The organism is Meiothermus hypogaeus, assembly GCF_003574035.1.
Lineage (GTDB): Bacteria > Deinococcota > Deinococci > Deinococcales > Thermaceae > Meiothermus > Meiothermus hypogaeus.
In genome coordinates this window covers 1-114,091 of record NZ_QWKY01000002.1, presented here as the reverse complement: position 1 = coordinate 114,091, position 114,091 = coordinate 1, and the positions used below count along the sequence as shown (strand labels likewise).

Below are 114,091 nucleotides of genomic sequence, written 5' to 3'. Positions count from 1 at the left end.
CGCTCTACAACCTGAACATTGCGCCACACCTGGCCTTTGTGCGCTTCCGCGAGGGTAAGCCGGTGGTAGTGAGCGCACGCGGCGCTCTAGAGCGCTACCGGGGGCGGCACCTGCCCCAGCAAAAGTTGAGCACCCATGCTTCTCTGACCGACACCTTTGTGGTGGGCAACTACCTCGAGGGCATCCCCGAAAGTGCGGGCTGGTCTACCGCAGCAGTTCCGGTCTCGGCGCGGCAGAAGCGCCCCCTGGGGGTGGTAATTCTGGCTCGGGAGGGCAACAAGCCTTTCCAGTCCGACGAAAAGGCCATGGCCAACTCGCTGGCCCGGGTGATGGGGGCGCAACTGGGGCAGATGGAAGCCCTCAAGCACCTCGAGGATGCCTACGATGGTACGTTGCGGGCCTTGGGTCTGGCCCTGGAATTTCGCGACCACGAGACCCAGGGGCATACCAAGCGGGTTGTGGCCTGGGCTGACCAGCTGGCTCAAGACCTGAATCTGGATGCATCCATGCGTAAATTTCTTCGTTGGGGTGCCTATTTGCACGATATCGGAAAGCTTTCTATTTCCGACCACATCCTACGAAAGCCCGACAAACTCGATGATGAAGAATGGGAAATTATGAAAAGCCATGTGGTCAAGGGGTGGGAGATGCTTTCACGAGTGCCATTTTTACCCCAAGAAACCTTGGAAGTGGTACGCCATCACCACGAAAACTGGGATGGCAGCGGCTACCCCGACGGCCTGAAAGAGCAAGACATCCCCATTCTGGCTCGCATCTTTGCGGTAGTGGACACCTTCGATGCGCTCTACAGCCCCCGCCCCTACAAGCGGGCCTGGAAACCTGCGGAAATTATCGAGGAACTTAATCGCCTGAGGGGCAAGAAGCTCGACCCCAAGCTGGTGGATATCTTTATCAAACGCATTACCTCACCCTCCGGCAAGGAAGCCATGGAGGCTGCCAACCCCAGCAAGGCCAATGTCAGGGCCTAAAGGGTGATAGCCCATAGTTGATAGCCACGCCATGCGCAACCCTAAAGCTTTGTCAGGTTGCGTGCGTTTTAATGCGTGGTTTCTGGTAGATTTTTCGAGCACGAACATCTTGATAGGCAACAAACTGAACCGATCACAAGCTCCCGTCGAAGCATCACGATAAAATAGCCGACCATGCAGTTATTTCCTCCGCTCTACGACACCCCCCTGGCCGAACTCTTTCACGCTCGAGTCCCTGCCGGAGAACCCTGGGCCTGGGTGATGTGCCAGCGCATTCTGGCAGACGAAGCCCTGGCCACACGCCTGCTGTCTGAGCCTCTAAGCCCTGGAATGGCCGACTGGATCAGCCAGGAGCTGGGGCACCTGCGGCGGGAGGTGGAGCGTCTCAAAAAGCAGTACCCCTTTTCGGACTTTGGCAACCGAGACCCCAGCGCAGCCGAAAGCGCCGCCTTGAAGGTACTGTTGGAAGGTTCGCCCGCCGCACTGCAAAACCTGTATCAAACCTTCGGTTACGGTATCTATGTCCACCATACGGCCTTCTTATTTAGCCAGCGCATGCAGGCCATCGAGAAGCCCGACCCTGCCAGCTTTGATGACCTGGTGGGCTATACTCGACAAATCCAGACCCTGCGCGCCAACGTGGAGCGCTTTTTGGCTGGGAAGCCCGCCGTTCCCATGCTCCTCTACGGGGCCAGAGGCTCCGGCAAGTCCACCTCGGTCAAGGCTTTGCGCACCCAGTACGCCGACCGGGGTCTGAGACTAGTAGAAGTACTGGCGGATGGCTTAGAGCAACTGCCCGAACTGCTGGCGTTGCTGGCTCCGCTGCCTTATAAGTTTGTGCTCTACCTGGACGACCTGACCTTTGCCAGCGAGGATGCGCGCTTCCACAAACTGAAGGCTTTGCTCGAGGGAGCCGTATACGAGCGACCGTCCAATGTGCTGGTTGTGGCTACCTCCAACCGCCGCAACCTGGTTGCCCAGGATTGGTCGGATCGGCCCGACCCCGATGCTAGCAACCCCGCTTCCTGGGACACCTTGCAAGACAAGCTGGCCCTGGCCGACCGCTTCGGACTGGTACTCACCTTTCCACCTTTCGATCAGCAGCATTACCTGGAAGCCGTGGCTCACATTCTGGGACGAGAACTCGACGAGGGAACCCGCAAAGCTGCCCTCCAATTTGCCCTGGAGGGCAGGGGCTTTTCAGGGCGCACCGCACGGCATTTTGCAAATCAACAGTGACCGGTAGAAGATGGGCTGTTGGCGCAAGATGGACAGACCCGACGTCTACATCAGGGTAAGCGCTGGATGGACTGGAACAAACCCTGGCGCTTGCGCTCCAAGGCCGCCCCAATAAACCCACTAAAAGGCGGCGAGACCCGCATGGGGCGACTAGAAAGCTCGGGATGAGCTTGCAGGCCAATGAAGAAGGGGTGATGGGGCAACTCGATGGCTTCTACCAGCCCCTCTCCCCTACCCTGGACCCCCGGCGTAACCGCCGAGACCGCAAGGCCGCCTTCGATCAGGCGCTGGACATAGGCGGGGTTTACTTCGTAGCGGTGGCGGTGCCGCTCGTAGACCAGTTCTTTACCGTAGAGCTTATAGAGCAAGGTTTCGGGGTGGATGCGCATGGGCCAGTTGCCCAGCCGCATGGTGCCACCCATACCTTCAACTTCCAGCTGCTCGGGCATCAGGTCTATGACCGGGTGGGGGGTGTAGGGGTCGAACTCGGTGCTGTTGGCCCCCTCGAGGCCCAGCACATTGCGCGCATATTCAATCACGGCAATTTGCAACCCCAGGCAGATGCCAAAGTAGGGCACGCGGCTTTCGCGGGCGTAGCGGGCCGCCAGGATCTTTCCCTCGATACCACGAATACCAAACCCAGGCCCCACCAACACCCCATCTACGTCGCCCAACAGTTCGGCGGCCTTACCCAGGTCGGTGATGTCCTCTGCGTTGACCCATTTCACGCTCACCCGCGCATCGTGGGCAATGCCTGCATGGCGAAAGCCCTCCAGAATGCTCAGGTAGGCGTCGGGCATCTTGACGTACTTGCCCACGAAGGCCACCGAGACCTCGTCGGCGGGTTGCTTGAGTTTGCGCACAGCGTTCTGCCAGAAGCTCAGGTTGGGCTGAATGGGCTCCAGGCCCAGCTTCTTCTCCACCACCCGCCCCAGGCCCTGCTCCTCCAGCACCAAGGGCATTTCGTACAGGTACTGCACGGTGGGGCTGCTGAAGACCTCGCCCGCGTGCACGTTGGTAAAAAGGGCCACCTTCTTGCGCACGTCCTCGGGTACCATCTTCTCCGAGCGCAGAACCAGCACATCGGGCTGGATGCCCACCCCCCGCAGTGTAGAGACCGAGTGCTGGGTGGGTTTGGTTTTGAACTCCTCAGACGTAGCCAGATAGGGCACCAAAGTCAAATGCAGGTACATCAAATCCTGGTCGTCTTCGTCGAACTGAAACTGCCGGATGGCCTCCAGGAAGGGCAGGCTCTCGATATCGCCCACCGTGCCCCCCACCTCCACCACCACAATCTCGGCGTTTTGCTCCCGAGCCGTGCGGCGAATGCGGTCTTTGATTTCGTCGGTGATATGCGGGATTACTTGCACGGTCTGGGACAGGTACTCGCCGCGCCGCTCTTTTTGAATCACCGACAGGTACACCTGACCAGTGGTGATGTTGTTGGCGCGGGACAGGTCTATATCGAGAAAGCGCTCGTAGTGGCCGATGTCTAGGTCGGTTTCAGCCCCATCGGCTGTGACGAAGACCTCGCCGTGTTCGTAGGGCCGCATGGTGCCTGCGTCCAGGTTGACATAAGGGTCAATCTTGATCGCGGTCACGCGGTAGCCCCGACCCCGCAGGATGGCCCCTAAGCTGGAGGTGAGAATACCCTTACCCAAACTGCTGACCACACCGCCCGTGACAAAAATGTATTTCATAACAAACCCCCATCATGCGCCGGACGCTGTCCAGCGCCCCAAAAGCTCCTTTTCAAACGCTCAACCGGTACGGTGGAGCCGCTTCACTATCACGGGATTTGATCGTACCATGACCTAACCCCCCTGTGTCCAGCCGTGCGAACACCATTGGCCGGGTATCTTTGCAAAAAAGTTTGACTTGGTACAATCTTGCTATGGCTGGGGCCACTCAACTCTCCCACCAGGTCGCGGCGGGCATTTTCGCCATTCCGGTGCCCATCCCCTACCCCTTCAAGTATGTGAACTGCTACCTGCTACTCCCTGGCCCCGGTTCTTCCGACGGCCCGGTGCTTGTGGACTGCGCCCTGGACACCGCCGAAGCGCGGGCCGGTCTGGAAGCAGCCCTGCACGAGCATGGGCTGGGGTTGGGCGACCTCGAGCGCCTGGTGGTCACCCATCACCACCCCGACCACTACGGCCTGGCCGGGCTGATTGAGGCCCAGGGACCCACGGTGTGGATGCTGGACGTGGAGCTAGAGCGCGGCCACATCTTCTGGACAGAGCCCGAGCGCATGAACCAGATGGGACAAGCACTCTTCCATCGGCACGGCGTTACCGATGAATACCTGGCCGACCTGGCCGGAGAAATGGACAAAACCCGCAGCCGGGTGCATCCTGCGCAAAAACCCCATACCTTCCGCGATGGCGAGACCCTCCGACTGGCAGGTATGCGCTACCGGACGGTCTGGACGCCCGGCCACGCCGACGGCCATGCCATGTTGCTGCGCGAATCGGATGGGGTGCTACTAGCCGGGGATCAAATCCTGGAGCGCATCTCCCCCAACATCGGCCTCTGGGCCTACTCCTACCCCAATCCCCTGAAGCACTACCTCGAGTCGCTGGAAAAAACTGCTGCACTGGGGGCCTCGGTGGCCTTGCCAGGGCACTACCGGCCCATCCAGGACATAGCGGGCCGAGTGGCCGAGCTCAGGGCCCATCATGTGGAGCGGCTACAGTTCCTGCTCCAGCTTGTGTACGACCAGCCCCAGACCTGCTGGCAGCTCTCGCTGGCGCTCTTTCCCGGCAACCTGAACCTGGCCCAAAGGCGGTTTGCCTGGTCGGAGACGCTGGCGCACCTGGAGTACCTGGTGGCTGAAGGGGCGGTGAAGAGGCTCGAGCAAGACGGGATTGCTCACTACAGCCGCTAATCCCTGCTTTACCCAGAGCAACAACTCCGCGTCCCCAGTAAAGCCCCCTCATCCTAGGCGAGTCGCTTGCGCGATTCTGGTGCAAGCACTTGCAAAGCCGTAACCTAGACGACACCCCAGACGCAGCAATTGACGTCAGTGACACTATTTCTACATGCTACTGGCAGTGGGTCGCCACCTTCTCCCGCAAGGGGAGAAGGAAAGGGGTTCTGGTGGATTTGGCATTAGACCCACAAAGGCCATTTATCCCCGCTTTGGGGCGCTACCCTTGGAACACAGGAGGTCAGCCATGAGCAAGGTCTACAAGAAAGTGGAACTGGTCGGCAGCAGTGCGGAGAGCCTCGAGGACGCCATTAAGGTTGCCCTGGCGCGGGCCCGCAAAACCCTGCGCAACATGGACTGGTTCGAGGTCAAGGAGATTCGCGGCAGCCTGACCGATGGCTACGTGAACACCTACCAGGTGACGCTTTTGGTGGGCTTCCGGCTCGAGGAGGAGTAGTTCACCAGGCCAGGGCTAGGCCGTCGGCGCGCGGCTCGGTAGCCGCCAGGAAGGCGTCTTTTGGCTTCAGAATGATCTGACCCCGGCCAAAAGAGGCCCACTCACTTTGCAAGACCACCTCGTGGCCGCGCTCCTTGAGGCCGTATACCAGGTGAGCGGGTAGGCTGGGCTCGAGCTCCACCTGCTGATTGCGCGTCCACTGCCAGCGAGGCGCATCCAGGGCTGCCTGGGGGTTCATGCCGTAGTCTTCCAGGTTCACCACCACCTGCAGGTGGCCCTGGGGTTGCATATGCCCTCCCATCACCCCAAAAGGCCCCAGGGGCTTGCCACCGCGGGTCAGAAAACCAGGAATGATGGTGTGGAAGGGCTTCTTGGCCGGGGCGTACTGGTTAGGGTGCCCGTCCTCGAGCACAAAACAGGCTCCCCGGTTTTGCAGTGAGATGCCGGTGCCGTCCACCACGATACCCGCCCCAAAGCCCATGTAGTTGGACTGAATCAGAGAAACCTGTAGCTCGCCATCGGCAGCGGCCAAATACACGGTACCCCCTTTGGGCGCACCGGCCTGCACCGGCAGCGCTCGCTCGCCAATTAGCCTGCGGCGCTGGGCTAGGTAGTCTGCGGAAAGCAACTCGGCAGGCGAAACAGGCATAAAGCGCGGGTCGGCCACGTACTTCTGCACGTCGGCAAAAGCCAGCTTCATGGCCTCAATCTGGAGATGAAAGCCCTCCACCGAGTCGCGCGGATACCGCCCCAGCTCAAAGCCCTCCAGTATTTTCAGGGCCATCAGGGTGGCAATCCCTTGTCCGGCAGGGGGTATTTCATGAACTTCCAGACCCCGGTAGCGCACCGAGAGGGGCTCTACCCACTCCGAACGGTAGGCGGCCAGGTCGGCCCGGGTCAGGTATCCCCCGGTAGCGGCGGCGAAATCGGCGATCTGAGCGGCCAGCTTGCCCCGGTAAAAACTCTCCGCACCGGTACGGGCAATCTCCCGCAGGGTTTCGGCGTGGCGTGGGCTTTGCCAGATGTCGCCGGGTCGGGGGGCTTTGCCACCGGGCATGAACACAGCCTTGAAAGGCTGGAAACAGGGGTCTTGCAGCGGCCCATACACCGCTTCGATGCGCGACCAGGCGCGCCCGGTTTCGGGGCTTACAGCGAAGCTTTCCTCGGCGTAGCGGATGGCCGGTTCAAAAAGCTGCTCAAAGGGCAGCTTGCCGAACTTTTGGTGCAGTTCCCGCCAGGCCGAAGGGGCGCCCGGCACCGTGACCGGAAGCCAGCCCCGGGTGGGCACCTGTCCACTATTTGCAAAGGTGGCAAAGTCCAGGCTGGCCGGGCTCATGCCGTTGGCGTTAAGGCCATGCAGCTTCTGGCCATCATGCACCAGGGCAAAAGCATCGGAGCCAATGCCGTTGGAGGTGGGCTCGAGTACCGTCAGGGCAATGGCCATAGCCACGGCGGCATCCACCGCGCTGCCCCCGGCCAGGAGCATCTCCATGCCGGCCAGGGCGGCCTGGGGCTGGCTGGTGGCTACCGCGCCACGCTTGCCGGTTACCACATTGCGACGGGAGGGATAGGGATATTGGTTGAGGTTCATTACAAAAGACCTTTCTACATCACACTAAGGCCAGTCGGTCAAAGGGCCAAATAAAACTGGGAACAGGCCTCGAGCGGAAGAGCGCCATTAGAACGACCTGGCTAAGCCGCCTCACAAATGCACCCACCCTGTGGGCAGTCCTATTTCTTCATGCGCGGGTCGAAAGCATCGCGCAGGCCGTCGCCGATAAGATTGAAGGCCAGCACTGCCAGAAAAATAGCCAGACCAGGGAACAGGGCCATGTGGGGTGCCTGGCTGAGGTAGCCTCGAGCATCGTTGAGCATCGAGCCCCACGAAGGGGTGGGTGGCTGCACCCCCAGCCCCAGGAAAGACAGCGTAGCCTCGGCCAGAACCGCCGTGGCTGTGCTCAAACTCACCTGTACAATCAAGGGCCCCAGGATGTTGGGGAGCAGGTGCCACATGATAATGCGGCCATCCCCCCCGCCCAGGGCCACCGCCGCCTGCACATATTCGCGGGGGCGCTCGGCCAGCACCTGCCCCCGAATCAAACGGGCAAACACCGGCGTCGTGACCACCCCAATGGCCAGCATGGTGTTTTGCAGGCTAGGCCCCAGGACGGCGGCCAGGGCAATGGCCAGCACCAGAAAGGGAAAGGCCAGCATGGCGTCGGTCAGCCGCATCAGCACATCGTCTATCCATCCGCCGTAAAAGCCTGCCACCAGGCCGATCAGGCCCCCCAGCACCAGCGCAATCAACACCGAGATCAGGCCGGCTGCCAAAGAGACTCGAGCCCCATAAAAAACCCTCGAGAGGATGTCCCGCCCCAGTTGGTCGGTGCCAAACCAGTGCTTGGCCGAAGGCGCCTGTTGCAGGGCGCTGAAATCGGTGGCGGTGGGGCTATAGGGCACCAGGATGGGCGCAAAGGTGGCCCCCAGCACCAGCAGCAGCAAGATGACCATCCCGGCGATGGCCAGGCGGTTGGCAAGGAGGGCTCGGAGGGTGCGGTTGCTCATCATCAGTGATAGCGGATGCGCGGGTCAATGGCCGCATAGAGCAGGTCGGTCAGCACGTTAATCAGAAACACCGCCAGGGCCGAAATCAGCACCACCGCCTGCAAGACGGGAAAGTCGCGGTTGAAAACCGAGTCCACCAGCAACCGCCCAAAGCCGGGAATGGAGAAGACCTGTTCGGTGACCACCGCCCCGCCCAGCAGGCCGCCCAGTTGCAACCCGATGACGGTCACGACGGGAATAGCGGCATTACGCAGGGCGTGCTTGTAGACCACCACCCGGCCTTCCAGACCCTTGGCTCTTGCGGTGCGAACATAATCCTGCGAGAGCACCTCCAACATGCTATTGCGGGTAAAGCGGGCTATCGCACCGGCCAACGCCGTACCCAGGGTGATGGCGGGCATTAGCATCAGCAGCAGGTTTTTTTGCAGGTCTACCCAGGGTTCTACATAGCCCGAAGGGGGAATCCAGGCCAGCCGGATACTGAACAAGTAGATCAGCAGGATGCCCAGGAAAAAGTTGGGAATCGAGATACCCGAAAGGGCCAGCACGGTCACGCTGGCATCGGCAGCCGTGTTTCTTCGCAAGGCAGCCAGCACCCCTGCCGGAAGGCCTATCAGGATAGCAACCAGCAGGGAGAAAAAGCTGAGCTCGAGGGTGGTGGGCAGTTTTTGCCAGATGATGGGGGCTACCTGTTCGTTGCCCCGAATCGAACGCCCCAGGTCACCTTGCACCAGGCCCCACAGCCAGTCGGCGTACTGCACCAGGATGGGCCGGTTGAGCCCCAGCTCTTCTCGGATCTGGGCGACGAGCTCCGGCGTGGCCTCCTCGCCCAGCAGCAGCCTTGCGGGGTCACCCGGCAGGATCCGGGTCAGGGCGAACACCATTACCGTGACCAGCAGCAGGGTGGGCAACCCGCCAATCAGGCGCCGCAGGACGAAGAGGAACACCGTGCTTGACTCCTACTGGCCGCCCAGGCTCGCTCCCCTGAAGCGCAGAATGCCGTCGGGTATGACCGGAATTCCGCTCAAGCGACGGCTCAGGCCGATGGTGGTCTGGGGGTGGTAGACGTAGATGTAGGGCAGGTCTTCCTGGATGATTTTGGTGATCTGGCTGTAGAGGTCGCGGCGGGCTTCCGGCAAGCGCACGGTGCGGGCCCGGTTCAGCAGACTGTCAACCCGGGGATTGCAATAGCCTGAGTAGTTGTTGGCGGCTTTACAGCGCACAAAGTCGTAGATATTGCCGTCGGGGTCGGGGCGACCGCTCCAGCCCACTGCCACGGCCTCGAGCTCCAGCTTGGCCGCCCGGTCGAGCAGGGTGCCAAACTCCACCTGTTCGATGCGAACCTGAATGCCAGCTTCGGCGGCCATGGCCTGATAGACCTGGGCCAGTTGGGCCAGCACTGGGCCAGGGGCGATGGTCAGGGTGAAGCTGAACCCTTGCGGACGACCCCCTTCGGCCAGCTTCTGCCGGGCCAAGGCCAGGTCGCGCTTGGGAACGGCAATGCTTTTATCGTGGGCCAGGGTACCGGGCGGGAAGGGCCCGTTGGAGGGGAGGGCCGTACCCAGGAATACCACCCGGTCTACCACATCGCGGTCAATGGTCGCGGCAAACGCCTGCCGCAGGGCCTTGTTGGTAAAGGGGCCTTTGGTGTGGTTGAGCCAGATGCCCTGGTAGCCGATACCGGGGAAGTTGTTGACCACCAGGTTGGCGTTGTTGCGGATAGCCGCAAGGTCTTTGGCCGCCACCGGGGTGATGATGTTCACCGCGCCCGAAAGCAGGTTGGCCACCCGCACATCATCGTCGGGGAAGGGGCGATAGACCAGTTGTTCGATGCGGGGTAAGCCGCGCTGCCAGTAGTTTTCGTTGCGGGCCAGCACAATACGGTCTTGCCGACGACGCTCCACAAACTTGAAGGGGCCGGTGCCCACCGGGTTGTTGCTAAACTCGGCCCCCAGTCTCTGGACTGCGGTGGGGCTAACCATCATGCCCGAACGGTCGGAAAGGATAGCCAGGAAGGGAGCAAAGGGCTCCTTCAGGGCGACGCGCACGGTGGTGGGGTTGACCACCTGCACATTATTGATGAGCGAAAGCTCGCCCGCACGACGCGAACCCGGTGTGCTGCGGTAGCGGTCGAGGTTGAACTTGACCGCCTCGGCGTTGAAGTCGGTGCCGTCGTGGAATTTGACCCCCTGGCGCAGAGTAAAGACATACACTGTTCCGTTTTCCTCGACCCGCCAGCTTGTGGCCAGCATGGGGACGATACGCAGGTTTTCGTCCAGGTCTACCAGTTTGTCGTAAATCTGGTTTTGCACCTGGCGATCTACCAGTGCGGACGAAAGCATGGGGTCGAGGTTGGGCGGATCGGCGTCCAATCCCACCGTGACGGTCTGGGCCAGCCCCAGGCCCCCCAGGCTCCATAAAACAACTGCTACCAACCACTGTCTCATCTGCCTACCTCCTTGGTTTTTGCCGCGCGTTCAACGGTGCTCAGGTGTGCCAGCATAGCTTTGCGGGCCATTTCAGGATCGGAAGATCGAATGGCCTCGAGGATGTCGCTGTGTTCAGCAAGGGTGGTCTCCGGGCGGAAGCGTTTTGCCGTGGCAGACAGACGGGTCTGACGCAGTTCAGCCGCAAGCAACACCACAATTTCACTCAAAACTGTGTTTTGGCTCATCTCAGCCAGGGTTTTGTGAAAATCCATGTCTAGCTCAACAAATTGGTAAAGGTCTCCTTTAGCTGCTTTTTGCTGCGCAAGCAACGCTTCGAGTCGCTCGATGGCCTGTTTATCGCCACGCTCCGCAGCCAAAGCTGCTACTGCTGGCTCCAGGATGCGCCGCACCTCAAACAGCTCGGCGATAAAGTCTTCTTCGTGCAGCCTCGAGCGCAGGCGACGGCCAAAACTCTCCGAGGGATGGGCCACCCGTGTACCGTCCCCTTGTCGGATTTCCACCCAGCCGTGAAGCTCGAGTATCCGCAAGGCCTCGCGCACCGAGGAACGGCTCACACCAAAGCGGCTGGCCAGGTCGCGCTCCCCCGGCAGCAGGTCACCAGGCCGCCATACGCCGTCTTGGAGCAGTTGCTCGAGGTCTTTGGCCAGCTTTTCGGGAATTCGGGCCGGGCGCATCATTAAGGAGTCAACTCCCTTATTGGTCTGACCACTGAACCAGCAAATGCATGAAGATACAATAAACAGAAACGTAGGGCTTTATGTAGCACACGCCACATTCCGCCCGACAAGCCCCTGGCTCTTCTGGTTATCCGGGCCAAAAAACCGTTTCTACCAGATTCGGCTGATTCGTTACCGTTCGGTAACGAATCAACAGGGCCGAAGTTATCCGCGTAGCGGAGGGCGATACCGCCCCTTGGAAGTTATCCGCGTAGCGGAGGGCGATACCGCCCCTTGGAAGCGAGACGCGTTCTTCGCCGACCGTTCGGGAGGGGTGTGCTCGAGGATTCAAAAAGACAACCCATGGAGTTTTGGTTTTATAAACTGTCCTTTTGAATCCGGTATTACAGGGCTATCGGAGATGTCCTTCCAGGGGCCTATGCAGTCCGGTTGTCTCCGTCAACCCCGGGTGGTGTTGCTTCTGTCCACCGCGTGTAGCCAACCCTAAATCGTCCGGTGAGCCAGCATGCGCAGCCAGGCCGCACCCCGTCTTTGATGAAACCTCTTACTCCGGTTCATCCCACCGCATGGGCCGGATTTGAACGCACCTACCCCCCTCCAGTACCAGCTCGGTGGCACAGAACATGGCCCTCCCCGAGGCTGCTTTGAAGGGCGTGGGCCGCTGGGTGATAAAGCGCCCCAAAAAGCTCTCGATTTCACCGCCAATGATGGAGTGGATGGGGCCGGTCATACCCACATCACATTGAACGGCGGTTCCATTGGCCAGAAAGCCCGCATCGGCGGTCTGGACGTGGGTGTGGGTGCCCAGCAGAGCCGATACCTTGCCGCCCAGGTAATGCCCTAGGGCGTATTTCTCGCTGGTGGCCTCGGCGTGCACCTCGAGCAGGGCGTAATCGTGCGGTACTTCGGCCAGCAAGGCCTCGGTTGTGCGAAAAGGGTCGTAGAGGTTCAGGCCCATGTCTACCTGCCCCATCACCTGCATCACCAGCAGGCGCTCCCCCTGGGCCTCGAGTACCCAGTACCCCTTTCCGGGCGTTCCGGGGGGGTAATTAAGGGCTCGAATAATGGGCTCGGTCTGGATGAGGTCGTAAATATCCTTGTGATCCCAGGCGTGGTTGCCCAGGGTAATCAAGTCGGCCCCGGCCTCGCGGAGTTTTTTGTAGGCGGGCCTGGACAGACCCTTGCCGTGGTGGGCGTTTTCTCCATTAACAATAACCAGGTCGTAGTGGGGACGTAGATCGGGGAGGTGCATCGCTACCGCCCGCAAGCCAGGGTCGCCAAAGACATCGCCAACAAACAACACACGCATAGGCCCAGCTTATCGTGCTAATAGCGCTAAGGCAGTGTAAAAAACCATAACTCGCCCCGTGCGAATCGGCATGGATAGCCTGTGGTGCAAGTTCATTCATCATGGGGCTGTTAATGCCCCTGCACCCACTTGCTCTCGAAGGGCCTTTATGGTTTGACTTGGGCGCTGATACCGGGATAGATGGCCTCGAGCTCCGCCAAGAGCCGCTCCAGGCTATCCACAGGCAGCCGACAAGCCCCCTGCTGGCATAAATAGGCCAGCCCAGGCTGGCGGTTTTGTAAGACCGGCAGCAAATCGGGCGACCCATGGGCCAGGGTGGTAAGGGGCAAGAACCATCGGCGAATCGGCTCAATGAGCTCCGACGGAGCCACCACCGCCAGCTCGGTGCCCTGGGTGCCCACCAGGTGGGCCTGTAGCAAGGCCGGAAAGCCAAAGGCATTGCGCACCAGGCTTTGCGCGTAAAACTCCACCGCAGAAAGGGCGGCTTGTTGCCAGTCGGGGCGCTCGTAGAGGGCGGCCAGGCGAAACAAGAGCTCAGCGGCGGAAGCGCTGCCCGATGGATATGGCCCATCGTAGGCGTCCCGAGCCTTGACCGGCAGGGTAGGGTCGAGCGAGTCGCGGAAGCCCCCCTCCGGCTCTTTGAAGTAGGTCAGGATGGCTTCGGCAAGCTGCTGTGCGGCCTCAAGCCACGCCATCTCTCCTGTGGGTTCATACAAGGCCAGAAGACCCAACCCGTAGTGGGCCTGGTCACTCAGATACGCTTGGGGCTTGAGCAAACCTTTGCGCCAGGAGTGCCTTAATAGCCCATCCTTATACATCGCTTGCCACACAAAACCGGCGTTTTTGCGTGCCGCTTCGATATAGGTGGGTTCTCCCAGCAAGCGCCCCACTTCGGCCAGGGCCCTCAGCATCAGCCCATTCCAGTCGGCCAACACCTTATCGTCGGTGAGGGGCGGAATTCGCTGCTGTCGGGCCGCATAAAGCCGCTTGCGCACGCTCTCAACCCAGTTTTCAAAGGCCTCGAGCCCCATGCCCAGGTGCTGCATCAGGGCTTCGTCGGGGATGCGACGCTCTAATACGTTGGTATGCTCCCAGTTTCCGGCCTCCGAAACCCCAAAGAGCAGCATTGCCGCATCTGCTTCAGCGCCGAGAACTGTACGAAACTCGCTCGCTTGCCAGACGTAAAACTTGCCCTCCACCCCTTCCGAGTCAGCATCCTGGGCCGACCAGAAGCCTCCCTGTGGGTCGGTCATCTCCCGTAAGACATAGTCCAACGTTTCCCTGGCAATTCGGCGGTAGCGCCGGGCTTGTTCGGCAGTGGTTGGTTGCATCTGGCTGGCCGCCGCATAGAGCCAGGCCAACTGTGCATTGTCGTAAAGCATTTTTTCAAAATGCGGCACCCGCCAGATATGGTCCACCGCGTAGCGGTGAAAACCACCCCCTACCTGGTCGTAGAGGCCTCCTTCGGCCATCCGGTCGAGGGTTAGCTGAAGGTGCTTCCAGGCGGCTTCTTCGCCCAGCCAGGCTAGCGAGAGCAGGTAGGCCAGGGCAGGCGACTGCGGAAACTTGGGCGCCGAACCAAACCCCCCATAGGCCGGGTCGAAAGCCCTGGAAAGTCCGGCCAGCGCAACCTTGTGCAGGTCCTCTGGCAAAGGGCCCGTACGTGGCTTGAGCTGACCTTGCAGGTGGACGGTCAGCTGCTCGGCGTTTTCCAGTACATCTTTATGCTGATGTTGCCAGGCGTTGTGTACGCCCATCAGCACGCGCCGAAAGCTGGGAAAGCCCTGGCGGTCTTCTGGGGGCCAGTAGGTTCCACCAAAAAAGGGGCGCAGATCGGGCAGCAAAAACATGTTCATGGGCCAGCCACCCGAGCCGGTCATGGCCTGCAGGGCCGACATATAGACGTGGTCCACGTCGGGCAGCTCCTCGCGGTCTACCTTGATGGGCACAAAATGCGTGTTGAGGATGGCCGCGATTTCCGGATCTTCGAAGCTTTCACGCTCCATCTCATGACACCAGTGGCAGGTGGCATACCCCACAGATAAAAAGATGGGCTTATTCTCGGCTCTAGCTTTAGCAAAAGCCTCTTCGTTCCAGGGATACCAGTCCACTGGGTTATGGGCATGTTGCAACAGGTAGGGGCTGCTTTCTTGGGCTAAACGGTTTGGCACTCCCCTAGCCTAGCTATTTGGCGCTAAAGTAAAAGTGGCGTGACTCGAATCCGACCCTCATCCGAATTACTCCGCTACCTGAGCCATCGGCTGCTGGCCGGCCTCATCGACCTGGGGGCGATGGCCGGGTTGCAGTTCGGCGTTGTGGCTTCAGCAAATGCCCTGTTTCCCCCCACCCATCTGGGCCACCACTTTTCTACCGAAGGCTTGCTTCTTTTCGCGATTTTTTCGCCTCTGGCTTGGTTCATATATGCAGTATTGCCTCTGGCGCGTTCGGGCTCAACCCTGGGCAAGGAAATTATGGGGATTCGTGTGGTCAACCAGTACGGTCAGAACCCCTCGATGCTACAAGCTTTTATGCGGGAAAGCGCCGGGCGCTGGTTGAATGCGATGGTGCTGTATTTGGGTCTGTTGTTTATATTTTGGGACAAAGACCAGCAAACCCTACACGATATGGTTGCGGATACCTTCGTGGTATGGAAAAACCAGGAGCATTTTCCTCGAGCCAACCGGCTTTGAGTCGAAATTAGCCTCCGTTAAGCAGATGTGATACCAGATTCGGTTGATTCGTTACCGAGCAGAAACGAATCAACAGGGCCGAAGTTATCCGTGTAGCGGAGGGCGATACCGCCCCTTGGAAGTTATCCGCGTAGCGGAGGGCGATACCGCCCCTTGGAAGCGAGACGCTTTCTTCGTCGACCGTTCGGGAGGGGTGTGCTCGAGGATTCAAAAAGACAACCTATGGAGTTTTGGTTTTGTAAACTGCCTTTTTGAATCCGGTATGAATGGGCCGTACGGCTCACCAGCTGACCGTACAGCCCACTGAACGTGGAGGACTACTCGGCAGGCTCTGGACAGCAACGGTGTTCCTGGTCTTTGTCCATCAGCTCGATCTGGCGTTTAAGGTGTTCGTTTTGCAGGCGTTTGCGCTCCTGCTCGAGCTTGATCTCCTCCTGCAAGCTCTCCTCGCAGATGCTGCACTCATCCAGGCAGCCCCGCACGAAGAAGCCCGGCGTGGGGAAAGAAGTCTTGCGCTCAAAGGAGAACTCGAGCCTGGCCTGCTCGGAAAGCTGGCCGCCCACTTTATCCAGTAACCCAACCCGCACCAGATCCTGGTCTACCTGGCGCAAAGCCCGCTCCCGAACCACCTCCGGCAAGGGTTCGGCTACCGCAGGGGTTACGAAGGCTGCCGCCCGTATTCCAGAAATAGCACCCAGGTTGGCCTCGAGGCCCCGACCCCCCACCAGCACACTCTGGCGGGCCCGCTCCTCAATTTCCAGGCGCTTGGGGTCGCTGGCCAGGATGGCGGCGGGAATGGCGGTAACGCCCCCTTTGGAGACCTGGGGCAGGTTGGCTACCCGGGTATCGGCGGCAGGGTCTACCACCCGGCGGCGGATGGCCACAATTTTGAAGCGGACGGTCTGGGTCTTGTTGAGGCGGTAAAAGTAAAAGGTGATGGCGTGGCAGCGGTTAGGGTTTCTGAACTCCCTCGAGGACGACTCGAAATGGTCTTCGCTCTGGCCTTCGGCATGGCTGCGGGTATTAACCTCGCCAATCGAGACCGTGCTGGCCGCACGGGTAGCCATCTCGGCGCGGCTGTGGGCTGCCTCGGCGTGCTGGCGTAGCTCGCGCAAAAACTCGCTGCTCGAGGAACCATTGTAGCTGCCCGAGACCCCCACCGAGGGCCCGGAGAAGATGGTCTCGAAGAGACCGCTGGTCTCGGTATGGGCCTCTGCGCTATGCTGAGAGCGACTAGCCGACCGGCTGCTATCGCGCACCGTGAGGTCGGACATGAAGCGCTCCATGCTGGCCATGTAGAAGTGTTCCTCGGTGGTCTGCTCGTTGCGGTAGGAAAGGTTGGAGCTGCTATCAAAGCTGAAGCGGCTCCGCCGGTCGGTGCTGAAAAGCCGCACCCGCTCACCGGGAAATAGGGTAGTGGAATAGGCCAGGTCGCCCAGCTCCAGGGCTCCCGCGCAACGCTCGAGGCGGGCATGGATCACCACCTCGACCTGCACACCCTGACGGCGGTCATTGACCACCACCGTGGTGGGAAAGAGCTGGCGGTAATGGAAGTCCAAAAAATCGCAGGTCGGCTGGGCAGTCACCTCGGGGCAACAAGGAACCCCTTTGGACATCTCTTCACTTTTGGGCATATAAACCCCCTTTATATCAGGCAAAATTCAGAGCAGCGCGGGTTGAATACACCTGTTCATACAACGAGCTTTGAGTCGTAGGGCCGCTGTTTTAACTCACCCCCCGAGCCTCGAGGAGTTTTCATGCTCCACCCCCACATTCCAGAATAGAACTACAAACGTTACTTTGGCGTTACGTTTGATTGGGTCATTTTTCCCAAAAAGCCTCAACGACCCGAAGCGACCATTTGCTACACTTATGAGTTGTGAGCGACAGCACCACCAGGACCCGTACTCAGATTAAACCGGCCACCCGTACGCCGAATTTGTACAAGGTCTTGTTGCTTAACGACGACTACACCCCTATGGATTTTGTGGTGGAGGTGTTGATGCGGTTTTTCAGGAAAAGCGAGGCCGAGGCCATCCGCATCATGTTGCAAGTGCACCACGCCGGGGTGGGCGTGGCAGGCGTTTACCCCTTCGAAATTGCCGAAACCAAGGTCAATCAGGTGATGGGTGCTGCCAGCGCTGAGGGGCATCCACTACAGTGCATCATGGAACCAGAGTGACAGCGCCGGCGGTTACCTTCCTCTGCCCGATGCGCAGCGGAAAACGGTCTATAACCGATGGTCAAAGTATGCCCTCTTGACTGGCCTCCGTTCCAATGGGCTAGGCATGTGGTTGCACTCTGGCCTTTGGGGTCAGACAGAGAGTTGACCTGCGGCCCGATGCATCTATCAACTTTCAGAACAGGATACTTGATGCTGGCTTTTCAGTATCTAAGGTGCCATCGGCACAAATCGTCTCGCCCTGCCAGGTTAGCGTTGTGAGCATGTATCTGGCCCCCCATGCGAACCGCTGGTATAGATTGGCTTTCTGGCTGGCCGTTCTAACCATTGCCTACAACCTGCTCGAGGGCCTGGTCTCGGTCTGGTTTGGCCTGGCCGACGAGTCGCTTACGCTGTTTGGTTTTGGCCTGGACAGCTTTATCGAAATGATCTCGGGAATAGGCATTCTGGCCATGGTGCTGCGCATCTGGCGATATCCTGGAGCCCCCAAGGGCCGCTTCGAAAAAACCGCCCTGCAAATCACCGGAACCGGCTTCTACGGCCTGGTGGGGATTCTCTCGACCATGGCCCTGTACAACCTGGCCACCCAGCACAAGCCCGAGACCACCCTAGCAGGTGTGATTATTGCGGCCATCTCCATATCGCTGATGTGGGCCCTGATTCACTACAAAACCCAGGCCGGGGTGGCCCTGGGCTCCGAAGCCATTCTGGCCGATGCCAAGTGTGCGCGGGTATGCATGTATATGTCCGGGCTGTTGCTGGCTTCCAGCCTAATCTATGCCGTGAGCGGCATCTGGTTTGCGGATAGCCTGGGGGCCTTGGGGCTGGCCTACTTGTCCTTTACCGAGGGCCGCGAAGCCTTTGCCAAGGCCAACGGCGCCGAATGTGGTTGCCACGGGGAGTAAAGCGTCTTCGTCGCACGTTTACACAATCTGCCCTGATCACCCTGCTACACTGAAGGTTAGCTGGTATGGAAACCCCTCTGACCGCTACCCTGGAGCAGTCTATTCGTCGTGCGCTGGAGATGGCCCTCGAGCGAGGGCACGAGTACGCCGGCCTCGAGCACTTGCTGCTGGCTCTGCTCGACGACCCCGACGCCAGCCGGGTGCTGCAGCATAGCAAGGTAGACCTGACCCACCTGCGGGCCCTGCTGGAGGAGTCTTTGCGCCAGTTTGAGCGCATCCCGGGCGCAGAACCCGAGCCCACCACGGCGTTTCAGCGGGTTATCCAGCGGGCCGTTCTGCAAATGCGCTCTGCTGGACGCGACCAGGCCAACGGTGCCAACGTGCTGGTGGCCATCATGGATGAGCGGCAGTCGGCAGCTTATGCCTTGCTGGAGCAGCTTGGGGTGACCCGGCTCGACCTGACGGCGGCCATCTCGAGGGGAGCCTTGCCCCGGGGTGCCTCGCAAAATATCGAACCCGTGCAGGTAGGCGAAGAAGGAGCGGGCGTGGCGCAAAACCCCCTGGAAGCCTACTGCACCAACCTGACCGAACGGGCCCGCAAAGGGGAGCTCGACCCGCTGGTTGGGCGGGAGAAGGAGCTCGAGCGCATCCTGACCATCCTCTCCCGTCGTCAAAAGAACAACCCCCTGCTGGTCGGCGACCCCGGCGTGGGGAAAACCGCGTTGGTGGAGGGGCTGGCGCAGCTCATTGTGGCACCCTCGAGCCAGGGGAACGCCCCCCTGCTGCCCGAGCGCCTCAAAGGGGCCGAGGTGTTTGCCCTGGACATGGGCAGCCTCCTGGCCGGCACCCGCTACCGGGGCGACTTCGAGGAGCGGGTCAAGGCCGTAATGAAGGCCCTCGAGGCTCACCCCAACGCTATTTTGTTCATAGACGAAATCCACACCATCGTGGGTGCGGGCTCCACCACCGGCTCCACCGTGGACGCCAGCAACCTGCTCAAGCCCGCCTTAACCGGCAAGCTCAGGTGCATTGGTGCCACCACCTTTGCCGAGTACAAGCACTTCGAGAAAGACCGGGCCATTGCCCGGCGGTTCCAAAAAGTCGACATTACCGAACCTTCCCACGCCGACGCCGTGAAGATTCTGGAGGGGCTCAAGCCACGCCTGGAGGCCCACCACCAGCTCAGCTATACCAAACAAGCCCTCGAGCGGGCGGTCGAACTCTCGGCCCGCCATCTTTCCGAACGGCGGCTACCCGACTCGGCCCTGGATGTGCTGGACGAAGCCGGGGCCGCCCAAGCCCTGCTCCCCCCTGGCAAGCGCAAGAGCCGGATCGGGGTGGCCGAGGTCGAGGCCACCGTGGCCCGCATCGCCCGCATTCCGGCTAAGAGCCTGAGCCGCGACGACGAGGCGGTGCTTGCCAACCTCGAGCAGGAACTCAAGGGGGCGGTGTTTGGGCAGGACCGGGCCGTGGAGGAGGTTGCCAGCGCCATCAAGCTCTCGAGGGCCGGGCTGCGCGACCCGCAAAAGCCCATGGGTTCGTATCTGTTTGCCGGCCCAACCGGGGTGGGCAAGACCGAGCTGGCCCGCCAACTGGCGGCCTCGCTGGGGGTGCCGTTGCTGCGTTTCGATATGTCGGAGTACATGGAAAAGCACTCGGTCTCGAGGCTCATCGGGGCCCCACCGGGCTACGTGGGCTTCGACCAGGGCGGCCTGCTGACCGATGCGGTCTTGCAAAACCCCCACTGCGTGCTGCTTTTGGATGAGATTGAGAAAGCCCACCCGGACCTCTACGCCATCCTCTTGCAGGTCATGGACTATGGCAAACTGACCGACCACAACGGCAAAACCGTGGACTTTCGTAGCACCATCCTGATCATGACCACCAACGCCGGGGCCGCCGAGGCCAGCGAGCGGCGGGTGGGCTTTTTGGGCGGTACGAAAGCCGAAGCCAGCGACGAAGCCCTCAAGCGCATGTTCACCCCCGAGTTTCGCAACCGGCTGGACGCCATCGTACACTTTGACCCGCTCTCCCCGGCCATCATGCAGCAGATTGTGGACAAGTTCCTGCGGCAGCTAGCATCCCAGCTCAAAGAGCGCAAGGTGGCCCTCGAGACAAGCCCCGAAGCCGTGGCCTGGCTGGCCGAAAAGGGCTACGACCCGCTGATGGGCGCCCGCCCCCTGGCCCGGCTGATTCAGGAAAAAATCAAGAAACCCCTGGCCGACCTGCTGCTCTTTGGCCCCCTCAAGAATGGGGGACAACTGAACATCTTGCGCCAGGGCGAGGAGATTACCCTCGAGACCAAAGGTACAAACGCTCCGTAAGGTTTGGCGCAGCTCATCGCGTTTCCCACATTTACGCTACATGCGGTGCAGCGTAAATTACCCCACACGCCATAGCTTCCAAAGGATGCTGTGTGGGGTATTCGTGGGAGGCCGCTCTCACGGTAGGGCACTGGCGTCTCGCCTTACGCTCGAGGCCCACCCCGCCTGATGGCCTCGACCGAATACACGGTGCGGCCCTGTAGCAACCCAGTTCACCTGGGTAGCCCATAGCTTGAAGCGTCCTCCGAGATGGTTTCGTCGGCCTATCGGCCTCCTCGCGATGAAGGGTTTGACAAGAGCACTGGTTTGCGCCGACCTCGCATCATCTGTAAAACAACCGTCCATGGGTGCGTGATCGGCAACCACACAGCAACTTCGCATCTACCCCAGGTGGTCGAGCGGGCCGGCTGTTTGGGTTATGCTCAGCCCATGAACATCCTGCTTCTGGGGGGCACCCGCTTTGTGGGTCGTCATATTGCCGAAGCCGCCTTGCAGCGCGGCCATACCGTTAGCACCTTCACCCGTGGCACCAACCCCCTCCCCGGCACCGAGTCGCTGGTAGGGGACCGCCAAAAAGGCGACCTGAAGGCCCTCGAGGGCCGCACCTGGGACGCTGTGGTGGACGTAAATGGCTACTTGCCCCGCGAAGTCCGCGAAGCCATCGCTGTACTCAAAGGACGCGTGGGGCGCTATGCTTTCATCTCCACGGTCTCGGTCTACCGGGAGTCCAGCGAGCCTCTGGACGAAACCTCGCCCCTGCAAACCCTGGCCGACCCCACGGTAGAAAAGGTAACCGGCGAGACCTACGGCGGGCTCAAGGTGTTGTGCGAGCTCGAGGTCGAGCGGGCCTTCGGTAGCCAGAGCTTTGTGGTGCGCCCCCATCTGGTGGTGGGGCCGCACGACCCCACCGACCGCTTCACCTACTGGCCGCGCCGCTTTGCCGGGGGAGGCCGGGTGCTGGTGCCGGGCCAACCCAAGCACACTTTGCAGTACGTTGACGCACGCGACCTGGGGGCCTTTGTGGTGCTGGGCCTGGAAGAGGAACTGAGCGGGGCCTACAACGGAGCCGCTACGCCGGTGTCCTGGGGCAGCCTGGTCGAAGCCTGTCGGCAAGCCGCCCCCACCCCTGCCGAGGCCGTCTGGGCCGATGAACAGTGGTTGCTGGACAACCAGGTGACCCCCTGGGCCGACCTGCCGGCCTGGATTCCTTCCTTTGCGCCGGGTCGCGGAATTGCGCAAACCCAGAATGTCAGGGCCGTCGCTGCCGGTTTCACCATGCGCCCGCTTTTGCAAACCGTCCAGGACATTCTGGCCTGGGACAAAGCCCGTACAGAACCCCTCAAGGCCGGTATGAGCCGGGAGCGGGAACTCGATCTCATCCAGCACTGGCTGTCCCGGAGCGCTCTTCACAAAGATTGATTTCCCGGGAGTTGGGAATATTTTGCCCCAAATAGGACGGCTACCACCCGGATGGGCGGCAGCGCTCATGAAGCGTGCGATAGGCCAATTCAAAAGGGACCTTTCGGCCCCCCGAAACTTTGTAGCTGTGTATCAGGCCTTGCCTTAGGCCCGGGCTTTGCTCACCAGTTCGGCGAAGGCCTCGGGCTGGCGCACGGCGATATCGGCCAGAATCTTGCGATCCAGCTCGATGCCGGCTTTTTTGAGGCCGTGCATGAACACGCTGTAGCTCAGGCCATGCTGGCGCGCGGCGGCATTGATACGCACAATCCACAGGCGGCGCATATCGCCCTTGCGCTTGCGGCGGTCGTTGAAGGAGCGCATGGCCCCGCTGAACAGGGTTTCGCGGGCCTTACGGACGCTCTTGGAGCGCAGGGCATAGAAGCCCTTGGCACGCTTGAGGATGGCTTTGTGCTTACGGCGACGGACTACACCGGTTTTTGCGCGTGGCATACTTTTTCACCTCTCCTTATACATCGTAGGGCATGAGCTGGTGGACACGGCGCTCTTCGCCTTTGGAAAAGGTAAAGTCGCGCCCTTTCTGACGGCGGCTGCTGCCCGACTTGTGCCAGTTGAGGTGGCGTTTCCCCGGCTTTTTGCCAACTACCTTGCCAGTAGCCGTGATCTTGACACGCTTTTTGGCGCCCTTGTGGGTCTTCATCTTGGCCATTGTGTGCTCCTGTATCTGCGGCCTGAGTGCCTCTGGAAGAGGACTTGGGAACTCGGCAGCCTTGCAAGTATAGCATTCCTTCGCTTTGTTTGCCAACGAAGGGTATGGGAAAACCGCTACAGTATGAATAAAACCCGACCTCACCAGGGCCGGGTCAACTTTTTGGCAGTCTGGGCAAATAAACCCTAGGCGGGGTTGCCAGACGAAGCGGCAGGGGCCACCGGGGCCGAGGGCTTGGCGCCAGGCGCCATCACCATATTCATGTCGCGGCCCAGCATTTCCGGGCGCATTTCGACAAACCCTATTCCTTCTAGATCCTTCGCGATGCGTTCCAAAAGCTTGTAACCTAGCTCCTGGTGCGCCATCTCACGCCCGCGGAACATGATCGTGACTTTGACCTTGTGCCCTTCCTCGAGAAAGCGCCGAATATGTCCGACCTTGGTGTTGTAGTCGTGGGCCTCGATTTTGGGGCGCAACTTCATGCTCTTGAGTTCGGTGCGCTTGGCCTTCTTGCGGGCTTCTTTTTCGGCCTGCTGTTGCTCGTAGCGCCATTTCCCATAGTCGAGCAGTCTGGCCACAGGTGGAACCGCATTGGGCGAGACCAGCACCAGGTCGTATTCACGCTCCTTGGCCATGCGCAGGGCTTCGCGGGTGTCCACCACCCCTACTTGGGTTCCATTCTCGTCAATCAGGCGTACCTGACGCACCCGAATTCGTTCATTAACTGGAACATCTCTGGTTATAACTTCACCTCCGCAAGCAACAAACCCGGCTGAGTTTGGTTACCCACAGCCTCGAGTGTACACAATGAGCAGGCCAGGCGGCAACGTTGGGTTATACCGGATTCAAAAAGACAGTTTACAAAACTAAAAACCCCATAGGCTGTCTTTTTGAATCCTAGAGCACACCCCTCCCTTGAGTACCGGCGCTAGCCGGGGGCCGATGGCCCTTCACTGTCGGTCGGCGAAGAAAGCGTCTCCCTTTGGTCGGGTTGATTCGTTACCGAACGGTAACGAATCAACCGAATCTGGTATTACATACGGTACGAAAGGGACTTTACAACCCTTCCTCCGGTTCTTGCTTTTATCGTTTGGGTTTTCCTCGTAGCAAGAAAAGGTGGCCGTAGCAGCATCTGAAAAAATGGCCTGCTTGGGGTTTGCGCCATCTTTCCGTTCAGGCTGCCTTACGACTAGCATGGAGGTATGACCGTTACCGCATCCGACCACAATGGCATCCGGCTGCTCACCCTGAACGACCCTGAAAGGCGCAACCCGCTCTCTCCCGGACTGGTACAAGACTTACTGGAGCAGCTAAATGCCGCCGAACAAGACCCCAGCACCAGGGCGGTGGTGCTGACCGGAGCCGGCCAGGCTTTTAGTGCCGGGGCCGACCTGGATTTTCTCAAAGGCGTTACCACCGCCGGCGCCGAGGCCAATTACGCCCACTCCCGTAGTCTGATGCGCCTTTTTCACCGAGTTTACACCTTCCCCAAACCCACCATCGCCGCCATCAATGGCCCGGCGGTAGCCGGTGGGGCCGGGCTGGCCACGGCCTGCGACCTGGCCCTGATGAGCGAGGCCGCCCAAATCGGCTACACCGAGGTAAAGATTGGCTTCGTGGCCGCGCTGGTAGGGGTGATTCTAGTGCGCAACGTGGGGGAAAAGCACGCGCGAGAGCTGCTCCTTACCGGCCGGCTGGTCTCGGCGTCGGAAGCCTACCGAATGGGGCTCGTGAACCAAATCGTACCCCCAGAGCAACTGCTGGACGAGACCCTGGCCCTGGCCCAGGAGGTGAGCGCCAACGCCCCCACCTCGCTGGCACTAACCAAAGAGTTGCTGAATGCCCTGCCGGGAATGGGCCTCGAGGACGGCCTCCGGCTGGCGTCCATCGCCAACGCCTGGGTGCGCGAGACCGGCGACCTGGCCGAGGGCATCGCGGCTTTTTTCGAGAAACGTCCACCGCGTTTTTAGGGTTTTTTCAAGGCCCTCAGCCGTTCGGCAGCCTCAGCAGCGCTGATCTGGCCTTTTTCCAGGGCCGCCAAAATTGCTTCTTTTTCTTCTGGGTTGGGGCCTTCGGGCATCTCCTGGTACTCGTACCCCAGCACCCGGAGCAACGCTTCGAAGCGGGCTCGGATGGTAGGGTACGACAGGCCCAGAATCCGTTCGACTTCCTTCAGGTTGCCCCGCACCTTGACGTACAGGCGCAGGAACTCTAAGTGCTCGGGGGGCAGGAGGGCAAACTCGTTGGGCCGGAACTCACCCCGAATCTCGGTGCGGCAGTCCGGGCAGACCAGTTCGGTCACGTGCAGTCGCCCGTTGCAGCCCTCCACCGGGCATTGTGTGGGCATGGGGAACACTCGCATATAACCTCCGGGCAGGCCTTTACCAAAGCCCAATCTTGACATGCGCTTGCTTTGGGGGCCTTTCCCCGTTTTTGGACCTGAACTCTATCTCTACCAGGGCAAAAGGCGGCATTTTGCGCAACGCCCAGGTCTGGTTGCGCAGCGCTTCCAGGGCGTGCAGGGCAAAAGCGGTCTGGGAGTCGTGGTTTTGCCGCAGAATCCAGAGCGCCATCCACAGGAAAAGCTCCAGCGCTACTAAAGGCGCGAACAAGAATATGGGCACCGGGATTTCCTGCACCCGCACCCACAAATACACAAACCGAGGGCGCACCAGGTTCAGTTGGGTGAACCAGCCAGTTTTAGAGGTTGCTTTCGCCACTGCCACCATCCTAATCTCCATCCAGGGCCAGGAAGCCAAAGCCCTCAGACCACTTCAATCAAGACACGCATGGGGCCCGACATTTTGCTCTGGCCTTCGCTCACCTTACCCACGTCGCTGATCTCCACATCCACCAGGCGGCCCTCGGGCAACTCGCCTTTGAGCATGTCCAGAATGCTCGCCAGGTCAATGCCCTGGGCGCTCAACTGCTGTTTGGCCTCGGGGGGGATGAAGTTGGAGGCGAACTTGGCCAGGGCTGCGGGTACGTTGACCCTGACCTTGACCTCCTCACCATCCAGCACGATACGAATCATCTTGGCGATGCCTTTGGGCGGGGGTGGGGTGGTGGCCACTGCGTAGGCGTAACCTGCACCGGGGGTCGCCGTCTGGCGCCCAGTGTCCATCGCTTCCAGTAAGCGAATGGCCTCCTCGGCGGTAATTTTGCCTTCCTTGACCATCTCCATAATGCGCTTTTTATCGTCCATAAAGGAGCTCCTCAGAGAACTGCAAAGAATAAAACCGTGGGCAGGGGGCCAGGCACAGACCCTTTGTACTTGGCTTTAGTTCGTTTTGTAGCGCGAACGGAAGCAGGTTTTGTCGGTTTTTTACGTGATGGAGCCATGGCCTACCTCGCCTTCACTTCCAGGTTGCCCATGCGCACCGAGACCTCGAGGCTGGCCCTTCCCTCCCCTAGCTGCCTGGTGGCCCCGTTTGCGGTGCCGCTAAATCCCCTGATCTCCTGGTTGCCCAGGCTCACGCTGGGGCTCAGCCGCACGCTGCTTCCAGGTAACACATCCAGCTCGACATTGCCCATCGAGGCCCGCAGGCGGTGCTGACCTTCCCGGAGCAAAAGGGAGCCGTCAATGTTGCCCGCCGTGACCTCGAGGTCGAGCCCCTCCACCGCCTTCAGCTCGACATTGCCTGCCGCCACCCGGCCCTTCAGAAACGCAATGCCCTCGGCTTCTACCTGAGCGGCCTTGCTGTCTACCTCCAGGCCCCAGCCCGGCGGCAGGCGCAGTTCCAGCGAACCCATCCGGCCCAGCAAACCGCCTAAAAAGCTGCCACCCGACATTTCAGGCAGTACTTCGAGGTCGGCCCCCACCGGGCGGACTTCCGCCGGGCCCTCGACCACAGGCATCTGGAGGCTCTTATCGAGCCGGGCCTCGAGACTGCCTGCAGTGAGCCTGACCCGCAGCCAGCGCAACCCCTCCGGCTGCCAGCTGGCAGATGGGGTGTACTGCTCGCCCAGCGTTGCCTGGGCCTGCTGGGCCGCCGTGTCGCCCTCCTCGAGGGCCGAAAGCAGCAGGTCGGCTTCCTGCTGGGTGATCTTGCCTGCTTGCAGCAGGGCCTGGATGCGCTCTTGTTCGGTCATGGAAACCTCCAGGTTAAAACGCCTCTTTTGGGGGCATGGCTGGTCAGGGGGCTATTGCTGGTCAGGCGCCGTGCAACTGCCGGTTCTTAAGGCCTGGGGTGGGCTCTAAAGCCTCGGCCCAAGCCCTGAGCAGATGAGCAAGGCGGCGGCGGAGGGCCTGCCGGGGCAACTGCCGCTCCAGTTCGGCCTCCGCTTGATAGGCGCTCACTTTGTCGGCGATTACCACTTCGAGTTCTGCTGAATTGAAGTTCCCGAACATACCTGGCCTCCTTGGTCATCAATATAAACCAAGGTTTTATATTTTGTCAATATTACTTTTATATTTATCTAACTTCGGTTTTCTATGTATGCTCCAGCAGCCCCTCGAAGTACGTGATTCGCTCCTTGAGCACCTCCATGCCCCCCTGCCAAAAGTCCACCGACTCAAGGTCGAAGCCAAAACGGGCTGCCAGTTGTTCGGCAGGGTACTTGCCCACCGAGGCCAGCAGTTCATCGTAGCGCGCCACAAAGCCGGGGCCCTCCTGCTGGTACTGCCGGTAGAGCGACAGGCCAAACAAAAGCCCAAAGGCGTAGGGGAAGTTGTAAAAGTTGGAGCCGTAGTAGTGGCCTTTGACGGCCCACATGTAGGGGTGATAGGTGGCCAGGGCCTCGCCGTAGGTCGCCTCCTGGGCCTCCTGCATAAGCTGGCAGAGTTCAACCGGCAAAAGCTCCCGCTCCCGCCTCCTGGCAAACAGCGCCTGCTCGAACCAAAAGCGCGAGTGGATGTCCACAATCACCTGGGCCGCGCTTTGCAGGCCGCCCTCGAGAACCCCCAGTTGCTCGGCGGGGGGCAGCACCCGCAGGGCCGCCTCCCCTACCACCGTTTCGTTCATGATGGAAGCCGTCTCGGCCAGGGTCATGGGCTCCTGGCGCAGCAGGTAGGGCACCTCCCGCAAGCAGTGGTTGTGGTAGGCGTGGCCCAGTTCGTGGGCCAGGGTCGAGATGGACTCAAAGCTCTCCTCGTGGTTGAGCAGAATGCGCGAGCGCCCCTGTCCCACCGGGGTGCAGTAGGCCCCGCCCACCTTGCCCTTGCGGGGCGGCGCATCCAGCCAGCGCTCGGCATAGGCCCGCTGGGCCAGCTCGGCAGCGGCCTGCGAGAAACCCGACAGGTGTTCCACAATAAAGCGCTGCCCTTCCTGCCAGCTCCATTTTTTGGGCCTTTGCCCAGGCCGCCTCACCGGCGCGAACAGATCCCACCAGTCCAGCCTATCCTTGCCCAAAGCCCGGGCCTTGGCGGCAAAGTATCGCCGCCAGTGGGGAAAACTATCCACCATTACCTGCTGCATGGCCCGGAGGGTCTTGCGGCTGATGCGGTTCTCGAACAGGGCCGGGGCCAGGTCGTCTTCCCAGCCGCGCTTGCGGTTCAGGGTCGAGACCTCGCCTTTGTAGCCGTTGAGGGCCGCCGAAAGGGCAGTTTCGTGGGCTCTCCAGGCCTCGAGTTCGGCTTCATAGGCCGCTTTACGCACCCTTTCGTCGGGGTGCATGGCCAGGTTGCGCACGGCGGTTATGGGCAGTTCTTCCCCCTGCACCACCGCCGTAATCTGGCTGGTCAGGTTGCCGTGCAGCTTGACCCAGGCGCGCCCGCCCGAAAGGGAGAGTTCGGCAGCTAGCACCTCTTCGGGCTCGGACATCAGGTGCTGGGCCTGGACTCTGGCCTCCTCGAGCAAAATTTGGTAGTCGCCTGCCTGGACCGCCTCAGCGTCCAGCAGGGCCAGCCAGCGCTGGAATCGAGGACGCAGCTTCTGGTACTGAAGGAGCAAAAGCTCGAGTTCCGATAGCCTGACCTGGGCCTCGGCATCGGCGCTATCGGCATCTACCCGCATCAGCACGTAGGCGTAAAGCGGCCCCAGGGTGTCGCCAAAGGTGTTGAGCTTCTCCACCAGGGCCTCGAAGGTATATTTATCGGTCGAAGCCCCCTCCTGACCGATGCGGTGGGCCTGCATGAAGTCTTGCAAATCCCGCAGTTGACCCTCCACCTGGCCCCAAGTAGCCTTGAACTTCTGTGATTCAAAACCCGGAAACAGGCTATCTAAATCCCAGGTCGGAAGCTCGGCGGTGAACTGGCTCATAGGCCCAAGTATAGGGACTGGGGTTTGTTCACGATAGAATCCGGGGGATGAAGTTTCCGGTGCGCGTTCCTATCGAAGTGCGTTTCAGTGACCTGGACACCCTCAAACACGTCAACAATGCGGTTTATCTGACCTACGACGAGGTGGCGCGGGGCCACTATCTGCGCCGGGTGGGGGCTGCCATAGATGGCGGCAACTTTGTTATGGCCCGGGCCGAGGTGGATTACATCCGGCCCATCCTGTTTGCCGAGCCGGTGGAAATTGCCATTCGGGTCGAGAAGGTAGGTAACTCGAGCTTCCGTACCCTAAGCGAGACCTGGGCCAGCGGGGAGCTGGCCGCACGTATCAAGGTGGTGGTGGTCTGGCTGGAAGACGGCAAGCCTGCTCGCATCCCCGACTGGCTGCGCGAGGCCATCCGGGCTTTGGAAACCGAGCCGGTGGAGGGCTTGTAATCACAGCTGCCTCAAAACCCACCCGCTGCGCCCCCAGACGCAAGCAGCCAACCCGGGCGTCTGGTGTTGCACCTCTTCTCCCCTAAAGGACAGGGGCGAAGGCCCTTCAGCAACACCATGCGAGATTACTGTTGCTCTATCTCTGTATTGACCCCCATCAAGAGCTCAACGGCTTTTTCCAGCATCAGGTCGCGGCCTTCGGCTAGGGCCTGAAAGTCGTCGGAAAAGCTCACGCTGGGGGTTACCCGGTCGGGGTAAAAGCTGCCGTCCTTGCGCTGGGCCCTCGAGGTGGTCACCTGCAGGCCCGAGCCATCGCTCAGACGCAGGAAAATGGTGGCGGTGTTGCCCACCCCCGCGGTAGGCTGGCCAATTACCGGGGCCTGGCGGCCTTCTTGCAGGTCGAAGGTGAAGTATTCCGCGCACGAGGCAGTACGCTCGTTCACCAGCACCACCACCGGAGCCGTCCAGCGAACGGCCTGCACCTCGTACTGCGGGCGGTCGCGGCCTCCCGAGCGGAAGTAATAGTAGCCATCCTTGTAACCCTGCTCGCTGGCGCGCAGGTTGTCCTGCAGGCGCCGGTAGGTTTCCTCGACAAAGGCCCCCGCCCCCACCAGGCATTCGCTCAGCACACCGCCGCCGTTGTTGCGCAGGTCGATAACCATGCCTCTGGCCCCAGCCGCCTGGGCCTGGCGCACGAGTTCATGGATGCGCGGCCCTACCTGCTGGTAGCCGCTAAACGAGGGGATACGTAAAACCGCCACCCCGTCCGAACGCAGGCTGAGCGAGGGGAGTTGACGCAGGGAGATAATCCGGGGTCGCACCTCCACCTCAAAGCGCTGCTGGGCCCGTTGGATGGTCAGGCTAACCGGCCCTCCTGTGCTCAGGCGCTCGCGCAGGAAGTTGTTGCGCTCCGCTTCGGCCTGGGGCAAAGGCTCGCCATTCACCGCCAGGATGCGATCCCCCCGGCGCAGTCCGGCTTCCTCGGCGGGGGTTTCGGTCATCACCTCCACCACCAGTAAGCCTTCCAGCCCCGGCACCACCTGAAGCTGCACCCCCAGTTGGGGGCGATTGCTGCTGCTTCCGGCCAGGCGCCGCTGGATTTCGGCGTAGTCTTCGGGGGTGAAGTAGCGGGTGTGACGATCCCCAATTTCGGCTACCAGCGACCCGATCACCGTATAGGCTTTGTTAACCGGGCAGGCCACCTCCTGGGCGCAGATTTTCTCGAGCTCACCCTGGTATTTCTGTCGCAGTTCCTGCAACCTGACTTGAGAGAAGCCGCCGTAGTAGTCCGCCAACAACCGGCTTACTTCGCCCAGCAAGTCCTGGGCAGGGCTGGCCAGCCCAAGCCCAGCCCATACAACCAGCACGACCCCCCAAAACCGCCTGTTTGCCATACATCATTATTTAGCGCCCAAAGATGAAATGTGGGTTGCCTATATCACAACTGCGCAGGCAATACGGATTCGCTTACCTGGTGTCTTAAGGCTTGTTCTACTCAAAAAGTTCGCAGGACTCAGGTCTCGAGCCACAGGTTACAAAGCTTTCGGCCCACTACGGCATCCGGAAGGTCTCGGGCCCGAACACCGGGTTGACCCGGGCTTCTTGCACCTTGACCTCGGCAAACAGGGTGCTATCGGCGTACAGGCGGGCCTGGAAAGGAATCAGGATGCCCGAGACCCGCCGCAGGTCGGCGTAGAGCACCGTCATTTGTCCCTGGCTGTTCTGGTAGCGCTCGGCGATGAGCTGGTGCTGGGCATTCACCAGATAGGTAGTCTTGCTACCCTGGGTGGTGACCTCTATGGCGGTTCCTGTCCGGTCACCAAAGGTGCGGCGTCCCAACAGCCGGGCCTGCTCCCTTCCGCTGCCCCCCAGGCGCAGGCCGTACCAGGTCTGGAACAGTCCGCCACGAAGCTCCTGGGCCAGCTCGGGCTCGAGGGCCTTGCTCCCCGAAACCACGCTCCAGCTTTGGCCGCCGGCCTGGGTTACCTGAAGCACCTGAATTAGCTTGGAGCCGTCGCGGTACTCTACTCTGAGACTTTTAGAGGAAAAATCCACATACGAAACCACCGTTAGTTGGTTCTCCGGCTCTGGCCCAGAAAAGGTGGTCAGGGTTGCGGTTTCCTGGTAGGTGCGCAGATTGGCCAGGGCCGGCCCGCCGTGGGCCAGGCGCATTTTTTCCAGCAGCTGGGTGGCCTCCGGAGTCACCTGGGCCAGTCCCAGGGCACATAGCACCATTGCAAGCCCCAGCATGTACTTCCATCTCGGCATCATCCTGCCCAGGGTATCGCAGAATTCTGTATGTCAGATAAGGTCTGCCTGAGCGGTGCTGGCCTGGGCTTTGAGTTACCCTGCATGGGCATATAGTATGGCTCCATGCCGGAAGAAACCAAAACCACCGAGGCCAAACCCACGCCGCAAGACCAGCTCACCACCACCCAGCACAGCATCCGCATTGCAGGCAAGGAACTGCGCTACAGCGTAACCTGCGGAACCGTAGTACTGCGCGAAGAATCGGAAAAGGACGGCACCGCCGAGGGGCACAAACCCAAGGCTACGGTTTTCTTCGTGGCTTATACCAAAGAGGGCGTAAGCGACCGCAGCCAGCGACCCATCACCTTTTCCTTCAACGGAGGGCCGGGCTCGTCCTCGGTCTGGCTGCACCTGGGCCTTTTGGGCCCCAAACGGGTGGAGATGGGCGATGCCGGGGCCCTCACACCCCCGCCCTACCGGCTGGTAGACAACGAGCACACCCTGCTCGAGGCCAGCGACCTGGTCTTCATAGACCCCGTCGGCACGGGCTACAGCCGCATGGTGGAGGGCGAGAAAACCAGGGAGTACCACGGCTTCAAGCGCGACCTCGAGAGCGTGGGGGAGTTTATCCGCCTCTACACCCACCGCTACGGGCGCTGGATTAGCCCTAAGTACCTGATCGGCGAAAGTTACGGCACCACAAGAGCGGCTGGCCTCTCGGGCTATCTGCAAGAGCGGCACGGCATGTACCTGAACGGCCTCATGCTGGTCAGTAGCATTCTGGAGTTCTCCACCGCCCGCTTTGGCCCCGGCAACGACCTGCCGCACATCCTGTTCCTGCCCACCTTTAGCGCCACCGCCTGGTATCACGGCAAGCTACCCAAAGACCTTCAACAAAAACCCCTCGAGGCCCTCCTGAAGGAGGTCGAGGCCTTTGCCGCAGGCGAGTACACCCTGGCCCTGATGCAGGACAGCAGACTCACCCCCACCGAGCAAAAGCGCATTGCCCAGAAGCTCGCCCGCTACACTGGCCTCTCGGAAGCCTACGTGCAGGCCTGCAACCTCAGGCTGGAGATTTTCCGCTTTACCAAGGAGCTCCTGCGCGCCGAGCGCAAAACCGTGGGCCGGCTGGATAGCCGCTTTACCGGCACCGACCGCGACGCCGCCGGGTCTGCCTTCGAGTACGACCCCAGCTATGCGGCCATCCAGGGCCCCTACACTGCCACCCTGAACCATTATGTGCGGCAGGATCTGGGCTTCCAGAGCGACCTCCCCTACGAAATTTTGTCCAACTTGTACGAGAGCTGGAGCTACAAAGAGTTCGAGAATCAGTACCTGAACGTGGCCGAAACCCTGCGCAAAGCCATGAGCATGAACCCTTTTCTGCGGGTGTATGTGGGCAGCGGCTATTACGACCTGGCCACCCCCTACTTCGCCACCGACTACACCCTGAGTCACCTGAGCCTGGAGCCCCACCTGCAAAAAAACATCCAGGTGCACTACTACCCCGCCGGCCACATGATGTACGTGCACCTGCCCTCGCTGGCCCGGCAAGCCGCCGACCTGAAGGCGTTCGTGCAAGGCCAGAGTCGGCCAGCGCCCAGGCAATCCAGGGCCAGGGTTAAACGGTAAAGCTTGAAGATTATTCGCGCTGATTTCTATCTACAGGGCGCTCAACTCGATTATGGATACCCCGCCCGTTGCCGTAGTCAATGTGGGCTATCGCTCCACCAACTACTGGGTAGTCGGTGCGGGCACTTCTCGGCTGCTGGTAGACATCGGCTGGCCCGGAACCCTGGGAAACCTGAAGGCCAATCTGGCAAGGATGGGAATTCCCCTCCACGAGATTCGCTACACGCTGGCCACCCACTACCACATAGACCACGCCGGGCTGGCCGAGGAGCTCAAAAGGGAGGGGGTGCCTTTGCTGGTGCTCGAGGTTCAGGTAAGCGCCATTCCCCACATGAAAACCTGGACAAAGCCACAGGATAACTACGTCGAAATTACCGAAGAGGGCAACATCGTGCTCTCCTTTGAGCAAAGCCGCCACTTTCTGGGCCAGCTGGGCCTAGCCGGCGAAATCTTGCACACACCCGGCCACACCGACCACTGTGTTTCGCTCCTGCTAGATAACGGCGCTGCCTTCACCGGTGACCTTCCGGCTGAAGCCCTGGCGTTCGATAATCCCACCGCGCTGGCAAGCTGGAAACGCCTTCGAGAGAAGGGCGCCACACGCGTCTACCCCGCCCATGGGCCCATAAGGGCCATCGGCGCATGGCCAAACGAGCTTTGATTTGCCAGAGCGCTCGTTCGGTAACAGCGCTAAAACTTTGCCCAGGATTGGTAGCATAGGGCCATGCGGATGGGCGTTTTGCTGACACCGGGTTTCCTCGAGGCCGAGGCAGCCTTGGTGCTGGAGGTGGCAAGGCTTTTGGGTTGGGAGCGCTTCACGCTGGCCCGGGGCCGCACCGCCCTGGAGGGCAGCGCAGGCGCGGTCTGGACGCCCCGGTACACCTTTGCCGCAAGGCCCGAACTGAACGTGCTGGTCATTCCTGGCGGTTCCCAGATGAGCAAACTGGGGCGCGATGCAGAACACCAGGACTGGTTGAGCGAAGTGTGGGATGGCCTGCGGGCCGTGTTTGCGGGCGCCAATGGGGTACTGTTTTTGTGGGAGGCCGGACAGGTTTCGGGCCAGGTCGCCGCCCACCCCATTGCCGAAGAAGCCCTGGCCCGAACCGCTTTGGAACGCTCTAGAGAACCCTACCGCTGGCAGGGCAAGGTGTGCACCACCAGGGGCTACCTGGCCCTGGCCGGAGCCCTGCTGGACTGGGCCGGGTTCGCCGAAGAAGCCAGGGCCCATCTGGGCTTGGGGAGTTGAACACCCTCCGGAGGTCCTTCTCGCTCCCTGAAGCCCCCACGGTAAGCGCTCAGCCAACCTGTTGGCGACAATTCGTCCAGGGGCCCTTTGGACATGAGAAACAAGGCATGTCTCCAGCCTCAATTTGCAGGGCAGCATACCTTCTACCCTGGGCTTTCAGCGGCCAGAGGCCAGGGTCCAGACGTTGGAGATGTCAGCCGAAAGCCCTACCTACCAAGCTCACTGGGGTGCGACATACAGCAGCACCGCCGTCGCCAGCCCAGCAATCACCACCATCGCCAGCAAGGCCACCAGCACGTAGCTTTCATCGGTCAGGACATCGGCGGGCTTTTGGGGTAGGTTCTGGGTATCCAGGCCAAACTGCACCATCAGCAATACCGCCGCTGCCGCCAGCATTAAGAGCAGCACCGTTGTCACAAACACCTCCTTAAGCCTGCCTGAAGCCTACCAAAGAGGGTTTGGGGCTTTTGCCTCTGCTCGGTTAGAATGGGGGCTTGTGTGCAGGCAAAGGCCTGCGTAAAGGAACCCCATGGCATCCCTAGGAGTCGGTATCGTCGGTCTTCCCAACGTGGGTAAATCCACGCTCTTCAACGCCATTACCAAAGCAGGCGCGCTGGCCGCCAACTACCCCTTTGCCACCATTGACAAAAACGTGGGGGTGGTCACCCTACCCGACTCACGCCTCAATGCCCTGCAAAAGCTCTTCGTGAAGGGCGAGCGGGTGCCGCCCATCGTGCCCACCTACGTGGAGTTTGTGGACATTGCCGGGCTGGTGAAGGGGGCGCACAAGGGCGAGGGACTGGGCAACCAGTTTCTGGCCAATATCCGCGAGGTTGCGGCCATTGCTCACGTGGTGCGCTGCTTCGAAGACCCCAACGTGGTGCACGTGGCGGGTAAGGTAGACCCCCTGGACGACCTCGAGACCATCAACACCGAGCTGGCCCTGGCCGACCTCCAGACCATCGAGAAGCGTCTGGACAAGCTGCGCAAGTCGGCCAAGAGCGATAAGGACGATAAAGCCCTGCTGGACGTGCTCGAGCCCCTCATGCAGCACCTTTCACAGGGCCGGCCCATCCGCACCTATGCGGGGGCCGAGCCAGAACTTTTGAGCAAGGCGGCCCGCGAGCTGGGCCTGCTCACCTACAAGCCCGTGATTTACGTTTGCAACGTGGCCGAGGAAGACCTGCCCGAGGGCGCCCAGAACCCCCACGTGCAAAAGGTGCGCGAGGCCGCCGCACGAGAAGGCGCCGATGTGGTGGTGGTCTCGGCCAAAATCGAGGCCGAGCTGGCCGAGCTGTCTGAGGAAGAAGCCCAGGAATACCTGCAAACCCTGGGTTTAGCGGAGTCGGGGCTCAACCGGCTGGTGCGCACCGCCTACCACACCCTGGGCCTGCAGACCTTCTTTACCGCCGGCGAAAAAGAGGTGCGGGCCTGGACTATCCGCCAGGGCACCAAGGCCCCCCAGGCCGCCGGCGAGATTCATTCCGACCTCGAGCGGGGCTTTATCCGGGCCGAGGTGATCGAGTGGCACAAGCTGGTCGAAGCCGGGGGCTGGGCCCAGGCCAAGGAAAAGGGCTGGGTGCGCACCGAAGGCAAGGATTATGTGGTGCAAGACGGCGACGTGGTGCTAATTTTGTTCAACGTATAGCCGGCAAAACACGGAGGTATTGCCAGTTGACTGGCCCATTGGCTACAGCACGTTTGAGCTATGCGCTATAGGCCATGAGCAGCAGCTTCAGTCCGCCGAGGCCGCAAGCTGAAAGGCCTGGCTCAGGCGGGCTTCGTCGGTCAGGTCCAGGCGCAGGGGGGTGAGGGCTATGAAGTTGTGGCCCACCGCCCAGCGGTCGGTGCCTTCCTCGGGTTCATGGTCGGGGGTTGCAGCAAACCAGAAGTGCTCCCGGCCCATGGGGTCGGTGCCGGGCACAATCCGGCCCTCGTACAGGCGCACCGACTGGCGGGCCCACAGGATGCCCTTGGGTTTTGCGGGGAAGTTCACATTGATCAAAAAGGGCTTGGGCTCCCGTAGCAGGGCTTCCAGTACCCGCCCCACCCAGGGTTTGAGGGCCTCGAAGTCGGGCTCCCGGCCATTGATGGGGGCGCTAAAGGCAATGGCGGGGATACCCAGCAACGCAGCCTGCTTGGCCGCCGCTACGGTGCCCGAGTGCCAGATTTCGTTGCCCAGGTTGGAACCCAGATTAATGCCGGAAAGCACCAAATCTACCCTGTCCCAGTGGTGGGTGCCCAGGGCCACACAGTCGGCGGGCGTGCCGTTCACGCGGTAGGCCTCGAGGCCCCCCAGCGGCGTAGCTCGGTAGTGCAGGGGACGGGATATGGTGATGGCATGGCCCATCGCGGACTGCTCCACATCGGGTGCAACCACCCGCACCTCGCCAAAGGCCGTGGCCACCTCGGCCAGCGCCAGAAGCCCAGGGCTGTAGATGCCGTCGTCGTTGGTAACCAGAATTCGCATCGACCACCTCTCCAAGTGAAGCTTGGAGGCAGAGCGTCAGGACACGGTCAGCCAGGTCAGCCAAATGTCAGGCGGTGTACCAAGCAGGCTTGACAAAAGGGTTTTAATCTACATGTAAACCATGGTCAGCGTGCTGATTCCTACCTACAACCGGCCCCAGTTGTTGCTGCGGGCCCTGCGCTCGCTCCAGCTCCAGCTCTATCCCGACTGGGAAGCGGTGGTGATAGACGACGGCGACGGTGCGGGCGTCCTGGCTGCCCATAGCCTGCGTGACCCCCGCATCCTGGGGGTTCGCAACGAGGGGCGGGGGCAGGTTCATGCCCGCAACACCGGGCTGGCCCATGCCACCGGCTCAATAATTGCCCTCCTGGACGATGACGACTGGTGGCTCGACCCCACCCACCTGCACCGGGTGGTGCGGGCCCTCAAGGCGCAGGCCGGACTGGTCTACCGGGGCGGTTATCTGGTCGTGGAGCGCGATGGTCTGGAGCTCGAGCGCATCCCCTTCGATTTCAAGGCCAGCCCCCTCTCGCTTCGCACCGACAACCACCTGCTCGCCACCGGCGCGGCCTACCCTCGCTTTTTTCACGACGAACTGGGCCCCTTCGACCCCGAGGTAGCCGACTACTGGGACTGGGACTGGTATCTGCGCGTGGTCTCGGCGGGCTATCCGCTCATTCAGCTTCCCGGCAGGGGGGTGGCAGTGGCCATGCACGGCGGCAACATGTCTTACGCCGCCCGCCAGGGGGAGCGCCAGAAAAACCTCGATAAGCTCGCCAGCAAACACGGGCTGGGCAACCTGCAGCTCAAAGACCACCGCATCATCGCGGGTGCAGCCTGACCCTTCCACACAAAAAGACCCGCAGACTGGCCCGGAACCCATGATTTGCCACAAGCGCCCTGCTGCTCTTGTCCAAAAGACTACCGCTCAGCACGGCTTTCCCGAGGCTTTAGTAGCCCAAGACCAAGTCCGTTCTGACAGCCGCCTGACAATGAGCAAGGCACAATCTGTTACGGGATAAAACCCTAACCCTTACTGGAGGCTTCATGCGACGATTCTTTCTGGCTTCTCTGGTTACCTTAGGGCTGGCTCTGGCCCAGCAACAAACCATCACCCTCTACACCTCGGAAGTCCTGACCAACGTCAACCCCATGATTGAGCTCTTCAAGCGGGCCAATCCGGGCATCAACGTGCAGGTCTTCCGCAGCGGCACTGGCGAGGTGATTACCCGCCTGCGGGCCGAGCTGGAAGCCAATAACCCCCAGGCCGACCTGTTGTGGGTAGCCGACGAGACTTTTTTCCGTGAGCTGGCCGCAGCCAACCGATTGCGCCCTGTGCGGGCTACGACCACGGGCTTTCCGGTCAAGTTTGCCTACCAGGGTGGGCGCTACTACGAGGTACGGCTCCTCTACAACGGTATCGCCGTGAACACCCGCAAGCTGGGCAACCTCCCCGAACCGCGCTCCTGGCGCGACCTCTTGAAGCCCGAGTACCGCGACCTGGTGGGCATGCCCAACCCCAACTTCTCCGGGGCCGCCCTCTCCACCCTGGGCACCTTTAGCCAGCGCTTTGGGTTTGGCTTCTTCGAGCAGCTCCAGCGCAACGGCCTTAAGGTCGAGCAGTCCAACCCTATCCTTCAGCAAAAGCTGGCCGAGGGGCAGTATGGCATCGCCATCATCACCGATTTTGGCATCCGCGACCTGATCCGCCAGGGGGCACCACTCAAGGTGATCTACCCCCGCGACGGGGCCATTCTGGTGCCCACCCCCATCGGCATTCTGAGCAGCAGCCGGAACCCCGCGCTGGCCGAGCGCTTCTTGCGCTTTTTGCTCTCGCCCGAAGCCCAGGCCCTCTTTGCTCAGCAAGGCTATGTTCCCGTTATCGCTTCGGCCCCCCGCCCTGCTGGGGTGAGCGGGGAGGTGCTCTCGGTGCCCTCGGCAGCCGACTATATCCAGGCCAACCGGCAAACCTTGCTGACGCAGTTCAACACCCTCTTCAACCTGCGCTAGGGGGTTGCCAGAAGCCTAAAGCTACAGACTCGAGGCCGAAAACGAGGCGTTTGTGGTTTGTAGTCTGGGTAAGCTCAGCATCCGCATGACCGCTATGCTCACCTCACTGCTAGGATAGCGCTGATGCTCCGGCGACAACCCCTTATCACCCTGTTCTGGCTACTCCTCTCGCTGGGGGTAGCCATGCCGCTTCTTGTGCTGGCCTGGCGTGGGCTGGGCGACCTGGCCATTCTGCCCCGGGTGCTCGACCTGGCAGGGGTTTCGCTGCTGCTGGCGCTGGTGGGCAGCCTCTTGTGCCTGGGGGTGGGGGGCGGGCTGGCCTGGCTGGCCTTCCGGGCACGGCTGCAGCCGGGGTGGGATGCGCTGCTACTGCCCGCCTATCTGGTGCCGCCCTTTGTGGGAGCGCTGGGGTTTTTATATGCTTTGCAACTGGTGAACCTGCAACCTTATGGGGTGGGCGGCATCCTGCTGGCCTGGACGGCCCATTACGCTCCGGTAGCCTACCTGTTGCTGCGCCCCGCCCTGGAATCCAGGCTGGCCCCGCTGCTCATAGCCAGCGAGGTGCATGGCGTAACCGGTTGGAAGCGTGTACGGGCACTGGTGCCCCCCCTGTTTCCGGCGCTGGTGGCGGCTTTCGGTGCGCTCTACCTGACCCTGCTGGGCAACTTCGGGGTTCCGGCGGTGCTGGGGCTACCCGCCCAGGTCTACACGCTGCCCACCCTGGCCTATGCTCGGCTCTTCTCCCCCGCCAGCCCCGACCCCCTGGGCGAGGCGGCAGCCATTGGGCTGTTGTTGGGATTGCTGGCGGTTCCGGCCCTGCTGCTCGGGAGTCAACCGACCGGCGAACCCTCCCCCCGGCTTCTGCAACCCAGGCTGGGTCTGGCGGCCAGAATCGCTTTCGTCCTGTTCGCGCTGATAGCGGTGGTGTTTCCACTGGTGGGCCTGGCGCGCCGGGCCTTCTTCAACACCTTTACCGGCGCCTTTCAACCTGCTTTTGGGGCAGCCTGGGAGCTGCCGCTGGTGCGGCTGGGGCTCCTCAACTCGCTGCTGCTGGCCCTCCTGGCCACAGCTTTACTGCTGCTGCTGGGGCTGCTACTGGCCCCGCAGCGCGGGGCCCTGAAGCGACTGCGGCAGGTGCTGGACATGCACTACCTGTTGCCCGGAACCCTGCTGGCCATTGGCCTGATTCTGCTGCTGGCCCCCACCCCGGTCTATGCCACCCCCTGGATTCTGCTCCTGGCATACCTGCTCAACTTTGCCGCACTGATGCTGCGCTCGATGGAGGCGGGGCTGGAAAGCGGCATCGAGCGGCTGGTAGCGGTGGGCAAGCTGTTTGGCCTGCGACATGGGTGGGCCTGGTGGAAGATTGGCTTCCCCCTGCTGCGGCCCTACCTGGCCGCCGGGGTGTTTTTGGTGCTGCCGCTGTGCCTGGCCGAACTTACGCTGTCGGCCATGCTGTACGCACCGGGGAGCGAGACCCTGGGGGTAGCGGTGCTGTCGGCGCTGAACGGCGGGCTCTTCCGCGAGGCTGCTGCCATCGGGCTGATGCTGATGGCCCTGTCGCTGCTGCTGCTTTTGGTACCGCGCCGGGGCGTGGTGGGCTAGGTTAGCTTGCGTACGAGTGTCTGTAGCAAGTAGCCCACGATTTTTTTGAACCATTTCTCGCTATCGGCCATAGACTATAGACCATCGGCTATTCAGAGTTACCCCTGAGACTTCCATACATGTTGCGTCTGGAGAACATCACCAAAAACTTTGGCAAGGCGGGGGTGTCGGGTGCCAGCCTGCACCTTTCGCCCGGCGAGATTGTGGCCGTACTGGGGGCCTCGGGCTCGGGCAAGACCACCCTGCTGAACCTGGTGGCGGGGCTGCTCGAGCCCGACGCAGGGCGCATTTTCCTGGGCAACGAGGATGTGACCCACCAACCCCCCGAGAAGCGCGGGCTGGCCTACGTGTTCCAGGATCATGCCCTGTGGCCCCATCTGAGCGCTTTAGATCACCTCCTGCTGGTGATGAAAGCCCCCGACCGGGCGCTGGCCCATCACCTGCTGGGCCGGGTGGGGCTGGGTGGGCTGGATGCCCGCAAACCCCACCAGCTCTCAGGGGGGCAGAAGCAGCGCGTGGCCCTGGCTCGAGCCCTGGCGGCCAGGCCGCGTTTGCTGCTGCTGGACGAGCCCTACTCGGCGCTCGACCCGGTGCTGCGCGAAGAGCTCAGGCTCGAGGTGGCCTCGCTCCTGCGGGCCGAACATGTGAGCGCCCTCCACGTTACCCACGACCCCGACGAGGCCCTGGCGGTGGCCGACCGGGTGGCGGTAATGGACGCCGGACGCATCGTGCAGGTAGATACCCCCACCCGGGTGTATACCCAGCCCCAAACCCTCGCGGCTGCTCGGGCCTTCGGGCGTTTGAACTTGCTCAAAGTACAGGTTCAGGAAGGAAAAGTTCACCTGAACGGCCTGGCCTGGAGCGTTCAGGGTGTGGAGAGCGGGCCGGGCCTGCTGGCCTTCCGCTACGAAGACCTGGTTCCGGCTGCCGAAGGCCTGCCCGCGAAGGTGCTGGCTGTGTTCGGCGGGCGGGGCGAGCGGCTGTGCCGGGTGGATCTGGGGGTGGGAGAAGCGGTAGTCAAGCTGGATGCTGGGCTGGAGGAGCAGGTTCGGCTGACGCCGGTGAAGGTCTTAACGGTATTTCCCACACCCCAAAAATAATGCAGAGTGGCGGCCCGAAGGTGGCCGAGCTTACCCCAGCCGCTGCCCATCGCGCTTACCTCCCCAGCGTCGCTCCATTCCCTTCGGCAAAAGGATAAAACTGTTGCGATCGTCGGCGAGCTGAGCCTGCAGAATTTCCAGCACCTTGCGCTTTGCCCGCGCATCCAGAATGGGAAAAAAAAGCTCGTAGCGGCGGTCAAGGTTGCGGGGCATCAGGTCGGCGCTCCCGGCCCAGACCCGCCACTTACCTTTGTTTTTGAAAGCAGCCACGCGGGCATGCTCCAGAAAACGCCCCACCAGGCTCTTCACTTCCACCCCTTCCCAGAGCGTGGTCAGGGTACTGCGGATAATCAGGTGTACGCGGGCGCCTCGGTTCAGGGCCTCTTCCAGGGCTTGCAGGATGGGGGGATCGGTCAGGTGGTTGAACTTCAGGATAATCTCGCCCTTCTTGTGGGCCTCGGCCTGGATGCTCTCCAAGAGCAGGTCGCGGATGAAGGAGGCCGTCCGCATGGTGGAAAGCACCGGAGCTTGCTGGTGCTCCAGGGCCTCAAAAAAAGCCCGCACGTCGGCGGTGAGGACCGGATGGGCAGTAAAGAGCGAAAGGTCGGTATAAAGCCGCCCATTGACGGGGTTGTAGTTGCCAGTACCCAGGTGTACATACTCGCTGCCCGCCCGGCGCACGTAGAGGGCCTTGGCGTGCACCTTTTTGCTTGGCAGGGGCAGCACCCGCACCCCGGCCCCGGCAAAACGCAGGCTCCACTCGAGGTTGGCCAGCTCGTCGAAGCGGGCCCGGCCCTCCAGAAGCACCGCCACATCCTTGCCGGCCTTCGCGGCCTCTATGAGCGACTGGGCAATACCGTTCTCGTCGCCAATGCGGTACAGGGTGGCCCGCAGGGCCTCCACCTTGGGGTCTCGCACAGCCATTTGCGCAAAGGCCTCCACCGCGGCGTAGTCCTCGAAGGGGTGATAGAGCAGCAGATCGCGCCGGTTCAGGTAACCGAAGGGATCTTTAGCGAAACCCTTGGGCTTCTGGATGACGATGGGTTTGAACCTCTCGGCTTCGGGCCCGTGTGCAACGATGGTGGCCACAAAGCTCAGGTCGAGGGGCGGGGGTAGCTGGAAAACCTCCGGGGGCTCCAGCCCCAGGGCTACCCGGATGGTCTCGGCCCACAGGGGGGGGAAGTCTTCTTCGAGCTCGAGGTGGCTTACCTGGCCGTCCAGACGGGTCTCGAGGGCCTCGGGCAGTTCGTCCCAGTCGGCACGGGAACGGGCCAGTTGGGCCAGGCGAATCAGGCGAAACTCATACAGCGGCAGCTTCTGGTTGCCGGGCAAAAACAGGTCGCTGCGCATGCGCACCAGGGCCCCCAGCCGCACGAAGCCCCCTTCGCGTCCGGGCACCTCCAGGAGCCTGGGCACGCTCTCGGGTAGCCGAATCAGGTGCTGTAAGAGCCCCTCGCCCGAGGCAAAATACAGGGCCTGGCTGGCCAGTTCGGGCAGGGCTTCGGGCCGGATCAGGTCGGTCAGGGGGGCTACCTCCTCGGCCAGGTAGGCCCCAAAATACTGCTTTTCGGCCTTGGTGAGCTGGGAGGGCTCCAGGATGTGCAGGCCCAGTCCTACCAGGGCTTTGAGGAACTCGAGGTAAAGCTTCCCCGCCTCCTCGGCCTGATCCTGGGCTTCGTTCATCAGGGCCAGATAGCTCGGGCTGCCCCGCTCCTCGGCAAAGGCCCGCGAAATCCGGGCGGAAAAAAACTCGTCCAGGTTGGAAGCCCAGATCGCCAGAAAGCGCAACCGCTCCAGCAGCGGAAAATCGGGCCGCCGGGTCTGCTCCAGCACCCGCCGGTTGAACAAAAGCCAGCTCGCCTCCTGGGTGAGATGGGTGGGAACAAAGCGCGGCGCCGGGGGTTTTTTGGGCATCGCCTCCAAGTGTTGGGCGGCCTTGTCAGGGAAGTATAAAGTTTTCTTTTTGGCTTTTGGTTTCTTCACCCTGGCTCTGAGTCTATCGTGTCGCCCAAGGGCAAAGCTAGGGAAGGCTGTTTCTGTTTCACTGAAGCTTGCCATGAGGCCATGACGCCAGCATGGGCACAGGGACCCCTGCATGAAACCACGGCGCTTCCGATGAAGGACACCCTGCCCTGCTGCACACCCGTCCTTACGTCCCCCTGACGCTTCGGAACTATACTGGGAAGATGACGCCAGCCCTGACAGAACTTGAGCCTCCAGCGCTAAGGCTCTACGATGGGGCGGTGCATCGTCTGGGCATTGTGGATCTGGGGTCGGGAACAGCGCGGCTGGTGGTGTATGTTTACGAGCCTGGCAAGCACTTCCGGCTGGTAGACGAGATTCGGGAAACCGTGCGGCTGGGTGAGGGGCTGGCCACCCAGGGCCGCCTGAGCAAAAGCGGAATGCAGCGGGCTTTGTCGGCCCTCAAACTCTACGCCGACTTCGCCCAGGCCACCGACCTGGACGATTTACGGGTCATTGCCACCAGCGCCAGCCGCGACGCCGAGAACGGCACGGAGTTCATGCGCGAGGTACGCAAGCTGGGGCTTCAGGTGCAGGTGCTCTCCGGAGAGGACGAGGCCCGCTACGGGGTGCTGGCGGTGGCCAACTCGTTCACCTTTGAAGACGCCTGGGTGATGGATCTGGGCGGGGGCAGCGCCCAGCTCTCGCGCATGAAGTGCCGTCAGTACCAGGAGGGCCGGGCCTATCCGCTGGGAGCGGTGCGGCTCACCGAGCTGTTCTTGAAGTCCAACCCGCCCAAGAAGGGCGAGATCGAAGACCTCGAGCGCTTCGTGCGCAAGGAGATGAAGGCGGTGCTGGCCCAGTTACGCGAGCATCCCTTGCCCCTGGTGGCGATGGGCGGCACGGTGCGCAACCTGGCCAAGCTGGCCCAGCGGCGCAGGGACTACCCCCTCGACCTGGTCCACGGCTACTATCTTTCGCGCGAGGCGCTTGAGGAGGTGGTGGGGCTTCTAGCCCAGCGCACCACCGAGCAACGGCGGCAGCTCGAGGGCCTCCAGGCCGACCGGGCCGATGTGATCGTGGCCGGGGGGCTGGTCTACCGTACGGTGCTGCGCGAAGGGGGCCTCGAGGGGCTGTGGATTTCCGGCCAGGGGGTGCGCGAAGGGGCCTTCTACCGCGAGTTTCTGTCCGCCCCCCACCTGCTGAGCGACGTGCGCGGCTTCTATGTGCGTAACCTTTTTGCCCGCTACCCCCAGGACTTTGGCCACACCGCCCGGGTACGCCACTTCTGCCGCTTGCTCTTTCGCCTGCTGGGCCCGCTGCACGGCTACGGCCAGGCCGAAGAGCAACTTTTGGACGAGGCCGCTTTGCTGCACGACATCGGTATGAGCGTGGGCTACTACGACCACCACAAGCACGGCGAGTACCTGGTGATGAGCGCAGCCATCCCCGGCCTGACCCACCGCGAGCAGGTTTTGCTGGGGCTCCTGGTGCGCTATCACCGCAAGGGCGAGCCCCGGCCGGGGGCCTACCGCTCGGTGTTGCAGGAGGGCGACAACAAACGCTTATTACGTCTGGCAACGCTTTTACGGATCAGCGAGTACCTCGAGCGCAGCCGGGTTGGACGGGTCGAGGGCCTGGAAGTAGAGATCGGCCCCAAACAGGTGCGCCTGACCCTGCTGGCCCAGGAAGAACCCTGGGTAGAGATGTCTGAAACGCGCAAGCAGGCCAAGTTATTCCAGCAAGCCTTCGGGTACGAGCTGTTGGTAGAATGGAAGCAGAAGGATTGAGTGTGCAACTTTATCTCATACGCCATGCCATCGCTCTCGATGCAGCGCCGGGCCAACCCGACGAGGCCCGCCCGCTCTCCCAGGATGGCATCCAAAAGTTCATCGGGGTGGTGCGGGGACTAAAGCGCCTGGGGGTTCGCCTGGATCGGCTCTACCACAGCCCCAGGCTGCGTGCGGTGCAAACAGCAGAGCTCTTGGTTCCGCTGCTGGAGGGCGAAACCGAGGTAACCCCTTACCTGGCCGCCGAGCCCGGCCCTGAACTTCTCAAGACCCTTCAGGGAAACTCGGTTGCGCTGGTAGGGCACGAGCCCTGGATAAGCGACTTGTGCGCCTGGCTTCTGCACGGGCGCCGGGGCGGTGCAGCTTTCCCCTTCAAGAAAGGCGGCGTAGCCCATCTGGAGGGCACGCCCAAACCCGGCCAGATGAAGCTGCTGGGCTTCTGGTCGCCCAGGATCCTGCGCCGTTTGGGGGATTAACACTTAACACCCGGCAGGAACATCGAGCCTGGCCAGCCCACAGTTAGGCGCGCTCGAGCCGGAAAGGGGTTCTCTGGCCGGCCTGGGCAATCTCACGGGCCTCCCCCGGCACCCAGGAGAGCCCCAGCACGGCCCGGTAAGCCCGAAGCGCTTTATCGCGCTGGCCCATCACATCGGCCAACTGTCCGTAGCGGGCCAGGGTATAGCCCGGCAGGTAGGCCGGGTGTTGAAAATCGGTGTGGACCAGCTCTTCCAATAGTTCGAAGGCATCCTCGAGCTGGCCCGCCGCCAGGTAGATTTGCGCCGCACAGTACAAGGCCTCCGGGCCTTCTACATCGCGCAACTGCTGCAACAAAACCGCCCAGTCGTCCGCGTCGCTCAGTTGCCAGGCCCGGTCCAGCACGCTGCGCTGGCGCTCCGGCTCGGTGGGGGTATGGGCCCCGGGTAGCCGGCGCTGCTCTTGCGGAAGGTACTCCAGAAGCAGGGGATACTCGAGCACATCCACCAGAACCACTGCACAACCCCCAAAACCACGCAAGCGCTCGGCCACCTCTGCCATGCGCTGCCGGCGGAAGCCGGTGGCGGGCCCTTCGCCAAAAGCCTGCACATGGCCCTGGTGGTAGCCCCGGAGTGCTTGCAATACCGGCTCCTGGGCGAAATCCTCCGGGGTGCGGGGGGTACTCACCACCCAATGCAGGCCCTGCTCGAGCGCTTCTACCTTGCTCAGCAGTTGCTGGCCTTTGGGATACTGGCGCAGGGCTTCGCGAAATAGTTCGGCTTCAGCTTTGAGCCCCGACTGGGCGTCCAGGGGCTCTACCTCGAGGCCCGCACTTTCGGCCCAGGGCAAAACATGAAAGAATGAGATCTCGTTCTGGTCGCGCCAGCGCTGCGCTGCCAGTTCTTCGGGGCCATATGAGGCCAGGAATATCTTCTCGGGCTGGTGTGCTCTGACCAGCTCTGCTACCGTCACCCCGTTGTAGCGCGGGTGCAGAATGTGAAAGGGGCCCAGCGTAGGAATGACCAAGACTGACACGCCCGGTATTCTAGACCTCAAAGACCGCAACTACCGTTTTGCAATGCTCAATGGCTGGTTTGTGCTGTTGGGCGATGCTTTTTTTAATGGCTCCATCGTGCTGGCTTCCTTCGCCGCCAAGCTAGGGGCAGCCAACTGGGTGATTGGGCTGATGCCGGCCCTGCTCAACGCCGGCTCCATGGTGCCGCAGGTCTTCATAGCTCCTTATGTGGCCCGCTTGCCGGTCAAGGTGGTGCTCTACCGCCAGATGGCCTTACTGCGCATAGCCAGCCTGGGTATTGTGGCCCTGGGCGGGTTTGTTTTGGGGCAGCGCCTCGACCTGCTGCTGTGGGTGTTTGTGGCGGGCCTGGCCCTCAACGGATTTTTTACCGGGTTCTCGAGCCTCCCTTTCTGGGAGACCATCGGCAAAACCATCCCCATGGAGCGCCGCAGCGGGCTATTTTCGGCCCGCAACCTGGTGGGAGGTGCCCTGGCCTTTCTGGCGGGCTTTCTGGTGCGCTTCATTCTGGAACTGCCGTTGGCTTTCCCCTACCCCTACGCCATTCTGTTTGCGCTGGGCACCCTGGCCTTTGCCTATGGCTGGCATGTCTTTGGTCTGATAGACGAACCGCCCGACAAAGCAATCCGCACCGAGCGCATCTCGCTCAGCCTGCCTTTCCGCGACTTCTACTTTCGCCGCTTTTTGCGGGTGCGCATCTTGCTGGTAATGGCCAGCATGGTTGAACCCTTCTACGCAGCCTATGCGGTGCGGGTACTGGGCCACAAGGGGGAAATTGGGTTGTACCTGATGGTTTATACGCTATCCTCGGTGCTCTCCAACCTGCTCTGGGTACGAATTTCCCGGCGCTACGGCTCGCGCAGCCTGATCCTGATCGGCGCTGCTCTGGGGGCTCTGGCCCCCGTTCTGGCCCTAACGCTACCCAGTTCGGCTTTCTGGATGGTGTTCGTGCTCCAAGGGGCTTATCTGGCCTCCATTGGGGTGGGCACCTCCACCTATCTGGTAAACCTGGCCCCCACCGACGCCCGCAGCTCGTATATTGGCCTATCCAACACCATTGTAGGCCTGTTGGCCTTTTCGCCGGTGCTGGGAGGCTTGCTGGCCGACCGCGTGGGGTATGTGGGGCCGATGGTAGTAGCGACCATCTGCTATGCCTGGGCCCTGTATGCGGGCCGTCGCTTGAAGCTGCTCGAGGGGGTAGAGCCGCGCTAAGTAATGCGTAATCACGCTGCCGATGGTAGCCAGTTAAAAGCCCATACAGCATGGAGGCCTGCGACAATGCTCAGGCCTCCATCTAAAGTACCCCGCCTCTCGTGCACCAGAACCACTCCACAGCCGAGGTTAAACCTTGGACAAAGCTCTGGTTTGACATATGATTTGCGGGTCACGATGAAGCCCAACCCAGGCATTCCGGCTAGATTTCGCAACCTATTGTGGGGGCAGAGCAGCGTCACCTTTGGAGCAGTGGTGCTGGAAGTAGCCCTGCCGCTGCTGGCTGCCGTCACCCTGAACGCTAGCCCTGCCCAGATGGGCTTGCTGGCAACCCTGCAAACCCTGCCCTGGCTGGTCATTACCCTGTTTGCGGGGGTCTGGATAGACCAGGGTTCACCCAAGCGCATCATGACCTGGGCCAACTATGGGCGGGGTGTCTTGCTGCTGAGCATCCCGCTGGCCGGGTGGTTGGGCTGGCTCAGCATCGAGTGGTTGTGGGTGGTGGCTTTTGCCTATGGCATGCTGCGGGTGTTCTTCGAACTTTCGGTAAGCGCTTTCCTACCAAGCATTGCCGAGCGCGAGCAACTCGTGGCAGCCAATAGCCAGCTCGAGAGCAGCCGCCAGGTTGCTACCGTCGCGGGGCCTGGGGTGGCCGGTTTGCTGGTACAGGCGGTTGGGGCGCCCCTCACCGTTTTGCTCAATGTCCTGTTGTACTGGGTCTCGGCTTTTCTGATCAACCGCATTCCCAGCAGCGAGACCCAGAAAGTCCGCAACCCCAAGCTAATCTTCAGCGAGATCGGCGAGGGCCTGCGGCTGGTCTTTTCCGACGCCTATCTGCGTGCGCTGGTGCTGTCCAGCGCCACCTTTAACCTGCATATCGGGATGCTGGCAGGCCTTCAGATTCTTTTCCTAAACCGGATACTTCAAATACCCCCGGCCTGGATTGGCGTCATTTTTGGCGTGGTGGGGCTGGGCGCGCTTATCGGCGCCCTTACCGCATCTCGTTTTACTGCCTGGCTGGGCACCGGCGGGATCATCATCCGAATGCAGCTAATCTCCTCGCTCACCGGGGTAGCCTTCGCCCTGGTGCTGGCCCCGCCCCTCCTGGCCGCCGTCCTGGTCAGCCTGATTCTGTTCATTAAAGCGGTTTCCACGGTGGTGCGCAATGTCAACGCGGTGAGCATTCGCCAGGCCCGAACCCCCAGGCACTTGCTCGGACGGGTGGGTGGCACCAGCCAGTTTGTGGGCATTGGGCTGGGTTCGCTGGGGGGCATTCTGGGCGGGTTGCTGGCCGAATGGCTGGGTATCCGCGAGGCCACGCTCATCGCCGGGCTGATTGCCATGTTTTCCTTCACCTGGCTGTTCTTCTCCCCCATTCGCAACCTGAAGGATCTGCCAGAACCCCTCGAGGGTTAACCCTGGAAAAAGATGCGAAAAAAAATGGAGGGCGTAACGCCCCCCGTAAAACTTTAGCTTTTAGCCAAGTGGTAGGTTTAGCCGTTCCAGATGAGGATTGTGCGAGCAGCTTTTTTCATGTTTTTCCTCCTGGGCGTAACGATACTTGAACAAGTAACGGTTGTAAACCCCTTGACAAAATGTCAAGTTTGTGCTTTCTAATAAATAATCTTAGTTTATACTTAGTATAAATATACATTCCGCTCCCTTGGATTTCCCGATAAAGCGATAAAGTCGCTGTTTATTGCGGTAGCCTCTTCAAAAAGTTATACTGAGTTTACTTTTAGCCCTAACCGTGGACCATTAAGAATTGAAGCCTCCTCGAGCCCCCCTACCCTAAAAACTGCCCCGGCAGGGCAAAAACACGGGCTAAGGTGAGGGTTAAACAACCCTGCCAGATTAAAAAACGAGCTTTGCTTCAATGCCGGCAAGGCAATCCAGATTGACTTGGGGAACAAACTGGCTGGAGGGTGCTATCAAGAACAACTCATACCGAATTCAAATAGACACTTTACAAAACCAAAAACCCCATAGGTTGTCTTTTTGAATCCTAGAGCACACCCCTCTCTGTCGGTCGGCGAAGAAAGCGTCTCTCTTTGGTCGCATTGATTCGTTATTGTTCGGTAATGAACCAGCCAAATCTGGTATCATTCATGGGCACACAAGACAAGACCACGAATGGTGCTCATAAACCCCTCTCCCGCTGCAAGAGGGGCGGGGTAAGGGAAATGGCTCGAACGAGGTCAACAGGCTTTTGCGGTATCTCCGGGAAGTCTACGATTTGACTCCCACTCCGCGCAGACGTACACTTCTAGGCAAGATGAGGTCTCGGCAGACTACCAGACCTGGGGGGAACTTCTAGCCTGAAGGCGATGGAGGTTCTCCCGGCTCGCGGTTAAAGGGCCGGGATTTTTTTTGAGGTGACTATGCACGCAGTACTTCCCGACGGAAAAAAGCTGGAACTAAAACCGGGCGCAACCGCAGCCGATGCCGCCAAAGCCATTGGCCCTGGCCTGGCTAAAGCCGCAATTGGAGCCATCGCCAACGGCGAACTCTACGACCTACTCAAACCACTGCCCGAAGGAGCCGAACTCCGCATTCTGACCGAGCGCGACCCCGAGTATGTGCAGCTTTTCCGCCATACCCTGGCCCACGTGATGGCCCAGGCCGTGCGCGAGCTGTACGCCGAGCGGGGTTATGCGCCGGAGCAGGTCAAGCTGGCCATCGGGCCGGTGATCGAAAACGGCTTTTATTACGACATGGACGCCCCCGAGCCCCTCCGCGAAGAGGACTTGCCGCTAATCGAGGAGAAAATGCGGCGGATTGTGGCGGCCAATCTCCCCCTGGAGCGCTTTGTGCTCCCACGCGAGGAGGCCCTGAAGCGCTACGCTGGCATTGATCCCTACAAGACCGAGCTGATTCAAGACCTGCCCGAAAATGAGGAGCTGAGCTTTTACAAGCAAGGCGACGAGCAGTTTGGCTTTACCGACTTGTGCCGGGGGCCGCACGTGCCGAGTACGGGTCGCATTCCCCCGCACTTCAAGCTTACTGGCATTGCCGGGGCTTACTGGCGGGGCGACTCGAGCCGACCCATGCTCCAGCGCATCTACGGCATTGCCTTCCGTACCAGGGAGGAACTAGAACACTACCTCTGGCAGCAGGAGGAGGCCAAGCGCCGCGACCACCGCCGGCTGGGGCAGGAGCTCGAGCTCTTTACCATCAGCGAGGAGGTGGGCAAGGGCCTGCCGCTTTGGTTGCCCCGGGGCGCTTTTATCCGCAAGCAGATGGAAGACTACATGTACCAGAAGGAGCAGGCCCACGGCTACCATTATGTGTACACGCCGCACATCGCCAACGCCCGGCTTTACTACACCTCGGGCCACCTGCCCTACTACAAAGACGACATGTATGCCCCCATCGAGATAGAGGGCGAGGAATACTACCTCAAGCCCATGAACTGCCCTCACCACCACATGATTTACAAAGCCCGGCCCAAAAGCTACCGCGATCTGCCGCTACGGCTGGCCGAGTTTGGCACGGTGTATCGCTTCGAGCTTTCGGGCACCCTGAGTGGCCTCACGCGGGCTCGAGGCTTCACCCAGAACGACGCCCACATCTACTGCTCGAGGGCCCAGGTCACCGAGGAGTTCATCCGGGTGATTCAACTTTTCGACGAGGTGTACCGCGACTTTGGCATCTCGGACTACTGGTTCCGCCTCTCGCTGCCGGACTTCGAGCACAATCCCGAAAAGTTTGGCGAAGAAAACGACAACTGGCGCGACTCCATCAAGGCCATCCGGGCAGCCCTGGAACAAACCGGGGCCAAGTACGTGGAGGGCATCGGCGAGGCCACCTTCTATGGCCCCAAGCTGGACGTGCAGATTCGCAGCGTGCTGGGCAAGGAAGACACCATCGCCACCAACCAGCTCGACTTTATCGTGCCTGAGCGCTTTGGCCTCGAGTTCACCAACGAAAAGGGCGAAAAAGAGACCCCGGTGGTGATTCATCGGGCCATTATGGGCAGCTTCGATCGCTTCTTTGCCTTCTACCTCGAGCACACCGCCGGCGACTTCCCCCTGTGGCTCTCCCCCATCCAGGCCGTTATTGTGCCCATCTCGGACCGACACCTCGAGTACGCCAACCAGGTAGCCACCCAGATGCGCAAAAACAAACTGCGCGTGGAGGTAGACGGCCGCCCCGAGCGCATGAACGCCAAAATCCGCGACGCCGAGCTGCAAAAGATCCCCCTAATCCTGGTGGTGGGCGACAAGGAAGCCGAGGCCGGCGCGGTCAACGTGCGCGAGCGGCACGTGAAGGAGCAGCGGACGTTGGCGGTGGGGGAGCTGATTGGGGAGATGAAGGGGCGGGTGGAGGCTAAAAGATGAATCTCATCTGGGATAAGTGAATACAGATTGATTCCTAAACAGCGCCCCACGATCACCAGATCTCTGGAAAACAACGCGGTTTTTGTGGTGCCAAAACATTCTCTCGGCTTTAGCAAGTTTTCGGATCGAAGCATGATGGTGGAAATAGAGATCACTGCTTGAGGTATAACCCATGAACTACACCTCCATCAGCATCTAAGCGGTGTTCTATCAGAGAATAGAAAGTTGAGTCGCCCTTTTCAAAGTTCCTGTATGTTGCGTAGGCAACTAGATCAGCTAGTTGAATCAGCCTTGATGCCTTTGAATCCAGGAAAAGCGGTACCTCAGCAAAATTTCGGATAATTCCCCAGGTGTATCCTTTTGTTCGAAAATCCGTTGCCAGGGTTTGAATTGTGCTCTCGTATGTAGTTTTGTCAAATACGATTAACCCTCGCTGGGTATCTTTTTTGTTGTGCAAACGAATTAGGTACTTATCGAAGCGGCTTGCAAGTTGCTCAAAGGCCACTTCGACTGGATCCCTTGGTGATACAGCGCTTTTCCTAACCACACTGGCAAATAGGCGGTTGCTTACGTGGGAGTTCCCCAAAACCCTCAACGCATCTGCAATGGCTTTGTGACGATAAGCTTTGTCGAACTTCCTCCAACTGCCCCTTCCGGCAAACATGGGGCTTCCGTGCAACTCAACAGACCCAGGATCAGCTGGATTGAAACGACTAGCTATTTTATCGAGTTCTTTTGATATCCACCAACCCTGTCTCTCAAATGCACAAAAGCCAGCCAGAACAAAATGCTGCTGGGCCGGATCCCCTATGGCACCCGACTCATCGGCATACAACAAGTACATGTGTGGAAAGGGGAAAATGAAGTCAGTCGAGGAGAGACCTTGCTCTCACGGTCTGAAAGTCAGACCTCTCGACTGCTATAGATACATTACTACATAGGATAGTAGTAACGTGTTTGCTTTGTCACAATGTTATGTCACAGTCGAGTGTGCTCCAAATTCAACGCAAAAAATACAGTGTATTTGATTTTGTGTAGCACATAACCGCTTATCCACCAACAATCCAATAGCGAACATTATGCTTTTTGAAAAGACTCAATAGTTCTTTGAAGTCGGGGCTGGTCAGCATGGCCTTCCCTCAACAGCAGGTAATCCTTGACCATAAGGCCATTCTTTAGTGAGAAGGGATGAACATGGTTGAAGTTGCGCTATGGCCTGAGCTCCAGCGTCCAGGTCTGCCCCCAATTGGCGGGACGGGTGCTGAGGGGGATGTACTGTTTGTCGCGCCAGAGCCACAGCAGGTTATCAAAGTGGGAGCTGAACACATCGGCGGACTGGCCCATGGGGTAGATGATGCGGCTGTTGTCGGGGTCGGCCAGGTCGAAGAGGGTGCGCAGGCTGGCCCCGGAGGTGTGCAGGAAGCTGTCCTGGTTATAGTTGGCTACATTCACGGTGTGCATCGAGCCGGGGGTAGGAAGGGTGCGGTTGAACAGGCCGCCAATCAGCGGGGTGGAGGCCAGCGGGGAAGGCAGGGTGGCCTGGTGCAGCCGGCCCCACTGCCAGCGGGCGGGGTCCGGGCCTAAGCGGTGCTCGAGTTCGGCTCCAGCTTTTTCCAGGGCCTGGGCCATGAACTGCGCACAGTTCTGGATACCCGCAGCGGCATTTCTGCACCAGCGCCCGTCCTCCCGCAGGGTTTTGACGAAGGTGTAGGGCACCGGTGGGTAGCGCAGCTCGAGTTCGTCTTCCAGCATCCGGGAAATCTCGCGGTAGTAGAAGGCGAAAGCGGTAGCCCCCACCGAGTCCAGCTCGGCCTGCAAGTCCCACCCCCGCACAGCATCTTGCAGGCGCCGCGCTGCCTGGCTCTGGGGTTGCAGGGCCAACAGACCCGGCAGCATCTCCCGGGCAATAATGGAGTACGTATCCCCCTGCCAGCGGGCCATGTCCTCCAGACTGGCTTTGGGCGTGGCCAGAATCAGGTCGCGGATGCGCTGGGCACGGAAGACCTCGGTGGTGTAGCTGGAAATGTCGGGCCCGCCGTGCGGCAAGACCCGGTTGTTGGCGCTGCTGACAAAACCTTCGCGGGGGTTCACCACCTGTGGCAAGCGCTCAAAGGCCACATAGCCCTTCCACTGCTGCCCCAGCCGGGCGCTGGCCGGGAATCGCCCATCCCAGTCGCGCAGCGGAATCCAGCCCGGCGCAAAGTAGCCAATGTTGCCGTCCACATCAGCATAGACAAAGTTCTGCATGGGAGCTGCGTAGCGCCTAAGGGCTTCCCGGAACTCGGCGGCGTTGCGGGCACGATTCATGCCCAGGTAGGCGTCCAGGGTGGTGTCTTGAGGCTCGAGGCCCGTCCAGCGCACCGCTACCGCCTGGTTATCGCTGGCAATGGCCGTTCCAGCAGTCAGGCCAGGCCGCAAGAAAGCCCGGCCCAGATCAGAAATCACCGGGCCGTACTCGCTTTCGCGCACGGTGAGGGTCACCGGGTTGGCCCCCCGCACCCGGATTACCTCCTGACGCAAACGTAGCGGCACCAGGCCGGTGGGGGTGCGGTAGGACTGCCCTTGCAAATCCAGCACGAACAAATCCATCACATCGGGCCGCACATTGGTGGCCCCCCAGGCCACCCGGTCGTTGCGCCCCAAAAACACCCCAGGCACTCCCGGAATGGTGGCCCCAATTGCCCGGTAGCCAGGGCCCTGCAGATCGGCAATGTACCACAGGGCCGGGTTTTGCAGGCGCAGGTGGGGGTCGTTGGCCAACAGGGGCTTACCGCTGGTGGTGCGCGAGCCGCTTAGCACCCAGTTGTTGGAGCCGTGGTCAGGGCTGCGGGGGGCCATGCGCAGGGTTTCGGAAAACTCGGCCAGCTTTTGCATGGCCAGCAGCGTGGCCCCAGAAAGCGCGGGTTGTGGGGTTGGATAGCCGGGCTCGGCCCGCTCATCGTCGCTGCGAAGGTCGCCCGGCTGCAGGATGGTGGGCCAGCCCTTGGGATACTCCCCCCGCAGGTCGTTGAACCCTTCCACCCCCACCTTACCCAGGATGAAGGAATTGTCAATTTCATCCTGCCAGACCTGCCCCAGGTCGTAGGACTGGAGCTTGCCCCAGGCCAGGGTGTCGGTAGGCGTCCAGGGCTCTGGGGTAAAGCCCAGCAGGGCAAAAGGCAGGGGCAGGTTTCCTTCGCGGATGAACTGATTGACCCCGGCCGCGTAGGCTTCCAGGGCACGGCGGGTAAACTCGGTGTGGTTGGGCAGGGAAGCCTGGGCCGCACGGTAGAAGCCCCAGATGCGGAAGAATCGGTCTTGTTCGACGGCCCCACTGCCCAAAATTTCTGACAGCCGGCCCTGCGCCACACGACGGCCCAGCTCCATCTGGAACAGCCGGTCGCGCGCGTGCACATAGCCTTGAGCAAAAAACACATCCATATCGCTCGAGAGGGCCCGGATATGCGGAATACCCCAGCGGTCAAAGGTAATGTTCACCGGCCCCGAAAGCCCCTGCACCTGGCGCACCTGGTTGGAGGGAACACACGAAGCTAGCAACAAAAGCACGGTTAACCCAAGAAAAAGCCAGCGCATCGCTCAACCTCCAGACTGGCCTCACTTTACCCGAATCGAACCCTCTACAATCAAGAGCAACAGGCTCTAGCTATTGGCTAATACCGGATTCAAAAAGACAGCTTACAAAACCAAAAACACCAGAGGCTGTCTTTTTGAATCCTAGAGCACACCCCTCCCTTGAGTACCGGCGCTAGCCGGGGGCCGATGGCCCTTCACTGTCGGTCGGCGAAGAAAGCGTCTTGCTTCCCAGGGGCGGTATCGCCCTCCGCTACGTGGATACCTTCGGCCCTGTTGATTCGTTGCCGAACGGCAACGAATCAACCGAATCTGGTATAAAGACCTACTTTCGCGCTGTTCGCAGACGTGGCCGCGTAACCCGAAGGCCACTGTTCTGTCCAGGACACAGGATTCTCAACCCCGGATGGCTCAATTTTTGTGAAGAGCGTTCTCACGCGCGGGTTTTCAGTATCCGCGCCCAGTAAACTTGGTCAGCATCAGCTTGAGTTCGTGGGGGCTGGTGGCCGAGCCTTCGGCGTCCTCGAGGCTGATGTGGCCCTGGGTATAGAGCTCTACCAGGTGCTGATCGAAGGTTTGCATACCGCGCAGGTTATCCTGCAGCATGGCGTCCTTGATTTGAGGCGTCTTGTTCTCGTCTTTGATAAGGTCGCGCACAAAAGGCGTGGCCAACAGAATCTCCAGAGCCAGCATGCGCCCCTGTCCGTCGGCCCTGGGCAGCAAGCGTTGGGAGATGATACCCAGGAGCGACTCGGCCAGCAGAATGCGGATTTGCAGGTGCTCGTGCAGGGGGAAGAAGTCGATGATGCGGTTGATGGTGCGCACCGAATCGAGTGTATGGAGGGTGGAAAGCACCAGATGGCCAGTCTGGGCCGCCATGATGGCCGCCTCCACCGTTTCGCGATCGCGCATCTCGCCGATCAGAATCACATCCGGGTCTTGCCGCATGGCGTACTTGAGACCCGTGCTGAAGGAGTCCGTGTCTACCCCTACCTCGCGCTGCACCACCAGGCTTTTCTTGTGTTTGTGCAAAAACTCGATGGGGTCTTCGATGGTGACGATGTTTTTGGGGAAGTGCAGGTTGATATGGTCAATCAGGGCAGCCAGGGTGGTGGACTTGCCCGAGCCGGTAGGGCCCGTAACGAGCACCAGGCCGCGCTCCTTGGAGGCCAGGTCTTCCATGACCGGGCGGGGCAGCCCCAGGGCCTCGAAGCTGGGAATGGTTTCGGCCACCACCCGCATGACCAGACCAAAACTGCCGCGCTGGTGAAGCAAATTACAGCGAAAACGAGCCAGACCCGGCACCGTATAGGCAAAGTCCATTTCTTTTTTGTACTCGAGTTCCTCTTGCTGCATGGGGTTCAGCAAGCTGCGAACGATGGCTTCCACATCGGCTGGCAAAAGCACTTTGCTTCCAAAGGGCTTGAGTTTGCCGTCAATGCGGACAGTGGGCGGTGCCCCCGCCTGCAAATGAATGTCCGAGGCTCGAGCCTGCACCATGCTGCGCAGCATTTCAGCGATGGGAGTGGGGGTTTGAGTGGTACTCATCTGGAGGCTCCCTTGGGTCACTTGATTAGGTGGATTGGATCGGGGCAACCAGAAGCTGTAGCCCTGCCGGCATTACAATGAGTGCACTTTTCGATATCAGCTGGTACAGCGATACCGTTGCACCTTTCCAACCCACGCTCAGAGTATATTTCACCCTTTCTCAAAAGGCTGCCCTAAATGAACAAAGCTTAACATTAGAACCGAGCGGTCACATTGTTCTCTTGTGAGGTGCTGCTGTATTGGCCTGGAGCTAATTGTCGAAGGCCCAAAGCCAAATGACCTTGTGGCATGGCCAGCACCTCGACCCCCGCTTCAGCAAACTACCGGCGACACACCGCGCTCTACTCAAGACCTTAGCCAGACACCAAGCACGCTACTCCAGATCAGGCCAGCTGGCGCACCAGCGTGCGTGCGTAGTTCAGGGTTTCTTCTACCGCACCCCAGTCCACCCCATCGGGGCGGTCGGAAGGCCAGTGCCAGTGGGGGGGTGTACCATTCTCCAGGCGAATGAGCGTGAGGCAAGGAATGTTTCGGGCCGCAAAGGGGCGGGTATCGAAAAATGCCAGGCGGTACGCCAAAGGTTGCGCACCCGAGGTGGCCCGGGCCCGCTCGAGAAGAACCCCCAAGTAGGCATGGTAGACCAGCATGCCCTCGCCGGTGGCATAAAACAGCTCGCCTTTGCCCACATTGTCGATGTTGAGCACCAGTGCATCCGGTGGAACCCGTCCCGAACGCGCCAGGTGCTCGGCTCCCTTGGCCCCCACTTCCTCGCTGCCCGTGAGGGCCAGCATCACCCGGTAGTCTGGCAGGGGGTCTTTCACCAGTTCCTCGAACAAGGCCACCGCTACGGCAACCCCAGTCGCGTTGTCGTTGGCCCCGTTGACATAGGGCTCGCGAAACTCTCGCAGGGTCAGGAGAGCGGCCTGCACCAGAAAGTACAGGCCCAGCAACTGCGATACCACTGGCACCATGGCGCCAAAGGGCAGCGCTGTAGCCAGCACCGCATTGATCAAAAAATTGCGCCGGAAATACCTCACCTGCTTTGGGTGGTAGAGGAAAAAGGACTTGGCCGTATCGTAATGGGCCATTAAAACCAGCGTTTTGTGGCCCTGGCCGGTCTGGGCCAGCACATTCTGCGAGGGGTAGCGGTCGAAGAGCCGCCGCCACGGTACCCACCAGCCCGAAAAATGCGCCCAGAAGCCATAGGTTCCCAACAGGGCCAGCCACCAAAGCCCCCCCAAACCGCCCGCGGCCAGCAAAAGGCTAATCAGTATGAGTTCGGGGCCATAGCTGCGGGGGGCCTGGAAGGTCTGGACTTCAAGCGAGATATCCGCTCCCAGACGGGCCAGGTAATCTTTGAGCTGCTGGGCCACCTGGGCCTCGAGGGCCGTTGCACTCCCCCGGTGCGGCAAGGCGCAAAGAGCTTCCCAGAGTTTTCGCACGGCCTTAGCATAAGGCTCAAAGCCCTACGCTGAAAGCAAAAGACTGGGTGCTGGCCGTTGACGGTTTTACCCCGTGCTCTGTGCGCCAAGCCCTTGGTTCACGTAAAGTCCAGGGCTTAAACTTGAGGACATGGGCAAGAAACGTCGGGAAGAAAAGCTCAAGCGTAAAGCACAGCAGCGCACGCCACTTTCGGGCCGGGACATGCTGCGCATTTTTCCCAGCCTGTTGTTGCGGGCCTTCATTGTGGTCATGCCCCTCACCCTGCTCATGACCTTCCTGGGGGCTAGCGGCGTGACGCTCTTCAACAACTTCTGGGTACAGATGGGTGCTTACCTGGCGGCCTACATCGTGTTCAACAAGTTTATTTTTGGCCCCGTCCGTAACTACCGCCCGGCCAACCCGCCCAACGCAAAGTAGATCAAAGTCCCATGTCACAGGTCTCCGGACACAAGGCAAAAGCGCGTCTGAGGCCATAGGGTCACGGGATTCTTCTGCAGTAGCGGGGGTAGGCTACATCGTTCGTAGAACAACCACAGGCTTCAGGCTTTCAGCTTTCGGCCTTTTCAGCATTCGAAGTTGGAGCAACCCTGGAAATAGGGCGCTTAAATCCGCTTTGCGTCGGCCCAAAAGCCTTCCAGGTCGTAGTACTCGCGGGCTTCGGCGCTCATCAGGTGTACCAGCACCGGGCCATAGTCCAGCAGCACCCAGCGAGGGCTGGGGCCCTCGACCTTATTCGCCCGGATGCCTTCGTCTTCCTGGAGCTTTTCCCGCACGGCCCGCTCGAGGGCTTGCAGGTGGGGCTGGGAGGTTCCGGTGGCAATCACAAAGTAGTCCAGCGAGTCGGAAACACCGGTCAGGTCGAGCGCAACCACGTTCTCGGCCTTTTTGTCCTCCAGGGCTTGTTTGATGTGCTCAATTAGCGTTTGGGTATCAATGGTTTTGACCATTCGTCCTCATTGTACACAATAGGGCAGCTACCTGACCTCGGGAATGTATTCGAATTCGTGCCGCCCAAAGCGCACCGTGTCGCCCGCCCGCACACCGTGGGCCTTGAGGGCCTGTTCGACCCGGTAGCGCTTGAACAGCTCCTGCAGGTAGCCGGCGGCGTCCATCGGGTCGCCCTTGAGTCGGTCGAGGTGCCGCTGTACCTGAGGGGCCTCGAGCTCAAACACCCCCTCCTCAACCTGGGTTACCTTGATGTAGTCGGCGGCCTCGGGTTTGGGCCTGGGTTGTTCCATTTTGGGCTTGGGCGCAGCCTGCACCAGGGCAAACAGGGCCTCTACCAGCTCGGTTAGCCCCTGGCGGGTCTGGGTGGAGGTGGGGATGACCGGCAGGCCGGTCTGGCTTAGCTCGGCCACCAGGGCCTGTAGCTCGGCTGGGGTCAGCAGGTCGGTTTTGTTGAGGGCAACCAGGGCCTGGCGGGTGAGCAGCTCGGGGTCGTAGGAACGCAGTTCGGCCTGGAGGGTTTGCAGGGTTTGCACCGGCTGGTCGGCGCCGTCGAGCACGTAGAGCAACACTCGAGTCCGGGCAATGTGGCGCAGAAACTCCAGCCCCAGGCCCCTGCCCTGAGCCGCCCCCTCGATGATGCCGGGGATGTCGGCCATGGTGATGCGCTCGAGGTCGCGCTCAATTACGCCCAGGTTGGGCGAAAGGGTGGTAAAGGGGTAGCTGGCAATTTTGGGGTGGGCATGGGTCAAAGCGGCCAGCAGGCTGCTCTTGCCGGCGTTGGGGTAGCCCACCAGGCCCACATCGGCCAAAAGCATCAGCTCGAGGCGCAGCTTGCGTTTTTCCCCTTCCTCGCCCGCCTCGGCAAAGCGGGGGGCCTGACGGGTGGGGGTCACGAAACGGGGGTTGCCCCAGCCGCCTTTGCCCCCTTTGGCCGCCACAAAGGTCTGGCCCTCCTCGACCAGGTCGGCCAGCAGTTCGCCAGTTTCGGCATCGTAGACCCGCGTTCCCCGCGGCACCTCGATCACCAGGTCCTTGCCCGACTTGCCAAAGAGCCCCTTGCCCATGCCGTGCTGGCCGTTTTCGGCCTTGTAGACCCGCTTGGAGAGGTTGGAGAGCGAGTCCACCTGCCCCAGCGCCCGCAGAATGATGGAGCCCCCGTCGCCGCCATCGCCGCCGTCGGGGCCGCCCTTGGCGATATACTTTTCACGCCAGAAACTAATACAGCCGTCGCCCCCACGTCCGGCGGCCACGCTAATCTCGAGGATATCTCTGAACATAAGCAAAAGCTAAAAGCCGAAGGCCAAGCACGGGGCTTCAGCCTTCGGCTAGCGGCAAAAATTAGTCGCCGGCCCTGGCCAGCTCGATGGGTTTGACCCGCACAAAGCGGCCCTTGCGGCCCTTGTCGGCAAACTCCACCACCCCGTCTACCAGGGCAAACAGGGTGTAATCGCGGCCCTGGCCCACGCCCTCGCCGGCGCGGAACTTAGTGCCGCGCTGGCGCACGAGCACGTTGCCGGCCTTGACTACCTGGCCCTCAAAACGCTTGACACCCAGGCGCTTGGCTTGGCTGTCGCGCCCGTTTTTGGTTGAACCCAGACCTTTTTTGTGTGCCATATAGTCCCTCCAGGACGCTGAAGACTGAAAGCTAGACTCTAGCTACTGGCTTTCAGCAGTTTTATGCGCGAATCTCCTTCACCACAATCTCGGTGTAGGGCTGGCGGTGGCCCCGCTTACGGCGGTAGTGGATCTTGGCCTTGAACTTGGCCACCACCACCTTTTTGCCTTTACCGTGCTCGACCACCTCGGCCACCACCTTGGCGCCGGGTACGGTGGGGCTGCCAATCACGGTCTTCTCGCCGCCCAGCATCAGGGCGTCAAACTCCACGGTGTCGCCGGGGTTGGCCTCGAGCTTCTCCACGCGCAGCTTGCTGCCTGCCTCTGCGCGGTACTGTTTACCACCCGTCTTGATGATTGCGTACATGACCACACTCTCCAGTTAGCCGTTTGGGATGCTGGTGCAATCCAACAAACAACTCGGGTCTTTTGACCCAGCCAACTGACAACTATAGCGGCTATGGCGAATTGTTTCAAGTAGCGCCCAGGCATCAGAGCGGCTCCACCGAGCGGCAGCTTTCACAAAAACGAAGCGTCTGAAGGCTCATCACTATCAAGTCAGGGCAAGGGAAACGATACGCAGACTCGATGTAGAAGGATAGGGCAATCCAGCTTGGAAATTTCCAGAAATGTGGTAGGCTCTCTTTTGCGGATGGGCAGGAGTTCCCAAACCTGCTCCCGCCCTCGGCGGAGGCTTCACTTGATAAGCACCATCTCTGTCGTTGATCTGGCCGAAAGAGTGCGCCAGCAGGTTAAGCCTGAGCGCTACGAACATATTTTGCGGGTCGCCGAGCTGGCCGCTGAAATTGCCAGAGCAAACGCGCTTGATGTGGAGAAAATCTACCTGGCGGCCATCCTGCACGATGCTGCACGCGATTTGAGCGAACAGCAGTTGACAGAGCTTGCACCGCCGGAAATAGCGCTCGAGCGCAACCATCCCTTATCGCTTCATGGGCGCGCTGGACGCAAGTTGGCCGAGCAATGGGGCATTGAGGATGAAGAGGTGCTCGAGGCCATCGAGGGCCATGTTTACGGGGTTCGCCCCGAGCACAGAATCGGCATGGCGCTTTATGTTGCCGATGTTTCCGAGCCGGGCCGTGGGGTCAATCAGGATATTCGCGACCTGGCGCTGTCGGGGCGGCTCGAGGAAGCCTACCAAAAAGCGGTCCTGTGCAAAGTCAAATACCTGCAAAGCAAAGGTATCGAGCCCCATCCTCGCACCCTGGCAGCCTACAAAGCGATCATGGAGCAGCGCGGCGAGGACTGCTAGTTTTGCCCTGGGTACTCCCCAGGGCTTTTTGGGTGGTCTATTACCCTCCCATCGGCCAGGTTTTGTAATCTATGGGTCATGGCACAACCGCGAACACCCCATCGAGTTAAACGGGGGTCGCTGGTACGAGCTCGCCGTGCGGGGCCGCGGCTTTCGCTGGTATTGCTTGGGCTGGCCCTGCTGGCCCTGGCCGGGGCCCTGGCCTATGGGCCGCAGCTTCAAGAGGTGCAGGCTGGGCTGTTTAGCGAGTACAGAGAAAGTGGCCCCGCCGAGGAACTGAGCCTGGTGGTGGCAGCTCGCGACACCGAATACTGCGGCTACCACACCGCTTGTGGGCCAGGGCTTCGCACCGACACCATCTTCTATGTGCGCCTGCGCGGCTCGGAGGCCACGGTGGTGGCCATTCCCCGCGACCTGCGCTATAGCGGTGAAACCCCTAACGGTTTTTATGATGGCAAGATCAATTCGGTCTACGAGCGGGGCGGTGGGGCCGAGGGCTTGCGCCATGCCGTAGAAAACCTGTTGGGCGTACCGGTTCAGCACCACGTGATCCTGACCTTCGAGGCCGTGATGAAGCTGGTGAATGCAGTGGACGGCGTGGATGTGGTGCTGCCCTATCCGATGAAATACACCGACCGGGCCGCGGGTCTTTTCATAGACTTTCCGGCGGGGCCGCTGCACCTGAACGGGAAAGATGCGGTCAAATACATGCGCTTTCGTCGCTGGGAAGGCTCCGACCTGGGCCGGCTGGACCGCATCAAGGAAGTGATGGGGCTGGCCCTGCGAAAAGCCCAAAGCCCTCGTTACTGGCCGCGCTTACCAGGAGTTGCAGGGGCCGTGTGGAACTCCCTCGAGACCAGCCTTCCCCTCACCGAAGCCCTGCAGCGGCTGCCCAACCTGCAAAGCCTGACCCTTAAGAGCGCAACCCTGCCCACCCTCGAGGAGGGCAGTTTCCTGGTCCTCGACCAGGTCGCCATGCCTTCCTTCACGGCGGGTCTGCTGGGCTACACCCCCGATGCCGAGGTGATGGCCCGAATGGTACAGGCCGAAGCCCTGGGCCTCAAAACCCTGCTCCTAGACCGGAGTGGGGCGGGGCTGGGCGAACGCTACCGGCAGGGCTTTGTGGAGCTGGGCATCCCCCCCCCGGAAGTGCATACAGGCGAGGTAGGGGGCACCAGCCTGGTGCTGGTGCGCAGTGGGGTCTCGATTGTTGGACGGGAGTCGCCTGCCTTTCTGCTGGCCAAGGACTACGCCGATCTGCTGCACCTGCCACTGGAGACCCGCATCCGCCTCGAGCCCAGGGGCTACGATGTGATTATCGTGCTGGGACCGTCATAATCGGCCACAGGTGATGGTTCCCTGCCCGGCGCTGTTCGCTACTCACCCCTGGGTACCCGATGCTCCTCCTCGAGCAGGGGCTCCTCGTCGGGGTCAAAGGCGTAATAGAGCTTGAGTGGCTGGGTCTCTACCACCCGCAACACTTCGCCACACTCCGGGCACTCCACCTCGAGGCCCACCCACGGGCCCGCTACCTCCACCAACCCGCCACATACCGGACATTTGGCCACTTGCAGGGTTTCCATCCTTCACCTCCCAAGCCAGGGTAGAAGCCGAACCCTTTTGTACAACCTCCAGCATGGCAGCTCAGGCGGGACCGAATGTCCCTGGCTCGAGCATCAATGCCGATGACTCACGGCCAAGTGCCTTAGCCAGTAGCGGGTCAGCACTGTCGCCCTCAACCAGATAATAGCAGGCTGGGCTATAATCGGCTGTACTCGAGGCCAAGCTTATGGCGACTGCAACCATACCCCAAGCCCACATGCTGGAGCGCAACCCCGGCACCCCCTTCGACCCCGGCGCCCTCGAGGGGGCCCTGGTCAACCGAAGCGCCGTTGAGCGCCGGACCGCCACCCTGCCCACCCGCCGCACCGTTAAGAAGGAATGGCAGGCGGCCTGGCTTTTACACGCCATCAAGACCATCGACCTGACCACCCTTTCGGGCGACGACACCCCCGGCACGGTGCGGCGCCTGTGCGCCAAGGCCCGCCAGCCGGTGCGAGCGGAGCTGTTGCACGACCTGGGCCTGCCCCACCTGCGGCTTACCACCGGTGCGGTCTGTGTCTACCACGAGATGGTACCCACCGCCGTGGCGGCGCTCGAGGGCTCCGGCATCCCAGTAGCCGCCGTCTCAACCGGCTTCCCCGCCGGACTCAACCCCCACCGCCTTAAACTGCAAGAGATTGAGGCCTCGGTAGCGGCGGGGGCCAGCGAAATTGACATCGTCATCTCGCGCCGCCATGTGCTCACCGGCAACTGGAAGGCCCTCTACCAGGAGGTGCGCGACTTCCGCGAGGCCTGCGGCCCGGCCCACATGAAAAGCATTCTGGCCGTCGGCGAGCTGGGCACCCTCAAAAACGTCTTCAAAGCCAGCATGGTCTGTATGCAGGCGGGTTCCGACTTCATCAAGACTTCTACCGGCAAGGAAGCGGTGAACGCCACCCTGCAAAACAGCCTGGTGATGGTGCGGGCCATCCGGGCCTACTATGAACAAACCGGCCATAAGGTGGGTTTCAAACCCGCCGGCGGCATCCGCAGCGCCAAGCAGGCCCTGGACTGGCTTATCCTGATGAAAGAGGAACTGGGCCTCGAGTGGATGCAGCCCCATCTGTTCCGCATCGGGGCCAGCGCCCTCTTGAACGACATCGAGCGGCAGCTCGAGCACTTCGCCTACGGGCGCTACGCCTCCATGCAGTACCAGCCGCTGGGGTAGAAAAAGTCCCTTGGCCCGAAGACTTCACCATGGCTTTTATTGCACTTTCTCCTGAAAGCTAAGAAGCAGAGTTCATCTATATCGAAGCCCGCCCTGAACTGGAGCCAAACATGACCCTTACTGAACTTATGGAGACCCTTCCCTATGGCCCCGCCCCGGAAGCCGCCCAACCCGCGCTGGACTGGCTGAAGGCCCACCAGGGCAAATTCGGGCTTTTTATTGGGGGCAAGTGGCGCGACCCGGCCAGCCAGGAATGGTTCGCCACCCTCAACCCGGCCAACGCCCAAAAGCTGGCCGAGGTGGCCCAGGCCAGCGCCGTCGACGTAGACGAGGCCGTCAAGGCTGCCCGCAAAGCTTTTATCGGTTGGAGTCAGACCCCCGGTCACGTGCGGGCCCGCTACCTGTACGCCATGGCCCGGCAGGTGCAGAAGCACGCCCGCCTGTTTGCCGTGCTGGAAACCCTGGACAACGGCAAGCCCATCCGCGAGACCCGCGACATTGACATTCCCCTGGTAGCCCGCCACTTCTACTACCACGCCGGCTGGGCCCAGCTTATGGAAAGCGAGCTGGCGGGCTATGCCCCTCTGGGCGTGGTGGGGCAGATTATCCCCTGGAACTTCCCGCTGCTGATGCTCTCCTGGAAAATTGCCCCGGCGCTGGCTATGGGCAACACGGTGGTGCTGAAGCCCGCCGAGTTTACGCCCCTCACCGCGCTTTTATTTGCGGAGATCTGCCAGAGCATTGGGCTGCCGCCGGGGGTGGTAAACATTCTCACCGGCGACGGCAAAACCGGGGCGGCCCTGGTGGAGCATCCGGGGGTGGACAAAATCGCCTTTACCGGTTCGACCGAGGTGGGGCGGCTCATCCGCAAAGCCACAGCGGGCAGCGGCAAAAAGCTCTCCCTCGAGCTCGGGGGCAAATCGCCTTTCCTGGTCTTCGAGGATGCCGACCTGGATAGCGCCGTGGAGGGGGTGGTGGACGCCATCTGGTTCAACCAGGGGCAGGTCTGCTGTGCAGGCTCGAGGCTTCTGGTGCAGGAGGGCATTGCCGAGAGGATGTATACCAAGCTGCGCGCCCGCATGGAAAAACTGCGCGTAGGCAACCCCCTGGACAAGGCCGTGGACATCGGGGCCATCGTGGCACCGGTTCAGCTCCAGAAAATCCAGCAGTTGGTGCAAAAGGGCGTGGAGGAAGGGGCCCGGCTCTGGCAGCCAAGCTGGGCGGTGCCAAGCGAGGGGTGCTTTTACCCCCCCACGCTTTTTACCGAGGTCGCCCCAGCCTCTACCATCGCCCAGGAGGAAATTTTTGGGCCGGTGCTGGCTGCACTGACCTTCCGCACCCCCGAGGAGGCCGTGCGGCTGGCCAACAACACCCGCTACGGCCTGGCTGCCTCCATCTGGAGCGAGGATATCAACCTGGCCCTGGACATCGCCACCCAGATCAAAGCCGGCACCATCTGGATCAACAGCACCAACCTCTTCGATGCCGCCAGCGGCTTTGGCGGTTACCGTGAGTCGGGCTTTGGGCGCGAGGGGGGCAAGGAGGGGCTGTGGGAGTACGTGAAAAAAGCCGAAAGCCCACATCCCAAAGCTCAAAGTCGCAAAACCAGGGCCCCCTCGAGGGCTGCTAAGGAAACACCCAGCCTTCAGCCTGCAACCTTTAGCTTTCAGCCCCCCATAGACCGCACCGCCAAGCTCTTTATCGGCGGCAGGCAGGCCCGGCCCGATAGCGGCTACAGCAAGGCCGTGTATGCCCCGGACGGGCAACTTCTGGGCGAGGTGGGGCTTGGTAACCGCAAGGACATTCGCAATGCGGTGGAGGCCGCCCGCGCGGCTTTTGAGGCTTGGCGCAAGGCCAGCGCGCACAACAGGGCACAAATCCTGTACTTCCTGGCCGAAAACCTGTCCGAGCGGGCCGAGGAGTTTGGCCACCGCATCCACGCACAGACCGGACAGGACGGCCACGCAGAGGTAGAAGCGGCCCTCGAGGCCCTCTTTACCGCCGCCGCCTGGGCCGACAAATACGAAGGGGTAGTTCACCCCACCCCCATCCGCAACGTGACCCTGGCCATACCCGAGCCCATCGGGGTGATGGGCATTCTCTGTCCCGACGACCAGCCGCTGCTGGCCCTGGCGCGGCTGGCAGGAACCGCGCTGGCCCTGGGCAACACCCTGGTGGTGGTGCCCTCGCCGCTGGCCCCCCTGGTCGCTACCGACTTTTATCAGGTCTTGGAGACCTCCGACATCCCTGCGGGCACCTTTAACATAGTGACCGGCGAGCGCGACGAGCTGGCCAAAACCCTGGCCGAACACGACGACGTGGACGCCGTCTGGTACGCCGGGCCCCAGGCCGGACATGCGTTGGTCGAGCGGGCCAGCGCCGGGAACATGAAGCGCACCTGGATGTTGCTCCCCAGCGGCCCCCTACCCAACACCGACGAAATCCTGCGCCAGGCCACCCAGGTCAAGAATATCTGGGTTCCGTACGGTGCTTAGCGCTTGTCCGGCACCACAATCCGGCCCGCAACAATGCTTTGCCGAATGGCGTTCACTTCGCGGCGAAGGCTTTCGGGCAACAGGGCCTGGTTATAGGTATCGAGGGCATAGCCCAGCCCATTTTCCCGCAGACCCAGGCTCACCAGGCCGCCCTGAAAGCTACCGCGCGCCACCGACTCCACCGCGCGCTGGGCGGCCACATCCACCCGTTTGAGCATGCAGGTAAGGGCGTGGTTCAAAGTGGCCGGGTTGTTGTCGGTGTCGCCTAAAAAGTTCAGGTTGCCGTCCCCCCCAATAAAGAACATGGGCCGGGTATCTCCGGCGCACTCACGGGTGTAGGCCTCGTACTTGGGCACGGCAGCGAAGGGGTTGCTGCGGAAGCGCAAGCCTCGAGGTAGTTCGGCAGCCTTGATACAACGGGTCTGCTTGACGTAGTCAAACACCCCCAGCCCCGAGGCCCCGGCTGCAGCATAGATGATGTCGGCCCCCTGCGACTTTTGGAAGGCGGCTATCTCCTTGGCCCGGGCCGGATCGGAGAAGGCCGCGGGGGTGTTGCCCACATAGTTCACCACCATCCGGCACGCCGGGCAGGCCCGCCGCACCCCTTCGCGGTAGCCCACCTCAAACTTGTGGATGAGGGGAATATCCATTCCCCCCACAAAGCCCACCACGCCGGTCTGGCTGAGCCTTCCTGCAATGTAGCCCACCAGAAAGGTGCCCTCGTTCTCGCGGAATACATACGAGGCTACATTGGGGGCATCGGTGGCGGTGTCGATCAAGGCGAAGCGCTGATCGCGGAATTCACGTGCTGCAGCCGTAATGCCGGGTTCGGTGGCGAAACCCAGGCCAATAATGAGGTCAAAGCGCTCGGCGGCAAAGCGGCGCACCGCCCCCGGAATCTGCGAGGGGTCGGTGGGTTCGAAGTCGAAGAGACGCCCCCCAAACTGCTGTACCGTTCGCTGCGCCCCGCCGTAGGCCACCCCGTTAAAGGTAGGGTCGGTTTTGGCCCCCTCGCTGAAGACCATGGCCACGCTGCCCAGAGGCTGCGCCCAGACCAGCCCCACACCCAGCAAAAGCACGCCCAGTAGCTTTTTCATGCTGGAAGGGTAGCATAGCCCTTCCAGGGCTGCAAGCGTCCCAGGGTAGGGCAAACGGTTCCCATCTAGAGGGCCCGCCTGAGACGGTCCCACCGGGTATAGGATGCCAGAAATGGGCCGAGGCAGGCCCCTCGAGCGATGCGTCTTTGGTCGGCCTCGAGGCTCGGTGCGCAAGGCTACGAAAATGTGGGCGGTCTAGCGTTGCTGCAAAATCAGGGTGTACGTGTATGAACGGCTCTGATTGGGGGCCAGGGTGAAGCGCAGGCGGTAGCCCTCGGGGATGCGCTCGAGGCCCTCCCCTTCCAGCGTGAAGGGCTGGGGCATGAACTCCTGAATTTCGACCTCCACCGCATAGGACTTGGGGTTTTGCACCCGGGTGGTCACCCGGAAGCGGTTGCGGGCCTGTTGCTCCACCTGCCGGGTGGCCCTGCCTTCGGGGTCAGGACCTAGCATCAGGTTGACCTGGTTGCCTTTGGCCGTATCGCCGGTGGCCGCCTGCCCCACAAACACCCCTTGCTCGCGGACGCTCACCACCCCGGCGGCCAGGTTTTCCGGGGCCGCAAAACGAAAACCCCGCACAAAAGCCAGCTCGCGTTCGGTACTGAAGCCGGTTTGCAAGCGCCACAAATAGACCGGTTGCACCCGGGTGCGAATAAAAGGTAGCTCGGTCAGGCCGGGCTCGAGCGTCACCTCTTCCGGCAAACGGTAGCGGTAGGTGCCTGCTGCTTCTCCCACAAACTCGGCGTCCGCCACCTCCGCAGCGGCAGGGGCGGCCTGCAACATCCGGGTTTCAGGGCGGGGCGCAGGCACACTGAACCCCCCTTCCAGCAAGGGCACACTCCCGGCTACCAGGTCGGTGCGGCCCAGGCGCACGGTGCGGCCCAGTCCGTTGGTCAGGGTCGCCCAGCCGGTCAGCTCGCCATCCTCCAGCGTGTAGCGTAGGTTCCAGGTCAGGCCTCGAGTCAGATAGGCCAGCGTTCCCGAGCCACCCCCCTGATAGCGAAAGATCACTTTTGGGCCAGTAACAGCACTAAATCCGCCGGGGTCGGGATAGGCCACCGTTCCAGGTAGCCCTACCAGGTAACGGCCCTCGTACAGATACAGGTTCCGCTCGGCACTCACCAGGGTGGCCTTGCGCCACTGACCCTCCCAGTAAAACTGCACCTCCTTGCCCACATAGGCAGCCAGGGGGCTTTGTTGGGCGGCCACCTGCACCCGGCGCGACTGCTCGGTTACCCCTATCAGACGCAGGGTTCCCGGCACCAGGCTCTGGAACAGGGTCTCGCCTGGCTCCCAGGTCCACTCATTTTGCGGCAGGGTTTGCAGCTGTCGTAGTTCGGCAAAGCCCCGATAAATCACCGTTTCTTGAGCCTGAGCCATACCAAATAGCATCATAGCCAGCAGCGATAGTTTTATTCGCATATAAGCCAGTAAATCACCCCACCATTGAGGCGAGGTGAGAGCGCATTGACCGATTTTTGAGGTAATAGCCCTAACCAAGCGGGTCTTTGCGTTTTTGGATTTATACCGAGCCTGGGTTGCAACCGACCAACGGAGTAAAAAGGCGCAAGACCAAGCGCGTTGCCGCCTCGTGCCTCAAAAACCACAATTAACGATTTACAAACAGCCGCACCGACCCATAGAGGGCAAAATCTGAGTTGGGGTTGTTCTGCACCGCCTGGTCAAAGTCGCGGTGTTTGAGCCCACCTACAATCTTGAGCCACAACAGGTTCTGTGCAGGGTCGCGCCAGTATTTGTCACCCCCCGAGGCCACCACCTCGGCCAGGCTGCCCGCCGGCGTGAAGTCGCGCCGGGGACTAGATTGATAGGCCGGTACCATGTACACACTCTTGTCCAGCGGAACCGAGCCTTCCAAGCTCACGGCGAGGACGAACCAGTCCGAATCGCGGAAGGCATTGGTAATCTCGAGCTCAACCCACTTCGGCAGGTCGTACCCTGTACCGGCCCGGCTGGGAAAACGCAGCAAGTAGTAGCCACCCGTTCGAGCGGCAAAGCTCCGCATGTTGCCCAGCTTGCCTGAAATGTTGCCATCAGCCACCGTCCAGCGTCCCACCTCGGTCTGCACATTTGCGGGGTCACGACGGCTGACCTCGATGGGGTGTTTGAAGTTGTAGCGGCGGGTATCAAAATCTGTAAGGTAGTCGCCCACGCCGTAGTATTGCCCATTGCAACTAGCCCCATTCTTAGTGCCGGGGGTCACACCCAGGCCCAGCGCAGTGGGCCTCACATCGGTGCAGATCTGACCCGACACATCGCCATGGGTTAGGAAGGGCACATCAAACACCCAGAAGTTGCCTTTCGGCCCCCAGTAGCCGTGGGGATCCCAAAGCGCCCCGGCCAGCGTCCAGTTTTCGTTTGCACGTGGGTACTGCTCGGGGGCCAGCGAAGGGGGCGGCACCCGGTAGCCAGGGTCGGAGTTAATCAGACGGTTGTCAGGGTTGCGCACCAGCCCTTTGTCGATCCCTCTCGTGTAGTAGTCATCGGTCTTGAATGCCCCACTACCTGGCACCCTGGGCACAAAGGGAAAGTTCACGATGACGTTGTTGTCTATGTCAAAGGTGGAGTGGTAGCTGGCCAGCGCCACTTGCGGGTCGTTGCGGTTGGGCAACGGGGTGGCGTTGTTTAAACTTTGCCCGATAATCAGTGAGTCGGTGATGCGCCCGTTATCGCCAGCCCCTGCAAAAAAAGCCCCAGTGTTGTCGGCAGAAACCCAGTTTACATAGTCGGGCCAACTCACCCGGTTCCAAAAGGCTCCGCTGCCCCAACTGGTGCCGTTTTTGTAGACAGTGATGCGCTCCAATCGGAAGCGCAGCCACTTATTGAAATCGTAGTCCACCTCTACTGCGCGGTTGTAATCCTCGCGCATGGGAATGTACTTGTTGACCTCGACCTGACCGGGATCGGCCCTGGTAGGCACGTTGTCAATGTGAATGCCCTCCAGACTACTGTGGGCCACATTATCAGCAAACACCCCAAAGGCCATTCGATCGGGGCGTAGGTTGACCCTCTGGCTTAAGCCCAGCGAACTCTTGGGGTAGGCCAGCCAGAAGCCTTTGCCCTCCGAGTCACCCACGATGTTGCCGCGCACAATGTTGTCGGGGTTGGTCAGCCAGAAGCCCGTGGGTTCGCCATCGTGGCCCAGGATACGGCAATCGCGCTGCCCATTCACCATTCGGGTACAAATGGCAGGGGCCGCATTCCCACGCGGCGGTTGGCGCACCTGTAGCACCAGATTGTTTTCCAATACATTTCGACGCTCTACCGCATCTTCCAAAAAGACCGCATGTCCCAGGATGCCATAGCATATGTTGTTGGAAACGGTGACCCCGTTGGTGCCGTGGATGGTCACACAGCGGTTGACCGAATTCCAGATAGAGCTGTTCCGCACGAACTGCCCGGTGGCATCACCCAGTTCGGCCCCGGTGCTCTCGTCGTAGCTCAGCATGTGCCAGTGAATGGGGTAGCGCCCCTGGCGGAACAGTTGGCCCACCCGGCGCAGTTCCACACCGTCCAGTTTGAGCACTGAGCCCGCCATAGCCATTATGTGAGCCCCAAAACCCTGTTCACGCCAGAGGGTGTCGTCCGCAGCCTGGATCACAATGTTACGGCTGAGGTTTCCTATCGCCGCCCGCTCGTCAAGCACCAGGTTGGTGATGGCACTGGTGGGTGTAAGGGTCATGCCAGAGGCGCCCACGTATTGCAGTTTGCCCCAGCGCGGTTTTTGTAGGCCGGTTTTCAGGGTGAGACTGTTTCCCGTCTGGCTGCCAACTTCCAGCAGTTCAGTGGCAACTGCACGGGGGTCGGGGTTATTAAGGTTGTTATGCGGGAAAAAGTCGGTGGGGGCCAGCACCACCTGACTACCCGCAGCCCAGTTCACGCTGTCCTCGAGCCTCAAGGTGGTCGCGCCCTGCGCGGCGTGTTCGGCGATTTTTGTCCAGGTCGGGTTGGGCCGCTGGCCGTAGAGCAACAACTGGCCCCCCATCAGCAAAATGCCTCGCGTGCCCATGTTCATCAGATTTTCGTTGGGATTAGCAGCGTTGAGGGTGAGGGTGGCCTTCTGCGCGAAGGGCTCGGTCTCGCTACCAATCTTGAGGGCTCCGTGCAGCATAATCCAGTCGGCGGTCAGACTGAGGTCACGGCGGGCAAACTCGAGTTCTCCCAAAATCGTCAACCCCGCCAAGTCGGGCGTGCTCTCGTCCAGGATCACCCGTCGGCCCGCCGGAATGGTCACGGCATCGCCCTCAACCGGTTTGGCTCGCCCCATCTCCTGCCAGGTTTTGGGGTCTGACCAGTTGCCAGTGAAAGTGATGGGAATATCGCCAGGGGGGTTCGGATTGGATTTTGTGTTGCCGCATCCGGCCAACAGTACAGCCAGGATAACAACATATAAGTGCCTGAAAAGCATGCCCCATGCTAAACAGGCCCAAATACTGGGGCTGTGTTGTATGCCTTAAGCGGGGCTTAATGTAATGCAATTTGGAATCATTGCAACCGGCATTGCAATTCGGGTCATTGGCCCAACGAGCTTCGAATAACCTGTACCTCGAGGAATACCCGGTTCGACCCTTTCCAAGCTGACCTCAGCAAGTAAAAAAAACACTTGATCAAATCAAAAACCCCAGCTTTGGCTGGGGTGTCTGGTTTAACGGTAGCCTGTCTGGCACCATCGCCTAACTCAGGCCCGGGATGTCGTCGCGAATGCAGGCTTTGAAGTGGCCGGGCGAGACTTCTTTGAGTTCGGGCACGGTGTTGGCACACTCGGCAATCGCGTAGCGGCAACGGGTACGGAAGACACAGCCCGAGGGCGGGTTGATAGGACTGGGTATGTCTCCCTGCAGCACGATACGCTCACGCTTGATGGTGGGGTCGGGGGTAGGGATGGCCGATAGCAGGGCCTCGGTGTAGGGGTGGCGCGGCTTCAGGTACAGGTCACGCGAGGGGGCCAGCTCCATCACCTTACCCAGGTACATTACCGCGATGCGGTCGGAGATATATTCCACCACCGCCAGGTCGTGGGCGATGAATAGGATAGTCAAGCCCAGCTGCTCTTTGAGATCTTGCAACAGGTTAACCACCTGGGCCTGAATCGAGACGTCCAGAGCCGAGACCGGCTCGTCCGCCACGATGAACTCGGGGCGTACGGCCAAGGCACGGGCAATCCCAATACGCTGACGCTGTCCGCCCGAAAACTCGTGGGGGTAGCGGCGCACGTGGTCGGGGTTGAGGCCCACCAGTTGCAGCAGTTCGGCCACGCGGTCGTTGCGGGCCTGGGCGGAACCTTCCAGGTTGTGGATGACCAGCGGCTCGGCAATGATATCACCCACGGTCATGCGCGGGTTGAGCGAGGCAAACGGATCCTGGAAGATAATCTGCATCTTGCGGCGATAGGAGCGGAGTTGGTTCTTGGGAATGTGCGTGATGTCTTGCCCCTGGAAGCTGATGGTTCCCTCAGTGGGTTCAATCAGGCGCAGGATGGTACGGCCCACGGTGGTCTTGCCCGAACCGGACTCCCCTACCAAGCCCAGCACCTCGCCCTTCTTCACGCCAAAGCTCACATCGTTGACTGCCTTAACATTGGCCACTACCCGGGAAAGAATCCCCCCGCGAATAGGGAACCACTTCTTGAGATGGGTCACCTCAACCAGGTTAGCCGTTGTGGTCTCAGGAACAACCGCGCTCATGCTCCCACCACCTCACCTTTTTGAATCTCGGCCCAGCGCACGCAACGCACCATGTGACCGTTGCCGGCGTCTTGCAAGACTGGAATGTCCTGGTCACACAGGCCCGGCTTGAAGAATTTGCAGCGCGGGTGGAAGGCACAGCCCTGGGGCAGGTTGAGCGGGTTGGGTACATTGCCTGGAATAGCCTCCAGGCGCTGTTGGTGGGTAGCCGCCAGATCGAGCCGGGGCACCGAGTTCAAAAGACCCATGGTGTAGGGGTGCAGGGGCTTTTTGAAGGTGGGCACCACATCGGCTTCTTCCACCGCCCGCCCCGCGTACATCACCACCACCCGGTCGGCCATCTCGGCCACTACACCCAGGTTGTGGGTAATGAACAGGATGCTCATGCCAATCTCTTCCCGCAGCTTGTTCATAAGTTCCAGAATCTGGGCCTGAATGGTCACATCTAAAGCGGTGGTGGGCTCGTCGGCAATGAGGAGGGAGGGATTGCAGGAGAGCGCCATGGCGATCATGACTCGTTGACGCATCCCACCCGACATCTGGTGGGGGTAGTTGGACAGGCGTTTTTTAGGTTCGGGGATGCCGACCAGATCAAGCATCTCGGCGGCCTGATCCAGGGCTTCCTTCTTGCTCTTACCCTGGTGCAGCACAATGGCCTCGGCAATCTGGTCGCCCACGGTATACACCGGGTTGAGACTGGTCATGGGCTCCTGGAAGATCATGGCAATGTCGTTGCCACGAATCTTGCGCATGGTAGCCTCATCTTCCTTGACCAAATCCCGGGTTTTGCCATCTTTGCCCCTAAAAAGCACTTGCCCACCAACTATCTTGCCGGGGGGGTTGGGAATCAGGCGCATCATGGCCAGGCTGGCAACCGACTTCCCTGAGCCCGATTCGCCCACTACCGCCAGGGTCTCGCCTTTGTCAATGTGGAAAGACACGCCGTCTACGGCCTTAACCACCCCGTCGTCGGTGAAAAAGTGAACCTTCAGGTCTGTAACATCCACCAACCGTTTCTCGTCCATTCCCACTCCTAATCACTGCAACAGCAGGTTGCGACATTATATCGCCCTCGAGGCCACATTCATCAAAAACCATCGCCCTACACTTTGGTGCGAGGGTCGAGGGCATCGCGCAAACCGTCCCCCATGAAATTGTAGGCCAGCACCGCCAGCAGGATAAAAAACCCCGGAATCAGAAGCCAGGGCCGCTCGCTAAAGGCCGTGATGCCGGTAGCCTGGGCCTTGGAAAGCATCAGCCCCCAGGAGGTGGCCGGTTCCTGGATGCCCAGCCCCAGGAAGGAGAGGCCCGACTCGCCCAGGATGAAACCAGGAATGGCCAGCGTGACCGCAACGATTAAGTAGGTGTAGGTTCCTGGCAGCACGTGTCGAATGATGATCCGGGCATCTCCGGCTCCCAGGGCCTGAGCCGCCTGAGCAAACTCCATCTCGCGCAGTTGTAGCACCTGGCTGCGAATAATGCGGGCCAGCCCGCCCCAGTTCACAAAGGAGAGAATGGTCACCACCAGCACAAAGCGCACCGCAGGCGGCACTTCCATGGGGATGAGCACCGAAAGGATGATCAGCAAGAACAAATCAGGAATGGCCGCCAGCACCTCCACTGCACGCATGATGATGGTATCCAGATCCAGTTCGATGCGTGGCCAGAGCAGGATATACCCAATAGCCCCCAGCAGCACTGCGCCAATCAAACCCGCGATGATGGCTTCCAGACCCCGGCTGCTCTGCCAGAAGCCCCAGACCGTAATCCACAGCAGCCAGGCCATCCCCCCCCAGGCCGAAAGCCAGAGCAGGGCCCTTGCCAGATGACTACGCCAGACCAGGAAGTACATCAGCACACCCAGCCCCACCAGACCCAGCACCAAGCCTAGACCCCCTAGGGCCAGGGTGCTAACGCGCTGAAGATCGGGCCGAATGTAGCGCTCGTAACCCTGGCCCATTCCCCAAAGCAAGGCCGCCATCAAAACCAGACCGACAAGCGCCAGCAGATGATCCAGCGGGCGGCTACCCCGCACAAACTCCCAGAAGCGAGGGTTCAATAGCCCGATACTAAAAGTAACCGGTCGGCCAGCGTAGAAGCCAGAAATACTACCCATCAGGATGCCGATCAAAAGAGCCAGGGCCACCGCAAAGATACCAATGGTCAGGCTGATGCGGGCCCCAAACCAGATGCGACCCCACACATCGCGGCCAAAGTCGTCGGTACCCCACAAAAAGAGTTTGGCCTGGTCTTCCAGCAGCCAGGGGCCCCCCATCAGGCGCAGGTCGGTGGAAATAAGCCCCAGAAAACGATAGGGTTCACCCTGGACGAAGAAATAAATAGGGTAGCGACCCTTCTCGCAGTCGGTGATGACCTCGACCTTGAAGGTCTCGAGGTTCCGGCGCCGCTCGGCAGCGCACACATAGGGCCGGGTCAACCTTCCGTTTTCGTCACGCCAATAAATTTGGGTGGGTGAGGCAAAAGAGAAATCGCGGAAGCTCTTCTCTTCTGGATAAGGTGCCAGGAAGTCGGCAAACAGGGCTCCCAGGTAAAACACCAGCAGAACTGCTGCACCCAGGCGAGCCAGAGGATGCCGCTTAAAGCGAATCCAGGCTTGCTGGAAAAAACTCCGGTTGGCCTGAGGGGTGGCTTTCATTTGCACTCTTCGAATCATGCACGTTCCCCCTAGCTGTAGCGGATGCGCGGGTCTACCCAGGCCAGGAGCAGATCCGAAACCACGTTGCCAATCATCAGCAAGACGGTGGTGATGGTAATGAGACCCATAATCACATAGATGTCAATGGCCGAGATTGCCTCAAGAAGCGCGGGGGTAATGCCCGGCCAGGCCATGGTGACCTCCACCAGTCCAGCACCCCCAATCAGGCCCGGCAACAACCCCCCTATCCCGGCAATGAAGGGGATGACGGCGTTGCGCAGGGCATGTTTGTAAATCACCACCCGCTCGTTCAAACCCTTGGCCCGCGCCGTTCGAATGTAGTCTTGCGAGAGGACGTCCAGCATCTGGCCGCGCATGACACGCATGAGGCCAGCCAGGCCCGAAGTGCCCACCACAATGACCACCGGGAAGGCGTGCCAGAGCACGTTGGTGGCCCTGGCCCAAAGGGGTGACTCGGTATAGGGCAGCCGTTCAGGCAAGCCCGGCCCTTGCAACAACGGCCAGAGCATCAGCAAAGCGCTCATGCCAAACAGCACCAGCCCCACCCAGATGCCAAACGTGGCCGCTTGCTTGCGTTGCACACGCCACCAGAACATCCCGGCAAAAACCAGGGTGCCGATCAGGGCCGGCGGAAAGAGTATCTGGGCCGCCCGGGTCATGTTACCCAGGTGAAGAAACTCGTTGGTCATACCACCAATAGGCAAAATACGCATATTGGTAAGATCGGAGAGCCAAACTGCCAAAAAGAGCATTATGAGCCCGAAAAAGAAGTTGGGGATGGCCAGACCCAAAAAAGCCAAGACGGTGAAGGTTCGGTCGGGCCAGGTGTACTTGCGGATGGCCGAGTACACCCCAATGGGAATGGCGATCAGATAGATCATCAGGGTGGCCAGCACCACCAGAACCATAGAGTTCAGGATGCGCTGACCAATTACGCTCCACACATCGGATTTATACGAGAGCGATAGGCCCAGGTAGCCTTGCAGAATGCCGGATAGCCACTTGGCGTACTGCACCGGCAGGGGCTGGTCAAGGCCCAACTGTTGGCGCAGGTTGGCAATAGATTCACGATCCTGGGTGGGGTCGAGCTCGAGCCGGGTTACAAAATCGCCCGGCGCGAGCTGGATCACCAGAAAGGCCAGCAGGGTGGCCCCAAAGAAGGTAGGGATTAGCTGGAGTAGCCTTCGTACAACGTAGCCAAACATAGAACCTCAGCATGAAGGCAAGGGGTGGCCTGCCACCCCTTGCCCCCGAAGGCATTTACTCCTTGGCAAAAATGGTCTCGATATAGGGGGCCTGTCCGTTAATAGAGTTGATCTGCTCCTTGGGGAACATACCACCCAGTCGGGTCAGGCGGGCCGGGTTGTAGGCCGGGGCCACGGTATAGATGAGCGGCAGGTTCTCGGCCACCACCTTCTGGAACTGCACGTAAATCTGACGACGCTGGGCCTGGTCGAGGGTGGTAGCACCGCGCTTCATCAAGGTATCGATGAGCACTTCGAAGGCCTCCACCTTGGCCGGGTTTTTACCACCGGTGCCCAGGTTCCAGGCGTGCAGCGAGCCGTTGAGTTCCCACACGTTGCGGCTGAAGGCAGGTTCGATGCCGCCAGTAAGGCCGATCAGAATGGCATCGAAATCGCGGGTGCCATCGGCGGCGGGGCTGGTCAGCTGACGCACCAGCTCGTTGAAGTCGATGGGGCGGTATTCGACCTTGACCCCTACCTTGCGGGCTTCGTCACGGAAGATCTGGGCAATGCGCTCGCGTACGTTGTTGCCCTGGTTGGTCACCAGGTTGAACTCCAGCACCTTACCCTGGGCGTTCACCAACCAGCCATCGCGGTTTTTGCTGCGGAAGCCCAGTTCGGCCAGGAGCTGCACAGCCTTCTGCGGGCTGAACTCGAACTTGGCCACATCGTCGGTGAAGAAGGCTTTGTTGGGAATGGAGATGGGGCTCCACTGAGCCTGACCCAAGCCGCCCAGGGCCACCTCGATCATGGACTTCTTGTCCATCAGGTGGGCCATGGCCCGGCGGAACTTAACCTGACGGAACAGGCTTTCCTTGAAGGAGTCCTTGTGGTTCCAGTTGAAAACGATAAAGTTGGTGCCCAGCGTCACGTCTACGTTGGGGAAGATTTCGGCCCGCAGGCGATTAGCGCGGATGCGTTCCAAAACCTGCGCCACCTGGTCGGCGTTAGCGGCTGCAAAGGTATCAGCCTCCCCGGCCAGGAAGCGCGCAAGCTGGGCGTTCAGGTCGGGCACAATCTGGAAGGTGTAGCGCTCGAGGTAGGCCACCGGGTTATTGCGTTCATCCACCCCCCAGTAGTTGGGGTTGCGCACCAGCACCACCCGCTCACCCTTGACGTAGCTATCCAGCTTGAAGGGGCCGCCCGAGACCACCTGAGCTGCTGGGGTGTCCAGATTCCATAGCGCCTGAAGTTGCTGCACACCTGCGCGATAGGCCGGACCAAAAACGTGCTCGGGCACGATATACCAACCCTGGATGAGGGCCGGTGCATAGGGCTTGGGGAAGTCGGCCCGCACCGTAAACTGGTCTACCTTGGTCCAGCGGATCGGCTGACCATCGAGGATGAAGCTGCTTCGCGAGTTGGAGTTGACCCGCTGATCGGCGTGGACGGTGGCACTAAAAATCACATCGTCAGCGTCGATGGCCTGTCCGTCGGACCACTTGGCCCCTTCACGCAGCTTGAAAATCACGGTCAAGCCGTTGTTACGGACTTCCCACGACTTAGCCAGCCTGCCCTCCGGGGCCTGGGTATAGGGGTCATAGGTCGTCAGGTAGGGCAAAAAGAGGGCAATAATGTCGGTTGAGGAAGTCTCCCGTGCTACAAAGGGGTTCCAGGTACGTGGGTCGGAGATGGAGGTGATGCGGTAGGCACCCCCCGCCCGGCCCGGCTCGGTGCCCTTGAACACCTTGGGCTGGGCCAGCGCCAACCCGGCCAGGGCGAGCATTCCTAAGACTAGCAGTTTCTTCATTTCAAGCCTCCTGATTTCTTACAGTTCACCACCCTCGCTGCTTCAGGGGAAGAACCTGGGCGAGTATGGACTTGGTACAAAGCTATAAAGCCATCCTGCGGCTGTCAAGGGCTTGTGGGTGAATTTGTGCCTGGAATTCATCCACCAAACGGTGGATGGGTTTACACCAGTGTTCCACTGCTCCAACATGAAAACGCCCTCCAGCACGGCTGAAGGGCTCTTTTGGGTGAGGGATTTAACCAACCGCTTACCGGTTAAAAAACCGGAACGAAAAGGCCAGAATCACGAAGATGGCGCCCAGAACCACGGTGATGCGGTAGAGACCGCCCGTTACGCCACGGGTACTGAAGAGGTCGGTCGAGCCGCCAAACATATCGCCGGCGCCCTGTTTGGGTTCTTGCGAAAGCACCAGGTAGACCAGAAATCCGGCCACGGCGATGTATAGAAAAATCAGGATGTTTTGAAGAATTTCCACTGCATGCCTCCACTAGCGGTGCTGATTGGTGCCGGGAATGGGACTCGAACCCACACGGCTGTTAACCGTCCGATTTTGAGTCGGGTGCGTCTACCAATTCCGCCATCCCGGCACGCGGGCAAAAGTTCTGGCATACTCGCCAGCAAGACTAAACTATAGTGCCTTTTGCACGGATTCGCAAGCCGAGCATACCCCAAACCCCCGCCAACACCACCGCCCAATCCCCCCAGCGCACATACAGCGTCCGGCTCTGCAACATAGCAAACTGCCCTGCCAGAAAGCCGGCCTCGCGCTGGGGAATGCGGGCCGTAACCCGGCCATAGGGGTCTATGATGGCGGTTACACCATCGTTGCCGGCCCGGAGCAACCAGCGACCGGTTTCGACAGCCCGCAGGCGGCCCATCTGGAAGTGTTGCAAACCCCCAAAGCTGGGGCCATACCAGGCATCGTTGGAGCCGAGCTCCAAAACCTCTGCACCGTTCAAAACCAGCCTCCGCGCCACCGCTGGGAAGACCGATTCATAGCAAATAAAAGCACCGTATTTGTCCAGGGGCGTATAGGCCGTGCCGGGCGTGCGGCTGCCCAGATCGCCATCGAAGCCAAAAGCCCGGAAAAAGAAGCGATACACCGGGCGCAGGGCTTCGCTCCAGGGAAAGTTCTCTCCGAAAGGTACCAGCCGGTTTTTGTCGTAGAAGTGGGTGATCTGCTCCCCCACTACCCGCACTGCCCGGTTGGTGAAGCCGGTCTCGAGGCCACTCAAAAGCTCTCGGCTACCCAGCAAAGCCGGCAACTCGGGGGGGAAACTTGCTACTGCTGTCTCGGGCCAAATTACAACCTGGGCCTCGGGATGGGCTTGCAGGCCCTCGAGGGTAAGTTCCAGGTAGGTTTGTTCGGCAGAGAGGCCCTCGAGCTTTCGCAAGGGGTTGATGTTGCCCTGCACCAGCAGGGCGGTCAAGCTCCCCTGCGTAGCGGGCAGGGGCAGGATCCATAACCCTCCCCAAAACAACAGCGTACCCAGCAACCCCAGGCTGTGAAAAGAAAAAACCACGCGCTCTCCCAGGGCACGCTTTCCGGAAAAGTACAGACCGAGTGCCACCCCCAACACCAAAAGCGAAAGCAGGTAGACTCCGCCCAGGCTGGCAACCACCCGCCCCGGCGCGTCCACCAGCGCATAGCCCAAAAAGCCCCACGGAAAAGCAATTTCCCCCAAGGAGGTAAGGTATTCCTGCACCACCCACAGCCCCGCCCTGGCAAGGGGTTTGCCCCGGGTCAGGCCAAACACAACCCCCCAGATAGCGGCCTTGATCAAGACCAGCGGAAGATAGGGCACCGCACCCCAGGGCGTTTCAAACAGCACCACAAAACTAAGCGGTAGCCAGACCAGATGCACCGCCCAGAAGCCAATTCCGGCCAGCAAGCCAAAGCGAAAGCCCCCCCGCGTCAGGAGCCAGATCAGGGGCAGCGGGGCCAGGAAGCCCAGCGGTGCGGGCGGCAGGCAGAGCGCGAGCGCTACACCCAAAAGAAGAGGAAGCCAGAACTGCACCGCTAAAGCATACGCCGCCCGGTTGAAAAAAGCCTGAACATATAGCCCGAACAGCATCCCCGCTTCGGTGAAGGCCAAATGAGCCTCCTCTTTGACTTTTTCATGGCAAAATGAAACAGCCATGCGGCTAGGGATCATCGCTGAAATTCACGCCAATCTGCCGGCGCTTGAAGCGGTGCTGGAGGCTCTACGCAAAGAGGGCATTGATCAGGTGCTGGCCGTGGGGGATCTGGTGGGTTATGGCCCGCATCCACGCCAGGTAATCCGCAAGCTCGATAAGGAAGGCATCCCCTGCGTACCGGGGGCCGCCGACTTGCGGGTAGCCTATGCTCTTCCCTCCCCTGCCCGCGAAGGCATTGCCGAGACCACCATCGTCTGGACCCGCGAACAACTGGGCGCCCGCGAGATGCATTTTTTGCGCAACCTGCGCTCGCGCCACCGCTACGAAACCCCCGGGGGCCGCCTGATGGTGTTTCACGGCTCGCCAGAGGATCCCGAACACAAGATAGATCTCAACGATGCACATCCGGCAGAAATTTTGAAAATGCTGGAAAGCATCCGCTCGCGCTATGCGGTGGTCGCGGGCAAGCACATCCCCTTTCGCCGGGTGGTGCACAAAGGGGTAGTCTACGACCCCGGTTCGGTGGGCTTGAGCCTGGGGGGTGAGCCTGGGGCCGACGTACTCATTCTGGAAGATGACATTCACGGGGAGGTGCTCCACCGCTTTTTGAAGGTTCCCTATGATTATGGCCAGGTTACCTTCGACCTGGCTGCCTGGGAGTTGCCGGAGGTGCTGGCCGAGGTGGTTCGACAGGGGCGGTTCCCTAAATAAAAGGTTTCTTCGCTGCTATAAAGCCGGGAAGCGCCGTTCTAGACTCACATTACAAACCTCGGAAAGCTGGCTTATGCACAAACCACCGATGTACTCGATCCCTACTCACTCCTCGAGTTGATGAATCATGCTGGATACTTTGCCCCAACCACCGGGACTCGTTTTACACCTGCTGGGACAGTCGAGGATGTGGTTGGATGGCCAGGTTGTCACCCTGCCCACCAAAAAGCTGTTGGAGTTGTTGGCTTACCTGGCCCTGGAGGGCCCCACCCCCCGCAGCAAGCTGGCGGGGTTGTTCTGGAGCGAAAACGACGAGGAAAGTGCGCGGCGCAACCTACGGCGGGAGCTATTCCGGGTGCGCGAGACCGCGCTTAGGGACTGCCTGCAGGTTGGCAACACCGAGGTCAGTTTGGCGGGCCCCCTCCAGACCGATGTGGCCCAGTTCAGGGAGCTGGTTGAGCAAGGTCTGAGCGAAAAGGCCCTCAAACTATACCGGGGCGCTTTGCTAGAAGAGCTCGAGCTGCCCGGAGCCAACGGGTTTGGGGAGTGGCTCGAGCTTCAACGCGAGGAGCTGGGCCGCCTGTGGCAACGGGCCCTCCTGTACCAGGCCGAGAACCTCGAGACCCGGGGGGACTGGCGGGGGGCGCTGGAGATTCACCTGCAACTGCTGGCCCAGGACAGCCTGCAAGAGCGCCACCAGCGCGAGGTGATGCGGCTCCATTATCTGCTGGGAGAGCGCGAGGCGGCGCTGGAGCGCTTCGAGCAGTTCAGGGGAACCCTCAGGCAGGAACTGGGGCTGGAACCCCTACCCGAGACCCTGCATCTGGCCCAGCAGATTCGCAGCTCACAGACCCTGAAACCCGCCCCGGCTACACCACAAACCCCGGCCCCTGCCTTCCCCCTGCACCCGCCCCTGGTGGGGCGCGAACAGGTCTGGCAGCAGATAGAGACTGCCTGGGCCGGCGGACGGTGGGTGCTCTTGGGTGGTCTGGCGGGGGTGGGCAAGACCCGCTTGCTGCGTGAGTTCATGCTGCACAAGGGTCGGCCCCTGCTCCACCAGGGCCGCCCCCCCGATGCCAGCCTGCCTTTTGCGACCCTGAGCCGAGCCATCCGCGAACAGTGGCAAACCCTGCCGGGCCCTGGGCCGGCTCCCTGGGTACGCCTCGAGCTGGCCCGACTGGTGCCGGAACTGGAGGACGCTCCACCCCCACCCCTCAGGGCCCCCGACGAGCGCCTACGCCTGTACGAAGCCTATGGGGTCTTTCTGGAGCACGCCCTCGGTGACGGCAGCGGTTTGGTGTTCGACGACCTCCAGTTTTTCGACCTGCAAAGCCTGGAACTGCTCATGTTTGCCCTTCAGCGGCTGCACGAACGGGGTCAGGCATATCGGTTTCTGGGTACGTACCGCAAAGGCGAGCTACGACCCGAGGCCGAGCGCCTGCTTCGGCAGCTCCACGCCTTGGGGCCTGGCCTGGAACTCGAGCTACAATCCCTCGACGCAGCGCAGATGCTCGAGCTGGTGCGGCGGATGTCGGGTTCCCCCGAGGGGCAGATTTTTACCCAAAGGCTTTACCGGGCCACCGCAGGCAATCCCTTTTTTGTGCTGGAAACCCTCAAAACCCTGTTCGAGTCGGGCCTGCTACAGATCAATCAGGGGGGCGGCTGGGAAACGCCGTTTGACCAGGAAACCAGCGATTATCGGGAGTTGCCTATTCCCAAAAGCGTTCGAGAGGCCGTACTGCGCCGGGTGGAAAACCTGGGGGAGGGTGCCCGGCGGCTCTTGGAGGCCGCCTGTCTGGCCGCAGACGGGTTCGGTCTGGCCGCGCTGGGCGGGGCTACTGCGCTCTCCGAGTGGGAGGCCGTAGAAGCGCTCGAGCAGGCTCTGGAAGCGGCTATCCTGGAGTCCAGTCCCCACGGCTACCGTTTCGCCCATGACCTCTTTGCTGAATCGCTGCGGGAGGCCCTTTCCCCCGAGCGCAAACGCCTGCTACACCGCAAACTGGCGGCCAGCCTGGAGCGCCTGGGCGGGCCTCCCGCCCAGATTGCCGAGCACCTCGAGCAAGCCCAAGAGCCTCAGGAAGCCATCCGCTGGCGCATCCGGGCCGCCCAGGCCGCCGAACAGGTGTACGCCCACCCCGAGGCCCTGGCGCATTATCGGAAGGCCCTGGAACTGGGCCTTGGGCTCCCCGAAGCCTTTGGGGTTCACCTGGCCCTGGCCAACCTCTACCAGAACCAGCTGGACTATGCCCGGGCCCAGCAGGAACTCGAGCTGCTGGAAGGTGCCACCCAATCCAGCACCGAACAAGCCGAACTGGACGTGGCCTGGGCCCGCCTCCTGTTTCACCAGGGGCGCTACGAGCAGGCCAGGGGCAAAGCCCAGGCAGCCCTGGAGGGCGCCCCCGACGGCCCCAGCCGGGTGCTGGCGCTGCGGCTTTTGGGTTCGTCGCTGTTTCGGCTGGGGGATTCTGCGGGCGCCATCCGGCACCTTGAGCAGGGCCTCGAGGCGGCCCGGCAGTACGCCTTCGAATTGATACCAACCCTCTCTATAGACCTGGCCTACCCCCTGCTGCAACAAGGTCAAAGCGAACAGGCCCGGCAGCAGGTGGAGCAGGCCCTGCGCCTCACCCAGCCCTGGCAGCGCGACCACGCCCTGGCGCTCAACGCGCGAGCCCGGCTGGAACTGGCCGCCAACCAGACCGAACAGGCCTGGCAGACCCTGGGCCAGGCCCTCGAGTTGGCCTACCGGCTCCAGGACGAAACCCTGGCCTTCGCCTTCCTGACCAACCTGCTGCGGGTGCAGCTCGAGGCCGGAGCCCTGCCCGAAGCCCGTGCCCGCCTGCTGGAAGCCGAAACCCGCTTCAAAAACGCCCACCCCCGCACCCAGAGCACCCTCAAGCGGCGCCTGGCCGAGGTGGAGTATCTTTCGGGCCACCTGGGGGCTGCCCTCCGCGCGTTGCAGGCGGCCATCGCCATGGCCGATGCCCTGGGCGAGCGCGACCAGCAGGTAAGCCTGCGGGCCCTCCAGGCCACCTGGCTGGGGTACCTGGGCGCCTTGCCCCAGGCCTGGGAGGTTTGTGCAGCCCTAAAGCAGCTCCAGCCCGAGGCCCCCCAGCTTCGCACCACCCAGGCCCTGCTCTATCTGCTGGAAGGCCACCTGCCCGCCGCCCAGGCCCTGCTCGAATCCCTTCAGGCAGAGCCCCCCAGCCTGCCCGAAGCCCAGGCTACGGTCTCTTGTTACCTGGGCCTGCTGGCCAACCGCCAGAAAGAGCCCGAAAAAGCCCTGGCCCTGGCCCAGACCCGCTACCCCAGCGGGGCCCCGCAAGCCCTGAACCTGGTGGTGCGCCTCGAGGCCACCCGCCAGCTCGGCCAGCCGCTGGAGCCCTTGCTCCTGGAGGCCCAGGCACTTTTGGCTTCCGGCAAAGCCCCCCCGCTGGAGGGGCTCGAGCTCCGTCTTGCGTTGTCGCAGGCCCTACCCAACAAAGCTATCCCACTACAGCGAGAGACCCGGCAGAGCGTCCAGGCCCTGGCCGCAACGCTCGAGGGCTACCCCGAGCTGCGGCAGCTCCTCTTACAAAGGCAGCAGATCCGGTCGAGTTAGAGCGGCCTCCCACGGATAGTCGGGATGGCGGTTGTTGCCGTCCCGACTACAATACGACGCACACGGTGCGTCGTATTGGTGGGAAACGCGATAGAGCGCTCTTCACATATTTTGAAGCCATCCGAATTCAAGATAGCTTCGTCTTGTACAGAACAGTGGCCGCCTGCAGAAGCAGCCACGTCTGTGAAGGACGCGATTTCCATTCCGATTGGCTTTGCAACACCGAGGGGCTGCCCCTGCAACGCTCCTGCAACGCCTACTTTCCTAACCTCAGGTCATGGTGCGACCCATACACCGTAGCAAGGGGGAACCCATGACTCGAGCCAGAAAATTGTCATTGTTTATCTTGATGGGCCTATTGTTGGCCTGTTCGGGGGGTGGGGGTGAAAAAGTGTTCACTCCGGAAAACGCCCATGGCAGCCCCCCTCCGGCTGGAGCCCAACTGGTCAGTCCGGAGGAGTTCCGGCAACTGAGCCAAGACCCCGATTTCCGCTGGGAGTCCCAGGCGGCCCGCCAGGCCCGTGAGAAGAAGGCCGAGGATCAGTTCAAGGCCGACCAAGTTAGCATCCAGAACCTGGTACAACAACGCCCCAGTCTGGGTGTTTTTCTCAAAGAGCCCGACCTGAGCGACCCCAACATCAAGAAGATATCAGGGGACAACTACCTGATCACCTTTACCAACAACGCCGGCCAGAGCGAAAGCGTGATTACCATGGGGCCGCGCGCCAAGCTCCGCGATCTGCTGGCTTCGCATGAGCGCTTTATGCGGGTAGACAATCAGCTAGGGCTGTACACGGAGGCCTACGATAGCCTGCCCGATGACCTCAAGACTGGGCTGCCCACCCCGGCCTCGCTCTCAGGCAAAAGCTTTGCGGAGATTCGCGCTGCGCTGGCCCAGTTGGAGCAGAAGCTCGAGGGACAGGTAGAAGCGCTGGAAGAACGGGCACTACGGGTCACCCAGCAACGCCTGGGGGTGAGCGCTCAGGCCGACCCCTACCAGCCCCCCAATTTCCCCACCAGCCCTGCCAACGAGGAGCGCTCCGGCCTGGGCAGTGACCGCATCAACAGGCAGTGCGACTATCGGAATAGTGGCCTGTACATGAACCTGCACTGGCCACTCAAGTACTTCACCACCAGCACCAAGAACCAGGGCCGCCGTGGCTCTTGCACTGGCTTTGCCCTGACCTCAGCAGCCGAAACTCTTGTAGCTGTGCGCGACGGGAGGTGGGTCAACCTCTCGGAGCAGTTCCTCTACAACAGGATCAAGACCGTCTGGGACGCCGACGACTACGATGAAGGCGCACCCACCGCCGACGTAGCCGAGAAGTTCAGTGAGAGCGGCTACCGCCTGCCGTTTGAAGACCAGTGGAACTACAACCCCTCCCTAAAGCGGAAAGACGATGATGCCGCCGATGAAGAAGCAGATTACATCGGATCTTGCCTGGACTACAACGAGCGCTGCTCCAATACCACCCATCAAAGCCAGTTCCTGTGTACCCAGGTTGGCGGGAACTACTACTGCGGCAGCAGACCCCCCAGCAACAACGAGGGCTTTAAGATGAGCAGCTCGTATCTGCTATGGGAAAACGGCGACAACTTACCCCTCAACACCATCCGCAACCTCCTGGCAGCCGGACGGCCCATGGTGGTGGCCCTGGAGGTCACTAGAGGGATGAATGATCTAGATTCGAACGGCTTCCTTTGGGACCATCGCGACAATGTGCGGGGTGGCCATGCCATCCATCTGGTGGGCTACCTCTCGAACAGTAAAATCCAGGCAAAGCTCCCCTTTGCACCCAGTGGGCAGGGAGGCGGATACTTTATCCTGAAGAATTCCTGCTTTATCCTGAAGAATTCCTGGGGCCGGTGCTATGGCGATGGTGGACTGGTCTACGTCTCGGTGCAATGGGCCAGGGACTTTTTCAAGAACATCACCGTCTTCAGCGCCTCCAGATCCAACATCTTCAAGAACCGCCCACCCAACATCAGCATCACCACACCAGCCGACGGGGCTAGCTTCCCCTACAAGCAGTCCGTTACCTACAGCGCTTCTGTCACCGACCCCGATGGGGAAACACCCACAGTCACCTGGACTTCCAGCCGGGATGGTGTACTGGGCAGCGGTAGCAACGTGACTGCCCACTTTAGCTCCCCCGGGCTCCACACCATTACTGTCACCGCCCGCGATGCGCTGGGCTTTACGGCTTCGGCCTCCATCACCGTGCGCGGAAACAACCAGGCCCCCACCGCCGAAATCATTAGCCCCAACACCACCACGGCCCTGGTCGGACAAACCCTGTTGTTCCGGGGTCGGGGCCTGGACAGCGACGGGGCCTTCCCGGTAGAGCTGCCCTGTAGCAGCCTGAGCTGGAGCAGCAGCAACAGCGCCGATACCCTGGGCAGCGGCTGTGAATTCACAGCCAGCTTTGCCAGCGCTGGCACCCGCACCATCACCTTGCGGGCCACCGACCCCTACGGAGCCCCGGGAAATGCAACCCATACCATCACTGTGAACAATCCACCCCCCAGCGGCCCGCCGGTGGTGACTATCCTTAACCCCAAGAATAACGATTCCTTCCTGGCCAACAGCAACATCCGGCTTACCTATAGCCTGACCGACCCCGGCGGTACTCCCAGCAGCCAGTACACGGTGGTTTGGCGGCTCACCTACGGCAGCCAGAGCTGGACCATTGTGCCCAAGACCTGCACCACCGGAGGCAGCATTCCCTTCCCCTGCTTTACCCCTGCCGACTACGGCATCAACAACAACGGGGTCAAGCTCATGCAACTCCGGCTTTCCGTCACCGACCCCGAGAACCTGACCGGCACCGACCAGGTCAACATCAGCATTGGGCAAGTGCAGTAGAGAGGAAGCGAGATGCGCACCATGGGGCGGGCTTTTGGCGGTTTGGGCGGGTTCATGCTGCTGCTGGGGGTGGGGCTGGTGGTAGGAGCCTTCTTCCAGGGGGGGCGGCCTCGCTGGCCCTCAACATAGCCGGCATCACCCTGGGCCTCACCGGCGTGATTTTTGCCTGGGTTGGGCGGTTTTTGGGGCGGATGGACTCCGCTGACCTCCTCCAGAGCGGTCAGCCTGCCACTGCCCGGGTATTGGCGGTACGTGACACCGGCATCACCGTTAACCACATCTACGCGGCCCTCGAGCTCACCCTGGAAATCCACCCCCCCGAGCGCCCGGCTTACACCGTCCAGACCCGCACCCTGCTGGAGCGCACCCAGTGGGGCACCCTTCAGCCCGGCATGGTGGTACAGGTGCGACTCGACCCCCAAAACCCCCAGCGCGTCGCCATCGAAAGCATCACCGCCGGACAGGCTTCGCAATACTACATTGCCGGAGTACAGCGAGCCGAGGACATCGTAGCAACGGGCCTGCGGGCCGAAGCGGAGGTGCTGGCCGTCCAGGCCACCGGCGCCAGTGCCGCCCAGCTTAGTCCAGGTCTGGCCCTGCGCCCCGACCAGGCCGACGACCCGGTGATGGTGGTGCGGCTGCGGGTACACCCTGCCGAGGGCGCGCCTTTCGAGGCCGAGTCGGCCCTGCGCGTTCCCGATGGTAAGGGTCATGCGCTGGTGGTGGGGCAGCGGGTTCCGGTGGCCTACCTGCCACACGACCCCGCCCGCACCACCACCCTCCACTGGGCCAAGGTTCCCACCCGGAGTTGAAGAAGGACGCGCATGAAACCCACCCGACCCACCGCTCCCCATCTGCTGCGGGAATACCGGCTCTGGGTCTATCCCGAGACTCAACACCAGCCCTGGCACGCCACCCTGGAAAAAACCGACCTCTCCGAGCGCCTCGAGTTCGACTCCCCCCTGGAGCTGGCCCGGCATCTGGCCAACCTCACCAACCCTGTCCCCAGGGGGCGTTTACGGTAGTTCGGTCGGGGGTTTATTGGCGGTCATACTCGAAGTGTAGCGCAAGCGCCACCCGGCCAATCAGCTCGAGGGGCAAGGGTTGATTGTGCGGGAACGACAGATTGCCCTTCGCACCCCGGTAGGGCGCAAGCTCCCGTATCAGGGCTGCATCCTGGGTAACGGGCGGATAGATGCCGATGTGGTTCTGAAAGGCCGCAAAGCAGAAGAATATCCGCCCATCTCGGAAGGCTGGTATCTGGTAGCCAATGCAGCGGGTGACCCCCGGCAGCAAAGCCTCGACCCTAGCCTGGATGGCCTCGAGCCGCTGCCGGGTCTCTGGAGGAACCGTTTCGAAATACGCCTCGTGCGAAGCGAATGGCATCTTGTACTATTGTATCCCCTGCCAGAAACGTATTCTGTCAAAGCCCTCTTTACAGGTGTTTGTTTGCCAACCGCTTAACATTGCCTTTCCAACCAACCCCGCGCCACCCCCGCCACCGACGGCTCCGGGTCTTGCAAGAGCAAAACCAGCGAGTCGAAATCGCCCAAGCGGGCCAAGGCCTCGGCGGCGGTAGCCCGCACCAGCGGGTTGACATCGCGGGCCCCCCGGCGCACCAGGGGCAGGTAGTCGGGGTTGCCCAGATTGGCCAGCACTACCAGTGCGTTGCGAGCCATGCGGGTGCGGCCAGGGCGTAGGAAAACCGTGCCGGCATATTTGCGCTCAAAGGCTTTGGAGGAGAGCGTAAAAAAGTCTTCCAGGTTGGGGTAGGCCAGCTCGGGCTCCGGCACAAAGCCCTGCCAGAAGGCCCGGGCTTTGCGGTTCCAGGGGCAGACTTCCTGGCAGATGTCGCACCCAAAGAGCCAGTCCCCCATACCCGTCCACAGCTCGGCAGGGATGGGGCCCCGGTGTTCAATGGTCCAGTAGCTGATGCAGCGCTTCGAGTCCAGCGTTCCATCGCCCAAAAGCGCCCCGGTAGGGCAGCCCGTCACACAGCGCCTACAGGTGCCGCAGCGATTGGGGTAAAGCCCCTCTCCTGCTGGCGGCGGGAGGGAGGTCAGCAGCATGGCCAGGGTCAGGTAGGTGCCCTCCCCCATCCGCATCAGCATGGCGTTGCGCCCAATCCAACCCAGGCCGCCCCACGCCGCATACGAACGCTCGGAGAGGGGGCCCGTGTCCACGTAGCCCTTGGCTTGCAGGCCCAGGCTTTGGGCGAGGCGCTCGAGGTCTTGCAAGTAGGGCTGAATCAGCAGGTGGTAGTCCCGCACCCAGGCATAGCGGGCCACCCGGCCTATACGAACCCCGCCTAGAGGTCGCTTGGGCGGCGGGTAGGCATGGGGGGCTGCCAACACCAGCACACTCTTCGCCCAACCAAATCGGCTTCTGGGGCTGAGTCGGGTACTCAGATTTTGGTTCAGGTAGGCCATTTCGGCCTGTCGGCCCTGGGCCAGCCAGGCCTGGTAACGGTCTTGGGTAGCCTCAGGCAACTCAATGCCGGCCCAGGCCGTTAGAAAACCTTGCTCCTGTGCGGCTTGGGTAAGGATTAGAGCCGCATTCACACCCCGATTGTGCGAGGTTCAAAGGGCAAATACAAGTTCTATCGCGCCCTTCACAGACGTTGCCGCCCGCGAAAACGAGAATGCGTCTTCGCCCAGACGCATGTTACGCACTCAAGCGTGGGCCGGGCTTGGCCCACAAGTGCTTGGGTTTCGAGTTTCCGGGCGGCAACTGTTCTCTCTCGAATAAAGGATTCTTGATTCTCGGGAGGCTCATTCTATGTGAAGAGCGCTCTAAGGTCGCCGCTGAGCGAAACCGTAGCAATGGAGGTGCGCATCACTCCTCCCAAACCAGCACGGCCTTGGCCTGGGGCAGCCGGCCCTGCAGCAGTTCGTTGAAGGTCTCCTGGTAGGTGCGGAAGGGCCGCACCACCGCCAGGCCTTCGGGCACCTGGGCCACCAGGGCCACCGCCCGGGCAAAGTCGTCGTGGGTGAAGACATAGGCGCCCTTTAGGGCAACTTCTTGCAAAACTACCCGTTGCAGCGGCAGTGGAGGCTCGGTGGCCTCGAGGCCCACCAGCACCACGCAGCCCCCGGGCTCTACCGCGTTGACCGCCAGCCCCACCGTAGAAGCGCTTCCCACACAGTCCAGCACCACCTCAAAGAGACCCTGGGGGGCCTCAAGCACTTCCTGAATGAACTCGAGGCCCCGCAGCCAGGCCTGGCGCAAGGGGTTGCGCTCGGCCACAACCACCTCCGCCCCGGCTCGAGCCAGTAGCCAGGCCGCCAGGGTGCCGATGGCCCCCCCGCCCATCACCAGCACCCGTCGCCCCAGCACCGGCCCGGCCAGCTCCACCGCCCGCAGGGCCACCGCCAGCGGCTCGCATAGGGCACCCTTCCAGTAGGTAAGCCCTTCGGGCAGGGGGTAGAGCTGGGCTAAGGGCAGCCGTAGCTGTTGGGCAAACCCCCCTCGGTGGTGAAAGCCCACATTGGTGCGGTGAGGACACAGGTTCGAAAGACCCCTTCGGCAGCGGTCGCAGCGCCCACAGGCCACCAGTGGATTCACCGCCACCATGCGGCCTACCCAGTCCTCGGGGCCTTCCAGCACTCGAGCCGCAATCTCGTGCCCCAGAACCAAAGGCGGCTGCCAGCGGACCCGCATGGCCGGACTGCCCTTATAAACACTCAGGTCGCTGCCGCACACCCCGCAGGCCGTAACCTGCAAAAGCACGCCCTCCTCCTGGGTAACGGCCAGCTCCTTTAGAGAAAGCCGCCCAAAGTCTTCCAAAACCACCGCTTGCATCAGGCACGCTCCTCCGCCGGCCAGCGCAGCGCCGCCCACCAGCCCCGCCGGAAGCCCAGCACACCCACCACCATAGCCACGTTCAGGATGGCCAGCAACAAGGCCAGGGGTCGCTCAAAAAAGCTCAGAAGGTTCCAGTGGGTCTTGATCATGCTGACCATAAAGTGCTGTTCTAGAAGGGGGCCCAGCACCATCCCCAGCACCACCAGCCCGAGGGGAAAACCCCCCTGCCGTAGCACAAAGCCCAGTGCTCCCAGTACGGCCAGCAGATAGAGGTCGGAGGGGTTGTTGTTCACGGCGTAGGCCCCCACCACACACAGCCCCAGCACCGCTCCCATCAGCACCCGGGTAGGAATCTTGAGCAGGTTCTGCACAATCAGAGCACTCAGATAGCCTCCCAGAGGCAACATCACCACGCTCACCAGGAAGAAGGCCAGGTAAATCTGAAGCACCAGCGCACCGTGTTTGTTGAACAGCTCCGGGCCGGGGGTGATACCCAGGGCCAGAAACATCCCCAGCAGAATGGCGGTCAGGGTATCGCCAGGGAGCCCCAGGGCCATGGCTGGAATCCAGGCCCCTGCCACGGCCGCGTTGTTGGCACTGCTGCCGTCCAGGGCCACCTGTTCGGGGCGGCCTTTTCGCATCCGGCGCAGGTTGCTGGAAATCCAGGCCGCAATGTCGGAGCCGGCCCCGGGCAAAAAGCCTACAAAAGTGCCCAGCAGCGAAGAGCGGGCCAGGCTCCCACGCTCCTGCCAACAGTAGCGGCCAGCCTCCCCAAAATACTGGCTCAAGATGGAGCCTCTCCCCAGGCCCTGGGGATGGGGGCTCTGGCCCCGGCTACCGTGAAGCAGATGGTACAGAACCTCGCTCACCCCAAAGAAGGCGATGAGGGCCACAATGAAGTCGATGCCCCCCAACAGGTCACGCTGGCCAAAGGTAAAACGGGGGTTGCCCAAAGCCGGGTCGTAGCCGATGGTGGCCAGCAACATGCCCAGGCCAAAAGCAATGGCCCCCTTGAGTACCCTGGGCACCGCCAGAATGCCGCTCAGGATGCCCAACAGCACCAGCCAGAAGTACTCGAAGGAAGAGAACTGCCGGGCCAGGGCCACTAAACCCAGCGAGCCCACCACCAGAAAGCCCAGCCCAATCAGGCTGCCGATGGCCGAAGGCAGGGCCGAGATCCCCAGAGCAAAGGCTGGAGAGCGCCTGCGGGCCACCTCGTGCAGTTCCTCGGTGTAGGCCGCCGAGGCCGGTGTGCCGGGCATCCGCACCAGCACCGAGCCGATATCCCCAGCAAAAATGGCCGTAGCGGTGATGCCGATCAGGGCGGCGAGGGCCACCTCCGGCCCCAAAAAAAGCAGAACCGGTATGGCTAGGCTGATGGCCAGGGTAGCGGTGAGGCCAGGGATGGCCCCAAAAATGGCCCCGTAAAGCGACCCCAGCAACAGGGCCAGCAGGGCTTCTGGGCTCAGGAAGTTCATCCCTGTACCCCCAGGAAGCGCTGAAAGACGGTGTAGACCAGCAGGGCCACCATACCGCCAGTGAGGAGGGCGGTGCCAAAGCGCACCCCCAGCAGCCAGGCCCCCGCCAGGGCGTATAGACCTGCAGTGAAGGCCAGGCCCATCTGGCTTAGTAACCAGGGGGCCAGGGCCAGACCCAGGAGGGACAGGAGTACCCGCCCTTCGCCCCCCTCGAGCCGGGCCTTTTCCCGGCGTCCCTGCCACAACAGACCCAGCCCGCTAAAAACCAGCAGCGCCCCCAGGATGCTAGGGAATAAGGCCGGGCCAGGATAGCCCCCTTCCATCTGAGGCAAGTTTCGGCTCAAGACCAGGGCCAGAGTGCCCAGAGCCACGGCCAGTAAGGCCGCAGCCCGTTCCCAAATTCGCTGCGCCGACACCCCGAGTACCTTCAGAACTTGAGGTCAAGTTCTTTTACGATCTGCTGCATGGCCTGGGTGCGTTCCCGCAGGAAGGCCAGGCTGGCCTTGCGGTCAAGGTGATTGATCACCAGGTTGGCGTTGTTCATGAAGCGCACAAACTCGGGGTCTTGAATAGCTTTGGCAAAAGCCTTGTCCAGCACATCCACCACCGAGGGGAGGGTGTACTTAGGCGCAGCCGCCATCAAAAAGGAGGCAAATGTCCAGTCGAAGCCCAGCTCCTTGAGGGTGGGCACGTCGGGGAAGCTGGGGAAGCGTTTATCGGTCATGAAAGCAAGGTAGCGGGCCTCACCGGACTTCACCAGTGCACTGGCCTCGCCGATGGAGACGAACGCTACGTTGACCCCTCCCGCTATGAGTTCTTGCAAAGCAGCCGCGGCCCCTTGGGCAGGAACCCAGGGCAGGGCGTTTTCCTTGGCCCCGATGGTCTTCAGGAAGCCCAGCCGGGCGAAGTCGTAGGAGCCCCATTTGGCCGTACCGGAGGCCTTGTACTTACCCGGGTTCTGCTTCACGTCGGCAATAAGCTCTTGGGCAGTGCGCCAGGGTGCATCCTTGCGCACCACAATGGCCACCGGGTTCAGCACCAGCAAGGAGATGGGGGTGTACTGTTCGACGTCAATTTTGGTCTGGGCCACCCAGGGGGGCAGGATGACCTCGAGGGTGATGATGCCTATTGTGTAACCGTCGGGGCGACCCTGGGCGATGGCTCCATGCCCTACCGCGCCACCCCCGCCGGTTCGATTAACCACCTGGAAGGGTGCGCCCAAGGTTTTTTCCAAAACCGGGGCCAGGGCCCGGGCGGTCAAGTCGGTCGAGCCACCCGGCGACCAGGGCACAATCATCGTGACCGGGCGAACCGGGAAACGCTGGGCCAACCCCAGTCCACCCAAAAGTAACACCGCCAGCAAAAGCGCCCACCAACGTTTCATGCTTTTCCTCCCTTTGGCTCTTCGGCTTACATCAAGGTTGTGGATGGAGCCTGGTTGTAAGCGAAGTGCGGTCACTATAACCGAGGTTTGTCTCAAATGCAACTGGCATCTCAGCAGGGTTTGAGTTAGACTGCTAAAAAAGGAGGCCCATGACCTACCCCCCCCTCGAGCCCCTTCCCCTGCGCGAGCAGGCCTATTCGCGCATCAAGCAGCTCATCCTGGACGAAGAGTTTCCGCCCAACAGCTTTCTTTCGGAGCGCGGACTGGCCGAGCGCCTTGGCATGAGTAAGACCCCGGTGCGGCTGGCCATTGCCAGGCTCGAACACGAGGGGTATGTACGGGTCTCTCCTCAGCAGGGCATCGTGGTGCTGGCCCTGAGTTTCGAGGAAATTCTGGACTACATCGATTTTCGCCTGGCGCTGGAGAGCTTCGTGGTGCGCAGCCTGGCAGCTGCGCCGAGCCCTGAACGAGCCCTGGCCCTGGAGGCCCAGCTTGCCGAACAAGCCCAGGTAGTACACAACCCCGAGAGCCCTCTCCAGGCCCTGGTGCATGCCGACATGGCTTTCCACAGATTTCTGGCCACTTTGCTGGGCAACCGCCCCATCCTGCAAGCTTTAGAGCGCCAACAAGAAGTGCTCTACCGCATCGCTATGCGCATTTTTCAAAAATACCCCCAGCGACGTGAACAGAGCTTTGCCGAGCACCAGACCCTCTGCCGCCTCATTGCTGCAGGCCAGCAGGCCGAGGCAGCAGCCCTTATCGAGCAACACATTCTGCGAATCAAGTCTTTACTGGTAGGCGCGGAGGGGTGAACGGTACAGGGCCGGAGGTACTTTTTTTGTTCGCTATCCGCACAATGTTCACAAAGCGAACAAGCTAAAAGCCTGTCTGCAGCTTGGGGCTGTTGCATTCAGACATGCGCTTCCGATAAACTCGAGCCACTCGAGCTTTTTGTACAACAACTCGCTGAGTAGACGCCAGAAGCCTCGAGTTTAGGGAGGTCTAAATGTGCGCACCTTGTGTGATGGGCCTGGTAGAAAAAAGCCTCAGCCGTCGTGAGCTTCTTGGAATAGCGGCCGGTGTAGCTGCAGTAGCCGTCAGCAGTGCCCAGGCCCAGAGCCAGGTAGCCGGCAAAGCCTTCAGCAACGTGGCCGACCTGACCCACGTGGTCTCGCCCAGCTTCCCCATGTTCCCCGGCGCCAGCCCCATGAAAATCACCGAGGTAGTGACGGTCAAGAAAGATGGCTACTACGGCAACACCCTGGAAATCTGGGAACACACCGGCACCCACATGGACGCCCCTGCTCACTTTGTGGATGGGGCCGCCACTGCCGACACCCTTCCCGTGAACCGCCTGATTGCCCCCCTGGCCGTTATCAACATCAAGGCCAAGGCCGACCGCAACCCCGACGCCGAGGTTACCGCAGACGATATCCTGGCCTGGGAGCGCAGCTATGGTCGGCTGCCCAACGGGGCCTTTGTGGCCATGTACTCGGGCTGGGATAGCCGCGTGAACGATGCCAAAGCTTTTGTCAACCTGGATGGCTCCAACGTTCAGCACTATCCCGGTTTCAGCCCTGCCGCCGCAGAGTTTCTGGTACGCGAGCGCAACATTGTGGGCGTGGGGGTAGACACCCTCTCGCTCGACTTTGGCGCATCCAAGGACTTCAAAAGCCATGTGACCCTTCTGGGCGCGGGCAAGTACGGCCTCGAGAACCTGGCCAACTTAGCCAGCGTGCGTCCCAACGGGGCCATGATTATTGTGGGCGGGCCCAAGCACAAGGGTGCTTCGGGCGGGCCTAGCCGGGTGATGGCAATCTGGTAACCCCCTGCACACTTTATCGTGCCCTTCACAGGACAAATCTTTCTTAATAGCCGGAGTGAAGAGCGCTCTAACCGCTGAGCAACAGCAACTGCACCAGCAAAATTTTCAGCAACATGGCAAACGGGTAGACCGTGGCGTAGCCCAGGTTGGGTTGGTCGTTGCCAGTTTTTTCCAGGGCAAAAGCCAGCACCGCAGGCTGGGTCTGGAGCCCCGCCAGTACACCGCCCAACACGCCCAGGGGAATCCTGAGCACCCGGTAGCCGATCCAGAGGGTCAGCAGCGCTGCCCCCAGCGTGATCAGGGCCCCCATGCCAAACAACCGCAACCCCTCTCCCTGCGCCAGGGTTTGCACAAAAGCAAAGCCTGAACGCGTACCGATGCCCGCCAGGAACAGGATGAGCCCCAGTTGGCGCAGGGTCAGGTTGGCGCTGTAGGGAATCTGCCACAAGATGGGGCCGGTGCGCCCCAGCGCCCCCAGCACCAGGCCCACCACCAGCGGCCCGCCCGCAAAACCCAGTTCAAAGGTGCGACCCCCCGGCAGGGGCAAGGGCAGGCTGCCCAGCAGCAATCCCAGGGCAATACCCAGGCTAAAACTAACTACATCCACTTCTGCCAGGGCCCGGTAGGAGTCGCCCAGATAGCGGCTCACCTCACGTATGCGGTCTTTGGGGCCCACCACCCGCACCCGGTCACCGAGCTCTAAAGTGGTGTCCTTGTCGGGCAAAAACTCCACCTCACCCCGACGCACCCGGGTAATCACCACCCCAAAGCGTTGGGGCAGCTCGAGCTCGGCCAGACTGCGCCCCGCCACCTCCCGGCTGCTCACAAACACCCGGCGAAAATCCAGGGCATGACGGTCTTCCTCCAGCCGCTCCGGTACAGCCACCCCCAGGGTCTCGACCACCCGCTTCAGTTCGTCGGCACGGCCCACCACGTTCAGGCGATCCCCCAGGCGCAATTCGGTCTCGGAGGTCATGACCTGCTGTCGGCCGTCGCGCTGCAAACGCCCAAACACCACCCGCCATTTGTGTGCGCGGGTCAGTTGCTCGACGGTCCAACCCACCACCCTGGCCTGGGTGACCTCCACCGTTTGCGAAACCAGCGCCTCTGTTTCGCTTTCCTGGCTTTTATCCGCACCACCCCACCAGCGCCAGGCCAGGTGCAAGGCCAGCAGCATCCCAATCACCCCTACCGGATAGGCCACCGCATAGGCCGCTACCGGCAGTCCCTGCACCACTTCGGCCACGCCCCGCCCCTTCAGGGCTTCCAGGGCCGCCGCCAGGGCCGGGGTATTGGTCAGCGAGCCGGCAAACAAACCCGCCTTGAGTGCGCCGCTCAAGCCCAGGGCAGAACCGAGCACCGCCACCACTCCTGCCGTCAACCCCAGTACCCCCACCACCAGCAGGTTGTAGCGCAGCCCGCGCTTGCCAAACGAAGCAAAAAAGCCCGGCCCACCGGCCAGCGCAATGGTGTAGACAAACAGCACCAGGCCAAACAAGTAAACAAAATCCGGCAGCTTGAGTTCGGGTGAAAGCGCCCCAAAGGCTAACCCCACAAACAACACTGCCGAGACCCCCAGGCTAAAGTTTCCGATGCGAATTTGGCCCAGCAGGTAGCCAATCGCGGCCACCAAAAAGAGTAGCAATAGCGGGTTTTCCCTGAGCAGCTCGAGCATCCTCTCTCCCCCATCCATCATGCGCCCTGTATTCGGGACAGATTGCCCAGCAAAGCAAAAATCCCCCTTTGCGGGGGATTATCCCCAAACTCGCCCCTTACTTGGCCAGCGCGCTTCGGGCCCGGTCGGCCATCTGGTAGAGCTTTTCCCTGGTAAGGGGGATTTTGCCCTCCAGAGCCAGCCCTTTGCCATCTTCCCAGTGGGCATGGTGGTGGATGTGACCCCCCGGAACCCGGAATGCCACATGCTTGAGCTTGGCATGGCGCGGCGAGACCGAGGCAAAGAAGAAAGGCTCTCCCCGCTCATCCGAAAGCGAAACCGCCATCATGGTGGTGGGCACTTCGTAGGGGCGCTCCATGCGGTAGATGAAGTCGGGGAAATCCGACTCTTTGGTGAACAGAACGCCTTTTTCTGAGGCGTATTGCTTCATCCATTCGATAACCTGTACCCAGGCCTGGTAGAGCATTTCGTCGTGGTGAGGGTCGTGGGCAGTGCTCATGACCTTTATAGTTTATCGGTTTAGCGAGACAAAGTCTAAGAGAGAGCTCAAAAACCAGGCTTTTATCACCACCCTCGGACTAGCCTCAGTAGAGGCTTAGGATCAGCCGAGAACTTTCTAACCGAGCGCAACACCGGCCACCTTTTGAGATGCAGGAGGTTCAGGATCACATCCCGTAAGTACATCAGCCCCGCCGCCCCCTTGCGGCTGCGGGAGGCATCTTCTCCCAGCACCGTGTCCCGCTTGTGGTGTAAGCGGTTCTCTACCTCCCAGTGTCCCCGCCACAGGGCATACAGCTGCCTGGCCGAGGCCTGCAGGCTGGTCAGCGCATAGGCAGTCTCCTCCCGTAGCTCCCCGGTATTTTTGCGCACCACCCTCCGTCGCATCCGCAAGGCCATCTGCGAACCCCGCCAGCCGCTCACCGCCTCCGGCAGGGGCAGCCCCTCCAGGTGCCATGTCCAGACCTCTCCACCCCGAACCTGGTGCTGGAGGTGATGGTCTGTAGCTGGGTAGCTGGCAAAAGCCCACTGGATCAGTTCCTTGAGCTCCGCCTGGTTCTCTTTGACGCTGAACAGATACCCCCCTTTTGCTCCACCACCGCCGCCGCCACCGCCTGGGTGCACAAGGCCGCATCCCCCGTCAGTACCCAGTCCACCCCCAGCCCCTCCATGTGTACCACCCGTCCCTGCGCCGCCGCCGCCTCACCGGCGGCAATCGCCGGGCTGCCCGGGGAGAGCCCCAGCCCCTGCACCAACGCCGATAAAAAGACCGGCGCCTCTTCCCCTCGCCGGATACGTCGGGTGCCCCGCAGGTGTTTACCGTCCACGGCTATAGGCAAAGGTTCATCGCCCTCCTTGCCCAGGGCCTGGAGTACCGCCTGCGCCCAGGATAGTAAGGCCTTTTGCAAGGGTTCTAAGTGCTCGCTCAAAAACCAAAAGAAGCGGTAGAGGGTGGCTTGCGCGGGTAGTTTGCGTTCACCCCGGCGGGTACGGATATGCACCTCGTTCAGCAAGAAGCGTCGCTGGTCTTTCACCCACTGGCTGATGGCCAGGATGTTGTGCCGTCCCGAACCCACCGCCAGCAAGCAGATCAGCAGCAGGTTTTGCCAGCCGAGTACTCACGGGGATCGGGTATCTGGGCTAGATATGGCAACAGACTGGGAATGGAGAAAGCTTTCATATGGTTTTATGATAAAAGCCGGCCCTCGCCACCTTCTCCCGCCAAGGCGTTTATGTGGATTTGGTACGATAGGAAGCCTTGTCAAGCCTTTGCTTTATACATGCGGTTATCCGCCGCAACTAGAAGCGCGTCCGGTGTTCCGCCATCCTCTGGATAAGTGGCAAGCCCGATGTCTACGCGCAAGGGCAGTTTGTTAAAACTTATCGACTCGATGGTCTTGGCATAGCGCGCAATGACCGCGAGTGCTTCGTTTTTGCTGGTATGCGGGAAGATGGCCGCAAACTCATCGCCGCCCCAGCGGAACAGGTGGTCTCCCGAGCGCCGCTCCGCTTCAAGGTGTTCGGCCACTTTAATGAGGGCTAGGTCCCCGGTGGCGTGGCCCAGGGTGTCGTTGATGGTCTTGAAGCCCTTTAAGTCCATCACTGCTAAGGAAAGCGGATAGCCGTGCCGAACAGCCCGCTCGAGTTCTTCCCGCAAAATTTTGTCGAAGGCGCGTCGGTTGGGAAGCTTGGTAAGAGAGTCGGTGAGGGCGGCTTCCTCCAGTAGGCGGTGGATTCTGCTATCGTGCAGCAGTGTAGCCAAGGGAGAAGCGAAAAACTGCGCTGCGCGCAGGCTATCCTCCCCGAAACCCTGGGCGTCGTGCAGGTTATCTAAGTTAAGGTAGGCCAACACCTGGCCTTGATAAGGGATGGGCAGGCAAAGGTTGGCCTGAATTTCCTGAACCTTGCCAGCAGAGTCCATAATTTCCTGAGGTGCTGTTTCGTAGCTGACCTCTGCAATGGCTTTGGTTTTTGTGCTCAAAATGCGAGGCTCCCCCTGGCATGAACTCTCCTCCCCCAAACCGTACCATTTGAGCATGTCTGTGTGGCTAAAAGGTGTGGCCTGCAATGCCTCGAGGTCGTACCCTACAGCGGCTTTGTATCGGTAGAGCCCCTGCTCCAGTACCAACAAGCTTCCCGCTTCGCTGCCTGGCACCTGGCCGATGGCTTCCTCCAGTACCCGCTGATAGAGGTTCTCTGAGGGCTGCTCCAGCAGTTCCTGCAGCAGACTATTAGTAACTTCATGCCGGAATTTCTCTACCAAACGCTCAAACCCAATGCCCAGGGTTTGACAAAAAAGCTGCAGTAGCTCCCGCTCTGCTTTGCGCCAGACTCTTTCGCTGCGTGTACCTGTAACCAAGACAAAGCGGCTTCGATTGGAGCCGGAGGTCGGGACGGGGTGGGCCACAAAAGTGCGCCAGTCCAGCGCCTGCAAAGCACGAACCCCGTAGGGCTCTGCTGCGTAGTGCTGTGTGAAAAAGGGCTTTCCCGAGGCGTACACATCCCAGGCCAGGCCCTGCCCGTACGGCAGCCCGTCCCGCAAAACCTCCAATAAGCTGGCTTCGGTCACTCCCTGGTAAGCAATAGCTTGCATGTGGGCCCCTCGAGCCTCCCAGATCACCCCGGCCTCGAGGGAGAGGCCTTGCAGCAGCAGCGAGAGGGCCATTTCCGAAGCCTCCTTAAGGGAATGTACTTTTTGCAGCCCCACCGCGAGGTCGGAAAGTAGGTAACGTACCTCGAGGTCGCTCAGCCGGTCTAGTTGAAGGCTGACCGCTTCGGCAAACCTCACTAAGCCCTCTATTTCCTCGGGTAAAAATGGCTTGATCTTCTCCAGATTGAGTACCGCCACCACCTCCCCTCGCTCGTAAAGGGGAAGGGCCAGCTCGGCCAGGGTGGAAAAGCCCGAGGCGCCAATGAAGGCCGGCTCTTTCCGTACGTTCTGTACGCATACCGGCTTGCCTTCACGAAACGCTTGTCCTACCACACCCTGGGCCGAAACCTTGTGGAGGCCAAGGGCCGGAGCACTAGCCAGCAACAGAAAAGCTTGTTCCTGAGGCAACCAGACGCTTACGTGACCGCCCGACACTAAATGGTTCAGGCGCTGCGGAAGGTTTTCCAGGAGGGTACGGCGGTTTTCGAGTGCAGGAAGAACCTCCAGGGCCGCCGCAATGAGCTGGTGGCTGCGAAGCAAAGCTTTGGCACGGCGGTGGGCCCTGCGAAGGCTTTCTCCCACCCCATAAGCAATCGTTGCAGATAGCAGTAGCAATGCACCATCGAGAGCCTCAAACCCCCCTGTGAGCGCCAGGAGAAAAGCGGATGCTCCAGCGGCCAGAAGCCCCCAAAGCAGGCCATAAACGCTGGCCGTGGTGGCTGTAAAAATCATGAGGAAAGGAAGTTGATAAGAAAGATAAGAACCCAAAAAATGCAAAATCAGCGCGCCCAACACTGCGCCAATGGCAACCATCCCATAAGAAAGAGTCCATAGGAAGCGGTTGGGCATCGGGCTCAAGCTTTCCTCCTCTCCAAGACCGTGGCTGCGGGCCGGCCCAGCAGATAGCCCTGCCCCAGCGAGAAACCTTCTGCCAAAAGGAACCGACGCTGTGCCTCGGTCTCAATGCCCTCGACGATGATCTCAAGTCCCAAGGCGCTTCCCAAGCCCTGCACCGCCTTCATAAGGCGGGCTTCGGAGGTTCCGGGGGAGGGGTTGGGGCCCAGGCTTTTTACAAACCCCTGATCCAGCTTGATGGCCGCCAGCGGTAAGCGGGCGATTTGATCCAGGGAGGAAAAACCGGTGCCGAAGTCGTCGAGGTGGAGGGAATACCCCCGGCGGGCCAAGTCCTGGAGCACCGCAAGACGGCCCTCGTCGAGCAGTACCTGTTCGGTTACCTCGAGGGCAAGTTGCTGCGGGGCCAGACCATGGCGTTGCAGATGATGGGCGATGCGGTTGGGAAGGGCTGGCTCAAGCTGGCTGCCTGCCAGGTTCACCGCCACCGGAAGCCCCCACTGAGCGGCACGGGCCACTGCCTCGCCAAGTATCCAGTCACCCAGTTCAATCATCCAACCGTCCTCTTCCACGATGGACACAAACCGCCCCGGGGAAATCAGGCCCCGCTCCGGATGCTGCCAGCGCAAGAGGGCCTCGAGGTGCTGCAATTGCCCATCAGCCAGACGTCGAATAGGCTGAAAGTGAAGGAAAAAATCCAGGGGCGCACCACCACCCGCTTTGAGCGGCCGCAGCGCCAGTGCCAGGGCTTGATGTAGCCAGTCGTCCTCGAGGGTGTTTTGCCTCAGGAACGGCTCATAAATAGAGATGCCCCCGGGTTGCCGCACTTGTTGCAGGGCAGCTTCGGCAGCCTCGGGAAGCTCGTGCAGGGCGATCTCCGGGCGGGCTAAGGCCACACCCACCCGCGGATTAAAGTCGAGCTGTGGCCAGCGGGAAGCAAGCTGTGCCTGCGCCTGCGCTTGTAGCCTGGCCAGTACCGCCATAACCTCCGAGGAGGTCTCGACACCTTCCAGTAGCAGCCAGAACAAATCCCGGTCGAAAGCCAGGCGGTCATCTGAGCGTAGCTCAGACTTCAGCAGGTCTGTAATGGAGCGCACCACAGCCGCCCAGACGCCCTCCCCTTCTAGCCGCCGGATACGCTCCAGCGAGCGGCAGTGCAAAGCCACCAGGGCTTTAGGCGTCAGGGACTCCACCAGCACTTCCTTCAGGCTGTGGAGGTTGTCCAGACCGGTCTGGGGGTCGCGGTAGCGACCCAGACGCACCTCCTCCTGCAGTTCGTTTCCGTAAAGCAGCCAGGCCACGTGGTGGGCCAGACCCTCCAGATGGCGCACGTCGGTCTCGTCGAAGGCGTCGGCGCGTTCGAAGTGATCGAGGTACAAGTAGGCCCTTGGAACCCCTTTGACCACCACCGGCGTGGCCAGCATAGCCTGGATCTCGCTCGCGCGCCCCGGCCCTTCCAGCAGATCCCGGCGTTCAGGGTCGAGCCGGCTATTGAAGCGGGCGATGTCGGTCTGGGTAAAGACCTTAGCCTGGATGTGCTGGCTGAGCGAGAGGGGTTCTTGGGGGTACAAGACCACCCTTTGCAAGGCTTCCAGGTCATAGCCCCAGGCCGCCACAAAGCGAAAGTGGCCTTCGGGTTGGAGGAGGGTAGCGCTACCGGCCTGCGCCACCGGCACCACCCTAAAAGCCACCTCCAGGGTTCGTTGGAGTACTTCAGCAGGAGAAAGGGCCTCTTTGAGCCCCGAGGCCAGCAGCTCTGCTGAAGCCTCCTGAAAACGGGCCTGCCGGTAAGCCTCGCTGATGTCGTAGCCTGTGCACTGAATACCCACCGGTTTGCCCTCTGCGTCTACAACGGCCGTGAACTCCCAGCGGCTGCGGTTCCAGGCGTGCTTGAGCGGCTTGCTAAACTCTACCCAGTAGGACTGATGGGGGTTTGCGAGGATTCTTTTGACAGTATTCAGCACCACCGATTGGTCTTCTTTGGCCACATGTTGCAATGCGCTGGTGCCTATCGGCAGAGCTCGCAGCCCCATGTAGTCCAGATAAGCCTGGTTGGCATAGGTAAAGCGCCCCTCGAGGTCGGTCCGCACCACCATGAACCCTCGGGTTAAGCTAAGGGGATCCTCGAGATGGCGCTTTTGACCCAACATGACCGACACTCCCGGAAGCTTTAGGTGTGCCTATAACCTATAATTTGTTTTGAAGACATAATCGAAAACCCCTGCCTCACTTTGTATAGTATTTCGCCTTACGTCACAGCTCTTGTGAATTAATCACGACTTGGGAGCAGGGCCGTTACGTGAACTCAGAAACTGTCTTATAAGGCTCTAGAGACTGGCAAGAACCTATTCGAAAAGAAGGGGACAGCTATGTTTAGAGCATGAAACGCAGACCGTACCCCTCCGATGTGAGCGATGAGGAGTGGGCCTTCGTGATGCCCTATCTGACCCTGCTGCCTTTAGATGCAGCCCAGCACAAGTACGATCTGCGGGAGGTATAGGGCGCCTTACGTTGGTTGGTGAAAACTGGTGCCCAGTGGGACTACCTCCCCCACGACTTCCCGCCCCCCCACATCGTCAGCGAGCAGGCCCGGCGCTGGATGCAGCGGGGGTCTTCGAGGACCTGGTGCATGACCTGCGGATGATGTTGAGACGGTTGGGTGGGCGAAAAGAGCAGCCCAGCGCGGTGGTCTATGACGGGCGTACGCTGCAATCAGGCCCTGAGAGCGGAAGGCGGGCCGGGTACGACGGGGCCAAGCGACGCAAGGGCAGAAAGGTGCATATGGCGGTGGACACCCTGGGGCACCTGCTGGCGCTGGTGGTCACCCCTGCCGACGAGCAGGAAAGAGCGCAAGTTGCCGAGCTATCCAAAGCTGAGCAGGCCGCTGCCGGGGAAGACATAGAGCTGTGCGTAGTCAAGCTGGAAGAGGCCAAGAAGGGTTTCGTCCTGCTGCCCAAACGCTGGGCGATCGAGCGGAGTTTTGCCTGGATGGCTCGTTTTCGTCGTCTGGCCCGCGACTATGAGCGACTGGCAGAGACGCTCAGGGCTTCCACTGGCTGGCCTTCTCCATTCTGCTCTTGCCGAAAGTCCTGGATAGTTTATGTCTGGCTTCTTAGCAGGCTCTAGGTAAAAAAGAGCGGACACTGTAACCTATCAAGCAAATGTTGTAAGTGTGCGCGCCTGTACTGAGGTCCGGCCCCAAAACCGTGCAAAAACACAAAAAGCGATTCGGCAGACCCCCCAAGGTTAGAAACAAGTTACACAAAGCCCGCAGGCGTGTACTAGGATAAGGTTTACATGCGGCTGGAAGACCTTCCCCCTTTGCCCGAGACGCCAGGGGTCTACCTCTGGAAAGCTGGCGAAAGCGTCATCTACGTGGGCAAGGCCAAAAACCTCAAGGCCCGGGTGACCAGCTATTTTCACAGCGAGGGCAAAAGCCTGCGGGTTTCACAGGAAGCCACCCACCTCGATTTCATCGTGCTGCGCGACGAGGTGGAAGCACTTTTGCTCGAGGCCAACCTCATCAAGCACCACCGCCCCCATTACAACGTCCTGATGAAGGACGACAAGCACTACCCCTTCCTGAAGCTAACCCGGGAAGAATGGCCCATGCTGATGGTGGTGCGGCGGGTGCAAAACGACGGGGCCCGCTACTGGGGGCCTTTCCCCGAGGCTTCGGCGGTGCGGCGCATCAAACGCCTGGTCGACCGCTTTTTCCCACTGCGTCAGAATTCCGGCTTCCCCTTCAAAAAAAGGCGCTACCCCTGCCTCAACCACTCCATGGGACGCTGCCTGGCCCCCTGTGTGGGCAAGGCCGACCCTGAGCAGTACCGGGTGGTGGTACAGCAAGTTGAAAACCTGCTGGACGGCAAGGTAGAGGCCCTTTACGAAAGCCTCGAGCAGCAGATGCGGGCGGCAGCCCAGCACCAGGACTTCGAGCGGGCGGCAGAGATACGCGACCAGATCACTGCAGTGCGAAGCTTTTTTGGCACCAGCCAGCAAGCCTACGACCCCGAGCTGGGTGACCTGGATTTTTTAGGTTTTGCCCGGGCGGGCGACTACGCCCTCATTCAGCACTACCAGATGCGTGGGGGACAGATGCTAGGGCGCATCAGCCGCTTTGTAGAGGGGGTCAAGGAGGCCAGCGATGCCGAATTGCTGGAAGCCTTTTTGCGCGACTACTACCTCGAGGCCACCCCGCTACCCCCTCTGGTGCTGCTGCCCTTCGAGCTGGAAGCCCAGGATGCTTTCTCGACCTTTCTGAGCAGCAAAGGGCGCAAGGTAGAAGTTCGCATCCCCCAGCGCGGCGACAAAACCCGCCTGATTGAACTCGCCCAGAAGAACGCGGAGACCGCTCTGCACACCGAGCTTAAGGTGCTCGAGCGCAAAGGCGACCACCCCGGCCTCAAGGGGCTAATGGAGGTCTTGGGGCTTTCACGCCGCCCCTACCGCATCGAGGGCTACGATATTTCCAACCTGCTGGGCGAGAGCGTGGTGGGCTCCATCACCGTATTCGAGGGGGGGCGCCCCAAAAAAGCCGAGTACCGCCGCATTAAAATTAAGGGTCTGCAAGGACAGCCCGACGACTTTTTCTCCATGGAGCAAACCATCCTCCGGCGCTTCACGGGCAGCCTGGCGGAGCAAATGCCCATCCCCGACCTGATCCTGATTGACGGCGGGCTGGGCCAGGTGCGGGCAGCTCAAAAGGGCCTGAAGCAGGCCGGGCTCGATATTCCGCTGGTAGGGTTGGCCAAGCGCGAGGAGACCCTGGTTCTGCCCGATGGCCATACCATTGGGCTTCCGTTAAGCCATCCCGCCTTGCAAATCCTGATCTACCTGCGCGACGAAACCCACCGCAACGGCCTCGAGTTCCACCGCAAACTCCGCAACCAAAAAACCCTCAAGAGCATCTTCGACGATATTCCGGGCATTGGCCCGGCCCGCAAGATGGCCCTCTTGAACCACTTCTCTACCCTGGAAGAGCTGCGGGACATGAGTGTGGACGAGCTGGCCAGGCTGCCAGGCCTCGACAAGCGCAGCGCCCAAGCGGTGCTAAAAGCCCTGGGGGCCGGCATCCCTTCCGAGGGGTCTAGGGCTTGAATAAGTAAAGTCCATCGTCTATAGTCCAAGGTCTACGGCAGGCTTTTATCGTTTTCCCCTTTCCCTCTGCCCCTCTTGGAAGAGGCTCGAGGCAACTCTGGCTGGCTTGGCGCTCATTTTGCCGAATAGGACACTTCTCCTGGCAACCCGGTGTGGCCGGGAGAGGGGACTGTGGCCCAGGCCTTTAGCCAGATGATGCAAGCCTGCAGACTGGCATTCCGCTCTAGGGCACGGTAGTCTTACGCCTATGGAAAGCTTGCGCATAGCCCTGATGGGGGGCGGAACCGTGGGAAGCGCTTTGGCCGAGCTGTTGCCTTTGCACCGGGCTCGCTTTGAGGCCCTGGGGCTCGGGGTCGAACTGGCCCGGGTGCTGGTGCGTGATACCCGCAAAAGTCGGCCCGGCATTCCCAGCCGGCTGCTGACCGATAACCCGGAGGGCTTTCTGGACGACGTGGACGTGCTGGTAGAGGTAGCAGGTGGCACCACCGTAGCCGCAGACCTGGTGTTGCAGGCGCTGGAGGAGGGCCTGCTGGTGGTAACGGCCAACAAAGCCCTGCTGGCCGAGCGCTGGGACGAGTTGCGTCCCTACGCCGAGGAGGGCAGCCTCTACTACGAGGCCAGCGTAATGGCCGGAACGCCCATCCTGGGGGCCCTGCAAAGCCTGTGGGGCAACCAGACCCTGGAGATGCACGGCATTGTGAACGGCACCTGTAGCTACCTGATCCGGCGCATGGAGGAGGGCGCGACCTACGACGAAGCCTTCCAGGAAGCCAGCAACCTGGGCTACCTCGAGGCCGACCCCAACCTGGACGTGGGTGGGATCGACTCGGCGCACAAAATTACCGTGCTGGGGCGGCTTACAGTAGACCCCGACCTGCGCTGGGACAAGGTTTTGAGCCGCACCAGGGGCATTCAGCACCTCACCCCCCAGATGCTCCAGCAAGCCCGCGCCGAGGGCTACGCCATCAAGCTGGTGGCCAGCCTCTTCCCCGAAAAGGGCGAGTGGGTGGCGGCGGTGCGTCCGGTGCGCCTGCCTGAGTCGCACCCGCTGGTCACCATGGGCAGCGGACGCAACGCCCTGGTTTACCGGGGCGACCCGGTGGGACAGTTGGTGTTTGCGGGCGCCGGAGCCGGTGGGGGTGTGACGGCGAGCGCTGTCCTGGGTGATTTGTACCGGGCCTTGTTGGGTACGCCCGGACACCTGCCCATTCCTGCCGCCGTTCCGGTTCCCACGCAGGAAGTGGAGCAGCTACAGGAAGTTTGAGTCATATTGGGGAAGATGCGACAAAGGGCCGAAAGCACACAGGTCAGCCGTCCTGAGACCTGCGACCTGAGCCCCGCAACGCACCCGTTATGATGAGTTCCGCTCTATGATTCGCTACTACAGCACCCGCGACCCCCACAAAAACCTGGTGCGCTTCGAGGAGGCCCTGCTCAAAGGGCTGGCTCCGGACGGCGGCCTGTACGTACCCGATCAGATTCCCAAGCTCGGCCCAGACCTGTGGCAGCGGGCCAACTCCATTGCCGGGGTGGGGGTGGCGGTTCTGAGGGAATGGCTGAAGGATGAAATACCCCTGACCGACCTCGAGCCCATCGTGCAAGATGCCCTGAATTTTCCCTGCCCGCTGGTGAAGCTCTCGGACGATTTATATGTGCTCGAGCTCTTCCATGGCCCCACCCTTTCCTTTAAGGATTTTGGCGCCCGCACCATGGCCCGCCTGATGCAGTATTTTCTGCGCAAGCGGGGCGAGCGTCGCATTATTTTGGTGGCCACCTCCGGCGACACCGGCAGCGCAGTAGCCGACGGCTTTGCAGGCCAGGACAACATCGAGGTGGTGCTGCTCTACCCCAAAGGCAAGGTGAGCGAGGTGCAGGAACGCCAGCTCATCACCGAGCGCCCGGGCGTGCGCAGCTTTGCCGTGGAGGGCACCTTCGACGACTGCCAGCGCATGGTCAAGGAAGCTTTCGTAGACCCCAAGCTTTCGCACCTGCCCCTGAGCAGCGCCAACTCCATCAACATCGGGCGGCTGTTGCCGCAAGCCCTTTACTATCTGTGGGCCGCCAAACAGCTGCACAGCCGCCTGCAATCGGAAGCCGTCAACTTTTGTGTTCCCAGCGGCAATCTAGGCAACCTTATGGCCGGCGTGCTGGCCGCCCTGATGGGCCAACCGGTGCACAGGTTTATCGCTGCCCACAACGACAACCACTTCTTCCCCGACTTCCTGCAGGGCAAAGTTGAGGCCTATCAGTTCCACCCCACCATCGCCACCCTATCCAACGCCATGGACGTGGGCTCGCCCAGCAACTTCGAGCGCCTGTACACGCTTTTGGGGAGTGAGCGGCTGCGTTCGTGGATTTGGGGAACCACCGTCTCCAACGAATCTACGCTCGAGCGCATGAAAGAAACCCACCATCACTACGGCTATACCGCCTGTCCGCACACCGCCGTTGGCCTGGAGGCCCAGGCGCGTTACCGCCGGGAAACCGGCGACCCCACCCCCCTCATCAGCCTGGCCTGTGCCCATCCGGCCAAGTTCCCGGACGTGGTCTTGCGGGCCCTAGGCCAAGAACCTCCCAGGGAGGAGGCTCTGGAAATCCTGTATAGCCGCCCCACCCGCGTACAAACCATCGGCGCTACCCTGTCCGCCCTCAAGGCCCACTTACTGTAGAAAGAGCGCCCTTCTGCTAAAAAACAGTAAGCTTAAGGTAAGGTATCGAACATGGCAGACAAAGCAAAAGAAAAACAGAGCAAGGAACCCTTTCCGGGTGCTTACTTCGTTGGTCTGGTTATTACCCTGGTTCTCCTGATCGTTGTGGTGGCGGTGGGGGCCGGTTTACCGCCGGCTATTTCGGGTTTCTCGGTGGCGCTGTTGCTGGGCCTGACGGTCAACCCCAAGTATGCCCTGGGCTTTTTGAGCGCGGGGGTACTGGCCACGCTCTTGGGCTTTGCTGGCAGTGAACCCCAGGTTGCCTGGGGCGGCCTCGGGCTGATTCTTTCCAGCCTGGTGGTCTGGCGCTTTGTCAAAGCCTGAGGCTATTTGAAGCAGGTTTGGCGTATGCTGGGGGCATTTTTCAGGCGTTCGCTGGCGCCGGACCGGCTGGCCCGCACCCTCATTTATGCCGGTATTGCGGGCTTCATCTGGTTCTTCTTTATTCAGCCCAGCCCCTTTGGCTCCACGCTTTCGGTCACCACCCTGGTAGGGGCCGGGCTGGTGCAGTATGGCAGCGACAAACCCTTTGTCATTCCGCTTTATATCTACGTGCTGGCAGCATTGGTGCTCGCACAACTCGTGGGGCTGGTGCTGGGCGCAGGGGGGCAGCTCGAGGCGGCATTGCTGGGCAGCGCCCTGGGATTGGGCCTGCCCTATCTGGCTTACCGCCTGGGAGGAAAAGCATGAACGTAGCCCTGGTTCACCTGGCCACCCGCGAAACCCCCGAAGCCACCCTCGAGGCCGCTCTGGCCCTGCTCGAGCAAGCCCACCGGCAAGGCGCCGAGATCGCAGTGCTACCGGAGCTTTTTCCCAGCGTATACCGCTACGAGGAAGCCCACAAAACCCCCGGCGTGCTGTCTGCGCTTGCCCAGTTTTGCAAACAGTCCGGCCTCACAGTGGTGGCAGGGGTTCTCGAGCCCCATCAAGATCGCTACGCCAACCGGGCGCAGGTGATCGGGCCCGAGGGCCTGCGGGCCACCTACACCAAAACCCACCTCATCCCCGCTTTCAACGAACCCGCTCACATGACCCCCGGGCAAGACCTGGTACACCTGGGGCTCAAGGGCTTTAAGGCTGGCATTGCCATCTGCTTCGACCTGCGCTTTCCCGAACTCTTCCGCGCCTATGCTGTGGAAGGGGTCGATCTATTCTTGATTCCTTCGGCCTGGCCCATGAGCCGCAGCTACGCCTGGGAACTCTTTTGCAAGGCTCGAGCCGCTGAGAATCAGGCTTATCTGATTGCTGTTAACCACGCCGAAGACCCCTTTGGTGCCGCCAGCCTGGCCATTGACCCCATGGGTATGGAGATGCTGCGACTCGAAGCCGAGGGGGTGGGCGTGGTGGCGCTTGACCCCAGCTACCCAGCCCGGCTACGCCAGGAGTTTCCGGTGTTTCCCCAGCGCCGCCCAGAGCTTTACGCAGGCCTTTTGAAAAGCCCCGTCAGCAAGTAAACCAAAGCCCCCAGCATCAAGCCCTCGCCCCAGGCCGGGAAGTAGGGCCAGAGCATCTGCATCTCGAAACGCCCCGCCAGCAACAGCGGCCAGGGCAGCAGGGCCCAGGCCAGCCCATACTGCCGGTAGCCCGCCGCCAGCAGAAAGGCCAGCCCCACCCCGCGCATGTAAATAAGCCACCCCTGCCCCAGCTCGTTCTGGTAAATGAACCAGAGGAGGTTGAGCCAGACCCCAACCACCCCCCAGGCCCAGCCAAAGCGGCGTATAACGGTCAATGCCAAGAAAAACAAACCCAGGGCAACGAAAAGATCAAGCATTGCGGCTTATTCTAGGGCATTGCCCATCTGGCTTACCAAGTGCCACCGCATCAAGCAATCGCTGTGGCCTACAAGCCGCAGGGCTGATACCGGATTCAAAAAGACAGTTTACAAAACCAAAAACACCAGAGGCTGTCTTTTTGAATCCTAGAGCACTCCCCTCCCTTGAGTACCGGCGCTAGCCGGGGGCCGATGGCCCTTCACTGTCGGTCGGCGAAGAAAGCGTCTCCCTTCCAAGGGGCGGTATCGCCCTCCGCTACGCGGATAACTTCCAAGGGGCGGTA

98 protein-coding genes, 1 tRNA gene and 1 pseudogene (1 of these 100 cut by a window edge) are annotated in these 114,091 nt (G+C 61.1%); 43 read left to right on the top strand and 57 right to left on the bottom strand.

Annotated features, from left to right (window positions below):
• A protein-coding gene (locus Mhypo_RS01105) for an HD-GYP domain-containing protein (protein WP_119339517.1) crosses the window boundary here: on the top strand, positions 1–989 show its 3' portion. It extends 427 nt beyond the left edge of the window; the window shows 989 of its 1,416 coding nt (coding positions 428–1,416); its start codon lies beyond the left edge, outside the window; it ends in the stop codon at positions 987–989.
• Positions 990–1,163: 174 nt separating this feature from the next.
• On the top strand, positions 1,164–2,228 hold the full coding sequence (locus tag Mhypo_RS01100; RefSeq protein ID WP_119339516.1) for a DUF815 domain-containing protein: 1,065 nt from the start codon (positions 1,164–1,166) through the stop codon (positions 2,226–2,228).
• Between the two features lie 50 nt (positions 2,229–2,278).
• Here the strand turns inward: Mhypo_RS01100 and Mhypo_RS01095 are convergent, their stop codons facing one another.
• Positions 2,279–3,928 (bottom strand): CTP synthase, encoded by a 1,650-nt coding sequence (locus Mhypo_RS01095; RefSeq protein ID WP_119339515.1) that lies wholly within the window; start codon positions 3,926–3,928, stop codon positions 2,279–2,281.
• A 194-nt stretch (positions 3,929–4,122) separates the two neighbouring features.
• Here Mhypo_RS01095 and Mhypo_RS01090 point away from each other — a divergent pair, with 194 nt between their 5' ends.
• Positions 4,123–5,115: an MBL fold metallo-hydrolase gene (locus Mhypo_RS01090; RefSeq protein ID WP_119339514.1), complete on the top strand. Its 993-nt coding sequence runs from the start codon at positions 4,123–4,125 to the stop codon at positions 5,113–5,115.
• Between the two features lie 289 nt (positions 5,116–5,404).
• Positions 5,405–5,614, top strand: coding sequence for a dodecin (locus Mhypo_RS01085; RefSeq protein WP_119339513.1), 210 nt, complete (start codon positions 5,405–5,407; stop codon positions 5,612–5,614).
• A 1-nt stretch (position 5,615) separates the two neighbouring features.
• Here Mhypo_RS01085 and Mhypo_RS01080 read toward each other — a convergent pair whose 3' ends face one another.
• The 7 genes from Mhypo_RS01080 to Mhypo_RS01050 form a co-directional block, all read right to left on the bottom strand.
• Entirely contained in the window at positions 5,616–7,205 is a 1,590-nt protein-coding gene (locus Mhypo_RS01080) for a gamma-glutamyltransferase family protein (RefSeq protein ID WP_119339512.1), read from the bottom strand.
• A gap of 140 nt (positions 7,206–7,345) precedes the next feature.
• The gene (locus tag Mhypo_RS01075) at positions 7,346–8,179 is read right to left on the bottom strand and encodes an ABC transporter permease (protein ID WP_119339511.1); all 834 of its coding nucleotides are present in this window, start codon (positions 8,177–8,179) and stop codon (positions 7,346–7,348) included.
• A gap of 2 nt (positions 8,180–8,181) precedes the next feature.
• Entirely contained in the window at positions 8,182–9,126 is a 945-nt protein-coding gene (locus Mhypo_RS01070; RefSeq protein ID WP_119339510.1) for an ABC transporter permease, read from the bottom strand.
• Between the two features lie 12 nt (positions 9,127–9,138).
• Positions 9,139–10,626 carry an ABC transporter substrate-binding protein gene (locus Mhypo_RS01065; RefSeq protein ID WP_119339509.1) on the bottom strand — a complete coding sequence of 496 codons (1,488 nt, stop codon included), beginning with the start codon at positions 10,624–10,626 and terminating at the stop codon, positions 9,139–9,141.
• Positions 10,623–11,303 carry a FadR/GntR family transcriptional regulator gene (locus tag Mhypo_RS01060; protein ID WP_240637061.1) on the bottom strand — a complete coding sequence of 227 codons (681 nt, stop codon included), beginning with the start codon at positions 11,301–11,303 and terminating at the stop codon, positions 10,623–10,625. The genes Mhypo_RS01065 and Mhypo_RS01060 overlap by 4 nt, the downstream gene beginning before the upstream one ends.
• Before the next feature lie 547 nt (positions 11,304–11,850).
• Positions 11,851–12,615 (bottom strand): TIGR00282 family metallophosphoesterase, encoded by a 765-nt coding sequence (locus Mhypo_RS01055; protein WP_119339507.1) that lies wholly within the window; start codon positions 12,613–12,615, stop codon positions 11,851–11,853.
• Positions 12,616–12,761: 146 nt separating this feature from the next.
• On the bottom strand, positions 12,762–14,786 hold the full coding sequence (locus Mhypo_RS01050; protein WP_119339506.1) for a thioredoxin domain-containing protein: 2,025 nt from the start codon (positions 14,784–14,786) through the stop codon (positions 12,762–12,764).
• 39 nt (positions 14,787–14,825) lie between these two features.
• On the opposite strand from Mhypo_RS01050, the gene Mhypo_RS01045 reads away from it, so the two are divergent.
• Positions 14,826–15,305, top strand: coding sequence for an RDD family protein (locus Mhypo_RS01045; protein WP_240637060.1), 480 nt, complete (start codon positions 14,826–14,828; stop codon positions 15,303–15,305).
• 317 nt (positions 15,306–15,622) lie between these two features.
• Here the strand turns inward: Mhypo_RS01045 and Mhypo_RS01040 are convergent, their stop codons facing one another.
• On the bottom strand, positions 15,623–16,939 hold the full coding sequence (locus tag Mhypo_RS01040; RefSeq protein ID WP_119339504.1) for a hypothetical protein: 1,317 nt from the start codon (positions 16,937–16,939) through the stop codon (positions 15,623–15,625).
• A gap of 245 nt (positions 16,940–17,184) precedes the next feature.
• On the opposite strand from Mhypo_RS01040, the gene clpS reads away from it, so the two are divergent.
• The 4 genes from clpS (at position 17,185) to Mhypo_RS01020 (ending at position 22,135) form a co-directional block, all read left to right on the top strand.
• Positions 17,185–17,487, top strand: a complete 303-nt coding sequence (clpS, locus tag Mhypo_RS01035; protein ID WP_119339503.1) for an ATP-dependent Clp protease adapter ClpS — start codon at positions 17,185–17,187, stop codon at positions 17,485–17,487.
• Positions 17,488–17,750: 263 nt separating this feature from the next.
• Entirely contained in the window at positions 17,751–18,392 is a 642-nt protein-coding gene (locus tag Mhypo_RS01030) for a cation diffusion facilitator family transporter (RefSeq protein ID WP_119339502.1), read from the top strand.
• A gap of 65 nt (positions 18,393–18,457) precedes the next feature.
• Positions 18,458–20,716 carry an ATP-dependent Clp protease ATP-binding subunit ClpA gene (gene clpA, locus Mhypo_RS01025; protein ID WP_119339501.1) on the top strand — a complete coding sequence of 753 codons (2,259 nt, stop codon included), beginning with the start codon at positions 18,458–18,460 and terminating at the stop codon, positions 20,714–20,716.
• Positions 20,717–21,145: 429 nt separating this feature from the next.
• Entirely contained in the window at positions 21,146–22,135 is a 990-nt protein-coding gene (locus Mhypo_RS01020) for an NAD-dependent epimerase/dehydratase family protein (protein WP_119339500.1), read from the top strand.
• A gap of 144 nt (positions 22,136–22,279) precedes the next feature.
• Here Mhypo_RS01020 and rplT read toward each other — a convergent pair whose 3' ends face one another.
• The 3 genes from rplT to infC all read right to left on the bottom strand — a co-directional run bounded on the left by rplT (position 22,280) and on the right by infC (position 23,587).
• Positions 22,280–22,627 (bottom strand): 50S ribosomal protein L20, encoded by a 348-nt coding sequence (gene rplT, locus Mhypo_RS01015; protein WP_119339499.1) that lies wholly within the window; start codon positions 22,625–22,627, stop codon positions 22,280–22,282.
• Positions 22,628–22,643: 16 nt separating this feature from the next.
• Positions 22,644–22,844, bottom strand: coding sequence for a 50S ribosomal protein L35 (gene rpmI / locus Mhypo_RS01010; protein ID WP_119339498.1), 201 nt, complete (start codon positions 22,842–22,844; stop codon positions 22,644–22,646).
• Positions 22,845–23,029: 185 nt separating this feature from the next.
• Positions 23,030–23,587, bottom strand: a complete 558-nt coding sequence (gene infC / locus Mhypo_RS01005; RefSeq protein WP_119339497.1) for a translation initiation factor IF-3 — start codon at positions 23,585–23,587, stop codon at positions 23,030–23,032.
• Between the two features lie 459 nt (positions 23,588–24,046).
• Here infC and Mhypo_RS01000 point away from each other — a divergent pair, with 459 nt between their 5' ends.
• Positions 24,047–24,814 (top strand): enoyl-CoA hydratase/isomerase family protein, encoded by a 768-nt coding sequence (locus tag Mhypo_RS01000; protein ID WP_119339496.1) that lies wholly within the window; start codon positions 24,047–24,049, stop codon positions 24,812–24,814.
• Here Mhypo_RS01000 and Mhypo_RS00995 read toward each other — a convergent pair.
• The 6 genes from Mhypo_RS00995 to Mhypo_RS00970 all read right to left on the bottom strand — a co-directional run bounded on the left by Mhypo_RS00995 (position 24,811) and on the right by Mhypo_RS00970 (position 29,044).
• The gene (locus Mhypo_RS00995; RefSeq protein ID WP_186814625.1) at positions 24,811–25,206 is read right to left on the bottom strand and encodes a DUF2089 domain-containing protein; all 396 of its coding nucleotides are present in this window, start codon (positions 25,204–25,206) and stop codon (positions 24,811–24,813) included. The two genes, Mhypo_RS01000 and Mhypo_RS00995, sit on opposite strands and share 4 nt — an antisense overlap.
• Positions 25,207–25,225: 19 nt before the next feature.
• A complete protein-coding gene (locus Mhypo_RS00990) occupies positions 25,226–25,573 on the bottom strand; it encodes a hypothetical protein (RefSeq protein WP_119339523.1) in 348 nt (115 codons plus the stop codon).
• A 35-nt stretch (positions 25,574–25,608) separates the two neighbouring features.
• Positions 25,609–26,049, bottom strand: a complete 441-nt coding sequence (locus Mhypo_RS00985; protein WP_119339494.1) for an SHOCT-like domain-containing protein — start codon at positions 26,047–26,049, stop codon at positions 25,609–25,611.
• 140 nt (positions 26,050–26,189) lie between these two features.
• A complete protein-coding gene (locus Mhypo_RS00980; RefSeq protein ID WP_119339493.1) occupies positions 26,190–26,936 on the bottom strand; it encodes a hypothetical protein in 747 nt (248 codons plus the stop codon).
• Positions 26,937–26,997: 61 nt separating this feature from the next.
• The gene (locus tag Mhypo_RS00975; protein ID WP_119339492.1) at positions 26,998–27,195 is read right to left on the bottom strand and encodes a hypothetical protein; all 198 of its coding nucleotides are present in this window, start codon (positions 27,193–27,195) and stop codon (positions 26,998–27,000) included.
• Positions 27,196–27,277: 82 nt separating this feature from the next.
• On the bottom strand, positions 27,278–29,044 hold the full coding sequence (locus Mhypo_RS00970) for a M3 family oligoendopeptidase (RefSeq protein WP_119339491.1): 1,767 nt from the start codon (positions 29,042–29,044) through the stop codon (positions 27,278–27,280).
• A 47-nt stretch (positions 29,045–29,091) separates the two neighbouring features.
• Here Mhypo_RS00970 and Mhypo_RS00965 point away from each other — a divergent pair, with 47 nt between their 5' ends.
• A complete protein-coding gene (locus Mhypo_RS00965; RefSeq protein WP_119339490.1) occupies positions 29,092–29,496 on the top strand; it encodes an acyl-CoA thioesterase in 405 nt (134 codons plus the stop codon).
• 125 nt (positions 29,497–29,621) lie between these two features.
• Here the strand turns inward: Mhypo_RS00965 and Mhypo_RS00960 are convergent, their stop codons facing one another.
• A complete protein-coding gene (locus Mhypo_RS00960; protein ID WP_240637059.1) occupies positions 29,622–30,863 on the bottom strand; it encodes a S41 family peptidase in 1,242 nt (413 codons plus the stop codon).
• A 184-nt stretch (positions 30,864–31,047) separates the two neighbouring features.
• Complete coding sequence (locus tag Mhypo_RS00955; protein WP_119339488.1) at positions 31,048–31,767, bottom strand: hypothetical protein; 720 nt, start codon at positions 31,765–31,767, stop codon at positions 31,048–31,050.
• A 102-nt stretch (positions 31,768–31,869) separates the two neighbouring features.
• Between Mhypo_RS00955 and Mhypo_RS00950 the strand changes: the two genes are divergently transcribed.
• From Mhypo_RS00950 to Mhypo_RS00940, 3 genes are all read left to right on the top strand, one after another.
• Positions 31,870–33,378, top strand: coding sequence for a S10 family peptidase (locus Mhypo_RS00950; RefSeq protein WP_119339487.1), 1,509 nt, complete (start codon positions 31,870–31,872; stop codon positions 33,376–33,378).
• Between the two features lie 52 nt (positions 33,379–33,430).
• Positions 33,431–34,039 (top strand): MBL fold metallo-hydrolase, encoded by a 609-nt coding sequence (locus Mhypo_RS00945; protein ID WP_119339486.1) that lies wholly within the window; start codon positions 33,431–33,433, stop codon positions 34,037–34,039.
• Between the two features lie 63 nt (positions 34,040–34,102).
• Positions 34,103–34,624, top strand: coding sequence for a DJ-1/PfpI family protein (locus Mhypo_RS00940; protein WP_119339485.1), 522 nt, complete (start codon positions 34,103–34,105; stop codon positions 34,622–34,624).
• Between the two features lie 219 nt (positions 34,625–34,843).
• Here the strand turns inward: Mhypo_RS00940 and Mhypo_RS00935 are convergent, their stop codons facing one another.
• On the bottom strand, positions 34,844–35,041 hold the full coding sequence (locus tag Mhypo_RS00935; RefSeq protein WP_147075302.1) for a hypothetical protein: 198 nt from the start codon (positions 35,039–35,041) through the stop codon (positions 34,844–34,846).
• A gap of 112 nt (positions 35,042–35,153) precedes the next feature.
• Between Mhypo_RS00935 and ychF the strand changes: the two genes are divergently transcribed.
• Positions 35,154–36,272: a redox-regulated ATPase YchF gene (gene ychF, locus Mhypo_RS00930; protein ID WP_119339483.1), complete on the top strand. Its 1,119-nt coding sequence runs from the start codon at positions 35,154–35,156 to the stop codon at positions 36,270–36,272.
• A gap of 87 nt (positions 36,273–36,359) precedes the next feature.
• Here the strand turns inward: ychF and surE are convergent, their stop codons facing one another.
• On the bottom strand, positions 36,360–37,094 hold the full coding sequence (gene surE, locus Mhypo_RS00925; RefSeq protein WP_119339482.1) for a 5'/3'-nucleotidase SurE: 735 nt from the start codon (positions 37,092–37,094) through the stop codon (positions 36,360–36,362).
• 121 nt (positions 37,095–37,215) lie between these two features.
• On the opposite strand from surE, the gene Mhypo_RS00920 reads away from it, so the two are divergent.
• The 4 genes from Mhypo_RS00920 to Mhypo_RS00905 all read left to right on the top strand — a co-directional run bounded on the left by Mhypo_RS00920 (position 37,216) and on the right by Mhypo_RS00905 (position 41,809).
• Complete coding sequence (locus Mhypo_RS00920) at positions 37,216–37,935, top strand: glycosyltransferase family 2 protein (RefSeq protein WP_119339481.1); 720 nt, start codon at positions 37,216–37,218, stop codon at positions 37,933–37,935.
• A 206-nt stretch (positions 37,936–38,141) separates the two neighbouring features.
• Positions 38,142–39,104, top strand: a complete 963-nt coding sequence (locus Mhypo_RS00915) for an ABC transporter substrate-binding protein (RefSeq protein ID WP_119339480.1) — start codon at positions 38,142–38,144, stop codon at positions 39,102–39,104.
• Between the two features lie 123 nt (positions 39,105–39,227).
• Positions 39,228–40,709, top strand: a complete 1,482-nt coding sequence (locus tag Mhypo_RS00910; protein ID WP_119339479.1) for an ABC transporter permease — start codon at positions 39,228–39,230, stop codon at positions 40,707–40,709.
• Positions 40,710–40,828: 119 nt separating this feature from the next.
• A complete protein-coding gene (locus Mhypo_RS00905; protein ID WP_119339478.1) occupies positions 40,829–41,809 on the top strand; it encodes an ABC transporter ATP-binding protein in 981 nt (326 codons plus the stop codon).
• Positions 41,810–41,839: 30 nt separating this feature from the next.
• On the opposite strand, the gene Mhypo_RS00900 is transcribed toward Mhypo_RS00905, so the two are convergent.
• A complete protein-coding gene (locus Mhypo_RS00900; RefSeq protein ID WP_119339477.1) occupies positions 41,840–43,723 on the bottom strand; it encodes a polyphosphate kinase in 1,884 nt (627 codons plus the stop codon).
• Positions 43,724–43,995: 272 nt separating this feature from the next.
• On the opposite strand from Mhypo_RS00900, the gene Mhypo_RS00895 reads away from it, so the two are divergent.
• Together Mhypo_RS00895 and sixA are read left to right on the top strand one after the other, a co-directional pair.
• Positions 43,996–45,561, top strand: coding sequence for a Ppx/GppA phosphatase family protein (locus Mhypo_RS00895; protein WP_119339476.1), 1,566 nt, complete (start codon positions 43,996–43,998; stop codon positions 45,559–45,561).
• Between the two features lie 2 nt (positions 45,562–45,563).
• The gene (gene sixA / locus Mhypo_RS00890; RefSeq protein WP_119339475.1) at positions 45,564–46,037 is read left to right on the top strand and encodes a phosphohistidine phosphatase SixA; all 474 of its coding nucleotides are present in this window, start codon (positions 45,564–45,566) and stop codon (positions 46,035–46,037) included.
• Positions 46,038–46,080: 43 nt separating this feature from the next.
• On the opposite strand, the gene Mhypo_RS00885 is transcribed toward sixA, so the two are convergent.
• Complete coding sequence (locus Mhypo_RS00885) at positions 46,081–47,070, bottom strand: tetratricopeptide repeat protein (protein WP_240637058.1); 990 nt, start codon at positions 47,068–47,070, stop codon at positions 46,081–46,083.
• Between Mhypo_RS00885 and Mhypo_RS00880 the strand changes: the two genes are divergently transcribed.
• The 3 genes from Mhypo_RS00880 to thrS all read left to right on the top strand — a co-directional run bounded on the left by Mhypo_RS00880 (position 47,054) and on the right by thrS (position 52,620).
• Positions 47,054–48,280, top strand: a complete 1,227-nt coding sequence (locus Mhypo_RS00880; RefSeq protein ID WP_119339474.1) for an MFS transporter — start codon at positions 47,054–47,056, stop codon at positions 48,278–48,280. The genes Mhypo_RS00885 and Mhypo_RS00880 overlap by 17 nt on opposite strands.
• Before the next feature lie 177 nt (positions 48,281–48,457).
• Entirely contained in the window at positions 48,458–49,696 is a 1,239-nt protein-coding gene (locus tag Mhypo_RS00875) for an MFS transporter (protein WP_119339473.1), read from the top strand.
• A 965-nt stretch (positions 49,697–50,661) separates the two neighbouring features.
• Positions 50,662–52,620 (top strand): threonine--tRNA ligase, encoded by a 1,959-nt coding sequence (gene thrS / locus Mhypo_RS00870; RefSeq protein WP_119339472.1) that lies wholly within the window; start codon positions 50,662–50,664, stop codon positions 52,618–52,620.
• A 151-nt stretch (positions 52,621–52,771) separates the two neighbouring features.
• Here the strand turns inward: thrS and Mhypo_RS00865 are convergent, their stop codons facing one another.
• The 4 genes from Mhypo_RS00865 to Mhypo_RS00850 all read right to left on the bottom strand — a co-directional run bounded on the left by Mhypo_RS00865 (position 52,772) and on the right by Mhypo_RS00850 (position 59,180).
• Positions 52,772–53,464: a DUF3800 domain-containing protein gene (locus Mhypo_RS00865; RefSeq protein ID WP_119339471.1), complete on the bottom strand. Its 693-nt coding sequence runs from the start codon at positions 53,462–53,464 to the stop codon at positions 52,772–52,774.
• A gap of 365 nt (positions 53,465–53,829) precedes the next feature.
• Positions 53,830–56,193: a penicillin acylase family protein gene (locus tag Mhypo_RS00860; protein WP_119339470.1), complete on the bottom strand. Its 2,364-nt coding sequence runs from the start codon at positions 56,191–56,193 to the stop codon at positions 53,830–53,832.
• 444 nt (positions 56,194–56,637) lie between these two features.
• Complete coding sequence (locus Mhypo_RS00855) at positions 56,638–57,738, bottom strand: type IV pilus twitching motility protein PilT (protein ID WP_119339521.1); 1,101 nt, start codon at positions 57,736–57,738, stop codon at positions 56,638–56,640.
• Positions 57,739–58,121: 383 nt separating this feature from the next.
• Positions 58,122–59,180 carry a M28 family metallopeptidase gene (locus Mhypo_RS00850; protein ID WP_119339469.1) on the bottom strand — a complete coding sequence of 353 codons (1,059 nt, stop codon included), beginning with the start codon at positions 59,178–59,180 and terminating at the stop codon, positions 58,122–58,124.
• A 130-nt stretch (positions 59,181–59,310) separates the two neighbouring features.
• Between Mhypo_RS00850 and Mhypo_RS00845 the strand changes: the two genes are divergently transcribed.
• Positions 59,311–59,598 (top strand): hypothetical protein, encoded by a 288-nt coding sequence (locus Mhypo_RS00845; RefSeq protein WP_119339468.1) that lies wholly within the window; start codon positions 59,311–59,313, stop codon positions 59,596–59,598.
• A gap of 185 nt (positions 59,599–59,783) precedes the next feature.
• On the opposite strand, the gene rsfS is transcribed toward Mhypo_RS00845, so the two are convergent.
• From rsfS to rplU, 4 genes are all read right to left on the bottom strand, one after another.
• Positions 59,784–60,128, bottom strand: coding sequence for a ribosome silencing factor (rsfS, locus tag Mhypo_RS00840; protein WP_119339467.1), 345 nt, complete (start codon positions 60,126–60,128; stop codon positions 59,784–59,786).
• Positions 60,129–60,155: 27 nt separating this feature from the next.
• Positions 60,156–61,406, bottom strand: coding sequence for a GTPase ObgE (obgE, locus tag Mhypo_RS00835; RefSeq protein WP_119339466.1), 1,251 nt, complete (start codon positions 61,404–61,406; stop codon positions 60,156–60,158).
• 61 nt (positions 61,407–61,467) lie between these two features.
• Complete coding sequence (gene rpmA / locus Mhypo_RS00830; RefSeq protein ID WP_119339465.1) at positions 61,468–61,743, bottom strand: 50S ribosomal protein L27; 276 nt, start codon at positions 61,741–61,743, stop codon at positions 61,468–61,470.
• Between the two features lie 61 nt (positions 61,744–61,804).
• The gene (gene rplU, locus Mhypo_RS00825; RefSeq protein WP_119339464.1) at positions 61,805–62,110 is read right to left on the bottom strand and encodes a 50S ribosomal protein L21; all 306 of its coding nucleotides are present in this window, start codon (positions 62,108–62,110) and stop codon (positions 61,805–61,807) included.
• A 333-nt stretch (positions 62,111–62,443) separates the two neighbouring features.
• Here rplU and yqeK point away from each other — a divergent pair, with 333 nt between their 5' ends.
• Positions 62,444–63,013 (top strand): bis(5'-nucleosyl)-tetraphosphatase (symmetrical) YqeK, encoded by a 570-nt coding sequence (gene yqeK / locus Mhypo_RS00820; protein ID WP_119339463.1) that lies wholly within the window; start codon positions 62,444–62,446, stop codon positions 63,011–63,013.
• A 78-nt stretch (positions 63,014–63,091) separates the two neighbouring features.
• Positions 63,092–64,351 (top strand): LCP family protein, encoded by a 1,260-nt coding sequence (locus tag Mhypo_RS00815; protein ID WP_119339462.1) that lies wholly within the window; start codon positions 63,092–63,094, stop codon positions 64,349–64,351.
• Positions 64,352–64,389: 38 nt separating this feature from the next.
• Here the strand turns inward: Mhypo_RS00815 and Mhypo_RS00810 are convergent, their stop codons facing one another.
• A complete protein-coding gene (locus Mhypo_RS00810) occupies positions 64,390–64,596 on the bottom strand; it encodes a hypothetical protein (RefSeq protein WP_119339461.1) in 207 nt (68 codons plus the stop codon).
• A 206-nt stretch (positions 64,597–64,802) separates the two neighbouring features.
• On the opposite strand from Mhypo_RS00810, the gene deoC reads away from it, so the two are divergent.
• Positions 64,803–65,783, top strand: a complete 981-nt coding sequence (gene deoC, locus Mhypo_RS00805) for a deoxyribose-phosphate aldolase (RefSeq protein ID WP_119339460.1) — start codon at positions 64,803–64,805, stop codon at positions 65,781–65,783.
• Positions 65,784–65,893: 110 nt separating this feature from the next.
• Positions 65,894–68,278: an aldehyde dehydrogenase family protein gene (locus Mhypo_RS00800; protein WP_119339459.1), complete on the top strand. Its 2,385-nt coding sequence runs from the start codon at positions 65,894–65,896 to the stop codon at positions 68,276–68,278.
• Here the strand turns inward: Mhypo_RS00800 and Mhypo_RS00795 are convergent.
• From Mhypo_RS00795 to lnt, 11 genes are all read right to left on the bottom strand, one after another.
• The gene (locus Mhypo_RS00795) at positions 68,275–69,375 is read right to left on the bottom strand and encodes a BMP family lipoprotein (RefSeq protein WP_119339458.1); all 1,101 of its coding nucleotides are present in this window, start codon (positions 69,373–69,375) and stop codon (positions 68,275–68,277) included. The genes Mhypo_RS00800 and Mhypo_RS00795 overlap by 4 nt on opposite strands.
• A gap of 195 nt (positions 69,376–69,570) precedes the next feature.
• On the bottom strand, positions 69,571–70,797 hold the full coding sequence (locus tag Mhypo_RS00790) for a DUF4139 domain-containing protein (RefSeq protein ID WP_119339457.1): 1,227 nt from the start codon (positions 70,795–70,797) through the stop codon (positions 69,571–69,573).
• A gap of 187 nt (positions 70,798–70,984) precedes the next feature.
• Positions 70,985–73,660 (bottom strand): G8 domain-containing protein, encoded by a 2,676-nt coding sequence (locus Mhypo_RS00785; protein WP_170148175.1) that lies wholly within the window; start codon positions 73,658–73,660, stop codon positions 70,985–70,987.
• A 406-nt stretch (positions 73,661–74,066) separates the two neighbouring features.
• Positions 74,067–75,077, bottom strand: a complete 1,011-nt coding sequence (locus tag Mhypo_RS00780) for an ABC transporter ATP-binding protein (protein ID WP_119339455.1) — start codon at positions 75,075–75,077, stop codon at positions 74,067–74,069.
• On the bottom strand, positions 75,074–76,102 hold the full coding sequence (locus tag Mhypo_RS00775) for an ABC transporter ATP-binding protein (RefSeq protein WP_119339454.1): 1,029 nt from the start codon (positions 76,100–76,102) through the stop codon (positions 75,074–75,076). Before Mhypo_RS00775 ends, Mhypo_RS00780 begins: the two co-directional genes overlap by 4 nt.
• Before the next feature lie 77 nt (positions 76,103–76,179).
• Complete coding sequence (locus tag Mhypo_RS00770; RefSeq protein ID WP_119339453.1) at positions 76,180–77,751, bottom strand: ABC transporter permease; 1,572 nt, start codon at positions 77,749–77,751, stop codon at positions 76,180–76,182.
• 11 nt (positions 77,752–77,762) lie between these two features.
• Entirely contained in the window at positions 77,763–78,959 is a 1,197-nt protein-coding gene (locus Mhypo_RS00765) for an ABC transporter permease (protein ID WP_119339452.1), read from the bottom strand.
• A 55-nt stretch (positions 78,960–79,014) separates the two neighbouring features.
• Positions 79,015–80,748 (bottom strand): ABC transporter substrate-binding protein, encoded by a 1,734-nt coding sequence (locus Mhypo_RS00760; RefSeq protein ID WP_119339451.1) that lies wholly within the window; start codon positions 80,746–80,748, stop codon positions 79,015–79,017.
• 247 nt (positions 80,749–80,995) lie between these two features.
• Positions 80,996–81,223 carry a preprotein translocase subunit SecG gene (gene secG / locus Mhypo_RS00755; RefSeq protein WP_119339450.1) on the bottom strand — a complete coding sequence of 76 codons (228 nt, stop codon included), beginning with the start codon at positions 81,221–81,223 and terminating at the stop codon, positions 80,996–80,998.
• Between the two features lie 26 nt (positions 81,224–81,249).
• Positions 81,250–81,335 (bottom strand) — tRNA-Leu (locus tag Mhypo_RS00750).
• Between the two features lie 36 nt (positions 81,336–81,371).
• Positions 81,372–82,823 (bottom strand): apolipoprotein N-acyltransferase, encoded by a 1,452-nt coding sequence (gene lnt / locus Mhypo_RS00745; RefSeq protein ID WP_119339520.1) that lies wholly within the window; start codon positions 82,821–82,823, stop codon positions 81,372–81,374.
• Between the two features lie 64 nt (positions 82,824–82,887).
• On the opposite strand from lnt, the gene Mhypo_RS00740 reads away from it, so the two are divergent.
• The 5 genes from Mhypo_RS00740 to Mhypo_RS00720 all read left to right on the top strand — a co-directional run bounded on the left by Mhypo_RS00740 (position 82,888) and on the right by Mhypo_RS00720 (position 91,087).
• Entirely contained in the window at positions 82,888–83,598 is a 711-nt protein-coding gene (locus Mhypo_RS00740; RefSeq protein WP_119339449.1) for a metallophosphoesterase family protein, read from the top strand.
• Positions 83,599–83,725: 127 nt separating this feature from the next.
• A complete protein-coding gene (locus Mhypo_RS00735) occupies positions 83,726–87,196 on the top strand; it encodes an ATP-binding protein (protein ID WP_119339448.1) in 3,471 nt (1,156 codons plus the stop codon).
• A 313-nt stretch (positions 87,197–87,509) separates the two neighbouring features.
• Positions 87,510–90,062, top strand: coding sequence for a C1 family peptidase (locus tag Mhypo_RS00730; protein ID WP_170148174.1), 2,553 nt, complete (start codon positions 87,510–87,512; stop codon positions 90,060–90,062).
• Between the two features lie 155 nt (positions 90,063–90,217).
• Positions 90,218–90,874 (top strand): hypothetical protein, encoded by a 657-nt coding sequence (locus tag Mhypo_RS00725; protein WP_119339446.1) that lies wholly within the window; start codon positions 90,218–90,220, stop codon positions 90,872–90,874.
• Positions 90,875–90,886: 12 nt separating this feature from the next.
• A complete protein-coding gene (locus tag Mhypo_RS00720; protein ID WP_119339445.1) occupies positions 90,887–91,087 on the top strand; it encodes a hypothetical protein in 201 nt (66 codons plus the stop codon).
• 13 nt (positions 91,088–91,100) lie between these two features.
• On the opposite strand, the gene Mhypo_RS00715 is transcribed toward Mhypo_RS00720, so the two are convergent.
• The 6 genes from Mhypo_RS00715 to Mhypo_RS00690 all read right to left on the bottom strand — a co-directional run bounded on the left by Mhypo_RS00715 (position 91,101) and on the right by Mhypo_RS00690 (position 96,728).
• Positions 91,101–91,448, bottom strand: a complete 348-nt coding sequence (locus tag Mhypo_RS00715; protein ID WP_119339444.1) for an iron chaperone — start codon at positions 91,446–91,448, stop codon at positions 91,101–91,103.
• A 74-nt stretch (positions 91,449–91,522) separates the two neighbouring features.
• Positions 91,523–92,623 (bottom strand): tRNA epoxyqueuosine(34) reductase QueG, encoded by a 1,101-nt coding sequence (gene queG, locus Mhypo_RS00710; protein WP_119339443.1) that lies wholly within the window; start codon positions 92,621–92,623, stop codon positions 91,523–91,525.
• Between the two features lie 274 nt (positions 92,624–92,897).
• Entirely contained in the window at positions 92,898–93,863 is a 966-nt protein-coding gene (locus tag Mhypo_RS00705) for a zinc-dependent alcohol dehydrogenase (RefSeq protein ID WP_119339442.1), read from the bottom strand.
• Positions 93,863–95,344, bottom strand: coding sequence for a tripartite tricarboxylate transporter permease (locus Mhypo_RS00700; protein WP_119339441.1), 1,482 nt, complete (start codon positions 95,342–95,344; stop codon positions 93,863–93,865). Before Mhypo_RS00700 ends, Mhypo_RS00705 begins: the two co-directional genes overlap by 1 nt.
• Entirely contained in the window at positions 95,341–95,760 is a 420-nt protein-coding gene (locus Mhypo_RS00695; protein WP_240637057.1) for a tripartite tricarboxylate transporter TctB family protein, read from the bottom strand. The genes Mhypo_RS00700 and Mhypo_RS00695 overlap by 4 nt, the downstream gene beginning before the upstream one ends.
• Positions 95,761–95,771: 11 nt before the next feature.
• Positions 95,772–96,728, bottom strand: a complete 957-nt coding sequence (locus Mhypo_RS00690; RefSeq protein WP_119339440.1) for a tripartite tricarboxylate transporter substrate binding protein — start codon at positions 96,726–96,728, stop codon at positions 95,772–95,774.
• 149 nt (positions 96,729–96,877) lie between these two features.
• On the opposite strand from Mhypo_RS00690, the gene Mhypo_RS00685 reads away from it, so the two are divergent.
• Both Mhypo_RS00685 and Mhypo_RS00680 read left to right on the top strand, forming a co-directional pair.
• Complete coding sequence (locus Mhypo_RS00685; RefSeq protein ID WP_119339439.1) at positions 96,878–97,540, top strand: GntR family transcriptional regulator; 663 nt, start codon at positions 96,878–96,880, stop codon at positions 97,538–97,540.
• Positions 97,541–97,734: 194 nt separating this feature from the next.
• A complete protein-coding gene (locus Mhypo_RS00680) occupies positions 97,735–98,553 on the top strand; it encodes a cyclase family protein (protein ID WP_119339438.1) in 819 nt (272 codons plus the stop codon).
• Between the two features lie 67 nt (positions 98,554–98,620).
• Here Mhypo_RS00680 and Mhypo_RS00675 read toward each other — a convergent pair whose 3' ends face one another.
• From Mhypo_RS00675 to Mhypo_RS00655, 6 genes are all read right to left on the bottom strand, one after another.
• Positions 98,621–100,228 carry an aspartate:alanine exchanger family transporter gene (locus Mhypo_RS00675; RefSeq protein ID WP_119339518.1) on the bottom strand — a complete coding sequence of 536 codons (1,608 nt, stop codon included), beginning with the start codon at positions 100,226–100,228 and terminating at the stop codon, positions 98,621–98,623.
• Between the two features lie 97 nt (positions 100,229–100,325).
• Entirely contained in the window at positions 100,326–100,727 is a 402-nt protein-coding gene (locus Mhypo_RS00670) for an NADH-quinone oxidoreductase subunit 15 (protein WP_119339437.1), read from the bottom strand.
• 65 nt (positions 100,728–100,792) lie between these two features.
• On the bottom strand, positions 100,793–101,350 hold the full coding sequence (locus Mhypo_RS18465) for a DDE transposase family protein (protein ID WP_240637056.1): 558 nt from the start codon (positions 101,348–101,350) through the stop codon (positions 100,793–100,795).
• Entirely contained in the window at positions 101,260–101,802 is a 543-nt protein-coding gene (locus tag Mhypo_RS18460; protein WP_240637062.1) for a hypothetical protein, read from the bottom strand. Before Mhypo_RS18460 ends, Mhypo_RS18465 begins: the two co-directional genes overlap by 91 nt.
• Before the next feature lie 185 nt (positions 101,803–101,987).
• Positions 101,988–104,225, bottom strand: coding sequence for a diguanylate cyclase domain-containing protein (locus Mhypo_RS00660; protein WP_119339436.1), 2,238 nt, complete (start codon positions 104,223–104,225; stop codon positions 101,988–101,990).
• Positions 104,226–104,230: 5 nt separating this feature from the next.
• Entirely contained in the window at positions 104,231–106,324 is a 2,094-nt protein-coding gene (locus tag Mhypo_RS00655; RefSeq protein ID WP_240637055.1) for an EAL domain-containing protein, read from the bottom strand.
• Positions 106,325–106,608: 284 nt separating this feature from the next.
• Between Mhypo_RS00655 and Mhypo_RS00650 the strand changes: the two are divergent.
• The 7 genes and pseudogenes from Mhypo_RS00650 to Mhypo_RS00620 all read left to right on the top strand — a co-directional run bounded on the left by Mhypo_RS00650 (position 106,609) and on the right by Mhypo_RS00620 (position 113,490).
• Positions 106,609–107,344, top strand: a pseudogene (locus tag Mhypo_RS00650) (IS5 family transposase).
• A gap of 181 nt (positions 107,345–107,525) precedes the next feature.
• On the top strand, positions 107,526–109,328 hold the full coding sequence (uvrC, locus tag Mhypo_RS00645; RefSeq protein WP_119339434.1) for an excinuclease ABC subunit UvrC: 1,803 nt from the start codon (positions 107,526–107,528) through the stop codon (positions 109,326–109,328).
• Between the two features lie 247 nt (positions 109,329–109,575).
• Positions 109,576–110,592, top strand: a complete 1,017-nt coding sequence (locus Mhypo_RS00640) for a homoserine dehydrogenase (protein ID WP_119339433.1) — start codon at positions 109,576–109,578, stop codon at positions 110,590–110,592.
• Between the two features lie 106 nt (positions 110,593–110,698).
• The gene (gene thrC, locus Mhypo_RS00635) at positions 110,699–111,997 is read left to right on the top strand and encodes a threonine synthase (protein ID WP_119339432.1); all 1,299 of its coding nucleotides are present in this window, start codon (positions 110,699–110,701) and stop codon (positions 111,995–111,997) included.
• Positions 111,998–112,048: 51 nt separating this feature from the next.
• Positions 112,049–112,360, top strand: coding sequence for a hypothetical protein (locus Mhypo_RS00630; protein WP_119339431.1), 312 nt, complete (start codon positions 112,049–112,051; stop codon positions 112,358–112,360).
• A 24-nt stretch (positions 112,361–112,384) separates the two neighbouring features.
• Entirely contained in the window at positions 112,385–112,726 is a 342-nt protein-coding gene (locus Mhypo_RS00625; protein ID WP_119339430.1) for a hypothetical protein, read from the top strand.
• Positions 112,723–113,490: a nitrilase-related carbon-nitrogen hydrolase gene (locus Mhypo_RS00620; protein WP_119339429.1), complete on the top strand. Its 768-nt coding sequence runs from the start codon at positions 112,723–112,725 to the stop codon at positions 113,488–113,490. Before Mhypo_RS00625 ends, Mhypo_RS00620 begins: the two co-directional genes overlap by 4 nt.
• Here the strand turns inward: Mhypo_RS00620 and Mhypo_RS00615 are convergent.
• Positions 113,454–113,807, bottom strand: a complete 354-nt coding sequence (locus Mhypo_RS00615) for a hypothetical protein (protein WP_119339428.1) — start codon at positions 113,805–113,807, stop codon at positions 113,454–113,456. The genes Mhypo_RS00620 and Mhypo_RS00615 overlap by 37 nt on opposite strands.
• Positions 113,808–114,091 lie beyond the last annotated feature (284 nt).

Bases quoted from the DNA above. Each gene is read 5' to 3' on its own strand.
- rpmI (WP_119339498.1), bottom strand. From the start codon at position 22,844: ATGGCCAAGATGAAGACCCACAAGGGCGCCAAAAAGCGTGTCAAGATC.
- Mhypo_RS00815 (WP_119339462.1), top strand. From the start codon at position 63,092: ATGGCACAACCGCGAACACCCCATCGAGTTAAACGGGGGTCGCTGGTA.
- deoC (WP_119339460.1), top strand. From the start codon at position 64,803: ATGGCGACTGCAACCATACCCCAAGCCCACATGCTGGAGCGCAACCCC.
- Mhypo_RS00810 (WP_119339461.1), bottom strand. From the start codon at position 64,596: ATGGAAACCCTGCAAGTGGCCAAATGTCCGGTATGTGGCGGGTTGGTG.
- Mhypo_RS01080 (WP_119339512.1), bottom strand. From the start codon at position 7,205: ATGAACCTCAACCAATATCCCTATCCCTCCCGTCGCAATGTGGTAACC.
- Mhypo_RS00865 (WP_119339471.1), bottom strand. From the start codon at position 53,464: ATGTACTTGTTGTATGCCGATGAGTCGGGTGCCATAGGGGATCCGGCC.
- Mhypo_RS01030 (WP_119339502.1), top strand. From the start codon at position 17,751: ATGTATCTGGCCCCCCATGCGAACCGCTGGTATAGATTGGCTTTCTGG.
- Mhypo_RS00945 (WP_119339486.1), top strand. From the start codon at position 33,431: ATGGATACCCCGCCCGTTGCCGTAGTCAATGTGGGCTATCGCTCCACC.
- Mhypo_RS00995 (WP_186814625.1), bottom strand. From the start codon at position 25,206: ATGCGAGTGTTCCCCATGCCCACACAATGCCCGGTGGAGGGCTGCAAC.
- Mhypo_RS00615 (WP_119339428.1), bottom strand. From the start codon at position 113,807: ATGCTTGATCTTTTCGTTGCCCTGGGTTTGTTTTTCTTGGCATTGACC.
- Mhypo_RS00950 (WP_119339487.1), top strand. From the start codon at position 31,870: ATGCCGGAAGAAACCAAAACCACCGAGGCCAAACCCACGCCGCAAGAC.
- thrC (WP_119339432.1), top strand. From the start codon at position 110,699: ATGATTCGCTACTACAGCACCCGCGACCCCCACAAAAACCTGGTGCGC.
- Mhypo_RS00905 (WP_119339478.1), top strand. From the start codon at position 40,829: ATGTTGCGTCTGGAGAACATCACCAAAAACTTTGGCAAGGCGGGGGTG.
- ychF (WP_119339483.1), top strand. From the start codon at position 35,154: ATGGCATCCCTAGGAGTCGGTATCGTCGGTCTTCCCAACGTGGGTAAA.
- Mhypo_RS00965 (WP_119339490.1), top strand. From the start codon at position 29,092: ATGAAGTTTCCGGTGCGCGTTCCTATCGAAGTGCGTTTCAGTGACCTG.
- Mhypo_RS00880 (WP_119339474.1), top strand. From the start codon at position 47,054: ATGACCAAGACTGACACGCCCGGTATTCTAGACCTCAAAGACCGCAAC.
- Mhypo_RS00740 (WP_119339449.1), top strand. From the start codon at position 82,888: ATGCGGCTAGGGATCATCGCTGAAATTCACGCCAATCTGCCGGCGCTT.
- Mhypo_RS01020 (WP_119339500.1), top strand. From the start codon at position 21,146: ATGAACATCCTGCTTCTGGGGGGCACCCGCTTTGTGGGTCGTCATATT.
- clpA (WP_119339501.1), top strand. From the start codon at position 18,458: ATGGAAACCCCTCTGACCGCTACCCTGGAGCAGTCTATTCGTCGTGCG.
- Mhypo_RS01085 (WP_119339513.1), top strand. From the start codon at position 5,405: ATGAGCAAGGTCTACAAGAAAGTGGAACTGGTCGGCAGCAGTGCGGAG.
- surE (WP_119339482.1), bottom strand. From the start codon at position 37,094: ATGCGAATTCTGGTTACCAACGACGACGGCATCTACAGCCCTGGGCTT.
- Mhypo_RS00675 (WP_119339518.1), bottom strand. From the start codon at position 100,228: ATGCTCGAGCTGCTCAGGGAAAACCCGCTATTGCTACTCTTTTTGGTG.
- Mhypo_RS00860 (WP_119339470.1), bottom strand. From the start codon at position 56,193: ATGCGCTGGCTTTTTCTTGGGTTAACCGTGCTTTTGTTGCTAGCTTCG.
- Mhypo_RS00955 (WP_119339488.1), bottom strand. From the start codon at position 31,767: ATGATGCCGAGATGGAAGTACATGCTGGGGCTTGCAATGGTGCTATGT.
- rplT (WP_119339499.1), bottom strand. From the start codon at position 22,627: ATGCCACGCGCAAAAACCGGTGTAGTCCGTCGCCGTAAGCACAAAGCC.
- Mhypo_RS00795 (WP_119339458.1), bottom strand. From the start codon at position 69,375: ATGAAAAAGCTACTGGGCGTGCTTTTGCTGGGTGTGGGGCTGGTCTGG.
- Mhypo_RS00990 (WP_119339523.1), bottom strand. From the start codon at position 25,573: ATGGTGGCAGTGGCGAAAGCAACCTCTAAAACTGGCTGGTTCACCCAA.
- Mhypo_RS01075 (WP_119339511.1), bottom strand. From the start codon at position 8,179: ATGAGCAACCGCACCCTCCGAGCCCTCCTTGCCAACCGCCTGGCCATC.
- Mhypo_RS00970 (WP_119339491.1), bottom strand. From the start codon at position 29,044: ATGAGCCAGTTCACCGCCGAGCTTCCGACCTGGGATTTAGATAGCCTG.
- Mhypo_RS00660 (WP_119339436.1), bottom strand. From the start codon at position 104,225: ATGCCCAACCGCTTCCTATGGACTCTTTCTTATGGGATGGTTGCCATT.
- Mhypo_RS00845 (WP_119339468.1), top strand. From the start codon at position 59,311: ATGGGCAAGAAACGTCGGGAAGAAAAGCTCAAGCGTAAAGCACAGCAG.
- Mhypo_RS00720 (WP_119339445.1), top strand. From the start codon at position 90,887: ATGAAACCCACCCGACCCACCGCTCCCCATCTGCTGCGGGAATACCGG.
- Mhypo_RS01100 (WP_119339516.1), top strand. From the start codon at position 1,164: ATGCAGTTATTTCCTCCGCTCTACGACACCCCCCTGGCCGAACTCTTT.
- Mhypo_RS00770 (WP_119339453.1), bottom strand. From the start codon at position 77,751: ATGATTCGAAGAGTGCAAATGAAAGCCACCCCTCAGGCCAACCGGAGT.
- Mhypo_RS00900 (WP_119339477.1), bottom strand. From the start codon at position 43,723: ATGCCCAAAAAACCCCCGGCGCCGCGCTTTGTTCCCACCCATCTCACC.
- lnt (WP_119339520.1), bottom strand. From the start codon at position 82,823: ATGCTGTTCGGGCTATATGTTCAGGCTTTTTTCAACCGGGCGGCGTAT.
- Mhypo_RS00630 (WP_119339431.1), top strand. From the start codon at position 112,049: ATGGCAGACAAAGCAAAAGAAAAACAGAGCAAGGAACCCTTTCCGGGT.
- Mhypo_RS00765 (WP_119339452.1), bottom strand. From the start codon at position 78,959: ATGTTTGGCTACGTTGTACGAAGGCTACTCCAGCTAATCCCTACCTTC.
- Mhypo_RS00975 (WP_119339492.1), bottom strand. From the start codon at position 27,195: ATGTTCGGGAACTTCAATTCAGCAGAACTCGAAGTGGTAATCGCCGAC.
- Mhypo_RS00855 (WP_119339521.1), bottom strand. From the start codon at position 57,738: ATGAGTACCACTCAAACCCCCACTCCCATCGCTGAAATGCTGCGCAGC.
- Mhypo_RS00985 (WP_119339494.1), bottom strand. From the start codon at position 26,049: ATGGACGATAAAAAGCGCATTATGGAGATGGTCAAGGAAGGCAAAATT.
- Mhypo_RS01000 (WP_119339496.1), top strand. From the start codon at position 24,047: ATGACCGTTACCGCATCCGACCACAATGGCATCCGGCTGCTCACCCTG.
- Mhypo_RS00980 (WP_119339493.1), bottom strand. From the start codon at position 26,936: ATGACCGAACAAGAGCGCATCCAGGCCCTGCTGCAAGCAGGCAAGATC.
- Mhypo_RS00915 (WP_119339480.1), top strand. From the start codon at position 38,142: ATGCGACGATTCTTTCTGGCTTCTCTGGTTACCTTAGGGCTGGCTCTG.
- Mhypo_RS00790 (WP_119339457.1), bottom strand. From the start codon at position 70,797: ATGCGAATAAAACTATCGCTGCTGGCTATGATGCTATTTGGTATGGCT.
- Mhypo_RS00625 (WP_119339430.1), top strand. From the start codon at position 112,385: ATGCTGGGGGCATTTTTCAGGCGTTCGCTGGCGCCGGACCGGCTGGCC.
- Mhypo_RS00640 (WP_119339433.1), top strand. From the start codon at position 109,576: ATGGAAAGCTTGCGCATAGCCCTGATGGGGGGCGGAACCGTGGGAAGC.
- Mhypo_RS01040 (WP_119339504.1), bottom strand. From the start codon at position 16,939: ATGCCCAAAAGTGAAGAGATGTCCAAAGGGGTTCCTTGTTGCCCCGAG.
- Mhypo_RS01060 (WP_240637061.1), bottom strand. From the start codon at position 11,303: ATGCGCCCGGCCCGAATTCCCGAAAAGCTGGCCAAAGACCTCGAGCAA.
- thrS (WP_119339472.1), top strand. From the start codon at position 50,662: ATGCACGCAGTACTTCCCGACGGAAAAAAGCTGGAACTAAAACCGGGC.
- Mhypo_RS00655 (WP_240637055.1), bottom strand. From the start codon at position 106,324: ATGGTGGTGCGGACCGACCTCGAGGGGCGCTTTACCTATGCCAACCAG.
- Mhypo_RS01095 (WP_119339515.1), bottom strand. From the start codon at position 3,928: ATGAAATACATTTTTGTCACGGGCGGTGTGGTCAGCAGTTTGGGTAAG.
- obgE (WP_119339466.1), bottom strand. From the start codon at position 61,406: ATGTTCAGAGATATCCTCGAGATTAGCGTGGCCGCCGGACGTGGGGGC.
- Mhypo_RS00775 (WP_119339454.1), bottom strand. From the start codon at position 76,102: ATGGACGAGAAACGGTTGGTGGATGTTACAGACCTGAAGGTTCACTTT.
- Mhypo_RS01090 (WP_119339514.1), top strand. From the start codon at position 4,123: ATGGCTGGGGCCACTCAACTCTCCCACCAGGTCGCGGCGGGCATTTTC.
- Mhypo_RS00940 (WP_119339485.1), top strand. From the start codon at position 34,103: ATGCGGATGGGCGTTTTGCTGACACCGGGTTTCCTCGAGGCCGAGGCA.
- Mhypo_RS00735 (WP_119339448.1), top strand. From the start codon at position 83,726: ATGCTGGATACTTTGCCCCAACCACCGGGACTCGTTTTACACCTGCTG.
- Mhypo_RS00895 (WP_119339476.1), top strand. From the start codon at position 43,996: ATGACGCCAGCCCTGACAGAACTTGAGCCTCCAGCGCTAAGGCTCTAC.
- Mhypo_RS00760 (WP_119339451.1), bottom strand. From the start codon at position 80,748: ATGAAGAAACTGCTAGTCTTAGGAATGCTCGCCCTGGCCGGGTTGGCG.
- Mhypo_RS00910 (WP_119339479.1), top strand. From the start codon at position 39,228: ATGCTCCGGCGACAACCCCTTATCACCCTGTTCTGGCTACTCCTCTCG.
- Mhypo_RS00785 (WP_170148175.1), bottom strand. From the start codon at position 73,660: ATGGGGCGAGCCAAACCGGTTGAGGGCGATGCCGTGACCATTCCGGCG.
- Mhypo_RS01055 (WP_119339507.1), bottom strand. From the start codon at position 12,615: ATGCGTGTGTTGTTTGTTGGCGATGTCTTTGGCGACCCTGGCTTGCGG.
- Mhypo_RS00670 (WP_119339437.1), bottom strand. From the start codon at position 100,727: ATGAGCACTGCCCACGACCCTCACCACGACGAAATGCTCTACCAGGCC.
- Mhypo_RS00800 (WP_119339459.1), top strand. From the start codon at position 65,894: ATGACCCTTACTGAACTTATGGAGACCCTTCCCTATGGCCCCGCCCCG.
- Mhypo_RS00690 (WP_119339440.1), bottom strand. From the start codon at position 96,728: ATGAAACGTTGGTGGGCGCTTTTGCTGGCGGTGTTACTTTTGGGTGGA.
- Mhypo_RS00875 (WP_119339473.1), top strand. From the start codon at position 48,458: ATGAAGCCCAACCCAGGCATTCCGGCTAGATTTCGCAACCTATTGTGG.
- Mhypo_RS00700 (WP_119339441.1), bottom strand. From the start codon at position 95,344: ATGAACTTCCTGAGCCCAGAAGCCCTGCTGGCCCTGTTGCTGGGGTCG.
- rsfS (WP_119339467.1), bottom strand. From the start codon at position 60,128: ATGGTCAAAACCATTGATACCCAAACGCTAATTGAGCACATCAAACAA.
- Mhypo_RS00705 (WP_119339442.1), bottom strand. From the start codon at position 93,863: ATGCAAGCGGTGGTTTTGGAAGACTTTGGGCGGCTTTCTCTAAAGGAG.
- Mhypo_RS00680 (WP_119339438.1), top strand. From the start codon at position 97,735: ATGTGCGCACCTTGTGTGATGGGCCTGGTAGAAAAAAGCCTCAGCCGT.
- uvrC (WP_119339434.1), top strand. From the start codon at position 107,526: ATGCGGCTGGAAGACCTTCCCCCTTTGCCCGAGACGCCAGGGGTCTAC.
- rpmA (WP_119339465.1), bottom strand. From the start codon at position 61,743: ATGGCACACAAAAAAGGTCTGGGTTCAACCAAAAACGGGCGCGACAGC.
- Mhypo_RS00780 (WP_119339455.1), bottom strand. From the start codon at position 75,077: ATGAGCGCGGTTGTTCCTGAGACCACAACGGCTAACCTGGTTGAGGTG.
- Mhypo_RS00685 (WP_119339439.1), top strand. From the start codon at position 96,878: ATGACCTACCCCCCCCTCGAGCCCCTTCCCCTGCGCGAGCAGGCCTAT.
- Mhypo_RS00920 (WP_119339481.1), top strand. From the start codon at position 37,216: ATGGTCAGCGTGCTGATTCCTACCTACAACCGGCCCCAGTTGTTGCTG.
- Mhypo_RS00715 (WP_119339444.1), bottom strand. From the start codon at position 91,448: ATGCCATTCGCTTCGCACGAGGCGTATTTCGAAACGGTTCCTCCAGAG.
- Mhypo_RS01065 (WP_119339509.1), bottom strand. From the start codon at position 10,626: ATGAGACAGTGGTTGGTAGCAGTTGTTTTATGGAGCCTGGGGGGCCTG.
- rplU (WP_119339464.1), bottom strand. From the start codon at position 62,110: ATGTACGCAATCATCAAGACGGGTGGTAAACAGTACCGCGCAGAGGCA.
- Mhypo_RS00730 (WP_170148174.1), top strand. From the start codon at position 87,510: ATGACTCGAGCCAGAAAATTGTCATTGTTTATCTTGATGGGCCTATTG.
- Mhypo_RS00620 (WP_119339429.1), top strand. From the start codon at position 112,723: ATGAACGTAGCCCTGGTTCACCTGGCCACCCGCGAAACCCCCGAAGCC.